At 43.0% G+C, this 92,031-nt stretch carries 86 protein-coding genes and 1 pseudogene (1 of these 87 only partly in view); 28 read left to right on the forward strand and 59 right to left on the reverse strand.

The features are described 5' to 3' along the window. A protein-coding gene (locus ACFOHL_RS05310; RefSeq protein WP_376919164.1) for a saccharopine dehydrogenase family protein crosses the window boundary here: on the forward strand, position 1 shows a 1-nt sliver of it. 1,205 nt of this gene lie to the left of the window's left edge; only 1 of the gene's 1,206 nt is visible here; the start codon falls outside the window, past its left edge; only part of the stop codon is in view: it crosses the left edge, with 1 base visible at position 1. Positions 2 to 10: 9 nt separating this feature from the next. After that, a complete protein-coding gene (nspC, locus tag ACFOHL_RS05315; protein ID WP_376919165.1) occupies positions 11 to 1,150 on the forward strand; it encodes a carboxynorspermidine decarboxylase in 1,140 nt (379 codons plus the stop codon). 98 nt (positions 1,151 to 1,248) lie between these two features. Here nspC and ACFOHL_RS05320 read toward each other — a convergent pair whose 3' ends face one another. Continuing rightward, positions 1,249 to 4,506 (reverse strand): TonB-dependent receptor, encoded by a 3,258-nt coding sequence (locus ACFOHL_RS05320; RefSeq protein ID WP_376919166.1) that lies wholly within the window; start codon positions 4,504 to 4,506, stop codon positions 1,249 to 1,251. Between the two features lie 247 nt (positions 4,507 to 4,753). Between ACFOHL_RS05320 and udk the strand changes: the two genes are divergently transcribed. From udk to ACFOHL_RS05335, 3 genes are read left to right on the forward strand one after another with little or no spacing between them, the layout of a single operon-like run. Next, positions 4,754 to 5,395, forward strand: coding sequence for a uridine kinase (udk, locus tag ACFOHL_RS05325; protein WP_376919167.1), 642 nt, complete (start codon positions 4,754 to 4,756; stop codon positions 5,393 to 5,395). Next, positions 5,388 to 6,599 (forward strand): NupC/NupG family nucleoside CNT transporter, encoded by a 1,212-nt coding sequence (locus ACFOHL_RS05330; RefSeq protein ID WP_376919168.1) that lies wholly within the window; start codon positions 5,388 to 5,390, stop codon positions 6,597 to 6,599. The genes udk and ACFOHL_RS05330 overlap by 8 nt, the downstream gene beginning before the upstream one ends. A 42-nt stretch (positions 6,600 to 6,641) precedes the next feature. After that, positions 6,642 to 7,481 carry an isopenicillin N synthase family dioxygenase gene (locus ACFOHL_RS05335; RefSeq protein ID WP_376919169.1) on the forward strand — a complete coding sequence of 280 codons (840 nt, stop codon included), beginning with the start codon at positions 6,642 to 6,644 and terminating at the stop codon, positions 7,479 to 7,481. 77 nt (positions 7,482 to 7,558) lie between these two features. On the opposite strand, the gene ACFOHL_RS05340 is transcribed toward ACFOHL_RS05335, so the two are convergent. Then, positions 7,559 to 8,710: a tetratricopeptide repeat protein gene (locus ACFOHL_RS05340; RefSeq protein WP_376919170.1), complete on the reverse strand. Its 1,152-nt coding sequence runs from the start codon at positions 8,708 to 8,710 to the stop codon at positions 7,559 to 7,561. Between the two features lie 496 nt (positions 8,711 to 9,206). Between ACFOHL_RS05340 and ACFOHL_RS05345 the strand changes: the two genes are divergently transcribed. Then, the gene (locus ACFOHL_RS05345) at positions 9,207 to 11,123 is read left to right on the forward strand and encodes a putative bifunctional diguanylate cyclase/phosphodiesterase (RefSeq protein WP_376919171.1); all 1,917 of its coding nucleotides are present in this window, start codon (positions 9,207 to 9,209) and stop codon (positions 11,121 to 11,123) included. 25 nt (positions 11,124 to 11,148) lie between these two features. On the opposite strand, the gene ACFOHL_RS05350 is transcribed toward ACFOHL_RS05345, so the two are convergent. The 4 genes from ACFOHL_RS05350 to ACFOHL_RS05365 form a co-directional block, all read right to left on the reverse strand. After that, positions 11,149 to 11,799: a response regulator transcription factor gene (locus tag ACFOHL_RS05350; RefSeq protein ID WP_376919172.1), complete on the reverse strand. Its 651-nt coding sequence runs from the start codon at positions 11,797 to 11,799 to the stop codon at positions 11,149 to 11,151. Between the two features lie 110 nt (positions 11,800 to 11,909). Next, positions 11,910 to 13,856: an acetate--CoA ligase gene (gene acs / locus ACFOHL_RS05355; RefSeq protein ID WP_376919173.1), complete on the reverse strand. Its 1,947-nt coding sequence runs from the start codon at positions 13,854 to 13,856 to the stop codon at positions 11,910 to 11,912. Between the two features lie 129 nt (positions 13,857 to 13,985). After that, positions 13,986 to 15,101 (reverse strand): Na/Pi symporter, encoded by a 1,116-nt coding sequence (locus ACFOHL_RS05360; RefSeq protein ID WP_376919249.1) that lies wholly within the window; start codon positions 15,099 to 15,101, stop codon positions 13,986 to 13,988. 95 nt (positions 15,102 to 15,196) lie between these two features. Then, complete coding sequence (locus ACFOHL_RS05365) at positions 15,197 to 16,249, reverse strand: aldo/keto reductase (RefSeq protein ID WP_376919174.1); 1,053 nt, start codon at positions 16,247 to 16,249, stop codon at positions 15,197 to 15,199. Between the two features lie 122 nt (positions 16,250 to 16,371). Here ACFOHL_RS05365 and ACFOHL_RS05370 point away from each other — a divergent pair, with 122 nt between their 5' ends. Continuing rightward, a complete protein-coding gene (locus ACFOHL_RS05370; RefSeq protein ID WP_376919175.1) occupies positions 16,372 to 16,812 on the forward strand; it encodes a VOC family protein in 441 nt (146 codons plus the stop codon). 61 nt (positions 16,813 to 16,873) lie between these two features. Here the strand turns inward: ACFOHL_RS05370 and ACFOHL_RS05375 are convergent, their stop codons facing one another. The 7 genes from ACFOHL_RS05375 to ACFOHL_RS05405 all read right to left on the reverse strand — a co-directional run bounded on the left by ACFOHL_RS05375 (position 16,874) and on the right by ACFOHL_RS05405 (position 23,051). Then, on the reverse strand, positions 16,874 to 17,854 hold the full coding sequence (locus ACFOHL_RS05375) for an aldo/keto reductase (RefSeq protein WP_376919176.1): 981 nt from the start codon (positions 17,852 to 17,854) through the stop codon (positions 16,874 to 16,876). A 97-nt stretch (positions 17,855 to 17,951) separates the two neighbouring features. Further along, entirely contained in the window at positions 17,952 to 19,286 is a 1,335-nt protein-coding gene (locus tag ACFOHL_RS05380) for a tetratricopeptide repeat protein (RefSeq protein WP_376919177.1), read from the reverse strand. Between the two features lie 16 nt (positions 19,287 to 19,302). Beyond that, on the reverse strand, positions 19,303 to 19,908 hold the full coding sequence (locus tag ACFOHL_RS05385; protein WP_376919178.1) for an energy transducer TonB: 606 nt from the start codon (positions 19,906 to 19,908) through the stop codon (positions 19,303 to 19,305). 3 nt (positions 19,909 to 19,911) lie between these two features. Further along, on the reverse strand, positions 19,912 to 20,319 hold the full coding sequence (locus ACFOHL_RS05390) for an ExbD/TolR family protein (RefSeq protein WP_284217461.1): 408 nt from the start codon (positions 20,317 to 20,319) through the stop codon (positions 19,912 to 19,914). Positions 20,320 to 20,343: 24 nt separating this feature from the next. Next, complete coding sequence (locus tag ACFOHL_RS05395) at positions 20,344 to 20,871, reverse strand: MotA/TolQ/ExbB proton channel family protein (RefSeq protein WP_376919179.1); 528 nt, start codon at positions 20,869 to 20,871, stop codon at positions 20,344 to 20,346. Between the two features lie 12 nt (positions 20,872 to 20,883). Then, positions 20,884 to 22,218, reverse strand: a complete 1,335-nt coding sequence (locus ACFOHL_RS05400; RefSeq protein ID WP_376919250.1) for a MotA/TolQ/ExbB proton channel family protein — start codon at positions 22,216 to 22,218, stop codon at positions 20,884 to 20,886. A gap of 65 nt (positions 22,219 to 22,283) precedes the next feature. Continuing rightward, the gene (locus tag ACFOHL_RS05405; protein WP_376919180.1) at positions 22,284 to 23,051 is read right to left on the reverse strand and encodes a DUF3450 domain-containing protein; all 768 of its coding nucleotides are present in this window, start codon (positions 23,049 to 23,051) and stop codon (positions 22,284 to 22,286) included. Between the two features lie 247 nt (positions 23,052 to 23,298). Here ACFOHL_RS05405 and ACFOHL_RS05410 point away from each other — a divergent pair, with 247 nt between their 5' ends. Then, on the forward strand, positions 23,299 to 24,033 hold the full coding sequence (locus tag ACFOHL_RS05410; protein WP_376919181.1) for a hypothetical protein: 735 nt from the start codon (positions 23,299 to 23,301) through the stop codon (positions 24,031 to 24,033). Between the two features lie 107 nt (positions 24,034 to 24,140). Here the strand turns inward: ACFOHL_RS05410 and ACFOHL_RS05415 are convergent, their stop codons facing one another. From ACFOHL_RS05415 to phoB, 5 genes are all read right to left on the reverse strand, one after another. Beyond that, the gene (locus ACFOHL_RS05415) at positions 24,141 to 26,783 is read right to left on the reverse strand and encodes a TonB-dependent receptor domain-containing protein (protein WP_376919182.1); all 2,643 of its coding nucleotides are present in this window, start codon (positions 26,781 to 26,783) and stop codon (positions 24,141 to 24,143) included. A gap of 97 nt (positions 26,784 to 26,880) precedes the next feature. Continuing rightward, positions 26,881 to 29,667 (reverse strand): hypothetical protein, encoded by a 2,787-nt coding sequence (locus ACFOHL_RS05420; RefSeq protein WP_376919183.1) that lies wholly within the window; start codon positions 29,665 to 29,667, stop codon positions 26,881 to 26,883. Between the two features lie 141 nt (positions 29,668 to 29,808). Continuing rightward, positions 29,809 to 30,813: a PstS family phosphate ABC transporter substrate-binding protein gene (locus ACFOHL_RS05425; RefSeq protein ID WP_376919184.1), complete on the reverse strand. Its 1,005-nt coding sequence runs from the start codon at positions 30,811 to 30,813 to the stop codon at positions 29,809 to 29,811. A gap of 27 nt (positions 30,814 to 30,840) precedes the next feature. Further along, complete coding sequence (gene phoR, locus ACFOHL_RS05430; protein WP_376919185.1) at positions 30,841 to 32,151, reverse strand: phosphate regulon sensor histidine kinase PhoR; 1,311 nt, start codon at positions 32,149 to 32,151, stop codon at positions 30,841 to 30,843. 22 nt (positions 32,152 to 32,173) lie between these two features. Continuing rightward, positions 32,174 to 32,863, reverse strand: a complete 690-nt coding sequence (gene phoB / locus ACFOHL_RS05435) for a phosphate regulon transcriptional regulator PhoB (protein ID WP_376919186.1) — start codon at positions 32,861 to 32,863, stop codon at positions 32,174 to 32,176. Positions 32,864 to 33,065: 202 nt separating this feature from the next. On the opposite strand from phoB, the gene rdgC reads away from it, so the two are divergent. Beyond that, positions 33,066 to 33,959 carry a recombination-associated protein RdgC gene (rdgC, locus tag ACFOHL_RS05440; RefSeq protein WP_376919187.1) on the forward strand — a complete coding sequence of 298 codons (894 nt, stop codon included), beginning with the start codon at positions 33,066 to 33,068 and terminating at the stop codon, positions 33,957 to 33,959. A gap of 94 nt (positions 33,960 to 34,053) precedes the next feature. Here the strand turns inward: rdgC and ACFOHL_RS05445 are convergent, their stop codons facing one another. The 5 genes from ACFOHL_RS05445 to folB all read right to left on the reverse strand — a co-directional run bounded on the left by ACFOHL_RS05445 (position 34,054) and on the right by folB (position 37,081). After that, positions 34,054 to 34,887: an HDOD domain-containing protein gene (locus tag ACFOHL_RS05445; RefSeq protein ID WP_376919188.1), complete on the reverse strand. Its 834-nt coding sequence runs from the start codon at positions 34,885 to 34,887 to the stop codon at positions 34,054 to 34,056. A gap of 120 nt (positions 34,888 to 35,007) precedes the next feature. Next, positions 35,008 to 35,373, reverse strand: a complete 366-nt coding sequence (locus ACFOHL_RS05450) for a histidine triad nucleotide-binding protein (protein ID WP_376919189.1) — start codon at positions 35,371 to 35,373, stop codon at positions 35,008 to 35,010. Positions 35,374 to 35,394: 21 nt separating this feature from the next. Continuing rightward, positions 35,395 to 36,195, reverse strand: coding sequence for an undecaprenyl-diphosphate phosphatase (locus ACFOHL_RS05455; RefSeq protein ID WP_376919190.1), 801 nt, complete (start codon positions 36,193 to 36,195; stop codon positions 35,395 to 35,397). Beyond that, positions 36,192 to 36,704 carry a 2-amino-4-hydroxy-6-hydroxymethyldihydropteridine diphosphokinase gene (gene folK / locus ACFOHL_RS05460; RefSeq protein ID WP_376919191.1) on the reverse strand — a complete coding sequence of 171 codons (513 nt, stop codon included), beginning with the start codon at positions 36,702 to 36,704 and terminating at the stop codon, positions 36,192 to 36,194. The genes ACFOHL_RS05455 and folK overlap by 4 nt, the downstream gene beginning before the upstream one ends. Further along, positions 36,701 to 37,081, reverse strand: coding sequence for a dihydroneopterin aldolase (gene folB, locus ACFOHL_RS05465; RefSeq protein ID WP_376919192.1), 381 nt, complete (start codon positions 37,079 to 37,081; stop codon positions 36,701 to 36,703). Before folB ends, folK begins: the two co-directional genes overlap by 4 nt. Positions 37,082 to 37,189: 108 nt before the next feature. Here folB and plsY point away from each other — a divergent pair, with 108 nt between their 5' ends. Further along, positions 37,190 to 37,768: a glycerol-3-phosphate 1-O-acyltransferase PlsY gene (plsY, locus tag ACFOHL_RS05470; RefSeq protein WP_376919193.1), complete on the forward strand. Its 579-nt coding sequence runs from the start codon at positions 37,190 to 37,192 to the stop codon at positions 37,766 to 37,768. On the opposite strand, the gene tsaD is transcribed toward plsY, so the two are convergent. Then, on the reverse strand, positions 37,765 to 38,787 hold the full coding sequence (gene tsaD / locus ACFOHL_RS05475; RefSeq protein ID WP_376919194.1) for a tRNA (adenosine(37)-N6)-threonylcarbamoyltransferase complex transferase subunit TsaD: 1,023 nt from the start codon (positions 38,785 to 38,787) through the stop codon (positions 37,765 to 37,767). The genes plsY and tsaD overlap by 4 nt on opposite strands. Positions 38,788 to 38,978: 191 nt before the next feature. Between tsaD and rpsU the strand changes: the two genes are divergently transcribed. The 4 genes from rpsU to rpoD all read left to right on the forward strand — a co-directional run bounded on the left by rpsU (position 38,979) and on the right by rpoD (position 43,637). Further along, positions 38,979 to 39,194, forward strand: coding sequence for a 30S ribosomal protein S21 (rpsU, locus tag ACFOHL_RS05480; RefSeq protein ID WP_110430302.1), 216 nt, complete (start codon positions 38,979 to 38,981; stop codon positions 39,192 to 39,194). A gap of 111 nt (positions 39,195 to 39,305) precedes the next feature. Beyond that, positions 39,306 to 39,749 carry a GatB/YqeY domain-containing protein gene (locus ACFOHL_RS05485; protein ID WP_376919195.1) on the forward strand — a complete coding sequence of 148 codons (444 nt, stop codon included), beginning with the start codon at positions 39,306 to 39,308 and terminating at the stop codon, positions 39,747 to 39,749. Between the two features lie 24 nt (positions 39,750 to 39,773). Beyond that, the gene (gene dnaG, locus ACFOHL_RS05490; RefSeq protein WP_376919196.1) at positions 39,774 to 41,546 is read left to right on the forward strand and encodes a DNA primase; all 1,773 of its coding nucleotides are present in this window, start codon (positions 39,774 to 39,776) and stop codon (positions 41,544 to 41,546) included. Between the two features lie 213 nt (positions 41,547 to 41,759). Further along, positions 41,760 to 43,637 carry an RNA polymerase sigma factor RpoD gene (gene rpoD, locus ACFOHL_RS05495; RefSeq protein ID WP_376919197.1) on the forward strand — a complete coding sequence of 626 codons (1,878 nt, stop codon included), beginning with the start codon at positions 41,760 to 41,762 and terminating at the stop codon, positions 43,635 to 43,637. Between the two features lie 109 nt (positions 43,638 to 43,746). Here rpoD and ACFOHL_RS05500 read toward each other — a convergent pair whose 3' ends face one another. The 14 genes from ACFOHL_RS05500 to ACFOHL_RS05565 form a co-directional block, all read right to left on the reverse strand. After that, complete coding sequence (locus ACFOHL_RS05500; protein WP_376919198.1) at positions 43,747 to 45,594, reverse strand: DUF885 domain-containing protein; 1,848 nt, start codon at positions 45,592 to 45,594, stop codon at positions 43,747 to 43,749. Between the two features lie 182 nt (positions 45,595 to 45,776). Continuing rightward, positions 45,777 to 46,010 carry a (Na+)-NQR maturation NqrM gene (gene nqrM, locus ACFOHL_RS05505; RefSeq protein ID WP_376919199.1) on the reverse strand — a complete coding sequence of 78 codons (234 nt, stop codon included), beginning with the start codon at positions 46,008 to 46,010 and terminating at the stop codon, positions 45,777 to 45,779. Positions 46,011 to 46,024: 14 nt separating this feature from the next. Beyond that, positions 46,025 to 47,056 (reverse strand): FAD:protein FMN transferase, encoded by a 1,032-nt coding sequence (locus ACFOHL_RS05510; RefSeq protein WP_376919200.1) that lies wholly within the window; start codon positions 47,054 to 47,056, stop codon positions 46,025 to 46,027. 143 nt (positions 47,057 to 47,199) lie between these two features. Beyond that, entirely contained in the window at positions 47,200 to 48,432 is a 1,233-nt protein-coding gene (nqrF, locus tag ACFOHL_RS05515; RefSeq protein WP_376919201.1) for an NADH:ubiquinone reductase (Na(+)-transporting) subunit F, read from the reverse strand. An 18-nt stretch (positions 48,433 to 48,450) separates the two neighbouring features. Next, the gene (gene nqrE / locus ACFOHL_RS05520; RefSeq protein ID WP_376919202.1) at positions 48,451 to 49,059 is read right to left on the reverse strand and encodes an NADH:ubiquinone reductase (Na(+)-transporting) subunit E; all 609 of its coding nucleotides are present in this window, start codon (positions 49,057 to 49,059) and stop codon (positions 48,451 to 48,453) included. A 5-nt stretch (positions 49,060 to 49,064) separates the two neighbouring features. After that, a complete protein-coding gene (locus ACFOHL_RS05525) occupies positions 49,065 to 49,697 on the reverse strand; it encodes an NADH:ubiquinone reductase (Na(+)-transporting) subunit D (RefSeq protein ID WP_376919203.1) in 633 nt (210 codons plus the stop codon). Positions 49,698 to 49,706: 9 nt separating this feature from the next. Further along, the gene (locus ACFOHL_RS05530; protein ID WP_376919204.1) at positions 49,707 to 50,471 is read right to left on the reverse strand and encodes a Na(+)-translocating NADH-quinone reductase subunit C; all 765 of its coding nucleotides are present in this window, start codon (positions 50,469 to 50,471) and stop codon (positions 49,707 to 49,709) included. After that, positions 50,461 to 51,693, reverse strand: coding sequence for an NADH:ubiquinone reductase (Na(+)-transporting) subunit B (locus tag ACFOHL_RS05535; protein WP_376919205.1), 1,233 nt, complete (start codon positions 51,691 to 51,693; stop codon positions 50,461 to 50,463). Before ACFOHL_RS05535 ends, ACFOHL_RS05530 begins: the two co-directional genes overlap by 11 nt. A 2-nt stretch (positions 51,694 to 51,695) precedes the next feature. Then, the gene (locus ACFOHL_RS05540) at positions 51,696 to 53,036 is read right to left on the reverse strand and encodes a Na(+)-translocating NADH-quinone reductase subunit A (RefSeq protein ID WP_376919206.1); all 1,341 of its coding nucleotides are present in this window, start codon (positions 53,034 to 53,036) and stop codon (positions 51,696 to 51,698) included. 400 nt (positions 53,037 to 53,436) lie between these two features. Continuing rightward, entirely contained in the window at positions 53,437 to 54,618 is a 1,182-nt protein-coding gene (gene fabV, locus ACFOHL_RS05545) for an enoyl-ACP reductase FabV (protein WP_376919207.1), read from the reverse strand. A gap of 199 nt (positions 54,619 to 54,817) precedes the next feature. Continuing rightward, positions 54,818 to 55,909, reverse strand: coding sequence for a TRAP transporter substrate-binding protein (locus ACFOHL_RS05550; RefSeq protein ID WP_376919251.1), 1,092 nt, complete (start codon positions 55,907 to 55,909; stop codon positions 54,818 to 54,820). Between the two features lie 43 nt (positions 55,910 to 55,952). Continuing rightward, the gene (locus ACFOHL_RS05555) at positions 55,953 to 57,320 is read right to left on the reverse strand and encodes a TRAP transporter large permease (RefSeq protein ID WP_376919208.1); all 1,368 of its coding nucleotides are present in this window, start codon (positions 57,318 to 57,320) and stop codon (positions 55,953 to 55,955) included. Beyond that, entirely contained in the window at positions 57,320 to 57,832 is a 513-nt protein-coding gene (locus tag ACFOHL_RS05560; protein ID WP_376919209.1) for a TRAP transporter small permease subunit, read from the reverse strand. The genes ACFOHL_RS05555 and ACFOHL_RS05560 overlap by 1 nt, the downstream gene beginning before the upstream one ends. Before the next feature lie 159 nt (positions 57,833 to 57,991). Then, on the reverse strand, positions 57,992 to 58,612 hold the full coding sequence (locus ACFOHL_RS05565) for an FKBP-type peptidyl-prolyl cis-trans isomerase (RefSeq protein ID WP_376919210.1): 621 nt from the start codon (positions 58,610 to 58,612) through the stop codon (positions 57,992 to 57,994). 267 nt (positions 58,613 to 58,879) lie between these two features. Between ACFOHL_RS05565 and ppc the strand changes: the two genes are divergently transcribed. Both ppc and ACFOHL_RS05575 read left to right on the forward strand, forming a co-directional pair. Further along, a complete protein-coding gene (ppc, locus tag ACFOHL_RS05570; protein ID WP_376919211.1) occupies positions 58,880 to 61,498 on the forward strand; it encodes a phosphoenolpyruvate carboxylase in 2,619 nt (872 codons plus the stop codon). Positions 61,499 to 61,500: 2 nt separating this feature from the next. Next, complete coding sequence (locus ACFOHL_RS05575) at positions 61,501 to 62,004, forward strand: TrmH family RNA methyltransferase (RefSeq protein WP_376919212.1); 504 nt, start codon at positions 61,501 to 61,503, stop codon at positions 62,002 to 62,004. Here ACFOHL_RS05575 and trxC read toward each other — a convergent pair. Further along, entirely contained in the window at positions 62,001 to 62,435 is a 435-nt protein-coding gene (gene trxC, locus ACFOHL_RS05580; RefSeq protein ID WP_376919213.1) for a thioredoxin TrxC, read from the reverse strand. The two genes, ACFOHL_RS05575 and trxC, sit on opposite strands and share 4 nt — an antisense overlap. 122 nt (positions 62,436 to 62,557) lie before the next feature. After that, positions 62,558 to 63,496 carry a malate dehydrogenase gene (gene mdh / locus ACFOHL_RS05585; RefSeq protein ID WP_376919214.1) on the reverse strand — a complete coding sequence of 313 codons (939 nt, stop codon included), beginning with the start codon at positions 63,494 to 63,496 and terminating at the stop codon, positions 62,558 to 62,560. Positions 63,497 to 64,029: 533 nt separating this feature from the next. Between mdh and ACFOHL_RS05590 the strand changes: the two genes are divergently transcribed. Beyond that, on the forward strand, positions 64,030 to 64,290 hold the full coding sequence (locus ACFOHL_RS05590; RefSeq protein WP_376919215.1) for a helix-turn-helix domain-containing protein: 261 nt from the start codon (positions 64,030 to 64,032) through the stop codon (positions 64,288 to 64,290). 376 nt (positions 64,291 to 64,666) lie between these two features. Beyond that, positions 64,667 to 65,131, forward strand: a complete 465-nt coding sequence (gene argR / locus ACFOHL_RS05595) for a transcriptional regulator ArgR (protein ID WP_376919216.1) — start codon at positions 64,667 to 64,669, stop codon at positions 65,129 to 65,131. Between the two features lie 7 nt (positions 65,132 to 65,138). On the opposite strand, the gene rsmI is transcribed toward argR, so the two are convergent. Continuing rightward, on the reverse strand, positions 65,139 to 65,972 hold the full coding sequence (gene rsmI, locus ACFOHL_RS05600; RefSeq protein ID WP_376919217.1) for a 16S rRNA (cytidine(1402)-2'-O)-methyltransferase: 834 nt from the start codon (positions 65,970 to 65,972) through the stop codon (positions 65,139 to 65,141). A 150-nt stretch (positions 65,973 to 66,122) separates the two neighbouring features. On the opposite strand from rsmI, the gene ACFOHL_RS05605 reads away from it, so the two are divergent. The 5 genes from ACFOHL_RS05605 to ACFOHL_RS05625 are packed head-to-tail and all read left to right on the forward strand — an operon-like array spanning position 66,123 to position 70,979. Next, positions 66,123 to 68,051, forward strand: a complete 1,929-nt coding sequence (locus ACFOHL_RS05605; protein WP_376919218.1) for a penicillin-binding protein activator — start codon at positions 66,123 to 66,125, stop codon at positions 68,049 to 68,051. After that, positions 68,041 to 68,397 carry a YraN family protein gene (locus ACFOHL_RS05610; RefSeq protein WP_376919219.1) on the forward strand — a complete coding sequence of 119 codons (357 nt, stop codon included), beginning with the start codon at positions 68,041 to 68,043 and terminating at the stop codon, positions 68,395 to 68,397. Before ACFOHL_RS05605 ends, ACFOHL_RS05610 begins: the two co-directional genes overlap by 11 nt. Positions 68,398 to 68,419: 22 nt before the next feature. Next, the gene (locus tag ACFOHL_RS05615; RefSeq protein WP_376919220.1) at positions 68,420 to 69,010 is read left to right on the forward strand and encodes a phosphoheptose isomerase; all 591 of its coding nucleotides are present in this window, start codon (positions 68,420 to 68,422) and stop codon (positions 69,008 to 69,010) included. A 16-nt stretch (positions 69,011 to 69,026) separates the two neighbouring features. Beyond that, positions 69,027 to 69,602: a BON domain-containing protein gene (locus ACFOHL_RS05620; RefSeq protein ID WP_376919221.1), complete on the forward strand. Its 576-nt coding sequence runs from the start codon at positions 69,027 to 69,029 to the stop codon at positions 69,600 to 69,602. Positions 69,603 to 69,608: 6 nt separating this feature from the next. Then, positions 69,609 to 70,979: an L-serine ammonia-lyase gene (locus ACFOHL_RS05625; RefSeq protein WP_376919222.1), complete on the forward strand. Its 1,371-nt coding sequence runs from the start codon at positions 69,609 to 69,611 to the stop codon at positions 70,977 to 70,979. 18 nt (positions 70,980 to 70,997) lie between these two features. Here ACFOHL_RS05625 and ACFOHL_RS05630 read toward each other — a convergent pair whose 3' ends face one another. The 6 genes from ACFOHL_RS05630 to ACFOHL_RS05655 all read right to left on the reverse strand — a co-directional run bounded on the left by ACFOHL_RS05630 (position 70,998) and on the right by ACFOHL_RS05655 (position 75,813). Next, a complete protein-coding gene (locus ACFOHL_RS05630; protein ID WP_376919252.1) occupies positions 70,998 to 71,432 on the reverse strand; it encodes a ClpXP protease specificity-enhancing factor in 435 nt (144 codons plus the stop codon). Between the two features lie 23 nt (positions 71,433 to 71,455). Beyond that, on the reverse strand, positions 71,456 to 72,088 hold the full coding sequence (gene sspA / locus ACFOHL_RS05635) for a stringent starvation protein SspA (protein WP_376919223.1): 633 nt from the start codon (positions 72,086 to 72,088) through the stop codon (positions 71,456 to 71,458). Between the two features lie 104 nt (positions 72,089 to 72,192). Next, the gene (locus ACFOHL_RS05640; protein ID WP_376919224.1) at positions 72,193 to 72,927 is read right to left on the reverse strand and encodes a cytochrome c1; all 735 of its coding nucleotides are present in this window, start codon (positions 72,925 to 72,927) and stop codon (positions 72,193 to 72,195) included. Continuing rightward, the gene (locus tag ACFOHL_RS05645; RefSeq protein WP_376919225.1) at positions 72,924 to 74,189 is read right to left on the reverse strand and encodes a cytochrome b; all 1,266 of its coding nucleotides are present in this window, start codon (positions 74,187 to 74,189) and stop codon (positions 72,924 to 72,926) included. The genes ACFOHL_RS05640 and ACFOHL_RS05645 overlap by 4 nt, the downstream gene beginning before the upstream one ends. Continuing rightward, positions 74,189 to 74,821: a ubiquinol-cytochrome c reductase iron-sulfur subunit gene (gene petA, locus ACFOHL_RS05650; protein ID WP_376919226.1), complete on the reverse strand. Its 633-nt coding sequence runs from the start codon at positions 74,819 to 74,821 to the stop codon at positions 74,189 to 74,191. Before petA ends, ACFOHL_RS05645 begins: the two co-directional genes overlap by 1 nt. Before the next feature lie 239 nt (positions 74,822 to 75,060). Continuing rightward, positions 75,061 to 75,813: a helix-turn-helix domain-containing protein gene (locus tag ACFOHL_RS05655; RefSeq protein ID WP_376919227.1), complete on the reverse strand. Its 753-nt coding sequence runs from the start codon at positions 75,811 to 75,813 to the stop codon at positions 75,061 to 75,063. Between the two features lie 154 nt (positions 75,814 to 75,967). Here ACFOHL_RS05655 and yiaA point away from each other — a divergent pair, with 154 nt between their 5' ends. Next, complete coding sequence (gene yiaA / locus ACFOHL_RS05660) at positions 75,968 to 76,429, forward strand: inner membrane protein YiaA (protein ID WP_376919228.1); 462 nt, start codon at positions 75,968 to 75,970, stop codon at positions 76,427 to 76,429. Positions 76,430 to 76,503: 74 nt separating this feature from the next. On the opposite strand, the gene rpsI is transcribed toward yiaA, so the two are convergent. From rpsI to ACFOHL_RS05705, 9 genes are all read right to left on the reverse strand, one after another. Next, positions 76,504 to 76,896 carry a 30S ribosomal protein S9 gene (rpsI, locus tag ACFOHL_RS05665; protein WP_284219154.1) on the reverse strand — a complete coding sequence of 131 codons (393 nt, stop codon included), beginning with the start codon at positions 76,894 to 76,896 and terminating at the stop codon, positions 76,504 to 76,506. Positions 76,897 to 76,908: 12 nt separating this feature from the next. Beyond that, on the reverse strand, positions 76,909 to 77,337 hold the full coding sequence (gene rplM / locus ACFOHL_RS05670) for a 50S ribosomal protein L13 (protein ID WP_376919229.1): 429 nt from the start codon (positions 77,335 to 77,337) through the stop codon (positions 76,909 to 76,911). Positions 77,338 to 77,546: 209 nt separating this feature from the next. Beyond that, complete coding sequence (gene relA, locus ACFOHL_RS05675) at positions 77,547 to 79,691, reverse strand: GTP diphosphokinase (RefSeq protein WP_376919230.1); 2,145 nt, start codon at positions 79,689 to 79,691, stop codon at positions 77,547 to 77,549. Positions 79,692 to 79,760: 69 nt separating this feature from the next. Beyond that, positions 79,761 to 81,104 carry a 23S rRNA (uracil(1939)-C(5))-methyltransferase RlmD gene (rlmD, locus tag ACFOHL_RS05680; RefSeq protein WP_376919231.1) on the reverse strand — a complete coding sequence of 448 codons (1,344 nt, stop codon included), beginning with the start codon at positions 81,102 to 81,104 and terminating at the stop codon, positions 79,761 to 79,763. 15 nt (positions 81,105 to 81,119) lie between these two features. Further along, positions 81,120 to 81,497, reverse strand: a complete 378-nt coding sequence (gene acpS / locus ACFOHL_RS05685; protein ID WP_376919232.1) for a holo-ACP synthase — start codon at positions 81,495 to 81,497, stop codon at positions 81,120 to 81,122. Positions 81,498 to 81,515: 18 nt separating this feature from the next. Then, positions 81,516 to 82,268: a pyridoxine 5'-phosphate synthase gene (gene pdxJ / locus ACFOHL_RS05690; RefSeq protein WP_376919233.1), complete on the reverse strand. Its 753-nt coding sequence runs from the start codon at positions 82,266 to 82,268 to the stop codon at positions 81,516 to 81,518. 288 nt (positions 82,269 to 82,556) lie between these two features. Further along, on the reverse strand, positions 82,557 to 83,267 hold the full coding sequence (recO, locus tag ACFOHL_RS05695; RefSeq protein ID WP_376919234.1) for a DNA repair protein RecO: 711 nt from the start codon (positions 83,265 to 83,267) through the stop codon (positions 82,557 to 82,559). Positions 83,268 to 83,324: 57 nt separating this feature from the next. Further along, positions 83,325 to 85,040: a single-stranded-DNA-specific exonuclease RecJ gene (recJ, locus tag ACFOHL_RS05700; protein ID WP_376919235.1), complete on the reverse strand. Its 1,716-nt coding sequence runs from the start codon at positions 85,038 to 85,040 to the stop codon at positions 83,325 to 83,327. Between the two features lie 118 nt (positions 85,041 to 85,158). Continuing rightward, positions 85,159 to 85,860: a CPBP family intramembrane glutamic endopeptidase gene (locus ACFOHL_RS05705; RefSeq protein WP_376919236.1), complete on the reverse strand. Its 702-nt coding sequence runs from the start codon at positions 85,858 to 85,860 to the stop codon at positions 85,159 to 85,161. Positions 85,861 to 86,059: 199 nt separating this feature from the next. On the opposite strand from ACFOHL_RS05705, the gene ACFOHL_RS05710 reads away from it, so the two are divergent. Continuing rightward, complete coding sequence (locus ACFOHL_RS05710) at positions 86,060 to 86,410, forward strand: YciI family protein (RefSeq protein WP_376919237.1); 351 nt, start codon at positions 86,060 to 86,062, stop codon at positions 86,408 to 86,410. 20 nt (positions 86,411 to 86,430) lie between these two features. On the opposite strand, the gene ACFOHL_RS05715 is transcribed toward ACFOHL_RS05710, so the two are convergent. The 3 genes and pseudogenes from ACFOHL_RS05715 to ACFOHL_RS05725 all read right to left on the reverse strand — a co-directional run. Continuing rightward, complete coding sequence (locus tag ACFOHL_RS05715; protein ID WP_376919238.1) at positions 86,431 to 87,369, reverse strand: DUF6596 domain-containing protein; 939 nt, start codon at positions 87,367 to 87,369, stop codon at positions 86,431 to 86,433. 69 nt (positions 87,370 to 87,438) lie between these two features. Beyond that, positions 87,439 to 87,750: a sigma factor gene (locus tag ACFOHL_RS05720; protein ID WP_376919239.1), complete on the reverse strand. Its 312-nt coding sequence runs from the start codon at positions 87,748 to 87,750 to the stop codon at positions 87,439 to 87,441. 493 nt (positions 87,751 to 88,243) lie between these two features. After that, positions 88,244 to 88,522: pseudogene (locus ACFOHL_RS05725) on the reverse strand (IS91 family transposase); the annotation flags it as partial. A 428-nt stretch (positions 88,523 to 88,950) separates the two neighbouring features. Here ACFOHL_RS05725 and ACFOHL_RS05730 point away from each other — a divergent pair. Genes ACFOHL_RS05730 through ACFOHL_RS05740 form a run of 3 tightly spaced genes read left to right on the forward strand, consistent with a single transcriptional unit; the run spans position 88,951 to position 91,848 of the window. Beyond that, positions 88,951 to 89,208, forward strand: a complete 258-nt coding sequence (locus ACFOHL_RS05730) for a ribbon-helix-helix domain-containing protein (RefSeq protein WP_054552832.1) — start codon at positions 88,951 to 88,953, stop codon at positions 89,206 to 89,208. Next, entirely contained in the window at positions 89,195 to 89,485 is a 291-nt protein-coding gene (locus ACFOHL_RS05735; RefSeq protein WP_376919241.1) for a type II toxin-antitoxin system RelE/ParE family toxin, read from the forward strand. Before ACFOHL_RS05730 ends, ACFOHL_RS05735 begins: the two co-directional genes overlap by 14 nt. Before the next feature lie 5 nt (positions 89,486 to 89,490). Next, positions 89,491 to 91,848 (forward strand): TOTE conflict system archaeo-eukaryotic primase domain-containing protein, encoded by a 2,358-nt coding sequence (locus ACFOHL_RS05740; RefSeq protein ID WP_376919242.1) that lies wholly within the window; start codon positions 89,491 to 89,493, stop codon positions 91,846 to 91,848. The last annotated feature ends 183 nt before the right edge of the window (positions 91,849 to 92,031 follow it).

Consider the following 92,031-nt stretch of genomic DNA (forward strand, 5'->3'; position numbering starts at 1 on the left):
AACTTAAAAGATGACAAATAACCAAGCCTTCAATAGCATTGCTTCGCCTTGTTATATATGCGATGAAGCCAAACTAGAGGCCAACTTAAACTTACTTGCCCACGTGCAAAAAGCGGCAGGTATAGACATTATATTGGCCTTAAAAGGCTTTTCGATGTGGTCTACGTTTCCATTAGTAAAGCAGTATTTAAAAGGCGCTACATCAAGTGGCGTTTGGGAAGCGAAGCTAGCGCGAGAAGAGATAGGCGGCGATGTGCATGTTTATTCACCCGCCTATAAACCGCAAGATATAGAGCAATTAGTTACGATCGTTGACCATATTTCATTTAACTCGTTGACGCAGTGGAGGCGATACAAGTCGCAGGTAATAAATGCAGGTGTATCAGCGGGCTTGCGGATTAACCCCGAAAACCAAGAAGCCGAAACAGCACTGTACGATCCCTGCGCACCAGGTTCGCGTTTGGGTATACTCGCGAGTGAACTTGAAGATGCTGACTTAAGTGGGATTGAGGGTTTTCATTGTCATAACTTGTGCGAATGTGATTCTTATGCCGCCGAACGCACCCTACAAGCCATTGAAGATAAATTTGGGTCGTACCTACCCACACTAAAATGGCTAAATCTGGGTGGTGGTCACTTGATGACACGCAAAGACTACAACATTGATCACTTGATAGAGGTACTGACTGCCTTTAAACAGCGTTACCCAAACCTAAACATTATCCTAGAGCCCGGTTCCGCAGTCGCATGGGAAACCGGCGTGTTGGTGTCTGAGGTGGTCGATATTGTCGACAATGAAGGCAAGATTGCTATTTTAGATATTTCTGCCACCGCGCATATGCCTGACGTACTGGAAATGCCCTATCGCCCAACGATTACCGGAGCAGGTAAAGCCGGTGAAAAAAACTATACATACCGCTTTGGTGGAAACTCTTGTCTAGCAGGCGATATGCTAGAAGCCTACAGTTTTGATCAGCTTCTTAAGATAGGCGACAAAGTCATCTTTGAAGATATGATCCACTACACAATGGTAAAAACTACCTTCTTCAATGGCGTTCAACATCCAGCCATAGGGATATTGCGAAAAAGTGGAGAGGTGGAAGTTGTAAGGGAGTTTGGGTATGGGGATTTTAAAGAGAGGTTGTCTTAAATATCCTTAACTCGGGATAATCGTCAGATTGAAAGTTTAAGTTAGGCAATAAAAAACCGGAGAAAACTCCGGTTTTTTGTTTTTCAGTTGTTCAAGAATTAGAACTCGTACTTAATACCAAATTGAATTTGCCAAACTGACTGTTCAAGCAATTCCAGACCTTCAATACGGTCTTGGTTATTCAAATTTAGGTAGTTATATTGACCATTCTCGATACGTGCAGATGCTACATTTCGGTCAAAGTCAGCTCTAGTACGTTCAAAACGACCCCAATCATCATTCAGTAAGTTACCCAAGTTCTCAATATCCAAGGTTACCACTAGTTTATGATCTTCGTGGAAAGCGGGGAGCTCTTGTAAGAAACGAACATTAACTAATGTTGTCCACTGAGAATTATCGCCATTACGCGGTGCAATACTACCAGCGTACTGCGCTAACTCTGAGTTGTTTATGTAATCAAAGAAAGCTTGCTGCTCTGCTGCATCACCACCAAATGAATTAGGCGAGAACAATGGGTCATTCGGACCAGACGGTACATAGAACAAGTGACCTGCATTGTCATGGCGACTTTCACGAGCACAACGACCTTGGCGACCTCGGCTATCTTGACCACCGAATACGCCGTTTTCAAACTCAAGTACACAATTATTGTTTTCATCGAAGGTATAGCTATATGGCTGACCTGTCTGACGCGTAGCAAATAATGAGAACTTCGTTTCTTTGCTGCCAAAAATTTGCTTGGACCAGTTAAAGCGGAACTTTAACAAATGCTCAGTTTGGAAGTTTGAGGTACCCAAGCTTGGCTGTTGACGATCAAAAGCCGCAAAATCAGAATAGTTTGAAGTTGCGGTTGCTTCTGTGCCATAACCGATATCTTCAACGTCTGAGTTGGTGTAACTCAAGAACATATCAAACTCACCGTAGTCAGTTTCCCACTCGTTTGAAGCAGATAAAGCAATAAGATGCCCATCACCACCATCGTCAAATGAACCGATAACTATCGCCTCTGGAGCGCCGGCACAATCATAAACAGGTCGGCCATCTGGTGCGGTAATACCTGCTACAGGATCGACACAACGTTGATCAAACCAATAAGTCGCATTTTCTATCTTATTTAATAGGTAATCAGCAGAAAATACCCAGCCATCTCCCAATACGGGTAAATCAACGTAATAAGCTGCGCCTAAACTAAATTTCCAAGTGGTCGGAATTTCAAAGTCAGGACGCAATGCATTTACACTGCCATCAGGCGCTTCACTTGCCAGTCTACTTAATATGTCAGCAGGAATATATTGACCAGTTTCAGGGTCAGCGACAGTCGGTACATTATAAGTTTGGCCAGAACCAAAGTCATCTATACTGTCAGATATTACGCCATCGTTTGAATAACTGTTTGAAATCCAAACTGCTGGAGAGCCACCCGAGAAGCGACCTACACCACCACGAACAGTTAAGTCATCTGTTGCTAACCATTCAAAAGAAAAACGAGGCAAGACTAAATCTAAACCATCAACATCTGTTGTGTTTGTATAGCCGTAACGATTGACAAAGTTTTGATTTTCACGAATTGCCCCTTCTGATTCAAACCAATCGTAGCGTAAACCAAAGTCAAAGGTTAAGTAAGGATTGAAATCCCACGAATCTTGGATGTACAAAGAGTTAGTATTGAATCCCCAAATTGCACGAAGGTCATTTTCATTATTAGTTATCGCATTGCTATATAATAATGCAGAAGCAGATGCATTACGCAAGTCGTCAATACTATCAAAACGATAAGAGCCTTCAGAGTTTTGTGCGAATAAGTTGTTCACATCCACTTCTTCTCGCTCATAACCCGCTTTAAATATGTGGTCACCAACAGTGTATTCAGCCAAGAACTTAAGAGTTAAAAAATCTTGACTTAATTCGTTACCATGACGGAAGCGATCTGGGCCAATCGATAAGTAGTTTTCGTCTCCGTCTACTTCTCTCAAGAAAACACCAAAGTTAGGGAATTCAGCGCCATTTAAAGAGTTTTGACCGGTCTTTTGGGAAGTACTACCAATTTTGAACTGCGTGGAGAAATCAGATGTCCAATCAGAAAAAACATGGGCAATGTAGCTTTCTACGCGCTCAGAGCGGTTATACCAAGTAGAAGAAGCGCCTAAAACATTATCTGAAAGCGTAAAGTTGTTACCATTTTGCTCAACGATAGTATTTCCGTCAGTTAATAAGTAAGTAAATTTCGCACGATGGTCTTCATTGATGTTCCAATCAATATTAGCAATAATTTTTTCATCTTCAGCAGGCGTTTTTTCAAAGCCGCCAATGTCAAAGCCCCATACGTCAGATACTATCGCCCTAACTTCGGCTACGTCATCAAGCGTGATGTCGTCTTCGATATTCAGCGCACCAGATCCTACAGGACCACGATTTAATGGTGCTGTTTCTTCGTATTTATCGTAAGCCACGAAAAAGAATAGTTTGTCTTTGATGATTGGTCCGCCAAGCGTTCCAACAAAAGTCTCTTCTTCAAACGTTAGATCAAAATCGTCATCGCCATTTTTATCACCCTTCAACGAGTCGTCAGTAGTGAAGTAACTTACAGAACCGTGGAACTCATTGGTTCCAGATTTAGTAACGGCGTTAACTGTACCACCGGTAAAGCCATTGTATTCCACGTCGAAAGGCGCGGTTAGGATAGACAAAGACTCTATCGCGTCAAAAGAAATTGGCGAACGCTGGGTAGGAAAACCGTTGTCATTCAAGCCAAAACGGTCGTTTAAAGCAACACCGTCTATAGTTAACGAGTTAAAACGGTTGTTTGCGCCGGCAATTCTTAGTGCTTTTTCACCGTTCACAAAACTAACCGAAGCAAAGGGGTTTTGCGCCGCGGCATCGGTGATATCGCGGTCGATTGAGGCTACTTCGTTTAGTGCTTCTAAACCCAAACTCGTGCTTAAACCGTCGTTAGAAAAACCTGCAGTGGCGGTTGCCGAACCTATAACTGAGATAATTTCAGTTTCTGAACCTGTTTGTACGGTTACAGGTAAGGCAAAAGTTTGGTCAAGAGACAGATAGATATCATCAAGTTGAACTGGTTGGAAGCCATCACCTGTAACGACAATAGTGTAAGGACCACCGACACGTAAACCACGTGCGGAGAACGAGCCATTGGCATTGGACGTTACCGTAGAAGCCGTACCAGAAGGTGTGTGTATAATTGTAATCGTGGCGTTAGGATAGGTCGTGCCTGCTTCACTCGCTACATTACCTCTGATAGAGGAAGTAGTAGATTGCGCCATTGCAGCAGTCGATAGACCGACAGACAACGCGACAGCTACAGCTATTTTGCTGAATTTAGTCATTGAACGCATTATTGTTGTTTCCCTATGTGTTTTGAATAAGTTATTTTTTTAACGGGCAAATTGTCCTCGTATAATATGACAGTTTTATTACAGAAAAGCCATCTTCATATTTATGTAACTTAACCGATTGGTCTAGTTTTCTTCAGTTTAACAAATGCGCAACAATTGTGCATTTGTTGACCATTAAAATTTATCTATTTGCTTGCAGCTTCGCTAAGGGGTAAAGTTGTGTTAATTAATTGAACAATGAAAATCTATGCAAAAGCCAATAATAATAGCTATATCGGGCGCATCGGGTTCAGGCAAATCCCTGTTTACTCAAAACCTATCACTTAAACTCGGGCAATCTTCCAAAGATATTCTTCTGTTGCAAGAAGACCATTACTACAAAGCGCAGGATCACATTTCTATAGAAGAACGCGCAAAAACAAATTACGACCACCCAGATGCCTTTGAACACGATTTGTTGGCTGATCATTTGGCGCAGTTACTCAATAATGAAATCATTGACTATCCCGCCTACTGCTACAAAACGCACACTCGCTTGAGCGAATGTGAAAAAATTGAACAAGCGCCCATTATTATCATTGAAGGAATCATGCTGTTGACCCAAGTGCAGTTGTTCGATTATTTCGATTTAAAAGTGTTTGTCGATACCGCACCTGATGTTTGCTTGATGCGACGGATGTTAAGGGATACACAGGAGCGTGGCAGAACCATCGAGTCGGTTGCAAAGCAATACGAAACAACGGTAAAACCCATGTATCACAAGTTTATTGAACCTAGTAAAAATTTTGCGGACTTAATCGTGCCCCATGGCGGTGAAAATCATCTAGCTGTTGACGTTGTCAGTGCGTTTTTACTTAACTCACAAAATGGAAGTCTGATTAATGATTAGTTTATTAGGGATTGTTGTTTTGTTCGCCATTGCTTTTGCTTTATCAAAAAACAAAAAAGCAATTAGCTGGCGTACAGTGGGTGGAGCATTTGGCTTACAAGCCTTAATTGGCGGGTTTGTGCTTTACACCAGTGTAGGTGTCGATGTGCTCAATAGTATTACCAGCTTTGTGCAAAATGTGATTGACTACAGCAAAGCAGGTATCGAATTTGTGTTTGGCCCCTTGGGCAATTTTTCCCTTGGCTTTGTCTTTGCTGTTAACGTACTCCCTGTCATTATTTTCTTTTCTTCTCTCATTTCGGTCTTGTACTACTTAGGGATCATGAGCTTTGTCATTCGAATGATTGGCGGCGGTTTAAAAAAGCTACTCGGCACTAGTAACCCTGAAAGTATGTCTGCGGCGGCGAATATCTTTGTGGGTCAAACCGAAGCCCCTCTAATCGTTAAACCATTTATCCCCAAAATGACGCGTTCGGAATTGTTTGCAGTTATGGTGGGTGGATTGGCATCGGTAGCAGGGTCGATTATGGCAGGCTATTCGGGTATGGGAGTAGAACTTAAGTATTTGATTGCCGCGAGTTTTATGGCGGCACCCGCCGGTTTAATGATGGCAAAAATCCTTGAGCCTGAAACCGAAACACCCAATCAGAACCTGTCGGAAGTCACCAGCGAAGAAGAGTCATATGCCAATGTATTTGATGCTGCCGCAAGCGGTGCGGCGTCTGGACTCAAACTTGCCGTAAATGTCGGCGCAATGTTACTCACATTTATAGCACTCATTGCTATGTTAAACGGCATACTTGGGTATGTGGGTAGTTTGTTTGGCATAGACAGCCTAACCATTCAGCAAGTGCTGGGCTATGTATTCCAGCCCATAGCTTGGCTAATCGGCATTCCTTGGCACGAAGCGCAGCTTGCCGGTGGTTTTATCGGGCAAAAGTTAGTGCTCAATGAGTTTGTAGCGTATTCTGATTTTGTGAATTACAAGGATGAACTTTCAACCAGCACACAAGCCATTATTACTTTTGCGCTTTGTGGCTTTGCTAACCTCTCTTCTATCGCTATTTTAATGGGAGGGATTGGTACAATGGCTCCCAGTAGGCGAAAAGACATTGCCGATATGGGATTAAAAGCGGTATTGGCGGCGACCTTAGCCAATCTAATGAGCGCAGCTTTAGCAGGTATTTTCCTCTCTCTTACTTAATACATAGCTAGAGCCAGATATTGGCTCTACGGAGCACATTGCATGAAATTAGAAGCAGTTGATTATCAATCACCAACAGCAGCGCAAGACTTTGTTGAATCGTTGAGACAAACAGGGTTTGGCGTGTTAAAGAACCACCCAATATCACAAGATGTGGTGAGCAGTATTTATACAAATTGGGAAGCTTTTTTTAATTCGGAAGACAAACACGCATTTTACTACAACAAAGGCAGCCAAGACGGCTTTTTCCCACAAGCGGTATCTGAAGTCGCCAAGGGCTTCAAGAAAAAGGATATTAAGGAATATTATCATTATTATCCATGGGGTCAGTGTCCTGCAAATCTCAAGGAAGAAATCGATGCTTACTATTGCGATACATTAACGCTTGCTTCGCAGCTTCTCAACTGGATAGAAGCCTACTCACCTGACAATGTGAGCGCGCATTACAAAGAACCGCTATCGAATATGATTAAAGAAAGCGAGCAAACCTTACTCAGGGTTTTGCATTATCCCCCTCTTTCAGGGGACGAAGAGCCAGACGCAATCAGAGCCGCTGCCCATGAAGACATCAATCTCATCACGATTTTACCCGCGGCCAATGAGCCCGGCTTACAAGTAAAAGCTAAGGATGGTAGTTGGCTTGACGTACCTTCTGATTTCGGGAATCTGATAGTGAATATCGGTGATATGTTACAAGAAGCATCGGGCAATTATTTTCCTTCCACGACTCACCGCGTGATCAACCCAGAAGGCACCGATGTAACGAAAGCCCGTATATCTTTACCCTTGTTTTTGCATCCGCGACCGGATGTTGTCTTGTCTGAACGTTATACGGCAGAGTCTTATTTGCAAGAACGCCTCAAAGAACTAGGCGTCATCTAGTCTGCTAGCGCTTGCTATTTGCTTTTTGTTTGCTTGCCGAGGTGCCTTAGAATGCGTTGTATATTTGCGCCAACTAGCTAACCTCGATAAGCGAGTAAGGAGAGCTTCTTAGAGTATTGCTCACTCACTCGACGATTATTTGAACGCTTTCTGGCTTTTATTAGGGCGTCACTAGAGCGTTCAACATCACCGACTGCATAGTAGGCTTTTGCCAAACCAAAAAAGAATTCATGCGCCCTATTATTTAATGCAATGGCTTTCTTAAAATGTGAAATCGCGTCTTGAGGCCTATTTTCAAGTAAAGCATATTCTGCCAACATCGAATGATAATAAGGGTTTTTTAAGCGCTTTTTATGCAAGCGTGCATCTATGCTATTTGACTCATCTTCTCTTTGTGTTTTGGCGTAAATAGCAGCCAAATTCTCAAGTGCAGACAAATAGTTAGATTTCAACGACAATGCATGTTTATATGCTTCTTCTGCCTCATCCAAATAACCACTACGACTGTAAAGTACGCCCAAGTTTAACCAAGCGCCCTCGTTGCTTGGATCAGCCTCGATAGCTGCTTTGTAATAGGCAAATGCTTTGTCTCGCTCATCATTGATCAAGTATTCTGCGCCTTTATTGTTGTAGAAATACGACACAATTTGACGCCTATTTAATTCTACTGATGAAAACTCTTTCGCATTCCGAGATGGATCAAAATCCACGATAAGATCGCCGTTTTTTGCCAATGGCCCTAGCCGCCTTGTCGGCATTTTCACACGCAAGTTGATATGACGGTTAATGATTGATGCCCCCTGCCTAAACGTCCAAAACTCTGGGATTTGCACATCTTGAAAGCGTGCGTCAATCCCCAAGTATTCCGCCATAGAATAAGCCATCACAGTCAACGACAAGCAATTTGCCGCACCGTTGTAGAAAGTTTCAGATGCAATTGTATTAGCATCGGCTGTATAACCTAAGTTGAGTCCAGCATGATCAAATATTGCAAAAACCAGTGCTGACATGCGTCCCAAATCATCGGTTTCACTTTGTGTGACAAACTCAACGAAATCGATGGCTTCTTGTGAAAGGTGAAAAATCTCTTCAGGGCTTTCTACGGTGTAACTGCTGTAGGAAGGAAAGGCTTCCTGTTTAAGTTCAGGTTTATTCTTGCTCAAAAAAGAAGTAGAGGAGCAGGCCGAGAGTAGTAACAAAGCGCTTATGAAAACAATGACATTTCTCATAAATTTACCTCTTAAATACATACCTCTACTCAAATATTAGACAAGCACAAGTGGAATTACAAATAAATATTCACAATGTAAAAATATTCCATTAACGTTAAAACTAAAGTAGTTTGCTTTCCAGATTGGCTTTGTCTTCTTTGCTTGTGTACTTTAAGAAACAAATCCTTGTACTTAGTTCAAATTGGCGTATCAAGCATGTTTATTTAGTTAATCGTATGGCAATTAATACCTTTGCTTTTCTCAAGCACTATACTATAGTCTAAATTTTATGCTCACCGAGTCGTACAATTGGTGTTAAGGTAGTTTGCGTTGACACGAGCGAGCTCAAGGGTTTTATCTCTTGGCTACACAATAAGAATGAACGTGTTCTTCAAACTTCTTAAAACGAAAATCGTTATGCAGTATTAGGAGTGGAGCAATTAGCATCAAGGACAAACAAATTCAGCTAGAAGCAGCCCATCTGCTTTACGACAATGCGACTAATGGCATCGTTGTGTCTTTGATCGCCTTTTTCGCAATAGTGATCTATTTTGCTGACGTTGAGCAAGGTGTCGATCCTGTGCGCTGGGTGATGTTGGCATGTATGCTAGTGATTACTCTGGGTCGCTTATTGGATGTTTCGTTGTGGCAACACGCAAGACGAATGGGTAAGGCACAAACTGGGCAGCGGGGTGTCTGTCGATTCTTCATTAGTAATGCTTTTGGTAGCAGTATATGGGCAGTTTACGCGTTAACATTCCTGCCAACGATGTCATACCAAGAATTGACCACCACTATCGTTGTTGTGTCGGCGCTAACGGGTGGTGCAGTCAGTTTGCTATCTGGTAGTCGCTATATAGCGATGTCTTATTCGATCATGATGCTACTGCCTTTTTCTCTGGGTATGCTGTTTTTAGGGGAGGCATTTCAAACACTTTTAGGCAGTCTTGGCGTAGTATTTTTCGTGATCATGTTGTCCACGGCTATCAAATCTTCGGCATTTACCCGCTCGGCGTTACAGCTAAAATACGAGAATGAATCATTGCTCATCGATATGAAAGCAGCAAACAAAACCATATCCGAGGCTAACCAAGACCTAGAAAAAAAAGTAGAAGCCCGAACTGAAGAAATATTCAATTTATCGTATCGCGACCCCTTGACCGATTTATACAATCGCAAAGCTTTTGAAAAACACTTAAGAGACGAGATACAACACGCAGCCGACAACAATAGTCAACTTGCATTGCTGTTTATCGATCTCGATATGTTTAAGGAAATTAACGACTCTCATGGTCATGACCTAGGCGATTTTGTTTTACGCGAAGTAGCCAATAGACTCCTCGCTTTTGCAAGTGCCGAAAATATGCTTTGCCGTTGGGGTGGTGACGAATTTATTCTGCTTTGCCGAGATACTGACGAGCAAGAGGCAGTAACACGGGCGAAAAAGCTTCTTTCACTTTTGTCCTCTCCTATAGACCACGAAAAACTGCAGGTATCAGTGGGTGCAACCATCGGCATTGCTTTGTGTCCCGAACATAGCACGCAATCGTCAAAATTGATTGCTAGCGCTGACGCTGCGATGTACACAGAAAAGCAAAAAAGAAGTGCCAACATCGCAATATTTGACCAAACAATGTTGCAGCAACAGGAGCGCGAGTATTTTCTAAAATCTGCTCTAGCCTCGGCCGTTGATAACAACGAACTCTTCTTGATGTATCAACCTATCGTTAGTAATCAAAACGGCAGAGTGCGCGCCTGTGAAGTGTTACTCAGATGGTCGTTAAACGGCGAAGTAATCTCTCCTATGGAATTTATTCCTATCGCCGAAAGCTATGGCTTAATTCATGAACTTGGAATTTGGGTGATCGAACATGCTTTCAAAGATGTGGCGAACTGGTGCTTTGAAGACGATGTTTCGATTTCCATTAATATATCAATCATGCAAATTGAGCATGACGAGTTCATCCCATTCATTGAAAGCGCACTAGCCAAGTCGGAGATTTCTCCCCAAAAAGTAAGCCTTGAAATCACGGAATCTTTGTTTGCGCGAGACAACGCAAAGGTCATCGAAAAAGTCAGAGCACTACAAGCTTTGGGCATCAGTGTGTCGTTGGATGATTTTGGTACTGGGTTTTCTTCATTGGCGCAGCTTCAGTCCCTTTCTGCTAATACGGTTAAAATTGACAAAACCTTTATTGATTCGATTGAATCTGGCGGTCGCGCCATTATTCAAGCCACAAACTACTTAGCTGGTGAATTGTCTTATGAAGTCATTGCCGAGGGCGTGGAAACTCAAGAACAAACCGCTATTTTAAAAGAAATTGGCGTAGAAAATGTTCAGGGCTTTCTGTTTGCTAAACCAATGAAAGTTGAAAAATTAGCAAATTGGAACAAAGTGCATGCTGAAAAATATGGCTTATGCTCCCTGTAAGTATTGCTCCTGCACGAAGTAAAACTTAGTGTTTAAGGTCAGAGACATCCAAGTCTAATTGAGACGCGAGCATCGCAGCCTGTGTTCGGTTATTTATACCCAGTTTTTTGAACACTGCTGTTACATGTGCCTTGACGGTCGCTTCGGCGATATTTAGTTCATGACCTATCTGTTTATTCAATAAACCGTTACCAATTCCACAAAACACTCTATATTGTGCAGGTGTAAGGCGCGCAATTTTATCGGCAAGCGCAGTAAACTCGTCTTCTAGTTCACGTGTTTTTTGTTCTACTTCTTTCGGTAGCCACACCTGACCACCCAGTATCGCTTCAATCGCTTGCAACACTTCACTCAATGTCGATGTTTTTGGTACAAACCCTTTTGCGCCCAATGCAATTAACTTGGCAATCAAGCCAAGATCTTCAGTCGCAGAGACAATCACAATAGGTAGATCAGGAAAAAGCTGTTTGATGCGCAAAAAGCCGTATAAATCACTGCTATCGGGCATGTATAAATCCAAAAACAGCATATTGACCCGATGCTCATCAAGCATTTTCAACGTAGATGCTAGGCTGTCTGACTCCAAAATGTGAAGTGAACAGTATTCGTCATTTAATGCATTTTTTATCGCTTCTCGAAATAATGGATGATCATCCGCGATAAGTAGGGTTTTCATTAAAAGCTAGCCAAGCGTTATGGAAATAAACAAAGAACGCTATGGTAGCCAATTAGCAAACGCTTATATATGAGACAAAGGTGGGGAGTTCCCCACCTTTTGGTGAAATTTTAAGCTTTGTTTAGACGTTTATCGATAAGAGACTCAACAACACTCGGATCGGCTAGTGTAGAGGTATCACCTAAGTAAGCGTGTTCATTCGCCGCTATTTTTCGCAGGATCCTACGCATGATTTTGCCAGAGCGAGTTTTCGGTAAGCCGCCCGTCCATTGCACCAAGTCAGGAGTTGCAATGGGGCTAAGCTCTTTTTTAACCCACTCGCGTAGTTCTTGCGTCAGTGCATCACTCGGTGTTACACCATCATTAGGCATCACATATACGTATATGCCCTGCCCTTTAATATCATGCGGATACCCAACCACCGCCGCTTCGGCGACTTTATTATGCGCAACAAGTGCTGACTCAATTTCGGCCGTCCCCAAGCGATGACCAGAGACATTTAATACATCATCCACTCGACCCGTGATCCAATAGTACCCATCTTCGTCTCGTTTTGCGCCATCACCGGTAAAGTACACATTTTTGTATGTACTAAAATACGTCTCAACAAAGCGTTCGTGGTTACCATAGACAGTTCTTGCTTGGCTTGGCCAGCTATCTTTGATCACTAAGTTACCTTCATTGATTCCTTCCAGCTCATTGCCTTCTGCGTCATACAGCGCCGGCTGTATACCAAATAAAGGGCGCGTAGCTGAGCCGGGTTTGAGCGCTGTGGCACTTGGCAAGGGAGAAATCATGATCCCACCAGTTTCAGTCTGCCACCACGTATCCACAATGGGACAGCGTGATTGCCCAATAACGCGATAATACCACTCCCAAGCTTCAGGATTGATGGGCTCACCGACCGAACCCAATATGCGAAGAGATGACAAATCGCAGCCTGCAGCCGGTTTGTCACCATGCGCCATCAGTGCGCGAATAGCGGTGGGTGCCGTATACAGTTGAGTGACCTTGTATTTTTCGACAACTTGCGCAATGCGTCGTACATCAGGATAAGTAGGCACTCCCTCAAAGAATACTTGAGATACGCCATTTGATAGGGGGCCATACACCATGTAGCTATGGCCGGTTATCCAACCAACGTCTGCCCCACACCAAAATATGTCATCTTGCCGATAATCAAAGACATATTTGAAGCTCAAGGTGGTATATAGCATATACCCACCTGTAGTGTGCACAACACCTTTGGGCTGTCCTGTAGAGCCTGATGTATACAAAATAAACAGAGGATCCTCAGCATTCATATGCTCTGGTTCACAGGTGTTAGCCTGCTGTTCTGTTAGCTGCTGCCAATCAACATCTACATCTGTCTTTTCAATATCTTGGTTACCGGTAAGTGCGTAACACAAAACCGACTCTATGCTTGGGCACTTGTTATTCGCAATCGCTTCGTTCACGTTAGCTTTTAGTGGAATAATTCTTCCCGATCTGCGCCCTTCATCACAAGTAATAATTAGCTTGGCGGTACTATCATTAATCCGGTCAGCAATGGCATTCGGCGAGAAACCACCAAAAATAACAGAGTGAACCGCGCCAATTCGGGCACAGGCAAGCATGGCATAGGCGGCTTGAGGCACCATGGGCATGTAAATCGCCACGCGATCACCCTTGGTGATGCCCAATGACTTCATTCCATTCGCTAATTTACAGACTTCATCATGGAGTGTTTGGTAAGTAATTTCTTGTGTATTGCCTGGTTCATCACCTTCCCAGTACAAGGCCACTTTCTCAGAGTTGTCAGGCAAATGCCTGTCAATACAATTAACACTCGCATTCAATACGCCGTCTTCAAACCAGCGAATATCACAGGCATCAACCGAAAAATTAGTATTCTTGATTTTGCTAGGCTTTTTAAACCAATCCAACCTATCTAGCTGTTGAGTCCAAAAAGCTTCTGGGTTTTCTATAGAAGACTGATACATTTGTTTGTATTCAGCATCACTTATCTGCGGTGCTTGTAACAGTGCCTCTGGCACTGGGTACAATTTAGTGCTCAATGTTACTCTCCCTTTGTCGCTAGCTTGTCTTCTTTAAATAACAGGGTAAAGCAATCATTTTACATAACAAGCCGATTCATTTAACTATATTTTTACATATATCAAATATTTTTTAGGGCTAGCGCTTGTTTACGCAACAAATAACACTGCAGCTAAAGGTATAACAAAAAACACGCCGACAATATAAGCAAGGCCATAAACCTTTTGCTCTGCGACTTTGAGTGAAAGTTGATAGGATAATCGGGGTGGCCACTCTCTGATAAAGGCTAGACCGTAGATAACAGCAACCGCGAGTACATTATAACAAAAATGAACAAAGGCAATTTGTAATGCAAGGTCTGCATTCGGGCCGGTAATAGATAGCGCAGCGATAAGCGCAGTGATGCAGGTACCGATATTTGCGCCAAGCGTAAATGGATATATTGATCGAGCTGTGACTATCCCATTCCCGACTAAAGGCACCATTAAAGACGTGGTAGTAGAACTAGACTGCACAAGTACTGTAACAACTGTACCCGAGGTAATACCGGACACGGCTCCTCTACCCAAGCTCTTTTGTAATATTTCGCGTGCTTTACCCACCATCAGGGATTTCATTATTTTACCCATCCAAGTAATGGATAAAACTATCAGGCCTAAGCCCAATATAATGCGAGCCAATCCGTCGTATACAGCCGGCAGCTGAGTCGTCAGCAGGGTGATCATATCGATAAATGGTGAGGTTAAGGCTTTGACTGGGTTAAACCCTTCTACGCCTGCTGTTGCTCCAGTGGAAAACACGGAAACTAAAAGGCCACTCAATGACTCCAACAAACCAAAGGCAATTTCGAGCGGCAGAAAAATACAGACTGCGAAAATATTGAAAAAATCATGAATAGTGGCGGCGTTAAACGCACGTTGAAACTCTTCTTTATTGCTAACGTGTCCTAGGCTCACAATCGTATTCGTAATGCTGGTGCCTATGTTGGCTCCCATCATCATTGGCACAGCAATAGTAATAGGCAAACCACCGGCAACCATTGCAACAATCACCGATGATACGGTACTTGATGACTGGATCAGTGCTGTTGCCACCATGCCAATAATCAAGCCCATAAATGGGTTAGAGGCAAACTCAAACAGTTGCTTGGCGTGGTCTTGCGTTGCCGTCTTAAATCCACCACCTATCAAGCTCACAGCGGTTAGCATGGCCAACACTAACAACGCTAGCAAAAGCCAGCGAAATGGCTTAGGCCATGTCTGCATGCCCGTTATGGGCGTCACTTGTTGGATAGACGAGCTCATAAACTACCACCTGTAGGATTATGTGCTAGTTTTACTCCTAAATTGTGACGATTTTATTAAAACGGCATGGGAAACTGTTTTAATACATCTCGAATATCCTGAAGACAATCTTCCGATAATTCGATGTTAAAAGCTTGAATGTTTTCTTGCAATTGTGGCAACGAAGTAGCGCCAATGATCGTTGAGCTTACGCCGTCTACTTGCTTACACCAAGCCAAGGCCATGGTAGTGGGAGACAAACCATAGCGCTCTGCAATTTCGCAATAAGCAAGCACTGCAGCTTGTGATTCTGTAGTATCTCTAAAAAGGCCATGGCGATGAACCAAGGTCCAACGACTCCCCTCAGGGCGAGCCCCATGGCGATACTTTCCAGTCAGCAAGCCCGTTGCTAATGGCGACCACGGTAAATAAGCAATATTTTCGTAAACGCAGCTCTCGATGAGGTAAGGGCTATCTTTGGCGTGAACTAGACTAAACTCATTTTGAATCGATACCGGAGGTGGTACGTTCAATTCCTTACATATGTTCAAATATGTATGGATCCCCCAACAAGTATCATCCGACAAGCCCCAATTCTTGATTTTACCTGCATCAATAGCCTGACCGATGGCAATCACAATATTTCTCATGTCATCGCGTTCTGCTTCGACATCAAATTGTGTATGTGTCAGATCACTGGGCCAATGCTTACCAAAATGAGGCGTAGCTCGATTTGGCCAATGCAATTGATATAAATCGATATAATCGGTGTTCAGTCGTGCTAGCGAGTCATCCAAAGCCAAAGGCAATGTGTCACCTGATAATTTTGATCCACCCCTGATATAGCCAAAACCCGCGCCCGCTATCTTTGATGCCAAGACTATATCTTCACGCTTACTTGCATTACGTCCCAACCAATTACCAATAATCCTTTCTGTGTCGCCATATGTATCGCTGTTTGGCGGCACTGGATACATTTCTGCAGTATCGATAAAATTAACGCCTTGTTCCAGTGCATATGCCAATTGCGCGTCTGCATCTGCTTGCGTATTTTGAATGCCCCAAGTCATTGTACCTAAGCAAACCTCAGATACTTTGATACCTGCACTACCTAATGTCGTGTACTTCATTGTTTTGTCCTTTCTTTTTTAAGCAAAAGTATACGTGATCAAAGTAGTGATGTATCAATTGCGCTTTTATTTTTATGATTAACTTATTTATACTCGACAAAAAACAAATAGCAGAGTCTGTAATGAGATTTCTCCACACCATGGTCAGGGTCAAAGATCTTGACGCTTCTCTTCACTTTTATTGTAATTTATTGGGTTTACAAGAAGTAAAACGATACGAAAGTAAAGAGGGCAAATTTAGCCTAATTTATTTAGCCGCGCCTGATGATGTCGAGCAATCCACCAGCAGTGAATCCCCTTTACTTGAGTTAACCTATAATTGGGAGCCAGAAGATTACGCTGATGGCAGAAATTTTGGTCATGTCGCTTACGAAGTTGATGATATTTACGCTATTTGTGCATTTTTACAATCTAATGGTATCTGTATAAATCGACCGCCAAGAGATGGACATATGGCGTTTATTCGCTCTCCAGACGGTATATCAATTGAGTTACTGCAAAAAGGGGAAGCGTTGCCCCCACAATCGCCATGGCGTGAAATGGAAAATACAGGGAGCTGGTAAAGCCAGTTCCTGCATACAATGGCGACTGGTAGAATGCACCTAGCCTAAAACAGACAAAGCGCTAAATGCTACCTCTGACAAAATCACGTACCTTTTCAAAATAAAATGCAGACAATGCGTTATGCTGTTCTTCAGAAAAAGAAGGAAGGCTCGCTGCTTGTGCATTTTGTCGCACTTGCTGCGCGCTGCTTGCGCCGGCTATCACTGTCGTCACCTGGGGGTGATCTAGAATCCACCTAAGCGCTAACTGCGCCAATGGCGCGTCTTTAGGCAACAGTTCTTTTAACTCGTCAACCAATTCCACTGCTTTAGTATATGGCAGGCCGGAAAACGTCTCACCCACGTTAAAAAATTGACCGTCTTTGTTGTAATGACGATGATCATTTTCTTCGAACACGGTATCGGCCTTGAACTTACCACTTAACAAGCCACTGGATAGCGGTAAGCGGACAATAATCCCTACATCAGCCGCCGCTGCTTGAGGTAGTAAACGCTGAATGGCATCTTGTCGGAATAGATTAAAAATAATCTGTAATGCACTTAAACCGGGTTTATCCAAGCAAGATAAACCTTCGTTAATATTCTCGACGCTTGCCCCATAGTGCTTGATTAAGCCTTCTGCCCTAAAATCTTCTAAATAGTGCCAAACAGCGTCACCATGTAAATATTCTGGCGGAATACAATGTAACTGGATCAGATCAATAGCGTCCACTTGCAAGCGAGATAAAGAGACTTCTATACTGGAACGCATCGCTGATTTTGTGTATTGATTGGGGTAGAGGGAAGGATCGCGACCCAACTTAGTGACGATGGTACGCGCTTTGTTGTTAGTTAAAGTCCATTGGCCAATGGATGATTCGCTCTGGCCGGCACCATATACATCAGCGGTATCCCAAAAAGATATACCTACGTCATCCGCTGCTTCCAAAATACTCTTGGTGTTATTTGGACCGGCTATACCGAAGTCTCCGCCGAGCTGCCAACAGCCTAGGCCAACGATAGAAGCATTCAGTTTACTTTTGCCCAACTTACGAGTCTGCATTTACCACTTCCTCAATATTACAGTACACGACGTAACATGAGTCGTATACCTTGTGTTCATTTCCAACAAGGTATACTACTACGCAAAACAAACAATATTAAGGCGCAGCTTCCATACTCTGCAATATTTCGAAATTAGTTTTTTCTTTCTCAACATATTGTTGCCACTGTCTCGATGATGCTCGAGTAGCGGGATACTGCTCTGCTTTGGCTAAGGTATCCAAAGCTTCTGCAAACTTACGCTGATTGTACAAAGATAAGCCCAAAACTAGGTATGTATTGCCTGGTGAGCGTAGGTCACCCTTTTCTAGCGCCTTAGTGGCAGAAGCAATCGCTTTATCATATTGATCAGAGTTGAAATAAATCAACGCGAGTTGAGCATCTAATACACCGTCATCAGATAAATCTGCTGCTTTAGCGTAAACAGGCACGGCCTTTTCGTTTTCTTTCGCCGCTTGCCAAGCCTGTGCAAGAAAACGTAAGTTGCGTAAGTTTTCATCTAGGATATTGTCTTTGATAGCCTGTTCCATAAGAGCTGCGCCTTTGTAAGGTACACCGTTAAAGTAATACAATTGCGCCAAGTTAAAGGTATCGTTTGCGTTGCTAATAAACCCACGTTGATACGCTATTTCCATGGTAGCCAACTGCTTTTCAGGCTGCTCTAACTCGCCGTACATCCCTGCCAATTGCACCCAATACTTGGGCTCGTCGTACAGGCGAATGAGTTTGGCAATTATATCTTTGACTTTTTCAGGCTGTTTTAACTCAAAGTAAATAGCGCGTTGCAACACCAACCAATTTTCGTCCGGCAAATAACCTTCGTTCTCATGTCCAGCAATGGCTTGCTCAATATACGTTTTTGCTTCTTCATACTTTTTACCCTGATAAAGCGCTTGCGCTTTGAGTACGAAGTTTTTAGGTGGAATAGTACCGCTATTGAGTGATTCCCAACGCTCTAGGTATTCGACCACTTTTTCAAAATTACCTTGCGCCATGTTGAGTTGAGCAAGGCTGTATAAGGCAGTTTGTTCAAAGCCAACGGGGATTGGACTCTGTTCAATCGCCTTTTCAAATGATGCAATGGTGTCGTCGAAGCGTTCTTCATTGTAATAAATAAACCCATAAAAATTGTACATAGTCGCAATTTCATAGGCATTCATACTGCTTGCTTTTGACTTAACCTCGTCCAATATTGCTATTGCTTCTTCCGTATTTCCTGCATCACTTGCTGTTTGTGCGCGTGATAACTGTTCGTACACCTTGGCACGCAAGGTCGGAACGCGGCGCGTTTTTACGGTATTTTCTTCTTGAGCATGTAGTTCACTGCTATACGTGACTAACGCAGAAATGGTCACTACACCGCTGAAACTAAACAGACCTGACAACAAGCCTCCTAGTATGGTCGAAGCTAAAAATGTATTGCATTTATTCATCTTTAATTCCTCTCGACTAGTTCAGTTCAAAGGTGACTTGTGTCTGAACACCGGCTACATCTACTGGTTCGCCATTGATCACTCGCGCCTTGTACTTATAGCTAAGCACAGAATTAATCGCGGCTTGTTCAAAAATTCCTTCTGGCTCAGCTTTAATTACCACGGGATCTTTAACCGTTCCCAGCTTAGTTACCGTAAATTCAACAATAACGTAGCCTTGAATTCCTCGCTGCATCGCGCGTCTGGGATACACGGCTTGCGAACGCGCAATCGGCACAAAATCACCGTCACCACCGCCAAGCGATACGCCGCCTTCGAGACCAACATCCGCACTCACGTCTGCAGAAAAGTCCATTCCGCCACCAGCCGCGTCAGGTGAACTCGATTCCATCGGTGGTGCTTCCATAGCTGGAGGCGGTTCTTCAGGTTTTGGCGGCTTACGTGGTTTGCGATCTTTTTGCTCGACTTGCTCTTCTTGCTTAACACGCACAAAATCCAGTACCTTTCCCTGAGGCGGCTCTGTCATTTCGCCGCCACCCGTTTTAATTAGGTACTGCATTAAAAAGAATAAGCCAAGCGTTATCGCAGCAGCACAAAATAATGCGATTACAAATCTAATCATGGCTTATGGCTCTTGTGCAGCAATAGATACGTCTTCAATACCTGCGGCTCTTGCTGAGTCCATCACCTTTATCAGTACTTCTGTTGTGGCTTTTTTATCTGCTTGGATAACCACCGTACCTTGCGGGTTTTCAGCATACAGTCGCTCAATGTTCGCTTGAACCGCACGAACGTCAACCTTGCGTTTATTTATCCAGACTTCACCTTTGTCACTGATCGCAACCAATATACTTGCTCGATCTTTCTTAACCGCCGTTGCTGCATCAGGGCGATTGACATCGATACCTGCTTCTTTAACAAAAGATGCCGTGACAATAAAGAAGATTAACATGATGAATACAACGTCAAGCATGGGCGTCATATCGATATTGGCTTCTTCTTCGTCAACTAAATTTTGAAAATGTTGTTTCATTGTCTATTTCCTTACTGCTGACTATCAGCCAATCTCGCGTTCAAGCTGCAATTCATCTTCAAGATGCATGCGCTCAGTTTTACCGGTTTTTGTTAACCAGGTTGAAGCAAAAACACCGGACAAGGCACCTACCATTCCAGCCATAGTCGGAATGGTCGCCTTCGATACTCCCGAAGCCATCGAACGGGCATTGCCCGAGCCGGTCATTGCCATTACATCAAATACTTCAATCATTCCCGTCACTGTACCCATGAGTCCTAATAAAGGACATAGTGCGACTAGCGCCTGAATTATGGGCACACCGGCGTTTAACTTTAGACTCACTCTGGATATATACGCTGAGCGAATTTGTTCAGCATTCCAAGAGCTGCGCTCTTTGCGCGCGTTCCACTGAGCAATCAGGCTCTTTTTATATTTAACATGAGTCGTATTGATGTAAAAAACGCGTTCAAGGATGAGTAGCCACATCACGAAAATCAGCGCGCCTATGTACACAAGTACATAGCCACCTGTTTCTGTAAAATCGCGAATTGCTTCTAAAAACTCAATCATTGTAACGCCCTATTAATTTTTAGCCGTCTTCTCAGCTCGCTCTGCAATCACGCCCGAAGCTTGCTCTTGGAGGATATACACGATGTTTTTGTTGCGTGTATTCAAGATGGCGTAAAGTAGGGTCGTAGGGATAGCAACAACCAAACCCAGTACCGTGGTGACAAGTGCTGTAGATATACCACCGGCCATCAATTTAGGGTCGCCTGTACCAAACAAGGTAATTTGCTGGAAGGTGATGATCATACCGGTAACTGTACCTAGTAATCCCATAAGAGGTGCAACAACCGAGATAATTTTGATGATTGTTAAGAAGCTACCTAACTTAGGTAATTCACCCAAAATCGCCTCGGTTAGATGCAGTTCCAAGGATTCTGTATCTGCATGCGGGTACTTGTCACGCACCTGCATGACTCTGCCCAGCGGGTTGTCATCTTTGAATGTATCAGATTTAAGCTGTCTGTTGACTTTTGCTTGGGTGATACTCAAGGCAATGAGGCGGTATATAGCAAGGACAAAGCCAAAAGCACCAACGATCAAAATGATATAGCCCACTAAACCACCCTGTTCTACTCGCTCTTTCAAGCTGGGTGCTTGAACCAATAAACCTAAGATAGAGCCACCTGTAGGATCCAAACCAAAACCGACCAGTTCTCCATTTGAGGACTCAAGATTTTCAATCGACGTGAGGAAACGGTCTTGAGGTTGTCTAACTAATTCGGCAACTGTCTCTGTTACGCTGTCGTAATCGAGATATTTACCTTCTGCAACCAAGGCAAAAGGACCGACTCGGGTGATCTCTTTTGACACTTTACTGCCGCCCGCTTCGACGACTTCCGTGGTGAACTTAGTGACTTTACCTGACTCTGTCATCTCGCGTTGGATTTCAAACCAAACACGCTCAATTTCTTCAATCGAGGCAAGTTTAGATGAGTTACCCATTGACTGAGCCATTTCATCCAAAAACTGCGCTCGTCCCGGGATCTGAGCAGAAATCACTGAGTTGTAAAATTTGTTTTTGGTGTCGCCAGCTACTTGCTGTAATACCCCAAATAACTCTTTCAACGAACCTAAACGATTGTCCAAAGCACCTTTTAAATCAGCAATTTTAAACTCGTTTTCTTCAAATTCAGTTTCGAGCTTTTCTGACTCATTTAGCACTCGCGCTTTTAGTGCAGCCGTATCTCGCAAAATTTGTTGCTGCTCTGATTGGCGTGCAGCAAATTGTGCTTCGCGTTGCTCATTTTGCTGAGACTGTGCAAACTTGCCTTCTTCAAGCTGTTTTAACAAGGCATCTAAGTCGATTGCACGCTCGTTTTCTTGCGCATTCACAGCACAAGCAAAAATCATAGCTGTCGCAGTAGCGATGGTCTTACCGACCAATGAATTCAACTTCATTTTCATTTTGTTATTCCTTAGTCAGTAATCGCGACTGGCACCATTAATAAATCAGGTGCAAGTTGTTTCTTGGCAATGCGAAGTGCTTTTGTCACTTGTGTACGATAGCTCGAATCCAGCTCTTCCCATTGACGGGTTTGCTTATTCCATACACCTTGTCGGCTTTGATCACGTGTTTGATAAAGTAAAGCCGTGCGCCCAATTCGAAGAAAATCAACAGCTGTAGGCTCGCCATCTATATCAGTTAGGCCACCATAAGATTCGATAGTGCGTCCATAGTCCATTTCAATTTGAAAGGCCTCCATCACTCGACGGAACTTTTCAGATGGCGCAACACTCGCTTGATCCATAAGGTTAGTCAGATCAGCTATGCGATTTGCACGTTCCTCAGGTAAAAACGGCATATCCAGCTCGATAAACTGAGAAAGCCCTTCAATCATTTTAATCATCAGGGGGGTGATTTGACGCTCTATCACGCTGACTTCGTCAATCGCTGCGTTTAAATCACGCATTTCTTGCTCTTGATTACCAATTTGTTTTCTCAATTGGCCGTTGTATACCTCTAGGCCTTCAATTTCTTTTAGTAGGCTTTTGTATTGCTGAAGTTTGCTGTCGATCTGTTCTGAAATACTATCTATTTTAGTTTGTGTCTTTTCAGCTGACGCATTAATTTCTGTTGCAATTTCATTTGCAGAATCAAGATACTGATCTTCTTGCTGCGCAATAGTCGAAAAAGACAATGCGCTTGTTAAGAAGATAGCACCGAGGGGAGCTAACACCTTCATACAATTTCCTACTTAAATTTTTGGGAGGACTTATTTTTTAACGCGCAGAGGATAGAAATTTTTTGTGACATTTATATTACAGTTTAAAATTGCGAACGACACATCACAAAAAATTCATATAGTTTAGGGGACTAAGATATGAATGATTCGTTTTGAAGTTTTTAGTAATACATTGATTTTACTATGATCATACGAAGTGTGGTAATGTATAAAAACGGTTAAACTACTTTTCAAAAATAAGTCATAAATGGATAGTGTAAAATCAAAATTAAAGTACCTGCTTAGTGTGAGTGCACTTTTTGTTTACTTTAATGTTGCTGCTAGCGTAGGGGGAGTGCACGGCCCTAACGTTAACCCCAAAGACAAAACACTGGAGCTTCGCTCCTCGCTTGCGCAAGCCGATAACGCAGAACAAGATAATGCTTGGACACATCGCCTTCACTACCAACAAGCCCTGAACGACAACCTGCGCGCGCGTATTGTCTTGCAATATCGCGATGTAAATAATTTTGAGTACGATTCGCTGAGGGCTGAATTACTCTATAACTTTAAAAAGCGTGCACCAAACGGCTACTGGTCCAGTGCAGTCAGGTTTGATGTGCGCACACGGCGAAGCAATTTGCCTGAAGATTACTTCGTCACATGGACTAACCAATGGGATTTTAAAGATGGGTGGCGAACCCGAGGGTTGGTGATATTCAGCCGTCAGTTTAACAGCGATGCCGCCTCATCTCGCACGGCCTTTGAGACACGCGCCAGTATTAGCAAAGGCCTGGCAAACGGTATGAGAGTCGGCTTGGATTTCTTCGACACCTTTGGTGAATTCGGTGAATTTGGCAACTTCAATGATCAACGCCACTTAGTTGGCCCTAAACTCGTCGGAAAAATTGGTAAGCTAAATTTCCAAGCCCGATACTTAGCCGGGTTGACTTCAAGAACACGGGACAATAATTTTTCGCTTTTTGTGAGTCGTTCGTTTTGATTGAGCGCAATGTCCCATTTGCATGAAAGATTACAAAATAGACAGTAGTAAATAAGAAAACGCCGGTTTGTAAAACCGGCGTTCTTTACTGACAAATCAAGTGAGTGTTAATTAAAGTCGTACTTGTACGACAAACTAAAACCTACTCCCCTTGTTTCAGACCGCAAGAGTACGCCTTCAAATTCCAATTCCTTTTCTTGATTTAATAGGTTCTGTACTTTGAAAGTAAGCGTTTGGTTAAAATCTGGATAATACTTGTATACTAAATCCAAAGAATGGAAAGGTTTCTCAAAGTTATCATCAAAACCGTCAATACCAGCGATAAGTATGCGTTCACCAAAAACGTTGTACACTAGCGAGCCAGAATGTTCACCGTTATCCGAGTCAAACCCCAATTGTAAGTTAGCTACATATTGCGAATGACCAGTAAGCCTGCGTGTAGTGTTAGTGATCGCAGCAGACACTCTAGTTTGATCAACGATTGCTTGCCGATCTAAGACGATTTCTGAATCACTCAACGTAATATTACCTGACAAGAACATGTTGTCCCACACACCCTGTCCGAAAACCTCTAAGCCTTGTAAAAACTCGAACTCAACACCGTATACTTCACCCGACTCTGCGTTAGCAATTCGGATAAGTGGAGGACCATCCTGAGCTGGAGATTGAACAGATTCAATAGGCGCATCCATATCTTTATAGAACAGACCAATTGATAAGTTATTTCCCGCTTCACGATACCATTCCCAACGCAAGTCATAGTTGACAATAGACGTAGTTTGTACGCCCGGCGTTCCTTGAATCGGAAAATCAGTCAAGGGATCAATATACGTAGTGTTAGACACTTCTCTTAAATCTGGGCGCACCACTGTTTGTCCGATACTTGCACGAAATTGCATACTATCGTCCAATGAATAAGTTAACGCTACAGCAGGGTATATATCATCCTCTTGAAAAGCTAATTGACTTCTATCTGCTTCGTCAGGTAAATCAATCTGATTGCTTCTCGGATCAAAGGGTACAACAGCTTGACGGAAGTCTTCCCAGCGAAGCCCACCCGTAAATCGCCACTTACTCTTGAAGAATAAATCCGCTTCAAAATAATAGGCATCCACTTGCTGTGCTGCAGCATAGTCATCACCCGCAATTGTTGTATCACGAATAATTGGATTTTGTGAAAATTCAGCAGTTTGTAAAACTTGATCACTCAGAATATCTGCAAACTGAGTACCAACAAGCAAGCTGCTATCAGACAAAGCTCTGGTACTTACGTCAAACCTTCTATTCTCAGCAGTACGGGCTTTGTCTAAGAAATCAGCTCCAAACTTAAATTCCATCTCCCAATTGTTTAGCGTATGTGGAAGCGTGAAATTGTAGCCAAAGTTTTCTACTCTATCATGCAAAATTTGGAAAGAATAACGACCGGCAGTAGGTGCATTGGTTAAACGAACATCGTCATCCAAAGCAAACACGCCATCACCATTTTGATCAGTAATAATAAAACGAGACTCAAAATTGCCCGGTGCATCTCGATAAGAACGCCCCACAGAATATCGCCAATCAAATCCTAGGAAGTTATACCTAGGAAAAGTGTGAACACCTCTCAACTGATTGGTAAACAAACGGCGTTCTTCGTATTCGATAACAGCATCGCGAATTCTAACGCCTTCGGCGAGACTTAAGTTCTCCGTGTTACCAAACTGCTCTCGTACTTCATCGCGAGTATCGTTTAAAACGATCAAGCTGTAGTCAATTCTGTGATTTCTGTTGTAATCAATACCTGCATTGAAAAGGCTTGACCATTTGACAGTGCGTTCTGTGGATCTGATGTCATCAAAGAATCTAACCAGTTCAATCGAATCTTGTACGCGATTGGCTTCTTGTAGTTCATACTCTTCTGACACTCTTATCTCAGAATCGTAACCCGTCGTAACCAAGAAACCAGCCTTCCATTTATGATCAATATCGATGCTGTTTCCCAGCGTAAAGTTAAAGTTTCCGTCTGGCCCAATACTTTCTTCAAAAGGGTCATAGTCTCGTTTAACCTGAGAGAACAATTCCAACGCTTCATTCTGTGGTAACCTATCCAGAAAGTCTCTGTTTGCCCAACGGTCAACGATTGCTTGCGGCGCCGCTCGATTACCATCGTCTTGACCGCGCCAATCATTACTGCCGCCATTGTAGCCGAGTCCGTTCTCGTTATTTTCAGTATTGTAGCCCGTACCTACCGATACATTGAATACTAAGTCAGTGGGAATAGTTTTGATTCGTATATCGACGTTACCACCACCAAAAGAAGCAGGCATGGATGGGGAATACGACTTTTGCACAGATAAGCTCTCGATTATATCCGAGGGAAACAAATCTAGTGGAATAACGTTTCTGGTAGGATCGGGTGAAGGCACTGACGATCCGTTTAGTTGTGTACTTGAATATCGTTCACCTAAACCACGTACATAGATAAACTTTCCGTCAACAAGAGTAAGACCGGTTACACGGCGCAAAGCTGATGCCGCATCACCATCACCTGTCCTTGAGATTTGCTCAGCTCCAAGTATATCGGCAACAAAAGCTTGATTTTTTCGTTCTTCAAGAACCGCTGTAGCCGTTCCCTTTAAACGAGTCCCTGTGGTTACCACTTCGTCAATCACATTTTCCTCTTGCGCATTGACTACTTCATTCACAGATATTGCTGTCAAAACCGCAAATGAAATGTGTTTTAGTGGAAACCTTTGTTTAGGTTTAAACATAACTAACCTCTATAACTGTTGCTCTTTAAGTAGAATATTCATTCGAAAAAAACGGCACGCTGCTCCAGCGGCGTGCCGTTTTTGGCTTAATTGCCTCTTAAAGACCTACAGTCCAATCAGCTGTCCAATTGTTATCAGCATCTTTTACTGCGCCCACGAAATCTACGTCAGAGAAGAAACTATCCACAGCACTTAAGTCCGCAGAAGGCGTTGCATCAATTGTAAATATCCCATTTACAACAGCAGTACCATCAGTCAATACCGTATTATTTGGTTGTGCGAGGAACCAAGCGTTAGTATCGAAACCATCAGAATCTTTAACTGCTTCTGTTTGGCAAGAGATAACAGAGTTCTCAAATCTAAGTTGAGGATCATTGGTGCCGTCTACGTTACCGCGTAAAGTCGCATCACCCACCAAATCTAACTCCAAGCACTCTCCCATTCCTTCAGGCCCTGTAATGACGAAGTTGAATAGTTGAGCATTAGTTTGGTCACGAAGTAACACACCTTCGGAATCGTCCTCACCATCAAAGGTATTACCAATAACAGTCATGTTTGCAATCATAGGGTTAGAGAATGCAGTGCCTGCGCCACCATCACCATCACCCTCGATACCACGGTTAGCATCTGAATCGTCATCAGCATGTTTAACTAAAACAAATTGCATTTTGCCGTTGTAACCATTGTCCCAGTCCACAGAGTCATCTTGGATACCCGTTAGAACAAGGTACTTAGCATTCACACTACCACCAAAGAACTCAACACCATCGTCAGCGTTTTTATGAACTTGTAAGTACTCAACCAAAGTACCTGAACCTACACCACCAAACGTTATACCATTTAGTTCATTGTCTGGAGCAATTTCGAATCCACCATGCATTACACGCACAAAACGCAACGTACCCGAGTTATCTTCAGAATTAGTACCGCCGAACACCGCACCTTCTTGAGCACCTTCTACCTGCAAAGAACAATCTGAACCATCCTGCGGACACTTCGTAGACGGCGCGTTACCCAAAATAATCATACCACCCCATTGACCGGCACTACCGTTTGCCAAGCCAGCTTCAACACCATTGGCAATATGATCTTTAGATGTGAAGGTAATTGGAGAAGATTCAGTGCCATTTGCTTCAATTTTGGAACCACGACTCACAATTAAATAGTCGTTGCCAGACGCTCCATATACAACTACACCAGGCTCAACAGTCAGAGTAGCACTGTTCTCATTATCACCACCAACGAATACGGCACCAGATAAAGCATAATGGTTGCCAGCGGTCAGCGTTAGGTTCGATGTAATTCTACCGGTCACTTCGCAAGTCGTAGTGCTACCGTCCACTGAAGGTAATGTAGTCGTGCCCGCGGGACAACCAGACTGAGATTGTACGACTTGAATAGTGCCACCACCAAAGCCAAATGCCCAACCTTGGCGCCAATCATCTTCACCCACGGCACCAACAAATTCATTGGTTTCGAAGAAAGCGTCTAATGTTGCAGGGTTACCACCAGCAGTCAGTAGGTCACTCTGACTGGTTAAAGTGCCATCTATGTTTAAACCAAGATTTGCTCTGTCAGCAAATGCTATCAGTTGGTTACTATCTTGTGTTTCGGTGAACCAAGTTTCTAAATTCACGTCACCTTCACTGAAATTGAAAGGCTCATCACACGCAATTACAGAGTTGGATATGGTAATACCACCGTCAGTCAAATTCCCTTGGACTGTTGCGTCGTTATCCATTTCTAAACACTCACCCATTCCCTCAGGGCCAGTGATAAGTAGATTCATGATTTGCGCACCCGTCTGGTCTCTGAGTAACACACCTTCAGAATCATCTTCACCGTCAAACGTATTTCCTACGATAGTCATGTTAGCGACCATTGGGCTAGAGAACTCAGTACCATCGCCGCCGTCACCATCGCCTTCAATACCTCGGTTAGCATCTGAGTTGTCAGAAGCATGCTCAATATAGACGTATTGGAGCTTACCGTTGTAGCCGTTGTCCCAATCCACAGAGTCATCTTGAATACCGGTTAATACAAGGTTTCTAACATTTACGGAGCCACCAAAGAATTCAACACCATCGTCAGCATTTGCGTGAACTTGCACAAAGTTGACATCTGTAGCCGAACCAACACCGCCAAAGGTAATTCCGTTTAACTCATTGTCAGGAGCAACTTCGAAACCAGCATATTTAATAACAAAATAATTAAGTGAGCCGGAGTCGTCTGCGCTATCAGTACCGCCGAAGACCGCACCCTCTTGTACACCTTCAACTTGCAATGAACAATCTGAACCATCTTGAGGACATTTAGTTGAAGGTGCGTTACCTAATATAACCAAGCCACCCCATTGCCCAGCTTCAACAGAGTCACCAACAACATCATTAAACGATGTCATGATTACAGGAGCAGAAGCTGTACCCTGAGCTTCAATTTTTGAGTCACGGCTCACTACTAAGTAGTCTGCACCTCGGCTACCAAAAATAATCGTGCCTTCTTCAACTTCAAGCGTTACGCTATCCGCTTTATCGTTGCCCACAAAAACGGGACCTTCTAGTGCCCATACTGTGTCGTTAGTTAGGCGAACTACGCCACCATTGACTTCGTCAGCCAAAATACGCCCCGATAAAGTGCGAACTTCAACGCTTTCTCCTAGTGCAGTAGAAACCTGCCCAGATAAGAAAGCAGACGCTGAGCCGGGCTTTGTCTCATCAGGAGTCGTCGGGGTAGGCGCATCAGTATTGCCGCCATTATTGTTGGTGACGCTATTGTCACTATTGTCGATGATATCGCCTTCAGAAATATTGATATCTCCACCACACGCAGCTAAAGCAACAGTGGTTGCGAGTGCAGATACTTTAAAAAGTCCGTTGAGTTTCATTCGTGTCTCCGATGAGAATTATGCTTTAAGTACAAAAACGCAAAGAAGAGTAACGTAGGAAAGTGACAAATTTGTTACATATTGAAACTGTAACAAAAGCTTCATAATAAAATTAAACTATTGTTTTTATTATACTTTTATCTATTTATCTAAAATAAGATTCAACTGCCGCTGCAACAAACGACCAGTAACAGGAAAATAGTGGCTATCACTTACCACCTGTTGACCAGCTTCGGATAACACATACGTTAAAAATGTTTTTTCTAGCAAAGGTAAGGGTGTATTGGGTGCTTTGTTGACGACAATGTAGAGATTACGAGTAAATGGGTATTTTCCAGACGCTATATTTGTTGCGCTCGGTGCAAAATATTGCTCTCCATCTACACTAAGCGATATGGATTTAACATCACGGCTATTGTGACCCAGTGCAGCATAACCAATCGCGCCAATACTCGCGCCCACCGACTGAACTATTGACGAGGAACTCGGCATTTCATTCACGGTGACGGCGTAGTCGCCATCACACAGAGCGAGCTTTTTAAACAAGTCATAGGTGCCCGATGCAGAATTTCGGCCAAACACTTGTATCGCTCTATCACCGCCAAATTTTGTTACACCTAGTTCTGTCCATTTGCTGATCGTGTTCGAATGACCGCAAAAACGAGTAATAGAAAATATTGCATCAAGCTGCGCAATGGTCAGTCTTTCGAGCGGATTGTTTTTTTCGACATAAATATTGATAGCATCTAAAGCGACAACCAATGCAGTGGGCGGGTAGCCGTGTTGACTAATAAAGCGTTCTATCTCTACTGATGTTAACGCTCGGCTCATGGGACCAATACTCGCTGTCCCTTGAGTCAAAGCTTGTGAAGCGGTTGCAGAACCCGCGGCTTGTATTTGAAACTTGATATGAGGGTATAAGCGCTGAAATGCCTGCGCCCACAAAGCCATCAAATTGGCTAGGGAGTCTGAGCCCACTGAACTAATACTGCCGTAAACACCCGGTGTGCCGCGATAATCAAGCTTATCTGTTGTACTTTTGTCTTCTTGCGCGTGTAATGCAGGCAATGCTGTACACGCAATCAGCAACACACCAATCAATATCTTGTTCAAAGGATAGACAAAAGCTGTGAATACAGACTTCATACAAATTTGTGGCCATTCAAGCAGGACTTATACACCCTCTTTTTGTTTGATGAGCTCAACAGGCAATAAAAATGAAAATTCACTGCCTTGCCCCACTCTACTCTGAATTTCTAAGTTGGCATTATGATGGTGAAGTACATGTTTGACAATAGATAAACCGAGTCCTGAACCGCCGGTTTTTCTGCTTCTCGCTTTGTCTACTCGATAAAAGCGCTCGGTGAGTCGTCGCAGGTGCTTGTCCTCAATACCATCGCCATTATCAATCACTGCAAAGTAAGCACCGTTTGCCCTGCGCTTCCAAACGACATCAATGGTCCCGCTTGGCGGTGTGTAATGTATGGCGTTAAAAATAAGATTCGAGCAAGCACTCCTCAACTCGGTTTCAACGCCGTACACAATTAATTCAGGGTCAATGTTAAAAGTGATACGGTGTTTTTTCTCTTTATTTAGTGCTTCTGCTTCTATATTTATTTGTTTGAACATGGCTTGCATATCAACCACATTCTCAAAAATCCGCTCTGCACTTGACTCTATTCGAGAAAGAATCAACAAATCTTCTATCAGGCTTTGCATCCGATAGGTTTGCGTGCCCATTTCTTGTATCGCTTTTGACACGATGGGCGGCGCGTCCACATAACTCGAATCCAACACTTCCAAATAACCATTAATGACGGTTAAGGGTGTTTTCAATTCGTGAGACACGTTCGCGACAAAATCTTTTCGCATTTCCTCAAGATGAGACACGCGCGACACATCTCTCACAATCAAAAGCAATTGATCTTCGCCGTATTGCATGATGCGATATTCAAATGTCTTCAATGGATTGGTTGGTGCCGGAATTTCTATTGGATATTGAAAGTCACTTTTTTCAAGATACTCTACGAATTTTGGATGACGAATCAAATTATCTATGCGTCGTCCACTGTCATCAGGCCACCGCAAGCCTAATTCTATTCGCGCATTGCGGTTACACCAAACTATACGTACATCACTGTCGATGACAACGACAGCATCAGGCAGTGCTTCTGAACCTTCGCGAAAGCGCTTAACCAATTCTCCAAGGTTTTTGCGTTTGTTGCGATTTCGGCGCTGAAGGTGATAAATCCCCTCGTAGATATGATGCCATATACCAGGTGCACTGGGAGGGGACATGGTTCGGCTTTGCCACAACCATTTAGTGAGGCGGTACAAGTGCACATAGTTAGAAACAAGTAAAGCGGCAATGGCCAACAACACCGCAAGCGCAATATTGTCAAAATACAGACCTGCAATCAAACTCCCGCCAATATACATGGAAAAGCGTACCACTGTTCTTGACCATGATTGCGGATAATACATGTTGAATTACCTTGGTCTTTTATTAGATTTTTGCAGAAAATCTATAGCCTGAGCCTCGCACAGTCTGAATCATTGCATCGTGCCCATTATCAGATATCGCCTTTCGCAAGCGTCTAATATGTACGTCTACCGTGCGGTCTTCAACATAGACATTGGTACCCCATACATTGTCTAGCAACTGTTCGCGACTGTATACGCGCTCTGGATGGGTCATAAAGAAATGTAAAAGTTTAAATTCTGTTGGCCCCATGTCTATCGGTTCACCTGCACTGGTGACCCGATGAGATACCGGTTCTAAAATAAGACCATTAAACTCAATAGGCTCCTCTTTAGAAGTCGGGGTAACGCGCCGCATAACAGCTTTAATTCGGGCAACCAATTCTTTTGGTGAAAACGGCTTGGTCACGTAATCGTCAGCCCCCGCCTCAAGACCTCGAATTTTGTCGTCTTCCTCACTGCGTGCAGTAAGCATAATCACAGGAATGTCTTTGGCAAATTCATGCTGTTTTAACTTTTTGGCTAGTTGCACCCCACTGCCACCTGGCAACATCCAATCTAGCAATATTAAGTCTGGATAGGGTTCACAGATTTTGTTCAAGCCAACATCATAGTCTTCAGCTTCATCAACATTAAAACCAGCTTGCTCCAAGACAAAACTCAGCATATCCCTAATCGGGGCTTCATCTTCAACTAACAAAATGGTACGCGACATTTTTTTCACTCGAGTCATTAAATTCGACCGTATTATTAGAGTGCTCTGTGACAGTTTTATGAAACAAAGCGCAAAAGATGTCAAGTAAAGCCACCGTATTGCTCGTTTTATGACAAATTGATGACAACAAACACAAAATCGGTTTGTCAGTGCCGTTCAAGCTTGTTAGTCTCTGTGCCCCCAATTTATTGAAGTAAGTATCATGTGGTTTAAAAACTTAAAGATCTATCGATTTACAACGGACTTTTCCCTAAACACAGACACGCTGCAAACCGAGCTTGAGCGCATGGTATTTAAGCCGTGTAGTTCTCAAGAAATACAAAGTATGGGTTTCGTTAGTCCAGTGCCCAATGGCGAATTACTGTTTCATGCAGCCAACAGTGCCATCGGGATTTGCTTAAAGCGTGAAGAAAAAATACTACCCGCAAGTGTGGTAAACGGGGAGCTTGCAGACAAAGTCAAAAAAATAGAGTTTGAAACAGGCTCACCTGTCGGCAAAAAAGCACAAAAAGACCTCAAAGAAGACATTATCCAAAACTTGTTGCCAAGAGCCTTTAGTAAGAGTGCCGTTACCAATGCTATGGTGTTATTGGATCGACAAGTGATTGTTGTAGATGCGAGCAGTGATAGCGCTGCCGAGGTAGTGCTTTCATGCTTACGCAAATGTATCGACAGCCTTCCCGTTGTGCCTTTTGTAAAGTCCCAACAACAACATATATTAACCGACTGGTTAAAGCATGATGCACCGGAGTTTATCGAACTATTAGATGAAGCAGAATTTAAATCTACCGCCGATGATGGCGCAAGCGCAAAAGTGAAAAAACAAGACCTTGATGCTGACGAGGTACTGGCTCACATTCAAGCAGGAAAACTAGTCGAGAAAATCGCAATAAACTATAAAGACCGTTTAAATTGCATTATCGCTGAAGATATTAGTATCAAACGCCTTAAGTTCACAGACCTAGTCATGGAGCAAAATGAGGATATTCCAAAAGACGAAATAGCAGCTAAGTTTGACGCTGACTTTAGCTTATTCTCGGCAGAGATAGCTGAATTCATCGATGATTTAAGTAAAGTGTTCGCAGAGGAGCAATAGTCTTTTAACGAAGAAGTGTTTATTGAGTGTTGCTGCTATTTTTCACAGCAACACTCAAATGTATAACAGCCTCTAATTACTGACAGGCATTAAATTACGAAAAAATCGCCTTTGCATTTTCTCGCAGTTCCACAAACTCATCTGATTTCAGAGTTTCGATATCTTCAAATACACCTCTCGTTTGAGCTTGTGAAAGTACGTCTTCTGGCTTATCAATCAGTCGAGCTAAAGCCGCGCCCGTTCTAACAAAATCCAAATAGCCAACTTGAGAGGTATTAAATTCAACGTCTCTCCAATGTTCAGCACATTCAATAAACACTTCATTAAAACGCCACTCGCGCATAATACTGCCACCTATTCTGCCTGCTAGTTTATCGATAGCTACATCTAAAAATGATGGGTTGGCAAATACGCTGTCATGTCTTTCCGCTTCGGTCAATACTGGCAATGCACCAATATCTGCCACTAATGCACACAATGCCATGGTATCCAAACTTAGATTATTGTCTTTGTTTTCTTTTTGAAACAAGGTCAACGCAGCCATTGAGTTGGCAACGATATCAATGATTTGCCCCCACTTTTGTGCCATATATTTTTTTACTAAATCATTTTTGGAGACAAAAAGTTGTTCCATCGCAAGTGCAGTAGCGATGTTTTTAACCTGAGACAAACCAATGCGCGTCACCGCTTGTGTCGTTGAAGCGACTTTAACAGTGCGACCTAAATAAGCACTGTTACTTATTTTTATCATTCTTGCGCTTAACGAGGGATCTTGACCAACGACTTCCGCCATGCCATTTAAGTTAATATTAGGATCATCCGCTGCCTTTCGGACTTTTAATGCAATTGCTGGTAAGGTGGGAAGAACCAGCGTGTCGTTATTGATTTTTTCGACGAGTATAGTAAGTAGAGCATTTTGTGTTGACATGTAAGAGCCTTAAATTTCAGTTATACAAGTAACGAATATCCTTACATTTCCACCTACGAAAGACGTAAGCACTCCCTGTTGTAAGTTTAATCTAATCGCTCAGAAAAGCGATATCTTTTGCTATTCAGTTTTTAATCTTTCTTGGTAAGGTGGCCATCCTAGCGGCTTACCGGCAAGCACATGCAGATGAATATGGTAAACAGTTTGACCCCCATCTGGATTGCAATTCATTACCGTACGAAACCCTTGTTGTGCTACACCTAAATCTGCACAAATGTTTGCTGCAACGCGGTACATATAACCAATGAGTGCATCATCATCAGACTGAATGTCGTTTATCGTAGCAATAGGCTTTTTCGGGATAACTAAAAAATGAACGGGTGCTTGCGGACTAATGTCTTTAAACGCAAGCACTTGATCATCTTCAAATAATATATCGGCAGGGATCGTTTTATTTATAATTTTTGTGAAGATAGTTTCTGACATTTTTTGTCCTATTGAGGTCTACTAAGCAAAAACAAAGATAAGTAACACAACACCTAATACCAATCGATAAATAACGAAAGGCAACATGCCAATTCTCGATATCCAATTTAAAAATAGAAATATACAGGCGTATGCGGCAACAAAAGAAAATGCAGCGCCGTAAAGTAAAGCAGACCAATCTATTGCTTCATTGGCGCTTACTAAATCGAGCGTGGAAAACAAACCAGCGGCTAAGATAATAGGAATCGATAACAGAAAAGAAAACCGAGCAGCCGCTTCACGCGTTAAGCCCATCATTAAACCTGCAGTCATAGTAATCCCAGAACGAGAAGTGCCGGGTATTACAGCAACAGCTTGTGCAATACCTATCAGGATTGTTTCTTTGATGCCAATGTTTTCAAGCTTTTTTATTTGCTTCGCTTTAGCATCGGCATACCACAGCAATAAGCCAAACACGATTGTCGTTGTCGCAATAACAAGCGCAGAGCGAGCATAGACTTCTATAATATCTTTCATCAGATACCCAAAGGTTCCGGCTGGGATCGTGCCAATGATCACCCACCATGCCAAACGGCTATCTGTGGATTGTTGCTTGCTAAATCCATGACCAAACCAAGCTAAGCTCAAGCGCCAGATATCCTCTCTAAAGTAAATCATCACCGCAAGCAAACTGCCTACGTGAACGGCAACATCGAACGCTAAGCCTTGATTATTCCACCCCAACACTTCTGAAGGCAGGATAAGGTGAGCAGAGCTAGAAATGGGCAAAAACTCGGTTAGGCCTTGGATAATGGCTAAAATAATTATTTCAAACAAGGTCATTTGGCAGTATTACTCCATGTAAAAGTAGAAGGCCACAAACGCTGAGCAGACTTATCAAAAGCTTGCCACAACTGCGCATAGGTCTTCTTGGTTTTTGGGTGTATTTGTTCCGGCACTATATCTGCCATGGGTTTGAGCACAAAGGCATTAAATAGTATTTCTTCGCGTGGTAATACCACTGGAAAATCACAAACTACCTCATCGTAAGTCAATAAATCTAGGTCAAGCGTGCGATCCGAAAACTTCTCAGCATGCCTTGTTCGTCCGCATTTTGTCTCAATGACTTTAAGTGTTTGCACCACTTCAGCTATATTTGCAGAAGTCGTGGCGCCTACAACCAAATTAAGAAAGGTATGGCTAGTAAAGCCAACAGACTCAGTTTCATAAATCGGTGATAAATCAAGTTGACCAAAGGCTGCATGCAATTCATCAAGTCCTTTTTGCGTATTGCGTTCCTTGTCTATATTTGAGCCGACGCTAATTAATATTGCATGCTTGATCGAGCTCAAGCCTGACCTTCTTTATCTGAGTCAGCTTTGCTGCGCCTCATGATTACGCCGACGCCTTTGGCATTCGAGATAATATCGGGCTTGTTGATAGTCAGCGACACGGTCTTTAACGGATAATAAGAAAACAAGGTATCGAGCATTTCTTTTCCGAGCGCTTCCAGTAATTGAAAACGACTATTGCTCGCCACTTGAGAGAGGGTTTCAGCAATGTGCCCGTAGTCAACAGTGTCGTCTATGTTATCTGTTTCACTTGCTTTACTTAAATCTGTAGCGATTTCGATATCGACGATAACTCGCTGTTTCTCGTTCCTTTCAAAGTCGTAAACACCAATGATGGTTGAAAGTTCGAGCCCTTGGATAAAAACAGTATCTTTCATAGGATTAGTACATCAGACCAGTTGTTGCGCCGAATGCGACAGCTAGCAATACAATCAGCACTTTAGTATTCTTGCGCGTTAGTTTATCGAATTGCTTGTAGCAAGTATATGACAACGTGGGTAGTTTTTTACATCTTAGTGGCATATTTTGCAGGCGCTATCTCCAGCGCCATACCACTATGTCGTATATTGAACAAACCCGATCCACGCGCAGAAGGCTCAGGTAATCCAGGCGCCACTAATGTGCTCAGGGTTGCAGGAAAAGTCCCCGCCTTGACAGTGTTGCTTTTCGACGTGTTGAAAGGCGCAATACCTACCTATCTTGCCTATTTACATGGTTTGCACGATTGGACACTGGGTTTAGTTGCGATCAGTGCATGCATAGGGCATATGTACCCCATCTATTATCGCTTTGAAGGCGGAAAAGCAGTAGCCACCGCACTGGGTGCTATGTTGCCAATAGGCTGGCCCTTAGCTATATCGCTTTTGGCTACTTGGCTACTCGTTTTTCGGCTATCCAGGTATTCATCTTTAGCGGCATTAACCACGCTTATTTTTGCTCCATTCTACACTTATTTGTATAAACCTGAGTTTACTGTTGCCGTGAGCATGTTGTCGGTGTTAATCATAGTAAAGCACAAGAGCAATATAGTTAGGTTATTGAAAGGCATAGAGAAACCTGTCTAAACATTTTTTAACGGAGACAGGTTTTCTAAAGGCCAACGCGGCAGGGAAGTAGCAGAAATCTCAGTTCGCTGGCCCGCTACTAGGCGCTGACAACCGGCATAAGCGATCATTGCACCATTATCTGTGCAATATGCCAAACTTGGGTAAAACACCTCAAATGCGCCGCTTTTTGTTGCGTTTTCAAATGATGCCCTCAATCGCTTGTTCGCGGCCACACCGCCCGCCAATACTAGCCTTTTGTATGCTGTTTGTTTCAATGCACGCTTACACTTGATCAAAAGCGTATCGACGATGGCCTCCTCAAACGCCAAGGCTATATTGGCATGGGTTTGGTGAGCGCCATCACAGCTACGAATAGTATTCGCTGCAAATGTTTTTAAACCACTAAAACTAAAATCTAAGCCTGGGCGGTCGGTCATTGGTCTAGGGAATTGATAGTGTCCAGTCTCCCCTTCTTCGGCAAGCTTAGATAACAAGGGGCCGCCAGGATAGTCCAGCCCCAATAGCTTAGCTGTTTTGTCGAAGGCTTCCCCAGCAGCGTCGTCCACAGATTCACCAAGCACGCGATATTCACCAATACCTTTTACATCGACCAACATGGAATGACCGCCAGACACCAACAAAGCCACGAATGGGAAGGAAGGTGGGTTATTATCTAACATGGGCGCAAGTAGATGCCCCTCCATGTGATGCACCCCAATCATCGGCTTTTTCCATGCATAAGCCAAAGCTCGCGCCATAGAAGAGCCCACTAGCAACGCGCCAATCAACCCCGGACCACGCGTATAAGCAATGCCATCTATGCCCTGTTTATCTAAACCTGCACTTTGCAGTGTTCGTTCAACCAGTGGTACAATCTTTCGTACGTGATCGCGTGAGGCTAGCTCAGGCACAACACCACCGTAGTCAGTGTGCAGTTTAACTTGACTGTATAATTCGTGCGCTAACAAGCCTCTTTGATTATCGTAAATAGCGATCCCAGTTTCGTCGCAAGATGTTTCAATACCAAGAACAATCATGAATACCTCGTTGTTTGAGGCGAGCAGTATAAATCCTGAAACCCAAAGGTCAAAATAAGTTTTCTTTTTTAGGTTTTATTTCTTTACAACTTGCTATGAAAAGAGTACTATTCCGCACCATTTTTTAGCCCGGGTAATTAAATTAACGCAGAGAAATACCCGGTTGATTTAATTTCTGAGGTGAGAATTTAATGCCAATTGTTAAAGTTAGAGACAACGAACCGTTTGACATCGCTCTAAGAAGATTCAAACGTTCATGTGAGAAAGCAGGTGTACTTTCTGAAGTACGTCGTCGTGAGTTTTTTGAAAAGCCAACTTGGGAGCGCAAGCGCAAGAAAGCAGCTGCCAAAAAACGTCACATGAAAAAATTGGCGCGTGAAAATGCACGTCGCGTAAAGCTTTACTAAGTCTTCGCGAATGTTTTTCCGAAAAGGCGTCGATAGACGCCTTTTTTTGTGAGTGAAAAAGCTTACAATAAAACCTATTGAACTAGTCATTACAATAATAAAGGCAAGCTTATGTCCTTACTAGACACACTAAAAACAGCTCAAAAAGACGCCATGCGAGCAAAAGACAAGTTATCGCTGGGCACTATCAGAATGGCCTTGGCCGCAGTTAAGCAAAAAGAAGTGGACGAACGCGTTGAAGTTAATGATCAAGACGTACTACAAATTTTGACCAAAATGGTTAAACAACGTCAAGAGGCAGCCACTCAATTTGTTCAAGGTGATAGACAAGATCTCGCTGACAAAGAAAACGAAGAAATCGAAGTGCTTAAACGATTTTTACCAGCTCCTTTGAGTCAAGCAGAGATCATGGATATTGTCGAAAAAGCAATAACAGATACAGCCGCTACAAGTATTAAAGACATGGGGAAAGTGATGGGTATCGTCAGGCCACAAGTGCAAGGCAAGGCAGATATGGGGCAAGTCAGCGGACTCATAAAAAGTAAATTAGGCTAAATCCATTCTTACAAGGACAAGTCAATGGCAGGCCGGATCCCTAACGATTTTATCGAAGACCTTGTCGCACGAAGCGATATCGTAGATATCATTGATAGCCGTGTAAAACTAAAAAAAGCCGGCAAAAACTATCAGGCATGTTGTCCATTTCACAACGAAAAGACCCCCTCTTTTACGGTCAGTCAAGACAAGCAGTTTTATTATTGTTTTGGCTGTGGGGCTAAGGGCAATGTCATTGGTTTTCTCATGGAATATGACAGGCTCGAATTTGTCGAAGCAGTCGAAGAATTAGCCAATAGTGCCGGGCTGACGGTTCCCAGAGAAGGCCACTCAACCAGCTCCGTACCTAGCCGCAGCAAAAGTGAACGCGAACTCGACTATCAATTAATGGAAGATGTTGCGCGTTTTTATGAGTTTCAACTCAAGCAACACACGCAAAAGCAAAAGGTAATTGACTACTTAAAGGGTCGGGGGTTGTCTGGCGAAGTCGTCAAATACTGGGGGATCGGCTATGCCCCCAACGAATGGGACACAGTACTCAAACAATTTGGCGAAACGCCTGCCCGCCAATCACAGCTGTTGGCACTAAAACTCGTCAACGAAAATGACAACAAGAAGCGCTACGATTTTTTTCGTGATCGCCTCATGTTCCCCATTCGAGACAAACGCGGACGCGTCGTCGCTTTTGGCGGACGGGTAATAGACACCGATGGTCCCAAATACCTAAACTCGCCAGAAACGCGAATTTTTCATAAAAGTAACGAACTGTACGGCCTGTTCCAAGCAAGGAAAGAACACCGTTCTCTTGGACGCTTGCTTGTGGTCGAAGGCTACATGGACGTTGTCGCGCTCTCTCAATATGGCATTCGCTATGCCGTCGCCGCATTAGGCACAGCAACTACGCCAGAGCATATTCAAACCATGTTTAAATCTACTCACGAGGTAATTTGTTGCTACGATGGTGATCGCGCTGGACGCGAAGCAGCATGGCGAGCCTTAGAGAGTGCGCTAGCCTATTTAAAAGATGGACTGGTGATGAAGTTCTTGTTTCTACCTGATGGTGAAGATCCCGACACCATGGTGAGAAAAGAAGGTAAGGCGCAATTTGAAGCACGCCTGAATGACGCGGTTCCCTTATCACAGTTTTTCTTCTCAACGATGCGCGACAAACACAGCATTGGCAACATCGAGGGCAAAGCAGCCTTAAAGGCCGAAGCTATGCCACTGATTAATAAAATTGCAGGTGAAAACCAACGCGATATGATGTTAGCCGAATTAAATAAATTATGTGGAGACGGACACCGTTTTACCACCGAACTTGACATAAAAAAAGCGCAAAAATACAGTAAACCCAAAGCAAAATCGTTTCAGAAAGTGTCAGTAAAACAATCGCCTATCAGGGTCATGATGCGTTTGTTGTTAGACAGCCCCGTTATCGCCAGTAAACACCCACAGGTAAAAGTTGAAGCCCTGCTGAATGCCGACATTCCTGGCGTGCAAGTCTTGCACGAACTGCAACAATACTGCTTTGCCCACCCGCAAGCTAATACTGGAAGTATTTTAGAAGCTTTTCGACAACATCCAAATAGCAATCACCTTGCAAAGCTCCTCACCACAGAGTTATACGATGGCATTGATGTAGAAAAAGAGTATGTCGATTGTTTTAAAGCCATGCTAAAACAATATTTCGAATCTCGACTAAACACCCTTCAATACTTGGCGACATCGGCTCAAGGTTTAAGCCCTGAACAAGAACAAGAGCTTAGTTTTTTGATGAAAAAGAAAGATCAAATGTAAGGCTCTATTCGTATCTTTGTGAGAAGGCGGCGATGTGGGCAAGCACAAGAAGTCACGATGATACTGTACTGGATTATCCCGAAGTAACTAGCATAATAATCCGCTGATATTAAGTTGGAAATTTGAGCGTTTAATATGCTATACTAGATGATTCGCTGCAAAGTGGTATGACGAGTAAACACTAACAGCGCCAGCTGTTATAATTTACTTGATATGAAGACTATTGTGACTGCATTCTTAGCGGTTGCAACTAAACGTGTAAGGTATACTGTGCAAAGTAAGCAATCCCAGATTAAACTCCTGATTGCCAAAGGCAAAGAGCAAGGTTATTTAACATTTGCTGAGGTAAATGATCACTTACCTGCGGATATTGTCGATTCTGATCAGATCGAAGATATCATTCGGATGATCAATGACATGGGCATCCAAGTGTTTGAATCAGCACCGGATTCCGATGAACTCCTTATGCAGGAGAGCACCACTGATGAAGAAGTCGCGGAAGCCGCAGCCCAAGCGCTTGCTACCGTAGAAAGCGAAATTGGACGTACTACCGATCCCGTTCGTATGTATATGCGTGAAATGGGCACTGTCGAACTGCTTACACGCGAAGGCGAAATAGAAATCGCAAAACGCATAGAAGACGGTATCAATCAAGTTCAATGCTCTGTTGCCGAGTACCCAGAAGCCATCACCTATCTGCTTGATCAATGGGACTTATACGAAGCTGAAGAGATTCGCCTAAGTGACATTATTCTTGGCTTTGTTGATCCAAACGAAGAAGATCTTGCCCCTACCGCGACTCACGTTGGCTCAGAGTTGTCTGAAGAAGAGCTCGATGACGAAGATGACGACGAAGATGAAGATGAAGAAGACGACAATAGCATTGATCCTGAGCTAGCCAGAGAAAAGTTCACTGCACTCCGTGAACAATATGCTAAAGCACGTGAAGTCATCGAAAGTAAAGGCAGAGCACATGAGAGTGCAAAAGCAGAAATTAGTGCGCTAAGTGAAGTATTTAAAGAGTTTAGACTCGTACCCAAACAGTTTGACCGCATGGTAAGAAACATGCGCGAAATGATGGATCGCGTGCGTATTCAAGAACGTTTAGTCATGAAGTTCTGCGTTATCAAGGCCAAAATGCCTAAAAAAGACTTCATTCGTATGTTTGCTGGCAACGAAACAACAACAGATTGGCTAAAAGAAGCCTTAGGCAGTGACGCGCTGTATGTTCCCAAATTAGAAACATTTAGCGAAGAAATTGAACGCTGTATCAGTAAGATGAATGCAGTTGAACAAGAAACTGGCTTAAGCATTCACGACATCAAAGACATCAATCGCCGCATGTCTATCGGTGAAGCGAAAGCGCGCCGCGCCAAAAAAGAAATGGTTGAAGCGAACCTACGTTTGGTTATATCCATCGCCAAAAAATATACAAATCGCGGATTACAATTCTTAGACCTAATACAAGAAGGTAATATTGGTCTGATGAAGGCCGTTGATAAATTTGAATATCGCAGAGGATATAAGTTTTCTACTTATGCGACATGGTGGATCCGTCAAGCAATTACTCGCTCAATTGCTGACCAAGCGCGCACCATTCGTATTCCTGTGCACATGATCGAAACTATCAACAAGCTAAACCGCATATCTAGACAAATGTTACAGGAAATGGGTCGTGAACCGACGCCTGAAGAACTATCTGAACGTATGTTAATGCCCGAAGATAAAATTCGTAAGGTGCTTAAGATAGCAAAAGAGCCTATTTCTATGGAGACGCCAATCGGTGATGATGAAGATTCGCATCTTGGTGACTTTATTGAAGATACGACCATTACTCAGCCATTGGATAACGCAACAGGCAACAGCTTAAAAAATGCAACACAAGAAGTGTTAGCAGGCCTCACCGCTAGAGAAGCAAAAGTGCTGCGTATGCGTTTTGGTATCGACATGAACACCGACCACACGCTAGAAGAAGTGGGCAAACAGTTTGATGTAACACGCGAGCGTATTCGTCAAATTGAAGCTAAGGCATTGCGTAAACTTCGTCATCCAAGTCGCTCAGAGCAACTCAAGAGCTTCTTAGACGAATAGTCCTTATCTCACTTATTAGAAAATAACTAAAGCCTCATGTCCTAAAACATGAGGCTTTTTTGTTCGGACTAGTACTCACTATCAAGTTTGAGAATCACTTTTAGCATGACTATTTTGATGCAATGTATTGATCAACGAGTTGTTCAAGTACATTTAAAGGGACTGGGCCATTCGCCAACACAACATCGTGGAATTCACGTATATCAAAGCCTGCACCCATTTTTGACTTTGCTTTTTCTCGTAATTCTACAATCTTGATTTTACCAATTAGGTACGCCGTAGCTTGACTAGGCATCACAATATGACGCTCAACCATTTTTACCGCGTCTGCTTTTGCATTAGGCGTATTCGTCACGTAATAGTCTATCCCCTGTTCCCGTGTCCATTTTTTAGCATGAATGCCGGTATCGACGACTAAACGGCAAGCTCGCCACAACTCCATTGCCAAACGGCCAAAATCTGAGTATGGGTCTTCATACAAACCAATTTCTTTCGGCACATATTCACTGTATAGACCCCAACCTTCGATATACGCCGTATAACGACCAAACTTTCTAAATTTAGGGATACCCTCTAACTCTTGCGCAATCGCAATTTGCATGTGATGCCCTGGCAAGCCTTCATGATACGCCAAGGCTTCCATCTGATAGCTTGGCATGGACGCCATATCGTACAAATTAGCATAATAGGTACCAGGACGCGTGCCGTCCATTGACGGCTGTTGATAGAAAGCTTTGCCCGCTGACTTCTCCCTAAAAGGTTCAACCGCTTTAACAATCATATCGGCTTTGGGCTGAGTAATAAACAAGTCATCCAAGCGAAGCTTCATATCATCAATAAGTTTAGTGGCTTCGCTTAGGTAGCGCTGACGGCCCTCATCATTTGAAGCGTATACAAACTGTTTGTTATCTCGCATAAATTCAAAGAATTCAGAAAGATCCCCTTCAAAGTTTACCTTCTTCATGATTTCACGCATCTCGTTGTGTATGCGCGCTACATTGTCTAATCCAATTTGGTGAATATCATCTGCGCTTAGGTCGGTCGTTGTCGTTCGAGCCAAAGCATTGTTGTAAAACGCTTCGCCATCAGGAAACTTCCACGCGCCATCGCGTGTATCTGCTTTCTTTTCCAAATCTTCTAAAACAGTGACTAGATTTTCGTAAGCTGGCTTTACAAAGTTGATCAAGGCCTGAGAAGCTTGTTCAATTAGTGAATTCTTTTGCGATTCGTCCAAGTCAAGAGAGGTAACTTTACCCGTAAAATCGGCTAATAAGGTACTCGGTTCTTCACCTGAAAATGGTGCGCCAGTAATAATATTTCGACTATCGCTTATCACATAAGGGTAAACGAATTTAGGCGCCAAAATACCATTCTCAGCATTTATATGAAGGTTGGCAGTCAACTGTTCAAATAGTTTGGGGATGCCTTGCAAGCGAGAAATATAGTCTTGAGCATCTTTCAAGTCTTGAATGCGATGCTGATTGATTAACAGAGAGGCCACACTTGAGTGTAAGCCAAACATTTGGTTTACAGGGTAGCTATAGTGCCGCCATTTAAAGTCTTCTATTCCATTCTTAAGTTGTTGCTTTATCATGGCTAAACTCAGCGCCGTCTGCTCATCCAATATAGAAGCATCTAAAGCATTAACTTGTTCGAGATGCTTTTTCTGAATAGCCAAATCTTCGAGTGCACGCGCCTCGGAAATATCATCCCATTTGTCTTGGTCGTCTTTAATACCTAAATACGATTGATACATTGGACTCCGCATGACATTTTCCATAAAAATGTCTTCGAAGAGTTGATTAGCTATCTCAGATTCACTCTTAATTGTTTGACTAGTTAATGGCGAAGTGCTGCTACTTTCTTCATTTGTGATGCTAGTAGCGGACTCGTTTCCGCATGCTCCAAGCAGTAACGCAATAGAGATAGATGTCGCTAGGTATGTGAGTTTTTTCATTATTTATTCCTGTTCGCTATTCGGCTATATTCGTTGTTTTTTGCCGAAGCGACAGTGTAACTACCTTGCTAGGTGGGCGCAATCATCCACATTTCTATCGATAAATTTAACGATCGCAAGACTTGCATAATATGATCAACAATCACCAATATGCGTAGCAAATCATATTTTTATTTAAGTCATTAAACAATTTGATTGTTCTTCCATTCTTTTAATTTGGCTTCTCTCGCAGCCTCTTTTTCCATCTTAGCTCTTTTTCTATCACATGGCTCTGGACAATCACAAGCTTTGGCAACCCCCAGCGCCCCTAAGCCGCCACATGAGCCAGATATGCTCTTACGCTGGAAAACATAGCCCACCGCCATTGCGGCAACCATCAATAGAAAAAAAACAAACGCCAATATAAACGTGCTCATTACTAACTCCAATACTATTGAATAACTGTTACAGTTTGCCCAAACTGCTCGCTCTGGTACTCGACAAACTCATTACCTTCTTTAACAATAAAAATGGCAGCTATGCCTTGTTGTTCGGCTAGTGCAAGTCCGTCTTCTAAACCCATTACAATCAATGCTGTGGACCAGCCATCAGCGCGTAAAGCAAGCTTATCTACAACGCTAACCGACACAACCTTGTGTTGTATGGGTGAAGCTGTTTTAGGGTTGATAAGATGGGAATACCGTACCCCATTTTCTTCGAAATAATTTCTGTAATCGCCAGAGGTTGCAATGGCGTTATCACCAATAGATATCACACGATGTACCGCTCTCTCATTTGTTTCGGGTTTTTCAATCGCTATCAACCAATCCTTTCCACCTGCTTTTTTTCCGGCAACGCGCATCTCACCACCAATTTCGACTAAGTAGTGGCGTATCCCTTTTGATTCTAGCAATTCTGCTACCACATCAACGCCATAACCTTTAGCTATAGTAGATAAATCGACATATACCTTAGGATGAGACTTCACGACTTCTCGATCATTCAATATAAATTTATCTAAACCGACATACTGAGCCAACTCTTGTAAACTCTCTTCAGTCGGAATTACTTCTGGTCGTTGAGAGGGACCAAAGCCCCAAGAGTTGACCAGAGGGCCGACGGTTACATCCAGCATGCCTCCGGTAACCTCACCTATTTTTATCGCCTCTGACAATACATATCGCGTTCCTTCGCTCAGTTGAAATGGCACACCCGCCGGTGCCTTGTTGAGTTTCGACAATTCCGAATCCGGTATATAAGTTGACATCAAGTCATTCACATCGACTAAAGCCTTGTCTATCTCTTTCTTGATACTTTGAGGACTATCACTGCCTGTTTCACTGCTGGGTAATAAAAACTTAACGCTATAGGTTGTTCCCATTGTTGCGCCATTTATCATGTAGTATTGATCTTTTTTAGGTGCACAAGAGGTGACAACCATGCATAAAAAAAGTAAATAGCCGGCATGCGTAAGTCTTTGCATAATTGGTTTATTTTCCATGCTAGATAGTCTGAAATTGGCATTTTCCAAGAAACATAGCTATCACTTGTTTCTATAGGAAAGCTGACTCATAAATATAAAAAAGGGGCCGAAGCCCCTTCTGAAATTAATTGATATTATATTCGTTAACCACCAAAGTCGTCCAACATAATATTTTCATCTTCAACACCTAAGTCCTTTAACATGTTGATGACCGCCGCGTTCATCATAGGTGGTCCACACATATAAAACTCGCAGTCTTCAGGTGCTGGGTGGTCTTTAAGGTAGTTTTCCAACAAAACGTTGTGAATAAAGCCGGTGTATCCCTCCCAGTTATCCTCTGGTTGAGGGTCAGACAGGGCAACATACCAATTAAAGTTCTCATTTTCGCTCTGTAACATGTCGAAATCTTCAACATAGAACATTTCTCTCAACGAACGAGCACCGTACCAGAAAGAAATTTTACGATCTGTTTTGATTCTGCGTAATTGGTCAAAGATATGCGAGCGCATCGGCGCCATACCTGCACCACCACCTACAAACACCATCTCAGCGTCTGTATCTTTGGCAAAAAACTCACCGAAGGGACCAGAAATAGTCACTTTATCACCTGGTTTAAGTGACCAGATAAATGACGACATTTTACCAGCTGGTAGACTTAAATTATTAGGCGGCGGCGTAGCAATACGCACGTTTAGCATAATAATGCCTTCTTCTTCTGGGTAGTTAGCCATTGAGTAGGCTCGAATGGTTTCATCATCGACTTTCGATTCTACATCAAAGAAACCAAAGCGTTCCCAATCACCACGATACTCTTCTGGAATATCAAAATCTTTGTATTTGACATGGTGAGGTGGCGCTTCAATTTGGATGTAACCACCTGCTCTAAATGGCACACTCTCGCCATCAGGAATACCCAACTTAAGCTCTTTGATAAACGTCGCTTCGTTGTTATTTGAGATGACTTCGCAATCCCATTTTTTGACACCGAACACTTCTTCTGGAAGTTCGATCTTCATGTCTTGCTTAATGGATACCTGGCAAGACAAACGGCAACCTTCGTTAGCTTCACGCTTAGTCACGTGGTCAAGCTCAGTAGGCAGAATCTCACCGCCACCGTCTTTTACATCTACACGACATTGACCACACGAGCCACCGCCACCACACGCTGACGACACAAAAATACCCGCATCGGCTAATGCACCCAGTAGCTTGCCGCCTGGCTGAGTCGTGATCGTGTTTTCAGGGTCGTCATTAATAATAATTTTAACATCGCCACTTGGCACTAACTTTGACTTTGCAAAAGTAATGATCAGAACTAGGACCAGTACTATCGCAATAAACATACCTACACCGAGGTAAATCTCAGCTTGATTCATTTTCTGCTCCTCTAAGCCTTAAAGTGAAATACCAGTGAAAGATTGGAAGCCCAAGGCCATCAATCCGGCGATCATAAACACCGAACCCAATCCACGAATGCCATCAGGCATATCAGCATATTTCAGCTTTTCTCTAACGGCGGCTAGGAGAACAATCGCAATTGCCCAACCCATACCGCTACCCACGCCATATACGACGCTTTCACCTAAGGTATATTCACGTTGCACAGCAAATGCTACACCACCGAATATCGCACAGTTTACGGTAATTAGAGGAAGAAAGATCCCTAGAGCGTTGTATAAAGCAGGGAAAAACTTGTCAAGGCTCATTTCCAGTATTTGCACCAGTGCAGCAATTACACCGATAAAAGTTAAGAAATTTAAGAAACTTAAGTCGGCGTCAGGAAAACCCGCCCAAGCTAGCGCGCCAGGTGCTAACAAGTTTGTATAAATTATCTGATTGACGGGTACAGAAATACCCAACACAACGATAACCGCCACACCTAGACCCATAGAGGTTTTTACTTTCTTAGAAACCGCTAAGAATGTGCACATTCCTAAGAATAAAGTCAAAGCCATGTTTTCAACAAAAATAGCTTTAATAGCAAGAGAAATATAATGTTCCATGGTGATTATTCCTTAGGCTCAACTTGTTCAGGGCGGAAAGTACGAATTGCCCAAATCATTAATCCGATAAGGAAGAATGAGCTAAACGGTAATATCAACAAGCCATTACCTTGATACCAACCGCCATTTTGTACGAGTGGTAAAATTTCATACCCTAGAATAGTACCAAAACCAAATAGCTCTTTTACCGTACCGATTACAATCAAAACAAAGCTGTAACCTAAGCCATTTCCAATACCGTCAAGGAAGCTCATCATTGGCGGAGACTTCATTGCGTAAGCTTCTGCTCGTCCCATCACGATACAGTTTGTGATGATCAAACCAACAAATACGGAGAGCTGCTTTGATATTTCATAAGAATAAGCTTTAAGTATTTGGTCAACAACAATCACGAGAGAAGCAATGATTGTCATCTGGACAATAATCCGCACGCTTGACGGTATTTGATTGCGAATAAGTGAGATAAATAAATTTGAAAAAGCCACAACTGAGGTCAATGCCAATGACATCACTAGTGCGGTTTCTAACTTGGTAGTAATCGCCAAAGCAGAACAAATACCAAGTACGTGTAATGCAATTGGGTTACTGTCAACAATAGGCCCGAACAGGGCTTTTTTCATTTCTTTAGTATCAGCCATTTTCGTACCTTATGATTTCCAAGATTGACGCTTTAAGTAATTACCATAACCATTTTCACTGGCCCAGTATTGCAAAGTGTTTTTGACACCATTACTGGTTAATGTAGCACCAGATAAAGCATCCACTGCGTATTGATCACCCGCTTGAACACTTTTGTCTACAGAAATAGCGACCTGGCCATTTTTATAAAGTTGCTTACCATCCCACTTTTTCTGCCAATCTGGATTTTGAATTTCGCCACCAAGTCCAGGCGTTTCTTTGTGTTGGTAATAAATCAGTTCTCTGATTGTTTCACCATCATTATCCAAAGCCAAGAATCCGTACATCAAATCCCATAATCCACTACCGTGAACCGGCAATATTATTCGGCTAACTTCGCCTTGTTCATTTTTGACGTGATACACACTGGCGACAGAAGAACGACGTAAAAAGCCAACATTGCTGCCCTCTACATCAACCATGTAGTCAGGATTTTTGGCCGCTTTATACATGTCGTATCCGTCAAAAGGTTTATCAACGTATTGACCTGTTGCTAAATCCACGTATTTTTCTTCAACACGCGAACTGTAAACGTCGTTAATTTCAGCCTTGTTTGTTGCAAGTTCAATCAAACCTGCAGCAGTTAAGATATTCGATTTTTTATCTAAGGCGGCGTTGCTGTCTTGTAGAGCTCGTAAGCCGACGGCGGCGCTTGACACGACAATTGAACATGCAAGACACACGGCGACAACTACACCGATAGTTTTACCTAAGGTTTCTTTTTTAGCCGACACGTGCAATTCTCCGTTTTATGTTTTTCTGTGCAACAAAGTAATCAAACAATGGTGCCCATAAATTTGCGAACAATATCGCCAACATTATACCTTCAGGGAAAGCGGGGTTGATTGCACGAACCAATACGGTCATAAAACCAATAAAGAAACCATACATCCATTTTCCTTGATTGGTAAACGAAGCGGATACTGGGTCAGTCGCCATAAAGAACATACCAAACGCGAGGCCGCCAATCACATAGTGATAGTACCAAGGTAAATTCATCATCGTATTAGTCTCAGAGCCAACTACATTGAGTAGAAGCGCTAAGAATGCGACACCAAGACCAACACCAGCGACTATGCGCCAACTAGCAATCCCTAGGTATATAATGAATAAACCGCCGAGCATGATAGCAAGTGTAGATACCTCTCCCACTGAACCGGGGATATTACCCATAAAGGCATCCCAGAAGTTTAGTGCAGGCTGCATCGCACCTTCTTGATTGACGTAACCGGCTTCAGTTGAAGTAAACTTACTTAACCAAGTCGCACCTGAATAACCGTCTGGTAACTGTGCAGCTATCCATACTTGGTCACCGGAAATTTGAGCGGGGTAAGCAAAATAAAGAAACGCTCGTCCGGAAAGGGCAGGATTCAAGAAGTTTCTTCCCGTACCACCAAATATTTCTTTTGCGATTACAACGCCAAAGGTAATTCCCAAAGCCACTTGCCACAAGGGGATTGTAGCGGGCAGGGTGAGTGCAAATAACACAGAAGTTACAAAGAATCCTTCATTCACTTCGTGTTTTCTAATTGATGCAAAGAGTACTTCCCAAAAACCACCGACTACAAAGGTAGTGGCATAAATAGGAAGAAAGAAGCAAGCGCCGTAAAAGAACAACCCCATGACCCCAGTATTAGCATCTATACTGCCACCTAAAGAAGAAAACAACGCTGCTTGCCATGTATCAGCAATCGCACCGCCCATAGCAACGGCATCTTGAGCTTGCGCTCCGACGTTGTACATGCCGTAAAACATGGCAGGGAATGTCGCCATCCAAACCATAATCATAATACGCTTTAAATCTATCGCATCTTTTACATGAGTATTGGCTTTATTTACCATACCGGGTGTGTAAAAAATGGTCGCCGCAGCTTCATATAGCGCATAAAACTTTTCATATTTACCACCAGCTTCAAACTGGGGTTCAATTTTTTCTAAATATGCTTTTAAACCCATTGTTAACCCTCTGCTTCGATCTTGGTTAAACATTCACGTAACACAGGCCCATAGTTGTATTTACCCGGGCAAACATATGTGCATAAAGCCAGATCTTCTTCGTCTAACTCCAGAACACCTAACTGTTGCGCACTGTCAGTATCACCAGACAAGATATCTCTGAGAAGTAAAGTAGGTAATACATCCAAAGGCATAATACGCTCATAGTTACCAATCGGTACCATGGAACGATCTGAGCCGTTGGTAGTAGAAGTCATATTAAATAGCTTTTTACCTGCTAGATGCCCCAAATATGCACGAGTCACGGAGTGTTTATTCGCACCTGGCGCAATCCATCCAAAGAAGTGTTTTTCTTTGTCTTCTTTAATAAGCGACACTTGGTTGTGATAACGCCCCAGATACGCGTGAGGCCCTTCAGCAGTAGTACCATTTAATACAGAGCCTGAAATAACTCGCGTGGGTTCGCCACCAAGCTGATCTTTCGTTAAATCGACGGTGCTTGCCCCTACCTGAGTTTTGACAATCTTTGGTGTTTTCGCATTTGGTCCTGCGACAGATACGACTTTTGTCACATCCAACTCACCTGTCGTTAATGTCGCACCAATAGAAATAAGATCTTGGTAACCCACGTGCCACACAGTTTTACCTGCACCAACAGGTTCAAGGAAATGCACGTGTGTACCGACCAGACCCGCAGGGTGAGGACCAGCAAATTCGGTGCTAACAACCTTATCTCCGCTCACATCAATTGAGGAGCCTGAAGCCTTGTTTACATACACCGTGCCATCAGTCAACTTGCTGATAGCCGCTAGACCAAGATCAAACTCAGCTTTGCGCTCTGCAATCACTATTTCAGGATTAACGGCAAGAGGGTTAGTATCCATGACTGACACAAAAATAGCTTTCGGCGTGCTATCAATGGCGGGGATCTTACTGTACGGCCTTGTGCGGATTGTTGTCCACAAGCCAGACTCGACCAAGGTATCGACAATAGCTTGTCGCTCAGCACTTTGAATCTGTTCAGGTGTAAACTTTGCAAACTCGACAGCATCATCGCCTTTAATACCGATGACTACAGATTGCAAAACGCGTTTGGCACCACGGTTAATTTCGACCACTTCACCAGAGGCAGGAGCAGTATATTTGACACCAGGATTTTTTTTATCCTCAAATATAATTTGTCCTTTTTTGACTACGTCCCCAACTTGCACATGCATAGTTGGGCGCATACCGTTGTATTCCTCTCCTAAAATCGCCACTTTAGAAACCGAGACTGCGTCTTGGATCTTCTGTTCTGGCGCACCTAGGATAGGAAGGTCTAGACCTTTCTTTATCTTTATCATACGCAATTGACTACTCTTAATATAGAAACCAATTTAAACGTGCCTGTTCAATAAACAAGCAAGTTTAAATTAGTCCCTAATCCCTCAGGTATTATTCACAACACATAGGTATAAATTTGTTGAGTCTTTGATATTAATCAACAAATCCTATAAAGCTTTGTTTTTATTGTTATTAAATTAGCAGAAAACCGAAATTTAATTTGCAACTGCGGGATGCATTCAGCACACAACGTTTAACGGGCGTGATTTTAGCATTAACCATACGTAAAAGGCTATCGGAATTATACCAATAGCCCTTTTAATTTCTTAGCGTTGTTAAGTTAAAATTCCACCTATGTATCAGTTATTCCTAAAAAATACGGTGTACAAATAGTATTCGCATAGGTATGTAGACTAACAACTACTTCCATTCTACTATTGGACTTACATCGGCTTCGTAGTCCACATCTTGAATTTCAAAACCAAACAAGTTCAAGAATTCTCGGTTGTAACCGGCATAATCACTCAATTGATGGAAGTTCTCCTGGGTAACCTGATCCCATAAATCTTTGATTTTAGCTTGCGTCGCATCATTGGTTTCAAAACCATCCATTCGATATCGATTCATCTCATCTACAGGCGGATTTTCTACATAGAGCCGCTCTGCAAACAGACCCGATACCTGCTCAATGCATCCCTGGTGAGTCCCTTCTTCCTTCATTACTTTGTATATCAAAGAGATATATAAAGGCATAACAGGGATCGCCGAACTAGATTGAGTCACGAGCGCTTTGAGCGAGCTTACATGAGCAGTCACGGCTTTGCTGGCGAGTGACTGCGTAATAGCCGTTGCGGCACGGTCTAAATCCTCTTTCGCTTTCCCGATTGTAGCTTGTCCGTATATTGGCCAAGTCAGTTCTTTACCAATATACGTATACGCCGTCGTTTTACAGTTATCAGCCAACACATCTGCTTCGGACAGCTGCTGCATCCAGCGTTCCCAATCTTCGCCACCCATAACTTTAACGGTATGGGCAATCTCTTCTTCGTTCGCAGGCTCTAAGGAAATATCATGGACGAGATCTTTGTCAGTATTATAGGTCTTAGTTGTGTACGCTTGCCCGACAGGTTTTAGTGTGGATTTGAATGTTTCACCGGTGACAGGATCTGTGCGTCGTGGCGAGGCCAATGAATAAACGACTAAATCTACTTTGCCTAGATCTTGCTTTATCTTATCAATAGTCTGCGCCTTGATTTCATCAGAAAACGCGTCACCATTGATCGTTTCAGCATATAAACCCTCTGCTTTTGCAAAGTCGTGAACAGCCGCTGTGTTGTAAAATCCAGCCGTAGCAGTACGCTTTTCCGTCGGCGGTTTTTCAAAACAAATACCTAAAGTTTTTGCGCCATAGCCAAATGCTGCGGTGATTCTGGATGCTAATCCATAACCAGTTGAGCAACCAATTACCAAGACATTTTTGGGTTTGTTTTCACCAAGTTCTTGGCTTTTGACATATTTAATTTGATTCTCAACACTCTTTGCACACCCTACTGGATGGGCATTTGTGCAAATAAAACCTCTTACTTTAGGCTTAATTACCATGGTAACTCCTGTCGTTTACAGACGACGCATTGTATTTATATATGTGGCTACGCTCAATTGAAGGTAACCCTAACTTTGTAGCTACACTCCCTTCTCGTTCTGATATGAACGTGGAATGTAGCAATTGTGAATTGGCCGAGCATTCTACTGAGCAACAAAGAAAAAACAAATCAGTCCAGACATTTTGTAAACAAGCAGATTAGCGATTCAAATAATACGCTTGTTCGGACTGCTCGTGATACTGCTTAACGCCTTGGTAAAAACTGTCGTAGGCAGTATAGATTTTGTCAAATGATGGGTCTTCCGCACGTTTTTCTTTTATGACTTCTTGCGTCGCTTCTTTCAAGGCGTTTATAACTTCAGTAGGAAGGGTTCTGACCTTTACTTGATGAGTTTTAACAAGTTGCGTCAAAGCCTTATGATTTTCAGAGGTATACTCGTCCAACATATCTTGATTGATCGCACGTGTGGCGACTGCTACGATTTTCTGTAAATCCTTTGGTAAGTCATTCATTGCTTGTTCATTAACGATAAATTCAAGCAAGGTGCCTGGTTCATGCCATCCACTGGTATAATAGTAGTCCGCTGCTTTATACAAACCAAAGGTTTGATCGTTGTATGGCCCAACCCACTCCGTCGCGTCAATCACGCCAGTTTGCAGCGAAGTAAAAATTTCCCCTCCAGTAAGCGTTAAAGGTAGCCCACCTACTTTTTTGAGCACCTCACCACCAAGCCCCGGGATCCGCATTTTTAGACCCTGTAAATCCGCCAGCGTATTTATTTCTTTCTTGAACCAACCCGCCATTTGTACACCCGTGCTACCACCTGCAAAAGGAATTACTCCAAATGGTTGATACAATTCGCGCCATAGTTCCATGCCACCGCCGTAGTGCAGCCATGCATTCATTTCTGTCACGTTCATGCCAAACGGGATGGCCGAAAAAATTGGCGCAGCAGGTATTTTTCCCTTCCAATAATACGCGCCAGAATGCCCCATTTGTGCACTGCCACTGGACACAGCATTAAACACCTCAAAACCCGGTACTAGTTCACCCGCACCATATACCGTAATGACTAAGCGCCCCCCAGACATTTCATTGACATAGTCAGCGAATCTCTCTGGTGCGCTACCCAAGCCTGGGAAGTTTTTTGGCCACGAAGTAACTAATTTCCATTTGTATTCTTTAGCTACTTGAACAGACTGCGCCTCCGCGCCCGTGTCTTGGTTGCCACCACATGATTGTATTAAAAATAAAGTAATCAGGATGCCCAGAGGTTTAAGTAGTTTCATCATAGTCGTCCAAAAATAGTTAAGTTATGCAATGTTGCTGGTGTTAACCATAAATTATGCTTGGTAACCACGTCACAATTGGGGGGGCAATCGCAATGATTAGCAAGAGTAGCAATTGAATCACAATAAATGGAACAACACCTCGATAAATTTGCTCTGTTTTCACCAACTGGCTGGCCACACCTCGAAGATAAAATAGGGCGAAGCCAAAAGGCGGCGTCAAGAATGACGTTTGTAAGTTGACCGCAATCATAATGCCAAGCCATATTGGATCAGCTCCCATCACAATCAAAATTGGCGCGACAATCGGCACCACAACAAATGTGATCTCAATAAAATCTAAAATAAAGCCAAGCAAAAAGATGATTAGCATGACTAACAACATCGCTGTAAACATGCCACCGGGTAAAGAAGTGAAAAACGACTTTAGTAATTCTTCGCCGCCAAACCCTCTAAACACCAACGAAAAAAGGCTTGCTCCTATCAAAATTAGAAAAACCATTGACGTGACTTTCGTTGTTTCGCTTGCCACGTACTTAAAAGTAGACGCATTTAACGCCCCCTTGAGGCCAGCTAAAAAAAGCGCACCAATAGCGCCTACACTTGCTGCCTCAGTCGGCGTAGCATAACCCAATAGAATAGAGCCCAACACACAAGCAATGAGGATTAAAGGCGGGGCTAGCGCAACCAACAAAGATCGCAAAGAAGCGTGTTCATTTTCTTGTCCTTTGGCTGGCACCTGTTGAGGCGAAAAGCGACTCACACCCCATATGTACAGTAAATACAAGACAACCAAAAGTAAGCCAGGAAATAAAGCGCCAACAAAGAGGTCTCCGACCGAGACTGAATCAGGCGAAAAAATTCCCAAGTCCAACTGCGCCTTTTGATAGGCGCTACTTAAAACATCTCCAAGCAACACAAGCGCAATGGACGGCGGAATAATTTGACCCAACGTACCGGTGGCACAAATAGCGCCTGAAGCTAAAGAAGGTGAATATCCGCGCTTGAGCATAGTAGGTAAGGACAATAACCCCATTGTCACTACCGTGGCTCCGACGATACCAGTGCTGGCTGCCAATAACATACCGACGACAATAACCGATACGCCTAAGCCCGTTTTAAATCGGCCAAGAACGGCTGACATGGAGATAAGCAAATCCTCGGCGATTTTTGCCCGTTCGAGTATAACTCCCATCAAGACGAAAAGCGGCACCGCAATGAGCGTAGTATTGCTAACAATACCAAATAGACGAGAGGGTACAGTTAACAAATAACTCGTATCAAATACGCCAAATAATGCGCCTATTCCCGCAAAAATAAGAGAAACACCAGCTAGTGTTAGAGCAACAGGATACCCAAGCAACAACGCAGCACAAACGGCAAAGAAAAGTAGAACGGACAACCATTCCATTAATACGCTTCCACCCGCTTATTTACAATCTTATTCCCTTGGTTGATTAATTCTGCAATGGCTTGCAGCGCCATAGAACCGGCAAACAACAACATAAATGACTTCAAAATGTAAACAAACGGCAAACCACCGGGTTCTCTGCTTGCCTCCATTAGTCGCCAAGACTCAAACACATAGTCGATGCAAACCACAAATAAATAAACACTCACAGGCAACATAAAAAGAAGTGCGCCAAAAAAATCGACTACAGCGCGTTTTCTCGCATTGAAACGCCGATAAAACACATCAACACGCACGTGACCATCATGTTGATAGGTAAACGCCGCGCCAAGCAAAAATACCGCTGCATGTAGATAGGTGACAGACTCTTGCAAGCCAATCCAACCGACATTAAAACCGTATCGCAACAAAACAATGACAAACATGACAATTGCCATGACAATCGTTGCAAAACTCACAAAAGCACCAAGTTGGCGATTAATGAAAACGATAATGCTTGCAAATGACGACATAATTTATTGGAGAGACTTCTTTTTTCTTTGTATTGTGACACAAGAATAACAGCATGAGAATTGCTGATTTACTAAAAGTTAACAAGTCTGAGTGACAAGCTAGGGAGGGTATTGAATAATATAGAAAAAGAGCAGCATGTATGCTGCTCTAGAAACTGTTTAGGCGACGATATCGAGTAACTCTACGTCAAAAACCAATGTGGAGTAAGGACCAATTGCAGCACCCGCGCCTTGCTCTCCATAAGCGAGATCATAAGGCACATGTAAGCGCCATTTGTCGCCGACAGACATCAATTGCAAAGCTTCCGTCCAACCTTTGATTACGCCATTTACTGGAAATTCAGCAGGTTGACCACGCTCATAGCTACTGTCGAACACTTTGCCGTCGATTAGGGTGCCGTGGTAATGCGTTTTTACAGTAGACGTTGCTGTTGGCTTTTCGCCGTCACCTGATTGTAAAACTTCATATTGTAAACCCGATTCGGTTACCGTTACTTCGTCCCTTTTCGCATTTTCTTCGAGGTAGTTTTTGCCTTCAGCCATAACCTCTGCGTGTTGCGATTGTTTTGCCGCTTGCATGCGTTGATGAATTTCGTTAAATGCAGTCCGCAGAGCGTCGTTGCTGACTTCTGGAGACTCACCAGAAAAACCGCGCTTAACCCCTTCTAGCACGATGTTTATGTCCAAACCTTCAAAAGGGTTTGATGTTAACTGCTGACCCATTTGAAAGCCAATGCCGTAACTGGCTTGTTCTTCTACACTAGTGTATTTTTCGCTCACGTTAATTCCGTAGTTCTTAATAAAGGACGGAAGGATAACATGCCAACAACAGCAATCCTAATTGCGTTATTTTCGTAGTTATATCTCGTTGTTTGGTGTGTTTATGTATATCAAATTTGATTGCTTATTGAGCACATTTAACACCCATTTAACATCAACAAGCAAAGCATTCTACAATAGACGGGATCTATATAGAGAGCGTCTAGACATAGGCTCGCTATCGAAGTATGGTTAATCTAGAAAAGCAATATAGGAATCATTGAAAATATGAAGCAAGATTTGGTCACTCAGTTGAAAGACACCATTAAATATCTGGGCGCAACGCTAGGTGAAACAATTGAAACAGAATTGGGGACTGAATGGTTGGCGCGTATTGAGCAAATTCGTCATGACGGCAGAGAATCGGCAAATGGCGATGAAGCATCAACACAAAAACTTGCAGACACATTAGCCTCACTCGATAATAAATCTTTGTTGACAATAGGCCGCGCATTTGCACAGTTTTTGAACCTAGCCAACATTGCTGAACAAGAATTCAATACGGCAGCCACATCAGCAGACTCGTTGTCTTCACAATTGAACAACTTGTTGGAAACCTCTGGTAAAGACATAGATGAAAATGCGATTAAGCAAGCCATTGAACACCTCAATGTAGACTTAGTTCTCACCGCTCATCCAACTGAAGTAACGCGCCGCACAAACATTCACAAACACCGCGAACTTGCGAGTCAACTATTGACCCTACACTCTGAAGAAATCAGTGAGTCAGAGCGCGCCCGCAGTAAAGCAAGAGTGGCAGACTTAATTGCACAGGCTTGGCACACAGAAGAAATTCGCTCAGTTAGACCCACGCCCGTCGATGAAGCGCGCTGGGGCTATTCCGTGATTGAAAACTCGCTATGGGAAGCGGTGCCCGAGTTTATGCGCGAATTAGATGATTTCTTACAAACGCGTTTTTCTCAGCGCTTACCCCTGACCGCAAAGCCAGTGCAATTTAGTTCCTGGATGGGCGGGGACAGAGACGGTAATCCATTTGTGACAGCATCGGTCACGCAAGAAGTATTACTTCGCGCCAGACGTCGCGCTGCCAAGTTATTTCTGGAAGATTTCCACCGCTTATATACCGAACTGTCAATGAACAAATGCAGTGATGCACTGCGTGAATTTGTTGGCGACGAGAAAGAGCCCTATCGTGCGATTTTAAAGCCGCTTATTCTTAAATTAGAACTTACCCGCGAGGGCAAAGCCAAAACCAAGAAATGGATCCAAAGCACAGACGAGCTACTTAAACCATTAAATTTGTGTTACCAGTCTCTCTGTGAATGCAACATGCAGGTCATTGCAGACGGCGCCTTGCTCGACACTTTGAGAAGAGCGCACGCCTTTGGTGCGCAACTACTAAAACTCGACATAAGACAGGACTCCCAACGACACGCCGACGTCTTCAGCGAAGTTACGCAGTATCTTGGTCTGGGTGATTACAACACCTGGAGTGAAAAAGAGAAGCAAACTTTCTTACTCAAAGAGCTGTCGTCTCGTCGCCCTCTTTTCCCCAAAAATTGGGCACCATCTGAAGAAGTACAAGAAGTATTAGACACATGTGAAGTCATAGCTAATAACGATGAAGATGGCTTTGGTATTTATATTATTTCCATGGCGCGCGAGCCCTCAGATGTGCTCGCTGTACAATTGCTACTGCAAGAAGCAGGCGTATCATGGCCTATGCCGGTAGCACCTTTATTTGAAACACTGGATGACCTAAATAATTCGCCAGAAGCGATGAAAGCGCTGCTAGATATTGATTGGTATAAAAAGTATATCAATGGCCGACAGTACGTAATGATTGGCTATTCTGATTCAGCCAAAGATGCAGGCTCACTTGCCGCAGGTTGGGCACAATACGAATCACAAGAGGCCTTAGTTAACTTAGCGAGTGAAAACAACATTCAACTCACCCTCTTTCACGGCAGAGGAGGCACAATTGGTCGAGGTGGTTTACCTGCTAAAGCCGCGATACACTCACAGCCGCCGGGATCATTAGAAGGCGGCTTTAGGGTTACCGAACAAGGCGAAACCATTCGTTATAAGTTTGGCATGCCACAATTAGCCAAACGCAGTTTATCTTTATACGCCTCGGCTGTCGTCGAAGCGATTACCTCTCCGCCGCCAGCACCCAAACAAGCATGGCGCGAAATCATTGCACAAATGGCAGACAAAGGCCGTGATAACTATCGTCAAACCGTTCGTCACGATAAAGATTTTGTCCCGTATTTTCGGGTCGCCACACCTGAGCAAGAATTAGGCAAATTGCCTTTGGGTAGCCGACCAGCAAAACGTAAACCTCAAGGCGGCATAGAAAGTTTACGCGCCATCCCTTGGATTTTTGCTTGGGCGCAGACGCGCCTTGTATTACCTAGTTGGCTGGGCGTAATGCGCGCTATCGACAGCATAAACACAGCCGAAAACAAAGCGCTTGTGCAAGAAATGATAGAACAATGGCCTTTCTTTGCTTCACGTATTTCGATGCTAGACATGGTGTTTAAAAAAGCCGATCCCAACATCAGTGCGGCATATGACAAACGCCTGGTGCCGACAGAACTGTCCCACTTTGGTGAGGCTTTGCGCACAGAGCTAAGAGACAGTATCGACTCTCTATTGTCCATCACCGGCCATGAACACATGATGGAAGACGACCCCCACGGACGTACTTCCATGAACATTAGAGCAACCTACTTGCAACCTTTGCACTATTTACAAATAGAGCTTCTTGATCGCATAAGAAAGGCAGAAGCGTCTAATTTCAGTGACAATGACGTTGAAACATTGGAGCGTGCTATGATGGTCGCTATTACAGGCATCGCTGTCGGTATGCGTAATACTGGATAAACATGCCTTTTAGTATTGGCCTTGTTAACCCTAAAGCCGCTACCAATGTAGCGGCTATTTTACGCGCAGGTGGCTGCTTTGGCGCCAGTTCCATTTTTTACACCGGTCAGCGATTTGGCTACGCACGTGACAACAGCAAAGACTTTGCCCAAGATACCAAAGCATTTAGGCGCAGCATTCCAACTATTGGCGTAGACAACTTGCTCGACTATAAACCCAAGCAAGCTAAAACAGTAGTGGTAGAATTAGTTGAAAACGCTACGGCGCTGCCAGAATACCAGCACCCAGAGAGTGCTTACTATATTTTTGGACCAGAGGACGGAAGTGTATCGCAAGCGATTGTCAATCAAGCAGATGATGTAGTGTTTATTCCCTGTCGCAGCAATTTAAATTTAGCAGCGACAGCTAGCGTCTTGTTTTATGACCGCTTAAGCAAACTGGGTTACGACAAAAGCAACGCAGCATTGCGTGCAGCCAGAGATACAAACAACACGCTGTTAATTTAAGCCGCTATCGTATTGACGCATTTCATGATCCACTGCTTAAGCTGCGCCTCACCTAAAGCCCCCGACACTCTATCTATCTCACTACCCTTGTGAAAAAATATCAACGTTGGAATCGAACGAATACCCGCTTCGGCTGAAACTTGTTGCGCATCTTGTGTATCTACTTTTGCAAATAGTAGACCATCAGATTGCACGGCAACTGACTCAAATACCGGTGCCATGACTTTGCATGGACCACACCATGACGCCCAAAAGTCTACAATAACAGGTAAATCATTCTTTTCGACATAGCGATAAAAGCTTTGGTCAGTTAAGTCAACAGGCTTCGCTTCGTATATCTCAGCTTTACACTTCCCACATCCGGCATGCACATGAGACTTGTCTTCTGGTATCCGGTTAATTGCACCACATTTACTGCACACTATATGCATACTTACCCTTAAAATATCGATAGTTTCAACAAAAGACCTGCATGTTCAGCATTTAATTTCTCATCTGAATAAAAGCCAACAAAAAAGGCGCGTAATGCGCCTTTTTTATATATTGCTATAGCTTAGCCTTTTACGAAATCCACACCAAGCTGAATGTCGCCGCGTAAACCTTCTAGCATGTCTTCTTTTGCTTTTTGTTCAAATGCACTTAATTCACCATAAGGCAAAATTTCTTCGACACCGTTTTTGCCAAGTTTTACTGGATGTGCGAAAAACGCTGCGTCTTCAGAGCCATCAACTTGTACATAAGTATATTCGACCACTTCTTCACCTTGAAGCGCCTTAACCAGTGACAAACAGAATCTAGCAGCAGCCTGCCCCATAGAGAGTGTGGCAGAGCCTCCACCGGCTTTTGCTTGAACAACTTCTGTACCTGCATTTTGGATACGAGGAGTGAGTTCTGCGACTTCTTCATCCGTAAAAGACACGCCTTCAACCTGAGAAAGCAAAGGCAAGATAGTAGTACCAGAATGACCACCAATAACGGGAACGTGGATCTCGGATGTACTCTTGCCTTTTAGCTCAGCAATAAAAGTTTCTGAACGAATAACATCTAGCGTCGTCACACCAAATAGTTTGTTTTTGTCGTAAACACCTTTTGCCTTTAAGGCTTCAGCAGCGATAGCAACTGTTGTGTTCACAGGATTGGTAATGATGCCAATGCATGCGCTTGGGCAATTGTCAGCACAAGCATCAACGAGATTTTTCACGATACCCGCATTGATATTGAACAAATCAGAACGATCCATTCCAGGTTTACGAGGAACACCAGCAGGAATTAACACGATATCACAAGCTGTCAAGGCATCTGCCAAGTCGTCTTTTCCAAAGCCCTTAACCGTTACGTCAGTGGGGATGTGGCTCAAATCAACAGCAACTCCTGGAACTACTGGCGCTACGTCATACAATGACAATTCAGAACCGGCAGGAAGTTGAGTTTTTAGCAATAATGATAATGCCTGACCGATACCACCGGCCGCGCCTAATACGGCTACTTTCATGTTATGTCTCCTGATTATAGGGCAATATTTTTCGAGCGAGAGAGTAATATAAATAAGCTTAAATCTCAATCATTCTAGCGTGTTATTGTTTTTGATGTCAGTGCGGTGCCGTACTTTACAATTAAGTCGCTCTCGTTGATCACTGGGACGTTAACACGCGGGGTATGCTATAAGTACGATTACCAATCAGTGGAAAGTTATGTCGCCATTTAGATTGGCATACTATATTAGGTATATATACTCTTGAGTATGTGAGAGATATTCGAACATAAACGATTGGATAAGCAACTTTCGAAAGCGCCTCTAGAAACTCAAAAGTGCTATGAAAAACGGACGGATATTGTGATCATATCTCACCCTTCTGGATTGCGCTTTATTAAAGGTTTCAAAGATGAAGCACTTTCTGGAAATTGGAAAGGATTTCGCTCTTCTCGTTTAAATCAGCAATATCGAGTTATTTACTCTGCTGAAAACGGAGCGATGTATGTCCAAGTGGTAGGGCTTACACCCCATGATTATCGTAGGAGATCATAATGATAGATTTTCAAAAAGCTAAAAAACGAGTCTCTATTCCTAGCGGCGAATCAGTCCGTATCATTCGCGAGCTTCAGGAGCTAAGCCAAAATGATTTAGCTAAAATGACAGGCATTCCTCATTCAACGATATTAGCAATAGAAAATGATCGTATCAACTTAGGGGTAGAGCGCGCAAAATCTCTGGCTCGCGCTTTAACATGTCACCCAGCGGTACTCGTGTTCCCAGGCTGGGAAGTAGAAAGTGAACACGCGGCTTAAAAAAAATCAAGCTGCTCGCTACCGCTTGTATTAAGAGTTGATGCTGCAGAGAAGGCCACTTTTGATTTGCCTATTTAATAGGCATAACATCGAGCCGAGATACAAGGAAGATCAATGCCTTTGCCTGAAACAGAAATTAAAGCGTGTGTTTACATTGCTCTTCAATATCATAAACTCAAGCACCTTCCCTTACTAGGGGCATAAAAATCACAACAAGACTTAGCACAAGGGAACGTAAGTGATGGTGGAGACTTTTAACCGACTTGTAACTCTTTATGTTGCAGAAAATCTCAGCTAAGTCCTAATTGCTTATTCCACAACCATCAGGCAGAATGCATTACCCTAAACTTTTCACGACAAGAACTAAGCGTAGCAAATGGCTGTAAGCAAACAGGACGAACTGGTCAAAGCATTTAAAGAGCTCCTCAACTCTGAAAGTTACGGCTCACAGGGTGACATTGTCAATGCTTTGAAAGGGCTTGGATTTGATAATATTAGCCAATCAAAAGTATCGCGTATGTTAAGTAAATTCGGTGCGGTAAGAACCCGTGATGCCCGGGGAGATATGGTCTATTGCTTGCCACCAGAATTAGCCATGCCAACGGCAAAAAGCCCCCTAAAACAATTAGTTTTAGACGTCGTACACAACAATGTGATGGTAATTATCAGGACAAGTCCCGGTGCGGCGCAACTCATCGCTAGACTACTCGATTCGCTCAGTCAAGCAGATGGTGTACTGGGCACTATCGCCGGTGACGATACAATATTCATTGCCCCTGCCAATATCGAACATATAGAAGATTTACGGCTACGCGTGCAGACCCTGTTTGACAATGTCTAGAGGCTGTTTATCTTATGCTGATACTGTGCTGATACACTTGCTTCTTATTTAAAGAATACTGCTCCGCCACCACTGTAGCTGCTTTTTTCGGTGGTAGCAAAGGCAACAGTAAGCCCAATAGTTTTTTTGCCTCATCGGGTAGTGCGTCAGGCACTTTTTCCTTTGCCTGATATACAATTAAGACAAACTCGCCTTTTTGCCTTGCTTGTTCAGCACTTAACCACTTAATTAAATCAGTAGCTGCGCCCTTTTGATAAGTTTCAAATGTCTTACTCAGCTCCTTAGCAATCACCACTTGCGCCTCGGGTCGATGCTTTTCAATTGACGTCAAGGTATCGAGAATACGCTTGGGTGATTCGTAAAATACATGAGTATGGGCAGAGTCTATTGCCTGTAAGAGCGACGATTCCCGCGCTTGTATTTTTACTGGCAAAAACCCTGAAAACGTAAACTTATCAGTAGGTAAACCACAAGCAGACAGGGCGGTAGTGAGTGCGCATGCACCCGGTAGCGCTGACACCATCACTCCCTTTTCTCGACACCGATTAACAAGCTCGAAACCTGGGTCACTAATTAGTGGTGTGCCTGCATCTGATATGAGCGCAACATTTAAGCCCTCAAGTAACTTATCAACAATATACTCGCTTCGCGCACTCTCGTTGTGTGCATGCAAACTAATTGCATTTGTCTTAATTTCAAAATGCTGCAGTAGTTTGCCTGAATGACGCGTATCTTCGGCTGCAATGAGATCAACGGATGCTAAGACCTCAATTGCTCTTGGTGTCATGTCTGACAAATTACCAATTGGAGTGGGCACAATGAATAGACTTCCTGCAGACATAGACAACCTAAAAATAAATATGGACGAGTTTGGATGATCAATAGTTTACACAGTCTTTCGATCAGTTTCTGTAGCCGTAGCTGGTATTTTTTTAGCTTGCAGGTAAACTAGGGTTTCGATTTGATTTCAGTAAAGATATAGGGGCATTAATTGCGTATTCATCGTCTACTGCTTGCATGTGTAATTAGCATTATTATGAGTGCTTGTGGCGGTACACCGAAACAAGCACCGTCCCCAGTTGTCAAAAAACAAGCTACACAACAACAAGAAGTCACGCGCAGCCCAATCGAAGAAATTACGGATCGTTACGAAAAGACTAAAAACAAACAAAGTACAGTTGAAGCTCTGTTGCACTATGCTTTTGAGCTGCAACTAGACAACAATTGTGACGACAGTAACACGATTGTTTTTCACTTGTATAATACTCAGCTATCAAATAAACAATTAGCTGAATTAGAATTACTGCGAAGTGAATGCTTACTTAAAGAAATTTTGGACAAGCCAAAAGATACGTCTTCCGCTCAAAAGCTCGATTATGCCGATACTTGGTTAGCGAATGCAAAAGACCTAAGTCATGCCAATTACTCGCTCACCGATAGTTATACAAGTCGCCTAGCGTTAGCTAATGCGGTAAAACAAGTGCTTGCTGGGCAATATAACGAAAGCATTGAAATGCTTGCCCGCAATATCTCAAGCCCGTCGATACTCAGTACTCACCGAGTAAGCCTGTTATGGCAAGCACTCAGTCAACAAACACAAACTCAACGCAAAGTATTGTGGGCGAATACGCCCTCACTGCGACCGTACATTGACTTGTTAGCCATTGTTGAAGATGACGCACTCGCAGACACTAGCCGGCAGGAGGCGGTAAAAGCTTGGCTGCAGAGTAACGCCAAGCTTGAGGCCTCGGAACAAATTCCTTCTATTGTATCTACTTTCACGAATCTGACACTCTCTGAGAAAAGAGATATCGCCGTCATTATTCCCTTGTCAGGGCGTTTAGCCAGTCAAGGCAACGCCATAAAACAAGGCATATTGTCCGCATACTACCGCTATGCAAATACTTTAGGTGGCGATCCGAGTGAAGAAGCCCGCTCAATAACATTCATTGACAGTGGTTCATCAGAAACCTTGAGTGAGGATGTAAGTAAGCTAAACTTTGAAGAATTTGGGGTAGTCGTCGGCCCATTACTTAAAAGCCATATTCAAGAAATATCGGACTTGATCCCAAGTCAACTAGCACGGGTTCATCTTAATTCACCCTCTACTAGTGAGCATCAAGGAGAAGATACCTTACTAACGAGTTATTTCGCACTGTCTCCCGAGCAAGAAGCTCAAGAGTTAGCCTCATTGGTAGCGACACAAGGGATCAGTAAACCCATTGTTATTTATGAAGAAAGTAATATTTCTACTCGTATGAAAAATGCTTTCATTGAACGCTGGAGTGAATTATCAAACCAGCAAACCGAGACGCCAAATCGCTTAACTGAAGTGAGTTTTACCGATAGCAAAACCATGCGTACAGGGATTACTTCTGCATTGGATGTACTACAAAGTAAAAAACGCATTGACCAGCTTTCTGCTCTTAGCGCTGAGGTAGTGCATAGCGTGACCAGAAATCGCCGTGATATTGAAGCCTTTGTGGTATTCGCTAGCCCTCAAGATCTCGAGCTTCTCAATCCCATTATTGAAAGCAGTATCAGTTTATTTAGCAATAAAAAAGTCCCAGTATTCGCAACTTCATACAGCTACAACCACAAATACAACAAGAATAGTATCCGCGATTTGCGCAATGTGGTGTTTATAGATATGCCCTTTGTCCAACCAGAAGCGCGAAACTCCGATTTGTCTGTCACTGTCGATGAGTTGTATAACCAACCGTCCAGTACGTTCTTGCGTTTGTTTGCTTTTGGCTACGACGCGCTGACGGTGGCAAAAAATGCCTTGCAACTCAAACTGTTTGAGCAAGTTTCAAAGAAAGGGTTGAGCGGCGAGTTATCAGTATCACGAGATGGCTTAGTCAATCGACGCTTATCCCCCTTGGAAATCCAAGATACAGATAATATTGATGGCGATTAAACAATGGGAAGCACCGAACATTGGTGCTTTGGCTGAAACGAAGGCAAAACAATATTTGCTCGACCAAGGTTTAAGGTTTGTTGAGGCCAACTATAAGTCCAAATCTGGAGAAATCGATCTTATCTTCAAGCAAGCGCAACTTTGGCTGTTTGTTGAAGTCAAATACCGAAGTGATAATTCTCATGGTAGTGCGGCTGAATTTTTTACGCCGAATAAAAGACGTAAAGTAGTCAATGCAATAATGTGTTACTTTATGGAAAAACAACGTAATATTCATCACGAACACATTCGCGTAGACCTCATTGCGATTGATAACAATACCTTGCAATGGATAAAGAATGTATAGAGATCAATGAGCTAAGAAGTGCATGTTAGATAATATTAAAAAGAACTTTACAGAAAGCATTCAAACAAAAATTGCGGCAGCAGAAGCCATCCCTGAATCAATAGAAAAAGCATCAAAAATGATGATTCAAGCCTTGATCATGGGTAACAAAATACTTACCTGTGGCAACGGTGGCTCCGCTGGCGATGCGCAACATTTTTCGTCAGAGTTGCTCAATCGATATGAGCGAGACAGGCCCCCGCTACCCGCGATAGCCTTAACTACGGATACTTCCACATTGACATCCATTGCTAATGACTTCTCGTATGACGACGTTTTTTCTAAGCAGGTCAAGGCATTGGGACAACAAGGTGATATATTGCTCGCCATTTCTACAAGCGGAAACTCAACTAATGTTATCAATGCCATGCAAGCCGCGCTAGCGCGAGACATGACCATCGTCGCCCTTACCGGAAAAGATGGAGGTGAAATGGCTGGCTTTATTGGGGAGAATGATGTGGAAATTCGGGTGCCATCTTCAAGAACGGCAAGAATTCAGGAAGTGCACTTATTGGCGATACACTGCTTATGCGAATCCATAGACAATGCACTGTTCCCAATCGCTTCAACATAGAATATAGAGATGAAGTATGCGTAAACGCCTAGTAATAACTATACTCTGCACACACTTACTTGTGTCTGGCTGCGCCTCTGTTGTCGCCGTAGGCGCGGCAGGTACCGCCGCCTCTTCAGCCTCAGATAGGCGCTCAGTCGGCACACAAATAGATGATAAAACCATGGAAGCCCGCGTTAGTTCAGCAATCAACGCGATCCCCGACATTGATGAGAACTCGGCAATCAGTGTCCATGTATACAATGGGCAAGTTTTGTTGACTGGACAAGCCAATCAGTCGTCATTTATTGAAGCGGCACAACAAAAAGCAGCGAGTGTGACCAATGTAAAGCGTGTTCACAACCAAATTCGCCTAGGTAGCCCTATTCCTGCTTCTTCCACCATGCACGATATATGGCTAGGTACGAAAATTAGAACACTCATGGGTACCAACAAAAAAGTCCCACTACTAAAGCTCGACTTAATTGTTGAGGACAGCGAAGTGTTTATCATGGGCAAATTGACACGCAAAGAAGCACTAGCTGCCGTTGATGTCGCCAGAAATGTCAAAGGTGTGAGTAAAGTAGTTAGAGTGCTGGAGTTGACGGACTAATAAACCATGATCAGTGTATTTGACATGTTCAGTATCGGCATAGGTCCGTCGAGCTCTCATACCGTGGGTCCAATGAAAGCTGCCAATGCTTTTGTATCTCAGTTATGTGAGGACAAACTAATAGACCAAACAAGGCGTTTTAGTGTTCAGTTGTTTGGTTCCTTAGGACAGACCGGCAAAGGGCACGGTACTGGAAAAGCCGTGATTCTCGGCCTAATGGGTTTAACCCCAGAAGGCGTTGATGTCGATCATATTGAGTCGCTACTCAAAGAAGTAGAGCAGAAGCAATTACTTAAGTTGCAAGGTATTGATCACTCGGTAAATTTCCCCAATCGTGACGCAATTATATTTCATCGAAAAAAGTCGTTGCCTCTGCATCCAAATGGCCTAACCTTTTATGCTCACAGCGAAGACGAAATCCTATTCCAAGAAAGCTACTACTCCATCGGAGGTGGCTTTATTGTCAAAGAAAGTGAGTTTGCGGCACAAAAAGAAAAAGCCTTGATAACTGCCGACATACCCTACCCTTTTGAAAAGGCAATAGAGCTTGTCGAGACCTGCAAAACCTATGGTTTTAGCGTCAGTAAACTGATGCTAGAAAATGAAAAAGCCATACTACCAGAAGCGGAAGTCAACTCGCGCTTACTCGACATTTGGACAAACATGAAAAAATGCGTTGAGCGTGGTATCCGAACAGAGGGTATTTTACCTGGAGGACTTAAGGTACAGCGCAGAGCACCTGGTCTCTATCGACGACTATTAAGCGAAAAAACAGATGATCCCATGTCAGCTATGGACTGGGTAAACTTATTCGCGCTAGCGGTTAACGAAGAAAACGCAGCGGGCAGCCGAGTGGTCACCGCCCCAACTAATGGAGCGGCGGGTATCATTCCCGCTGTGTTATGTTACTACGATAAATTTATTCGTCCAGTAGATGACGAGACTGCTTGTCGCTATTTACTCACCGCTGCAGCAATTGGTATTTTATACAAAAAAAATGCGTCTATCTCTGGTGCAGAAGTAGGCTGTCAAGGCGAAGTGGGCGTTGCATGCTCGATGGCCGCTGGCGCCTTGACAGAAATCATCGGTGGCTCTGTTGACGCCGTTGAGAACGCGGCAGAAATAGGCATGGAACACAATCTCGGTTTAACCTGCGACCCTGTGGGCGGTCTTGTTCAAGTGCCATGTATTGAGCGCAATGCAATGGGCGCGATCAAAGCTATTAATGCTAGCAGGCTTGCTATGCGAGGCACAGGACAACATAAAGTGTCTTTGGACAAAGTGATTAAAACCATGTGGGACACGGGCAATGATATGAAGTCCAAATACAAAGAAACCGCCAGAGGCGGTTTAGCTGTTAACATAATAGAATGTTAATGTAATTAAACGCGAGACTTATTTGATCACTCGTAAATTAGCCTTACTTTTTGGTTTTTCTGGAGATGGCTTAGGTGGCGTAGAGTCATTATTGTTGTCTTCTACCACACCTAACGACGTATTTTGCTGTTCCTCAACTGCAGGTAGTTCCTGTGTAAAAACAGTGCCAGCACCATTCTCTTTTGCGTAAATAGCGCCTACAGCCTCACATGGGAACATAACATTGGTCGGTTGCCCACCAAAACGTGCCTGAAAAGACACGGCATCAACATCCATTACAAAGTTAACACAAGCAGCTGGGGAAATATTTAATACAATCTGATCATCTTTGACAAACTGCATCGGGACATCAACATTCGGCCATCGTGTACTGACGACAACGTAAGGCGTTAAGCCGTTGTCCACAATCCAGTCATAGAAAGCTTTTAGCAAATAGGGTTGATTGGATGTCATTCCTTGCTGCATAACAATACCACTTACAATGGGTTGTGAATTTCTCTTTCTTGATCAGTCAGTGATGCTTTAAACGAACCGCGTTCAAAAATACGCTTCATATAAGCATTTACTTCGCGGCTGCCAGCTCCGCTTAGCGTAATATCTAGTGCAGGTAGGCGCCACAACAAGGGAGCAAGATAACAATCCACTAAGCTAAATTCTTCACTCATAAAGTAAGGGGTCTCAGCAAAAATCGGTGCCAGCGACAATATTGCTTCACGTAACTCAGTTCTGGCTTGTTCTGCTCCTTCCTCATTTCGGAATATACGAGCAGCGAGACTATACCAGTCTTGTTCAATTCGGTGCATCATTAAGCGACTCGTTCCACGAGATACTGGATACACAGGCATGAGTGGAGGATGCGGAAAACGCTCGTCCAAATATTCCATCACAATATGTGATTTGTACAATACTAGTTCACGATCAACTAGGGTAGGAACAGTACCATAAGGGTTTAGCTCTAACAGTTCTTCATTCATCTGAGAGGGATCAGTAAAAATTATTTCTACCCCTACACCCTTCTCTGCAAGCACAATACGCACCTGATGACTATATATATCTATATTGTCAGAAAAAAGAGTCATTATTGAACGTTTGTTAGTGGCTACTGCCATTAAAACCTCCGTTAGCTGATGCTGTGTGTTGTATTTTGTTGAAAATAAATGCATAAAAAGGGGCTACAAAGCCCCTTTTTAAAAAGGTCGTGAATTGTAAACTATTACTTCACGTCTCGCCAGTATTCTTTCTTAAGAAGTAGCGCGAAGACAAAGAATATTACAATAAATATTAAGGCGCCGCGTCCAATACTCTCAGACTCCAAACGTGAAGGCTCACCGGTATATTCCAAAAAATTGACTAAATCGCGAATAGCCGTGTCGTATTCCTCTGGCGATAAAGCACCATTTCCATCTGACTCTACAGTGAATACTTCAGATTTAGTCATTTTCCCATCTACCATGACTTCTTTGTAGACTTTACGAGGGGTACCTTGTAAAGGCTCCAATACATGTGGCATCCCAACATCAGGGAAAACCAAGTTGTTTACGCCAAACTTTTTATCTTCGTCAACATAAAAGGTACGCAGGTAAGTATAAAGCCATTCAGGGCCTCTAACTCTCGCGACCAAGGTTAGATCGGGTGGCGGACCACCGAACCATTTGGCGGCGTCTTCAGAAGGCATAGGCGTCGTGATGTAATCAGATACTTTTTCCCCAGTAAACTGTAAGTACGCTTCACCCAATTCCTCTGGAATACCCAAATCATTAAAAGTACGCTGATACCGCTGATACTGCATTTGGTGACAGCCCAAACAGTAATTCATAAATATCTTCGCACCGTTTTGCAGTGAAGGTTTATCTTTTAGGTCGATATCAACACTGTCTAGTGGGTAACCTGAGCCTGCCGCGAAGCTAATACTAGGAACAAACAATAATAATGCTAACCAACGCTTCATTTTGGGATCCTCGTAGGTACAGGTTTAGTTTGCTCACTCTTAGAATATAAGAACAAGGCAGCAAAAAATGCAAAGTACATGATCGTCGCGACTTGTGAAGCGATGATTTTCCAGTTTTCTTGTGGCGTGCCACCTAGGTATCCAAGAAACACAAACACAATAGCGAACACAATTAAGTTAACCTTGTGTAAGCCACTTCTGTACCTCCACGAGCGCACATTACTGCGATCAACCCACGGCAAAGCGAATAGCACACCAATAGCTGCAAACATGGTCAAGACACCAAACAACTTATCTGGCACCGCCTTCAAGATAGCGTAGAAGGGGGTGAAATACCAAACGGGGAAGATATGCTCTGGCGTTTTCAGGGGGTTAGCAATTTCGAAGTTAGGGTGCTCTAAGAACTTACCACCCATCTCAGGTGCAAAAAACAAGATATAGCAAAATGCAAACAAGAATATAGTAAATGCAACTAAGTCTTTTAATACGATATGCGGGAAAAATGGCACAATATCGTCCGCAATGTCGTACTTGCTTGTATAGTATTCGTGAATAGTAAACTTAGTTTTTTCTTCCTCAGACAAGCTACCTTTTTTGTGTTTGATATTGACACCATCTGGGTTGTTAGAGCCAACTTCGTGTAAAGCAATGATGTGTAAAAACACTAAAATAACAATAACAAGTGGTAATGCAATTACATGTAAGGCGAAGAAACGGTTAAGCGTTGCACCTGAAATAACATAATCGCCCTGAATCCAAATAACCAAATCTGGACCAATGACTGGGATTGCGCCAAAGAGTGATACGATAACCTGCGCACCCCAATAAGACATTTGACCCCATGGCAATACGTACCCCATAAAGGCTTCAGCCATAAGTGCGAGGTAGATCAACATACCAAAGATCCACAATAGTTCACGAGGCTTTTGATAAGAGCCATAGATCATGCCTCTGAACATATGTAAATACACTACAACGAAGAAAGCCGAAGCACCGGTACTGTGCATGTAGCGAATTAACCAACCGTAATCAACTTCGCGCATGATATATTCTACCGAAGCAAACGCGCGTTCTGCAGATGGTTCAAAGTTCATGGTAAGCCAAATACCAGTGACGATTTGATTTACTAGTACGATGGTCGCCAAAAACCCGAACACATACCAAAAGTTCATATTGCGTGGAGCAGGGTATTGAATGGCGTGCATATTTGCGACACGCATTAAAGGAATACGTGCCTCAATCCAATTAAGAAAAGCATTCATTAGGCAGCCTCCCCATCAGAGCCGATAAGTAAGGTATTGTCGTCTAAAAATGTATATGGCGGCACTTGAAGGTTAAGACCAGCAGGTACATTTTGGAACACACGCCCAGCCATATCAAACTTTGAACCATGGCAGGGACAGAAGAACCCGTCTTGCACACCCTCTGCATACTGTGCAAATGCACCATTAGACAAATGCTGAGGAGAACAGCCTAAGTGTGTACATATACCCACTAGCACCAAATACTCGTCTTTAATCGAACGATACTGGTTTTTTGCATATTCAGGTTGTTGTGGCTGGTCAGAAGCGGGATCTTTTAGCTGATCTTCATGCTTTGCCAAGGCTTCGAGCACTGCTGCAGGACGACGAACGATCCACACAGGCTTACTTCGCCACATTACACGAATTAACTGGCCAACCTGAACACCGCTTATGTCGACTTCGACATCAGCACCGGCTGCTTTTGCTTTAGCACTGGGGTTCCACGAGGCAATAAAAGGAACGGCAGCACAACCTGCACCCACTGCACCAACAACTGAGGTTGCCACAGTCAAAAACTTGCGTCTGTTACTGCTTTCTGGTGCTGAAGGGTCTTGGGCTGACTTATTCGCATCTAATGATACTTCACTCATCAACTGTTCTCCGAGAGTTGGAAAGGTATTTCAACCTGTAAAAATTTGGTAGACATTAGGCGTTATCGGCAAATATTCGAAAAATCGAACAGTACACAATACATACACTAATCCACTAAATAAAAATTGTCGTGTATGGTAAAAGAAAACACCCTGTGAACACAAGGATTTACTGTCAAAAACACTAGCTTGCAATTGTTTTAAGTCAAGAAATCTGCACACCGAAGAAAATTTACTCTTTACGACTGCCCATCAACGCGATCTCGGCGCATATTTTCAAACAGTGAAGGCTCCCAAGGGCGCATAGCAAGTAGCATTCCCGTGTGTGTTCGCTGATGCAGTGGAAGGGCTTGGTCTTCGATATTGAGTTGTGCTGCTTCTTTAGTTAACTGATTCAGTTTGCGTTGAATAATTTCAATGGAGCTTTGTGAGTATCTACCGCGTAAGTAAAATCTAAAAATCCAAGGTTCGCCTTGCTTAGGTGCCATAAATTTAACCATCACTTCTTGTTCCATGAAGCGCTCTAGCCTGCCACCAGGTATCCAACGAAAATCTTGCGCAATCAATGACCGAAAGCGATTGTTGGGCAAAAAATCGATAATACGTAGCTTATCAAGTTTAGCGAGTAAACGAATACATTCAAATTCATCAATTTCATAGTAGTTGATAATGTCTTCAAATCTCCAACCATCACGCACACAAACGGCCACCAATAATACCCGCGGATTGTCTAATAGTTCCTGCTCTTGGGCGTGGGTCAACTGACTTATTTTTTCCAAACTTTCCTGTGCCATCAAAAATAAATCAGACAACGCAATATTTAAGTGATCGCAAATCTCTTCTAATCTCGTCAACGAAAAACTCTTCGACGCAAACATACGCTTTACATTCGCTTCGCTCATATCTAATGCAGAGGCAAGCTTCTTATAAGTGATCCCCTCGGATTTGAGCAAAGTTTTTAGAGTAGTGATGAGGTTGTTTATTTGGCTCATAGTAACAAACACCAATCAGTCTATTATTTATAGACTTAAAAGCTAATATATTACTACTAAGTTTACAATAGTTTACGTAGTAAATACTCGGCGCTATGGTTAGCCCAACACTTAATCAAAGAGTTCTACGTTAATGACAAAGAGGGATATCAATATGAACACCACCACTAAAACTGTACACGCGCCAACATCAGCATATAGAGGTGCGGCGATGATCGCGCTAGCAGTAGGTACTATTTCTTACTGTATAGGACTGTTCAATGCAGAAATGGCATTAAATGAAAAAGGCTACTATTTATCCATATTGCTATATGGCTTATTTTCTGCCGTGTCGCTACAAAAAACAGTGCGTGACAAACAGGAACACATCGAAGTTTCCGATGTATACTACATGCTCTCTTGGCTCAGCTTAGGTGCTGCTGTGTTGCTTCTTACTATCGGACTATACAACGCTGAGTTATTGTTAAGCGAAAAAGGATTCTTTGGTATGGCTTACACATTGAGCCTATTTGCGAGTATCACCGTTCAGAAAAACATTCGAGATATGAAAAGTGTTGAAACCGACACCCCGGAGCAAGGCGTGAGTGAGCATTTCGACCTTGAAGAAGACGAGTAGCCAACACATTAAAGCATAAAAAAACCCAGCTAAAGCTGGGTTTTTGATATGTAACTTGTACTGTACGTGTAATCTTAACGCTTCGAGAATTGAGGGCGCTTACGTGCTTTATGTAGACCCACTTTCTTACGTTCAACGCGACGTGCATCACGTGTAACGAAACCTGCTTTACGAAGAGCAGGACGAAGGCCTTCATCGTATTCCATCAATGCTCTAGTGATACCGTGACGGATAGCACCTGCTTGACCAGAAATACCACCACCTTTAACAGTCACGTATAGATCAAACTTTTCTAACATTTCAACAAGTTCTAATGGTTGCTTCACGATCATACGTGCAGTTTCACGACCAAAAAACTCGTCCAATGGACGTTTGTTTACAACGATGTTACCACTACCTGGACGTAAGAATACGCGAGCAGTAGAACTTTTGCGACGACCTGTGCCGTAGTACTGAGATTCTGCCATCTTACTCGCTCCTTAAATATCCAATACTTGTGGTTGTTGTGCCTGATGCGTGTGCTCTGGACCAGCAAATACTTTCATTTTGCGGAACATCTCACGACCTAAAGGACCTTTAGGAAGCATACCTTTGACTGCTTTTTCAAGAACCATTTCAGGCTTTTTCTCGATAAGCTTTTCAAACGTTGCTTCTTTTAAGCCACCTGGGTAACCAGAATGCGCGTAATACATTTTGTTTTTCGCTTTGTTTCCAGTTACTTGGATTTTTTCAGCGTTTACAACAACAATGTAGTCACCAGTGTCAACGTGAGGCGTATACTCTGGTTTATGCTTTCCACGTAGTCTAGATGCAATTTCTGCAGCCAAACGACCTAAAGTTTTGTCCGCAGCGTCAACTACGTACCAGTCGCGCTCAACGCTCTCTGGCTTTGCAACAAAAGTTTTCATTAAATTAATCACCCGAAAATTAAAATTTCACCAATAATATCAACACTATAGCCCCTTCGAGCTCGTTGATCATCCATCGTTCCCAACGATGGGTGTAACTGGGCAGGTCGCGAATTATACAGAAAAGTTTAGAAAATCAAAGTTTTTTATCGTTTTGTTTCCACATGTCTTACGGCGAGAAGATACTGTACTGAATAGGGTTTCAAAAACTATCCGCGACTAACCGAAGTAATATCCCTGACTTGCTGCAAACGACGCATAGCTTGGGTAAGCTTGTCGGTATTTGGCACTTCTACAGTGATGTTGATGACCGCAGTCCCCTTTTTAGTGTCACTGTGACTGCTCACGCCTAAAATATTCACCCTTAAATTTGCCAACTCAGTGGTTAAGTCGCGTAACAAGCCATCTCGATCGGTACTAAATACCTTGATGTTGGTTTGAAAATTACCTTGTTCTTCTGTTTCCCAACTGACTTCTATTTCGCGCTCAGGATGTTGTTTCAACATATTGTTGAGCTGCGCACAAGATGCCTTATGCACACTAATCCCCTTACCTAAAGTAATAAAACCAACGATAGGATCACCAGCAACAGGCTGACAACATTTGGCAACTTTACTCAATAAGTTACCGACACCTTCGGCAACAATACCTTGCCTTTTACCTTTGCGCATGGGTTTAAGGAGCTGTTCAGGTAAAACCTCTGGTGGTTCAACCGGTTCGTGCAATTGCTGCAGATAATGCACAACTGTCATCACCCTCAGATCACCGGCACCCACTGCCGCATGTAAATCATCCAATGATTTCATGTTGTATTTGTCGACCGCTTGTTCAGGTACTTTTAAAGGCAAATGTATTTTCGTTAACTCTCGCTCGAGCATTTCCTTACCCGCTTCGCGATTTTTGTCTTTGTCTTGCTTTTTAAAGTAAGAATGAATCGTCGCTCTTGCTCTAGCTGTGTGAGCATAACCCAACCCAGGGTGCATCCAATCTCGTGACGGAGTGCCGTTTTTGCTGGTCAGCACAGTCACTTGATCACCCGTCTGCAATCGATACGTAAACGGTACTATGCGATTATTGACTTTGGCGCCGGTGCAACGATGACCCACGTTGCTATGAATATAATAGGCAAAATCCAAGGGCGTTGCCCCAGATGGCATGTCGACCACATCACCCTTGGGCGTAAATACATATACCCTATCGTCAAAGACCTGATTTTTAAACTCTTCCAGCAGATGACCTGACTCTGCCATTTCTTCTTGCCATTGCAGAATCTTGCGCAACCACATTACGCGCTCATCTAAATCTGCACTCTTACCAGCACTGCCCTCTTTATAACGCCAATGCGCAGCCACACCAAGCTCCGCATCTTGATGCATTTGTTCAGTACGAATCTGAATCTCTATTGACTTACCTGCAGGGCCAACAACAACCGTGTGAATACTCTGGTAACCATTGGGTTTGGGTGTTGCAATATAGTCGTCAAATTCAGCAGGTAAATGGCGATAGTGCGCATGCACTGTGCCCAAAGCGGCGTAGCAGTCCTGCAATCGATTGGCAATGATACGAAGGGCACGAATGTCAAATAACTGCTCAAAGCTCAGTTGTTTTTTTTGCATTTTTTTATAAATGCTGTAAATGTGCTTAGGCCGTCCAATGACTTCTGCCTGAATATGCTCTTTGTCCAATAAGCTTTGCAAGTCATCAACAAAATCAACAATATATTGCTCGCGGTCTTTGCGCTTTTCTTTTAATTGTTTGGCAATTTTTTTATATATATCGGGATGCAGATAACGAAAAGAGAGATCTTCTAGTTCCCATTTCAATTGTCCAATACCCAATCTATTTGCCAATGGTGCATATATCTTTGCGCACTCTCTAGCAACAACCACGCGGGTTTCTTCGTCTTCTTCCTTAATGCGATGCAAAGTACATATGCGTTCAGCCATTTTTATCACTACGGCTCTCACATCTTCGGCCATCGCAAGCATCATGTTGCGTAACTTTTCAACTTGTTCGCTATTTTGTTCTAGTGTGGACTGAATGGCTTTAATATCGTCCATTTTACGCACTTTGAGCACTAAGCCAGCAATCGCTTCACCAAAACTTGCTACAATTTCGTCTGCACTTAAGTTGTGAATTTGGCAGTAAGGAAATACTAATGCTGCTTGAAGTGTTTCGTCATCCATGTGTAATTCATGGAGAATTTCGACCATTTCTTGGCCAATCAATAGAATATCCGGCGCCTCCGCGACGCTTCGAAGCTTATCCTTTGTCTTATCAGGCAGGGGGAGTTGTGCGAGCCACTCAGAAAATTGCGGCCGCTCGTCTTGATGCACGCGCCTAATGGATACCATTGGCTGACTTCCTTATTAATTCTTCAGCAATCTACACAATTGCAATCCTGGCTCAGTGGTATGAGTGTTTTATTTTTTCCTCACCAACAAGGCCATTACTTCCATATGTTCCGTAAACGGAAACATATCTAGGGTACAAATTTTTTCAACCCGGAACGTCTCTCTCATGATACCGAGATCTCGAACAAAAGTGCTTGGGTTGCAAGATACATATAATACCTTGCGAACACTTGATTTTGCTAACTTTTCCGATAACCTTTTTGCCCCACTCCGCGCAGGATCCAGCACAACCAGTGCGTCCTTTTGCAGACTGACAGTACTCAGTTCATTTTCAGCGTCTAAATCCGCCTTTGTCGCACTGACTTTGCCTAGACCATTGAATTGCGCATTTTCTTGACAGCGCTTAACCATATTATCAGATACTTCGTAGGCATATACTTGAGCTGCTCTAGCTGCCATTGCCAGAGAAAAGTTACCTGCACCAGCAAAAAAATCATACACAATGTCTTGCTTTGTCGGCGACAACCACGCTATCGCTCGTACTAACATTTGTTGATTGACCGCTTCGTTAATCTGCACAAAGTCAGACATCCCGACCTGTAAGCTTTGCTGCAAATTTTGTTCCTGATAACCTTTTACACGCAAAGGCTTGGACGCTTCGCAAGTCTTGTCTTCTTGCTTATGCAGGACACGAAGGTCAATTTGCAATTGCTTAGCCAAAGCAGCTAGAGAACTTGCATCATTATCGCGCAACTTCTTGCTGCAATGCACCGCCATCGATACACCGTCTATGCTTTCAAAAAATACTAAGTGCCCGATATTCCTTACGCTAGGCAAAAGCTTAATGTGCGGGAGTATACTAAATATAGCCTTCTGTAGTGGTAGGGTCAGTATTGCGCAAGCGCTGATATCAACCACAGTATTTGAATTCACAACGCGATAGCCAATCTTCACTTGTTTTGGGTTGCGCGCATCGACAGACAAACGCACTTTACGCCGATACTGAGGCGGGGATTCGATACTGGGCTGCCAAGTATCTTCGCTTAACGCCAATTTGTGGGCTAAATGCGCTTTCAATGCTTGCGTTTTTTGGCTTATCCCCTGAGCCTGACTTAAGTGCTGCATACTGCAGCCGCCGCACTGATCGTAATGTTGGCAAAATGCCGCTTGCCGCTGCTCACTTGCTTCAATAATTTGTTTTATTCTCGCCGTTTGAACCTTTGTACCGCTTTTGTGCAGACTGACAAGCAATCGTTCATTGGGTAAACCACCAGATACCAAGGTAATAGGCACTGTCGACAAGCAAACACCTATGCCGTGATAATCAAGGGTATCGATGCTTAGTTCAACAGGTATTCGTGCTTGATGCTCTGCAGAACCACGTCGTGATTTCGCTTTAAATACTTTAGCCATATATACTCACGAAGATCAATTGGATTCGGCAATCGCCATTGCACAGGCATAGTGAAGCTCATCTGAAATACTAATATGCATATGCTTTAAGCTATTTTCTTCAGCCCATTCAGCCAATGCGCCAGAAAGCTCGACATAAGGTTTGCCACTGTCCTCATGTTTGATTGTCATATGCTGCCAACTGACACCGTTGCCTATCCCCGTTCCTGTCGCCTTTACGACGGCCTCTTTAACCGCAAACTTTTTGGCGAGGTAATGCAATGGTTTATTACTCGCTTGATATTCAAGCAGTTCTTCTTCAGTCAGTATTCTTTTTGCGAAAGCCTCGGACGGAGCGTTCAAATTCTCAAACCGTGCTATTTCAACAATATCAGTACCAATACCTAAAATCACCTTGCTGCCTACTACTGGCTATTTGTTTGTGTAAACGCTAGAAAATCTAGCCTCTTGCATGAGAGCCCGCATGTCACTCACCGCCTTCGCCAGACCATCAAAAGCTGCACGCGCAATAATAGCGTGACCAATGTTTAATTCAACTAACTGAGGGATAGCCGCTATGGGCTTAACATTGTGATAGTGTAGTCCGTGTCCCGCATTTACCTTCAAGCCTAAACGCGTTGCATACTCAACACCTTGTACTAATTTAGTCAATTCCAACTCTGCCTCGCGTTCACTTTTCGCTTCTGCATATTGCCCAGTGTGAATTTCGATATACGGTGCGCCTACGTCTACAGAAGCTTCAATTTGTTTTTCGTCTGCATCAATGAACAAGGAGGCCAAGGTGCCTTGCTCACTCAATTGAGTACAGGCTTGTTTGATACGGTCTAGGTTACCGGCCACATCCAAGCCCCCCTCGGTCGTGAGCTCTTCGCGTTTTTCAGGCACTAAACAGCAAAACTCAGGGCGTACTTTGTCTGCAATAGCGAGCATTTCATCAGTGACGGCCATTTCTAAGTTTAAACGGGTATTAATCGTTTCTTTTAATAGATATACGTCACTGTCTTTGATGTGACGCCTGTCTTCACGCAGATGCACGGTAATGCCATCAGCGCCAGCACGTTCTGCTATATCAGCCGCATGTACTGGGCATGGGTAATTTGTACCTCGTGCGTTACGAAGCGTGGCGATGTGGTCGATGTTTACGCCAAGAAAGATGTCTTGCATATAGTGCCTCTAACTAGAAGCTTAAGCCTCTAATCACAATATAAATGATTATAAAAATAGGAGTTTAACAGATTATTTTTGCCTTTTCTGGCTTGCTTTATCACTTAGCGAACACGTATGCGGTTGGCTAGTGATTTACAGTATAAGGGGACAACAAGAACCAAAAACGCTGCAAGTATATCCATATACGCTTTGGTTTTTCATCCATGAAAAACAAATTTTGATTCTTGTCGTCCCCTTATACTGTATATCACTAGCCTGCCATACTAAGGCAAATTGGGCTGCTCTTCAAAGTTGAGAAAACAACTCTCGACTCTTTAAGGGCTTATCACCGATTGCTAAAGGAAGTGTCACGCGCACAATATATTTTGCCACTTTTAGCGCACGTAAGGATAGATTTCCATTGCTAATTTCATGTAGCAAAGTACCTGATATGGCGTGCACGGCGCTTGCTTCACAACGCACAAAACCGTGCTCAAGTTCATACTTGTAATAGTGTGCCTCGGCTATTGCTTCACCGTTCGTTGCGTTACTAGAGAAATCAGGAAGGTATCCCAAGTTTTCCAGCAAAGCGAACTCAAACTGCCTGAGAATCGGCTCAATAGCATCATTGGTATCATGGATTATTCCGGCCAATGAGTGCAATGTTTGCTGATATATACCAAATAAATGTTCAAATGCCTCACCTTCTGGCAAAGCGCGCTGAATTATTTCGTTGATGTAAAAAGCACTATATAGAGCTTTACCTTTTAGTGACAAGGCATTGTCTAGCGAATCCAAATGACCTAAATTCTTCAAGTTCGTTCTTCCAGCACATTCAAACTCTATATACTGTAAGGGCTGCAATAAACTCTTTCGCTCAGATTTACTGTTACCCCTTGCCCCCTTTGCCACGGCGCTCACTTTACCACTTTCGCGGGTAAAAAAATCTACCAATAAACTGGTTTCTCGATATGCTCGACGGTGTATCACATAACCATTCAATACTAATTTTTGCATTTCACTGGATTCTATTCATCGTCGCCATACGGATTTTGCAAAACGGCTATTTGGCGTTTAGGCAGCAACAAGATCATTGACCAATAGTTGCACATTGACTTTGTTATTAAACTCATTGATGTCCAGTTGATACGCAATGTGAACACGTGTTGCACTATTGTCTGGCCATTGTTTCAAGTCGACATTAAAAGCTATCGCATCAAACATTCGCCCGCCTTTGGAAAGTAATAGTTTAAGGTGTTTATGTCCAACAATGCGCTGCTGTATCAGGTCAAATACGCCGTCAAAAAGCGGCGCTTCAAACCCTTGCCCCCAAGGCAATTGACACTTCAGAACTTTCGCATTTTCAAGATTCATTTCGTGAGGGCTTAGCTCACCATCAGACATCATCTGTTGTGTCAGGGGCAAGCCTCTTAAGGCCAATTCTACCGCTTCACTGAATACTTGGGTAAACTGCGTGTACGCACTTTTAGGTAATGACAAGCCGGCAGCCATTGCATGACCACCAAATTTAGTAATAAGCGTTGGAAAACGGCTGTGGATTGACTCCAAAACATCGCGAATATGCACGCCAGGAATGCTCCGAGCTGAACCCTTTAAGCTAAACTCATCTTCTTCTGCAAATACAATACTGGGACGGTAATATTGTTCTTTTAACTTCCCCGCGACAATGCCCACTACACCGGCGTGAAAACTCTCATCGTACACGCATATTCCCGCAGGTAAATCATTTGAAGCGAAAGGCAGTGCTAAGAGAATTTTTTCTGCCTCTTGTTGCATATCTTGTTGGATAACTTGCCTAGAACGGTTAAGGGCGTCAAGCTCACTGGCTAACTGACGAGCAGTATTGATATCTTCAGTAAGCAAACACTCAATACCTACTGACATGTCTTCTAACCTGCCTGCAGCATTTAACCTAGGCCCCAAGGCAAAACCCAAATCAGAGGACGCCAAAGTATTGGCTTTTCGTCCAGCGACATCTAGCAAGGCCTGAATCCCTAATCGAGTTTTACCACAACGAATGCGCTGCAAGCCCTGATGCACAAGTATGCGATTATTTTTATCCAAAGCCACAACATCGGCCACCGTACCCAAGGCAACAATATCTAGGTAGTTAGCGATATTCGGTGCAACCCTGTTTGTTCGATCGAAATACGCAGATGCTTGTAACTTAGCTCTTACTGCAAGCATTAAATAAAAAGCCACGCCCACACCCGCTAAGTTTTTTGAACGGAAGTCACAATTAGGCTGATTGGGATTCACGATTGCGTCAGCAGCAGGCAAGGTATCTGCAGCAAGGTGGTGGTCAGTCACAAGGACTTTAATACCTAGCTCCCTTGCTCTCGCCACTCCCTCAATGCTGGATATACCGTTATCCACGGTAATCAACAAGTCAGTGCTCATATCGTGAGCCAAATCAACCACAGGTGTTGACAAACCATACCCATAGTCAAAGCGATTTGGCACAATATAACTGGCCTGCGTATGACCAAAGTCACGTAAACACAACAAACAAAGCGCTGTACTGGTGGCGCCATCAGCATCAAAATCTCCAACAATCGTTATCGTAGACTGATTGATGATTGCCTCACACACTAGTTCAGCCGCGACATCGATATCTTTCAACCGCTTGTAATGCAACAAAGACTTGGTCTGCATGTCGATTTCATCAATAGACTGAATACCTCGATGACGAAGGACTCGGTCTAAAATAGATGGCATCGAAGTATCGAGAGGCGAGGATATAAGCGCTTGGCGTTTTACTATTTGCACAGGTATTTTTGTTCTGGTTATTCTATTGCAAATGTTAACGTGAGATGCCCTTTTGCGCTAGACATAAAAAAGTGATTCGCGATTTGGTTTTTTATCTTCGATATAAGAAACTGCGAATTCAGCCTGAGGGGAAAGCCAACATTGCGCCCATGCCAACGGTATAAAGCCATACTCCATACAAGCTATGCTCCACAGATACCAACCAAAAAGAACGACTCACATGGTAGGTGTACGCGAATAGCAGACCTCCACAGAAGGTCAAAATCATGACCAAAGTGTTAAAAAACATCAGATGTGCAAGGCAAAAAATGACGGCATTCAACAAGATGAAAATAGCGTGATTTGGCACCAAGCTTTGGTAGCGCGTAAAGAAAAAACTACGATACAAAAACTCTTGTGGCAGAACCGAAAACAAACTGTAAAAAACAGAAATAGCGAGCCAGAGAAAGGTATTGTTGAGCACGACATGAAAAAGCTCATTCGGCATTGTTACATAAACAAATAGACTGGTTCCTATTGCAAACAGGATGAACATAATCGAAAGCCGAATTAACACTACCTTGTATTTTTTTAAAAGTGCATTTGTATCTAGGCACAATAAACGTGACAACGTAGGCTTGATCTTTTTTTGGTAAAACGCTCGCCACGAACCCTCTCCCCATATGCGCTTACTAATGACTAATAGGTACATTAATGCCACTAAAATAAGCACGATACTGATGTAAATGATTGGGTTAAACGCGATAAAAAACGGCAAAACTACAAAAATCAGGCAAAGCTCAATCGCTTTGTACACACCACTATTGATATTTATTTCCAAACTGCTGCTGCCTCAGAGAAAGTTGAATTATTATTGGCCACATTCCCTTTAACGGAAACAAAAACCAAACTTTTTTTCTATTGTGTCCCTTTTTAATATGCCCATACGTTATCTTATTGCATCAAGTGATGTAAAAACTTAAATTAACTTGGGCTTGAGATAACAAATTAACGCAAGCCTTTTTTAAAAGGAGATAAAAATGCAAGATTACATGTTAGTTTACAAAGGTGGTGACCCCGATTGGCATATCAATACCCCACCCGAAGAAATGCAAGCGATAATGGGAGAATGGGAAAAGTGGATGGTCGCGTTAAGCGAAAAAGGTAAATTAGTTTCAGGTGGAAACCCACTCCACTATTCAGGAAAGCGCATAGAAAACACTGATGTTGTAACTGATATTGCTGTTTCTGAGTATAAGGAATTAGTCAGTGGTTATTCTATTATTAAAGCTGAATCACTTGATGAAGCCACTGAACTAGCGAAATCCTGCCCAGTGCTATTCAGCCCAGATTGCAGCGTAGAAGTCCGCGAAATTATGTGCATGGAATAGAAAAATAGAAACAACCAAGTCTAAACAGGGCTTTGGACGTTTATACTCACTTCAATCTGACGGATAAGACACGCGTATTCCTTATCCGTTAGACCCTGTTTTTTAGCTTGCTTGGCTTGCGAGTAAGCGGTCTCAACTTGACCACTTAGCGCATTAACATATGCAAAACTAGCCAGTACGCGTTGGCTGAGTTCTCCGCCACATCCATTACTTAAACCTTGAAGTATGTTAACGGCTTTATCAAACTTTCTGTTATGTGCAAGTGAAATAGCATAAGCAATCTGCATCAACGGCGAATGACTAAGCGAGCACAAAGCAGCATAATGCTGTTCGATGATTGGCCAATCCGTTTTCGAAAAACACTTAGCTCGGCAGTGTTCAAATGCAATTAACGCCTCGAGTAGGTAAACGCTGGGTTTGCCATTTGCTAAGCGCATGGCAGAAGCCATGGCATACGCCCCTATTTTGATTTCATTGCTGTCCCACAACTTCCTGTTTTGAAGATTTAATTCAATTGCCTGACCACTAGAGTCAAAACGCGAGTCTAACCTAGCCAGATGAAAATGCATGAGTGCCAACAACGCATAGGTGTCACTATCACTGTACACACTGTTGTTTGTATGGCGTAAGGCAGACAGTTCATTGCTATTTTCGGAAAGCATCAAGCGCAAAAAGCGCAACGCACTCAAACAGATATCTCGTCTATTTTCATGATCGCGATAGTGCGTACTTATGCCTTCATTGAACATCAAGTATAAACATTGATGCACACGATGAATGGCACTTTTTAGTTCACTATCATCTGGAATTTCATATTTTACTGAGGATAGGTGTTTTTTACTTCGCGTTAAGCGTTTTTTTATTGTTTCGGGTTTAGACAACAATGCGCGCGCAATTGCCTCTACCGACATTCCACCCAGCGCCTTTAATACGAGAGGAAGCCTTATTCCATCGGCCAAATCAGTACTGCTTATCCAAAACAATAGGCGTAACTGGTCATCTTGAATGGCCTCATTAGAAAAAGCTTGCTAAATTGCGTAGGTTCGACTCCATTCACTCATAAGACTTGGAGCCAGCGAGTCCTTAGTAATGCGCAAGCGATTGCTAGATTGACGCAAATGATCTAGTGCCGCGCGTTTAGCCGTCAGCATTAACCAGCCGCCGGGGTTCTCAGGTAATCCATTGCTCGCCCAATTGTCCATGGCTCGATGAAAAGTATCTTGCAGTATGTCTTCAGCCAAATCCACATTGGATGCACCAACAAGCCGCATCAAGGTCGCGAGTATTTTTGGCGAATTTTTAGAGTACAGGGCTGATATATTTGAGGGAAGGCTATCCATAATGCATTACCAAACGAGTATAGGTCAGATGCTAGAGGAAATTGAGTGATAAATCTATTGCCAGTAACATTGCCATTAACCACGTAAATGACCAAGAGCAGCTGAAAACATGTGTGATACAACGAGCTTTCCGCATCGCTTATGCCAAAACAATACCTACTGTTGCTTTTTATACTAAACACATCTTTGAGTTTTGCCGAAATAAGCTTATAAATGAGTTGAAGCAGGGTTGGCTCGGCTACGGCACCCTTCCTTGGTAGTTGAAGGTAAAGCGAGTAATAAACGAGTATAAGATGGATTAACACTACTTACTACCCTCTGTGACAGCTGACTTTAAGGCTTTTTTGATGCATTGCAGATTCAAAAACAGCGGGTAATTACGGAGTAAATGTAGTCAAGATATGAAAATAGGCTGGCCATTAGTACTGAAAACTTATTTGTCATGTGAGGAAGGTAGAGCCTCAACACATTGGTGTTAAAGCGGTATTGCAGCGTCTGTAATGCATGCCATTATCTTGACCTTAGTACTCTCACACGCCTCACATATAGTGACATCAATATTGAATACTCGCTTCAACCTTTGCGCCCAACTCATGCTGCGAGCATGGTACGGCTTATCTGGATCTTTCGGACGTTCTGCTAAGCGAGGACTATTCTTCCCACGCTGAGAAGCCGTGACCTTTGCGCGTACATTGCTATTAGGCGCAAACACGCCATAAAATCGAGTCAGGTTAAGTCTAGGCGGCGGTACCAGTGCAGCCAACTTAGTAAGCGTCATTAGAACCACACATTCCTCAAAATGTCTCACACAATAGGAAATAGGGTTTTCAATTACCGAGAACCTAGCATGAATAAACGATCCATAAAAATGGCAACATATCATGCAGATTCATGCGCAATATACGGGTACAACAAAGCAATTTTGCGCTGGGTCGAAAGGGTTGGACGGTAGGAAATGGTGGCCCCTCCCAGACTTGAACTGGGGATCTACCGATTATGAGGCCCCATTGGCAAGCTTATAATCCCTTTATAAGTGCGTGTTTTAACGTGGTCATGACCAGCAACTTACCGATATTGTTACCACCTATGAATTGTATGGTGTAACTCAAATTGATTCTTACCAGTTCTGAACTAAACTTTATTGTGGTAGTATAAAGTAGGATTATATCCTTACGAGATTTCTTTCATTGGAGGTAAATTATGGCAATGGTAAAGAAAAGTATCACAGTAACTGATCAACAAGAACAATGGATGCAAGCTCAACTTGCAACAGGTAATTATGCTAGTGACAGCGAGTTATTACGAGATTTAATCAGAAAAGAGCAAATGCGTACTAGCCAAGTTGAAGTTATTAGGCAAGAACTGATCAAAGCAGAGCAAAGCGGTTTCAGCTCTCGTTCTCCTGAAGATATTGTTAATGCGGTGATTGCTAGAAAACAAACTAATGGCGAAGTATAGATTAAGTAGTGCTGCCGATCAGGATTTCGAGCAGCTATTTGAATATGGCATTGATAACTTTGGTTTAGCTCGGGCTAAATCATATGTTGATGGGTTGATTATTCAGTTTCAAAGCATTGCGGAAAACCCGCTGCATTATCAGGCTGTTGATCACATTCGTAAGGGATATAGACGCAGCGTATATGGAAAACATGCTATTTACTACGTCGTTTCTAATGACTGCGTTGATGTCATGCGAATACTAAGAGCAGAAAACCTTAAAACTGCTTTTGAGTAATTAATGTGTCCAGTTCGTTATCAGATAGGCTCTTAGATATTGATAATCGGCTTCAGCAGCTCGCTGAAGAAAAAGAGTCATTGTTAAATGAACGTAATAGTATTCTTGCACAACAAGAAGTCGAGCTAGCCAAACACTTTAACCAACACGTTCCTCCTAAAGCTAAAGTCGATTTATTCATTTCTTATTTTAAAGGTCGAAATGACGTTTACCCGTTTCGTTGGGAATCGCAAAATGGGCGAAGTGGTTATTCGCCAGCGTGTTGGAATGAATGGAAACCTAAAATCTGTAATAAACCACGGATTAGCTGCACGGAATGCTCAAATCAACAATTCAAGCATTATGATGGTCAGGTGATATTTGATCACCTGAAAGGCAATCAAACGATTGGGATTTACCCACTTCTTGATAACAACACTACTCACATTCTAGCTGCTGATTTCGATAAGGATGATTGGATTCACTCCGTTAAAGCTTTTTCTGAAGCCTGTGATTTATATAAAGTACCTCATATTATTGAACGTTCTAGAAGTGGTAATGGAGGCCATGTATGGATTTTCTTTTCGCAAGCTGTTGAAGCAGCCAAAGCTAGAAAACTAGGTAACGGCTTATTAACGAAAGCCATGGAAATGTATCCTGCTCTCTCATTTACTTGCTTTGATCGTTTGTTTCCGAATCAAGATGTAATGCCAGAAGGTGGCTTTGGTAACTTAATAGCATTACCTCTTCAATTAGAGCCAAGAAAGCAAGGTAATAGTGTATTCATAGATTCGTCAGGGATACCTTATAAAGATCAGTGGGCTAAACTCGCTTCTATCCCGAAAATTGATAATACGGCACTTGATAGCTTGCTGGGCGAAATAACGTTAATCGATGAAAAAGCTAATAATGATTTGGCAGACACACCTTGGAAGAAACTCTCTTCTATTGATAATAATGTGATTGCCAATTGCCCAGAAGAAATAACCTTAGTTATTGCAGATCAGATTTATATTCCTATCGATAAACTTCCCAGCAAATTAACATCAAGGCTTAAACAGTTAGCAGTATTTTCTAACCCAGAGTTTTATAAACGGCAAGGCCTTCGCTTATCTACTATTGGCATTCCAAGATATATTTGCGCCGCTCATATTGAAGGTAAATTTTTAATTTTACCCAGAGGGTGTTTATCATCTGTAGAAACTCAATTAACTGAACAAAAAATTGAAATAAATTTCGATGATAAGCGGTTTTCAGGTGACAACCTTGCCAAAGTTAAGTTTACCGGAAAGCTGAAAAGTCAGCAGAATAAGGCTGTTAATGCGTTATTAGAATCATCAGTTGGTATACTGGAAGCTTCTACTGGCTTTGGTAAAACTGTCACAGCTTTAGCACTGGTTGCTAAACGTAAAGTAAACACATTGATATTAGTTCACAGTCGGCAACTGGCTGAACAGTGGTTAGAACGTATTAATGTTTTTTTAAAAGATACTGAAGTTGGTTCATTACTTGGTGGTAAGGAAAAGCTGTCGTATCAGGTTGATGTAGCCACATATCAAAGTTTAGTTAGTCGAAACGGCATGGATATAAAGCCATATATTGAAAAATATGGGCAAATAATTGTTGATGAATGCCACCATTTGCCAGCCTCAAACTATGAAAGCTTGATCAAGTCCAGTCATGCCAAATTCATTCATGGATTTACAGCAACACCAAAACGCCAAGATGGCTTAGAAAAGCTGATGATATTTCAACTTGGTGATATTGTTTATAAAGTAGTTAAATCAGGTTCAATGCTTAGTCAGCAGGTTATAGCATATGAAACTGATACAAAGTTTCCTAAAGAGTGGCTTCAACATGATACTAAACCTCATATTTCACAAGTTTATAAGCACTTAGTAAATAGTAATAGCAGAAACCAAAAGATCGTTGACGATATTCTCAGTTGTATAGATGAAAAGCGTGCAGTAATGGTGTTAACCGAAAGAAAAGAGCATATAGAACACCTGTCAGCTTTACTAACGCAAAAAGGTCTACTGGTTGTAGAACTGCATGGTGGAATATCAGCTAAGCAGCGGCAAGAGCGCATTGCTATGCTCGAAGAAAACAAAGATCTAAGTAACGATAAACAGGTAATTCTTGCAACGGGGAAATACGTTGGAGAAGGCTTTGATTTACCGTATTTAGATACTCTATTTATCACTTTACCTATAGCGTGGAAGGGGATACTAGCTCAATATGCTGGCCGAATTGGACGAGAATGGAGTAACAAAAATTCGGTTCAAGTTTATGATTACCTTGATACCTTCCCAACACTTAAGCGAATGTTTTCGAAACGTGAAAAGGGATATAAAGCACTTGGTTACGAAATAACATACCGTTAACAATACTTGAGTATATAACCAACAATTCGGAGTATAAGATGGATTAACACTACTTACTACCCTCTGTGACAGCTGACTTTAAGGCTTTTTTGATGCGTTTCAGATTCAAAAACAGCGGGTAATTACGGGGTAAGTGTGGTCAAGATATGAAAATAGGCTGGCCATTAGTACTGAAAACTTATT

It is taken from the genome of Agaribacter flavus (genome assembly GCF_042646125.1).
In the GTDB taxonomy this organism is placed as follows: Bacteria; Pseudomonadota; Gammaproteobacteria; order Enterobacterales; family Alteromonadaceae; genus Glaciecola; species Glaciecola flavus.

Excerpts from the sequence above, each read along its gene's own strand:
- nspC (WP_376919165.1), top strand. The coding sequence starts at position 11 with ATGACAAATAACCAAGCCTTCAATAGCATTGCTTCGCCTTGTTATATA.
- ACFOHL_RS05320 (WP_376919166.1), bottom strand. The coding sequence starts at position 4,506 with ATGCGTTCAATGACTAAATTCAGCAAAATAGCTGTAGCTGTCGCGTTG.
- udk (WP_376919167.1), top strand. The coding sequence starts at position 4,754 with ATGCAAAAGCCAATAATAATAGCTATATCGGGCGCATCGGGTTCAGGC.
- ACFOHL_RS05330 (WP_376919168.1), top strand. The coding sequence starts at position 5,388 with ATGATTAGTTTATTAGGGATTGTTGTTTTGTTCGCCATTGCTTTTGCT.
- ACFOHL_RS05335 (WP_376919169.1), top strand. The coding sequence starts at position 6,642 with ATGAAATTAGAAGCAGTTGATTATCAATCACCAACAGCAGCGCAAGAC.
- ACFOHL_RS05340 (WP_376919170.1), bottom strand. The coding sequence starts at position 8,710 with ATGAGAAATGTCATTGTTTTCATAAGCGCTTTGTTACTACTCTCGGCC.
- ACFOHL_RS05350 (WP_376919172.1), bottom strand. The coding sequence starts at position 11,799 with ATGAAAACCCTACTTATCGCGGATGATCATCCATTATTTCGAGAAGCG.
- ACFOHL_RS05360 (WP_376919249.1), bottom strand. The coding sequence starts at position 15,101 with ATGCAGACATGGCCTAAGCCATTTCGCTGGCTTTTGCTAGCGTTGTTA.
- ACFOHL_RS05365 (WP_376919174.1), bottom strand. The coding sequence starts at position 16,249 with ATGAAGTACACGACATTAGGTAGTGCAGGTATCAAAGTATCTGAGGTT.
- ACFOHL_RS05370 (WP_376919175.1), top strand. The coding sequence starts at position 16,372 with ATGAGATTTCTCCACACCATGGTCAGGGTCAAAGATCTTGACGCTTCT.
- ACFOHL_RS05375 (WP_376919176.1), bottom strand. The coding sequence starts at position 17,854 with ATGCAGACTCGTAAGTTGGGCAAAAGTAAACTGAATGCTTCTATCGTT.
- ACFOHL_RS05380 (WP_376919177.1), bottom strand. The coding sequence starts at position 19,286 with ATGAATAAATGCAATACATTTTTAGCTTCGACCATACTAGGAGGCTTG.
- ACFOHL_RS05385 (WP_376919178.1), bottom strand. The coding sequence starts at position 19,908 with ATGATTAGATTTGTAATCGCATTATTTTGTGCTGCTGCGATAACGCTT.
- ACFOHL_RS05390 (WP_284217461.1), bottom strand. The coding sequence starts at position 20,319 with ATGAAACAACATTTTCAAAATTTAGTTGACGAAGAAGAAGCCAATATC.
- ACFOHL_RS05395 (WP_376919179.1), bottom strand. The coding sequence starts at position 20,871 with ATGATTGAGTTTTTAGAAGCAATTCGCGATTTTACAGAAACAGGTGGC.
- ACFOHL_RS05400 (WP_376919250.1), bottom strand. The coding sequence starts at position 22,218 with ATGATTTTTGCTTGTGCTGTGAATGCGCAAGAAAACGAGCGTGCAATC.
- ACFOHL_RS05405 (WP_376919180.1), bottom strand. The coding sequence starts at position 23,051 with ATGAAGGTGTTAGCTCCCCTCGGTGCTATCTTCTTAACAAGCGCATTG.
- ACFOHL_RS05410 (WP_376919181.1), top strand. The coding sequence starts at position 23,299 with ATGGATAGTGTAAAATCAAAATTAAAGTACCTGCTTAGTGTGAGTGCA.
- ACFOHL_RS05415 (WP_376919182.1), bottom strand. The coding sequence starts at position 26,783 with ATGTTTAAACCTAAACAAAGGTTTCCACTAAAACACATTTCATTTGCG.
- ACFOHL_RS05420 (WP_376919183.1), bottom strand. The coding sequence starts at position 29,667 with ATGAAACTCAACGGACTTTTTAAAGTATCTGCACTCGCAACCACTGTT.
- ACFOHL_RS05425 (WP_376919184.1), bottom strand. The coding sequence starts at position 30,813 with ATGAAGTCTGTATTCACAGCTTTTGTCTATCCTTTGAACAAGATATTG.
- phoR (WP_376919185.1), bottom strand. The coding sequence starts at position 32,151 with ATGTATTATCCGCAATCATGGTCAAGAACAGTGGTACGCTTTTCCATG.
- phoB (WP_376919186.1), bottom strand. The coding sequence starts at position 32,863 with ATGTCGCGTACCATTTTGTTAGTTGAAGATGAAGCCCCGATTAGGGAT.
- rdgC (WP_376919187.1), top strand. The coding sequence starts at position 33,066 with ATGTGGTTTAAAAACTTAAAGATCTATCGATTTACAACGGACTTTTCC.
- ACFOHL_RS05445 (WP_376919188.1), bottom strand. The coding sequence starts at position 34,887 with ATGTCAACACAAAATGCTCTACTTACTATACTCGTCGAAAAAATCAAT.
- ACFOHL_RS05450 (WP_376919189.1), bottom strand. The coding sequence starts at position 35,373 with ATGTCAGAAACTATCTTCACAAAAATTATAAATAAAACGATCCCTGCC.
- ACFOHL_RS05455 (WP_376919190.1), bottom strand. The coding sequence starts at position 36,195 with ATGACCTTGTTTGAAATAATTATTTTAGCCATTATCCAAGGCCTAACC.
- folB (WP_376919192.1), bottom strand. The coding sequence starts at position 37,081 with ATGAAAGATACTGTTTTTATCCAAGGGCTCGAACTTTCAACCATCATT.
- plsY (WP_376919193.1), top strand. The coding sequence starts at position 37,190 with ATGACAACGTGGGTAGTTTTTTACATCTTAGTGGCATATTTTGCAGGC.
- tsaD (WP_376919194.1), bottom strand. The coding sequence starts at position 38,787 with ATGATTGTTCTTGGTATTGAAACATCTTGCGACGAAACTGGGATCGCT.
- rpsU (WP_110430302.1), top strand. The coding sequence starts at position 38,979 with ATGCCAATTGTTAAAGTTAGAGACAACGAACCGTTTGACATCGCTCTA.
- ACFOHL_RS05485 (WP_376919195.1), top strand. The coding sequence starts at position 39,306 with ATGTCCTTACTAGACACACTAAAAACAGCTCAAAAAGACGCCATGCGA.
- dnaG (WP_376919196.1), top strand. The coding sequence starts at position 39,774 with ATGGCAGGCCGGATCCCTAACGATTTTATCGAAGACCTTGTCGCACGA.
- rpoD (WP_376919197.1), top strand. The coding sequence starts at position 41,760 with ATGAAGACTATTGTGACTGCATTCTTAGCGGTTGCAACTAAACGTGTA.
- ACFOHL_RS05500 (WP_376919198.1), bottom strand. The coding sequence starts at position 45,594 with ATGAAAAAACTCACATACCTAGCGACATCTATCTCTATTGCGTTACTG.
- nqrM (WP_376919199.1), bottom strand. The coding sequence starts at position 46,010 with ATGAGCACGTTTATATTGGCGTTTGTTTTTTTTCTATTGATGGTTGCC.
- ACFOHL_RS05510 (WP_376919200.1), bottom strand. The coding sequence starts at position 47,056 with ATGCAAAGACTTACGCATGCCGGCTATTTACTTTTTTTATGCATGGTT.
- nqrF (WP_376919201.1), bottom strand. The coding sequence starts at position 48,432 with ATGAATCAAGCTGAGATTTACCTCGGTGTAGGTATGTTTATTGCGATA.
- nqrE (WP_376919202.1), bottom strand. The coding sequence starts at position 49,059 with ATGGAACATTATATTTCTCTTGCTATTAAAGCTATTTTTGTTGAAAAC.
- ACFOHL_RS05525 (WP_376919203.1), bottom strand. The coding sequence starts at position 49,697 with ATGGCTGATACTAAAGAAATGAAAAAAGCCCTGTTCGGGCCTATTGTT.
- ACFOHL_RS05535 (WP_376919205.1), bottom strand. The coding sequence starts at position 51,693 with ATGGGTTTAAAAGCATATTTAGAAAAAATTGAACCCCAGTTTGAAGCT.
- ACFOHL_RS05540 (WP_376919206.1), bottom strand. The coding sequence starts at position 53,036 with ATGATAAAGATAAAGAAAGGTCTAGACCTTCCTATCCTAGGTGCGCCA.
- fabV (WP_376919207.1), bottom strand. The coding sequence starts at position 54,618 with ATGGTAATTAAGCCTAAAGTAAGAGGTTTTATTTGCACAAATGCCCAT.
- ACFOHL_RS05550 (WP_376919251.1), bottom strand. The coding sequence starts at position 55,909 with ATGAAACTACTTAAACCTCTGGGCATCCTGATTACTTTATTTTTAATA.
- ACFOHL_RS05555 (WP_376919208.1), bottom strand. The coding sequence starts at position 57,320 with ATGGAATGGTTGTCCGTTCTACTTTTCTTTGCCGTTTGTGCTGCGTTG.
- ACFOHL_RS05560 (WP_376919209.1), bottom strand. The coding sequence starts at position 57,832 with ATGTCGTCATTTGCAAGCATTATCGTTTTCATTAATCGCCAACTTGGT.
- ppc (WP_376919211.1), top strand. The coding sequence starts at position 58,880 with ATGAAGCAAGATTTGGTCACTCAGTTGAAAGACACCATTAAATATCTG.
- ACFOHL_RS05575 (WP_376919212.1), top strand. The coding sequence starts at position 61,501 with ATGCCTTTTAGTATTGGCCTTGTTAACCCTAAAGCCGCTACCAATGTA.
- trxC (WP_376919213.1), bottom strand. The coding sequence starts at position 62,435 with ATGCATATAGTGTGCAGTAAATGTGGTGCAATTAACCGGATACCAGAA.
- mdh (WP_376919214.1), bottom strand. The coding sequence starts at position 63,496 with ATGAAAGTAGCCGTATTAGGCGCGGCCGGTGGTATCGGTCAGGCATTA.
- ACFOHL_RS05590 (WP_376919215.1), top strand. The coding sequence starts at position 64,030 with ATGATAGATTTTCAAAAAGCTAAAAAACGAGTCTCTATTCCTAGCGGC.
- argR (WP_376919216.1), top strand. The coding sequence starts at position 64,667 with ATGGCTGTAAGCAAACAGGACGAACTGGTCAAAGCATTTAAAGAGCTC.
- rsmI (WP_376919217.1), bottom strand. The coding sequence starts at position 65,972 with ATGTCTGCAGGAAGTCTATTCATTGTGCCCACTCCAATTGGTAATTTG.
- ACFOHL_RS05610 (WP_376919219.1), top strand. The coding sequence starts at position 68,041 with ATGGCGATTAAACAATGGGAAGCACCGAACATTGGTGCTTTGGCTGAA.
- ACFOHL_RS05615 (WP_376919220.1), top strand. The coding sequence starts at position 68,420 with ATGTTAGATAATATTAAAAAGAACTTTACAGAAAGCATTCAAACAAAA.
- ACFOHL_RS05620 (WP_376919221.1), top strand. The coding sequence starts at position 69,027 with ATGCGTAAACGCCTAGTAATAACTATACTCTGCACACACTTACTTGTG.
- ACFOHL_RS05625 (WP_376919222.1), top strand. The coding sequence starts at position 69,609 with ATGATCAGTGTATTTGACATGTTCAGTATCGGCATAGGTCCGTCGAGC.
- ACFOHL_RS05630 (WP_376919252.1), bottom strand. The coding sequence starts at position 71,432 with ATGACATCCAATCAACCCTATTTGCTAAAAGCTTTCTATGACTGGATT.
- sspA (WP_376919223.1), bottom strand. The coding sequence starts at position 72,088 with ATGGCAGTAGCCACTAACAAACGTTCAATAATGACTCTTTTTTCTGAC.
- ACFOHL_RS05640 (WP_376919224.1), bottom strand. The coding sequence starts at position 72,927 with ATGAAGCGTTGGTTAGCATTATTATTGTTTGTTCCTAGTATTAGCTTC.
- ACFOHL_RS05645 (WP_376919225.1), bottom strand. The coding sequence starts at position 74,189 with ATGAATGCTTTTCTTAATTGGATTGAGGCACGTATTCCTTTAATGCGT.
- petA (WP_376919226.1), bottom strand. The coding sequence starts at position 74,821 with ATGAGTGAAGTATCATTAGATGCGAATAAGTCAGCCCAAGACCCTTCA.
- ACFOHL_RS05655 (WP_376919227.1), bottom strand. The coding sequence starts at position 75,813 with ATGAGCCAAATAAACAACCTCATCACTACTCTAAAAACTTTGCTCAAA.
- yiaA (WP_376919228.1), top strand. The coding sequence starts at position 75,968 with ATGAACACCACCACTAAAACTGTACACGCGCCAACATCAGCATATAGA.
- rpsI (WP_284219154.1), bottom strand. The coding sequence starts at position 76,896 with ATGGCAGAATCTCAGTACTACGGCACAGGTCGTCGCAAAAGTTCTACT.
- rplM (WP_376919229.1), bottom strand. The coding sequence starts at position 77,337 with ATGAAAACTTTTGTTGCAAAGCCAGAGAGCGTTGAGCGCGACTGGTAC.
- relA (WP_376919230.1), bottom strand. The coding sequence starts at position 79,691 with ATGGTATCCATTAGGCGCGTGCATCAAGACGAGCGGCCGCAATTTTCT.
- rlmD (WP_376919231.1), bottom strand. The coding sequence starts at position 81,104 with ATGGCTAAAGTATTTAAAGCGAAATCACGACGTGGTTCTGCAGAGCAT.
- pdxJ (WP_376919233.1), bottom strand. The coding sequence starts at position 82,268 with ATGCAAGACATCTTTCTTGGCGTAAACATCGACCACATCGCCACGCTT.
- recO (WP_376919234.1), bottom strand. The coding sequence starts at position 83,267 with ATGCAAAAATTAGTATTGAATGGTTATGTGATACACCGTCGAGCATAT.
- ACFOHL_RS05710 (WP_376919237.1), top strand. The coding sequence starts at position 86,060 with ATGCAAGATTACATGTTAGTTTACAAAGGTGGTGACCCCGATTGGCAT.
- ACFOHL_RS05720 (WP_376919239.1), bottom strand. The coding sequence starts at position 87,750 with ATGGATAGCCTTCCCTCAAATATATCAGCCCTGTACTCTAAAAATTCG.
- ACFOHL_RS05730 (WP_054552832.1), top strand. The coding sequence starts at position 88,951 with ATGGCAATGGTAAAGAAAAGTATCACAGTAACTGATCAACAAGAACAA.
- ACFOHL_RS05735 (WP_376919241.1), top strand. The coding sequence starts at position 89,195 with ATGGCGAAGTATAGATTAAGTAGTGCTGCCGATCAGGATTTCGAGCAG.